This is a genomic window from Arthrobacter sp. 'calajunan', assembly GCF_046940185.1.
Classification (GTDB): Bacteria; Actinomycetota; Actinomycetes; order Actinomycetales; family Micrococcaceae; genus Glutamicibacter; species Glutamicibacter soli.
In genome coordinates, this window is record NZ_JBKZDY010000005.1 from 111,978 (window position 1) to 227,320 (window position 115,343).

A 115,343-nucleotide genomic window follows, 5' to 3' on the forward strand; every position below is an offset into this window, starting at 1 on the left:
AGCTGGCCACCGAAGAGCTGTGGAAGGTGGTCCAGTCACAGCCTTCCGCGGCAGCGTTCCCGGGCGGCGAATCCCTGGCGGCCATGCAGGCGCGCGCGGTGGCCGCCATCCGCCGCCGCGATGCTGCCTTCGAATCCGAGCACGGCCCCGGCGCAGTATGGGCGGCCGTCAGCCACGGCGATATCATCAAATCGATTCTCGCCGACGCGCTGGGCACCCACCTGGACATGTTCCAGCGCCTGAACGTCGGCCCCGCGTCGGTGTCGATCGTGCATTACGGGCCGCACCGTCCCAGCGTTTATGCGATCAACACCGAGGCCGGCGATTTGTCCTGGCTGGCCAAGGCCGCCCCTGCGGGCGACGCCCCGGTCGGCGGAGGCCCTGGACACCAGGCGCCGTGAACGTCTTCGGCCTAGAATATTGACATGTCTACACGTGTTCACGAGTTTTCCTGGCCAGATCGTGTCGTCGTCGGCGTCATCGGCGATCCGGGATCGCGGGCGTTCTACCTGCAGGTGCGCGCCGCCAAGCAGCTGGTGACGCTCGCCCTGGAGAAACAGCAATCGGCGGCGCTCGCCGAGAAAATCGACGAGGTGCTCGACCAGCTCGGCGCGGTCGAGGGCAACCCCTTCAGCGTCCCTGCCGGCACGCCCCTTGAACTGGTCGACAACGACCCGCTCGAACCGGTCGAGGTGCAGTTCCGCATCGGCGCGATCAGCCTGGGCTGGGATGCCACCACTTCGCAGATCGTCATCGAGCTCTATCCGCTGGGCGAAGACGACGACGAAGATGTCCCGGCCGATGCCGACGAGATGCTGCTCGTGCGGGTGCCAGTGGGCACCGCGCGGGCCTTCGCCAAGCGCACCCGCGAGATCGTGGCGGCCGGGCGGCCCCTGTGCCCGCTGTGCGGGTACCCGATGGATCCCGAGGGGCATGTCTGCACCCCTCCGGAGGACTGATGCCGGCGCCGGATCTCATGGCCGCCGAGCTGACCCTCACCGGCCGCATCACCACGGCGTCCAATGCCACCTTTCTGGGCAGCATCGGAGCCACGGAGGTCGTCTACAAGCCGATCGCCGGCGAAAGCCCGCTCTGGGATTTTCCCGACGGGCTTCTGGCCCACCGGGAGGTCGCCGCATACCTGGTCTCCCGGGCTTTCGGCTGGGATATCGTGCCGCAGACCTGGCTGCGCGAGGGACCGCTCGGCGAGGGCATGGTGCAGCTGTGGAAGGAACCGGATGCCGGGCAGAGTCCCGTGGACCTGGTCCCGGCGGACCAGGCGCCGTACACCGGCTGGAAACACGTCCTCAAGGGCCAGGATGAGAACGGACGCGTCGTCGAGCTCATCCACGAGGACACGCAGGCGCTGCGGCGCATGGCCGTGTTCGACGTGATCGTCAACAATGCCGACCGCAAGGGCAACCACATCCTCGCCATGCCCGATGGCCACCGCTACGGCGTGGACCACGGACTGACCTTCCACCGCGAGCACAAGCTGCGCACGGTGCTGTGGGGATGGCTGGGCCAAGCGCTGAACGACGACGAGCTCGAAGGCCTAGGCAAGGTCGCCGCGGGGCTGTCCGGCGAACTGGGGCGCAGCCTGGCGCAGCTGCTGACCGGCGAAGAAGTCGACGCCTTGGCCGCACGCTGCCAGCGGTTGCAGGCCACCGGGACATTCCCCGGACCCAGCGGCCAGATGCCGGCTGTCCCCTGGCCGCTGTTCTAGGGACTCCGGCCCCGCGTGGTTTCCCGCTTCCGCGGGGCAAAGCCGGCAATCGCGGTGGCTTGCGCTCCCGGCGCCGGCGCGGATCAGCGCGCAGCGTGTCCGTCCGCCTCTCCGGACGCCTGCGCCGTCTCAGAGCTTCCCGTCGAGGTAGAGCTCCAGAAGCACTTCCTGCATTCGCGGCGCGTACTCCAGGGACTCGAAGGTGCTGCCGGTGCGGGTGTCCTGCCACTGGACGATTTCTGCGCCCAGCAGCTTAGCCAGCGCCGTCGGTTGCCACTCGCCGGGCCTGCCGGCCAGCACCCCGGCATCACGCAGGCGCTCGTTCATCCGCTGGGCCTTGAGCTGCGCGTCTTCGTCCCTCAGCTGCCCGGCACTGCGCCAGCGGTTCAGCAATGCGCTGGCAGTCAGCGTCCGGACGGGCGCCGGTTCTGCGTTGGCCGCCGGCATCCGGGGCGCCGGGGCGGGCTGCACAAGCACCGGTTCCGCTCCTTCGGCCGCCGGGCCGGCCGCAGCCTCGGGAGGATCCAGCGGGATCCTGGTCGCGTGGCGGCCCATGGTTTCGAAGGCCTCCCCGTTGTTCCAGCGGTTGGCCGCCGCGAACACCACAAACAGGTCCTTGGCCCGGGAGACCGCCACGTTGAGCAGCTCGTGGTTGGCCTCGATGAACCCGGCTTGGCCGCTGTTCTGCCCATAGGTTGCGGAGAACAAGACGATGGGCCGCTCCGCGCCCTGCAGCCGATGCGCGGTGCCGACGGCAACTTTCGAGGCAAGATCCGCCGGAAGGCCCAAGGAAACATCGGCTTGGCGGACTGCTTTCGCGATCTCCCGTTCGATGAGCCGCGCTTGGGCGCTGAAGGGGGTCACGACGCCGATGAGCTCGCCGCCGGCTGCTTTCTTGTTCAGTGAGGAATGCCGCGGGTTGTAGATCTCGAAATAGCGGGCATAGTTCTCCACGATCCACCGGGCAATGGCCTTCGCCTCGGCCTCGTTCCGGCGGCTGGAACCGGCCGGAGAGTCGAAGGAGCCAGGCACGTCGTGCCAGGCGAACGCCTCCTCCGCACCGTTGAGCGGGGAATTATCCGCTGGCCGGCGGGGTACCAGCAGGCCCTCGTAGAGCAGCTCGTTGCAGAACCCGATGATCTGCGGGTGGCAGCGGAAGTGCTCGCTGAGGAACAGTCCCGGATGCCCGTCCCCGTACTGCCACTTGGAGGCGTAGCTGGCGGCCTTCATCAGGCTGGACGGGGCGGAGCAGGTCAGCCCGCGCTCCCGCAGGCCGCCCCACCAGCCGGCGGTATCGATGCCCGCCGATGCGGCGACTTCCTCGTCGCTGAGTTCGTCGATGTTCCACACCGGCGAGATCTGCTTGCTGTCCCCCACGACGACCGCCCGCTGAGCCAAGGCCAGAGCAGGAAGACCCAGCGGCGTGTCGACCTGTCCGGCTTCGTCGATGATCAGCAGATCGGCGCGTTCCAGGTCGAAGCGGTACGGTTCGCCGGGCTTGATGTAGAGCTTGAAGTACTTCGGCATCTGGTAGAGCGTCATCACGAAACACGGGGTCAATGCCGCGGCCTGGCGCCAGTAGCTGTCCATGACGCGCCGAATGTTCTTTTTGCGGTCCTCCGCATCCAGCAGGTCCTCGGCCAGCAGCCACTGCGCCTCGAAGTAGTGGACCGCCAGCCAGAACTGGGCGTAGCGCAGCGTGAGGTCGAGCTTCTCGTCCAGTTCCTGCAGGTTCTGCGATGCCTTCAGCTCGTCGATGCCCTCGACGAGTCGGCCGAAACGGGAGGATTCAACACTCTCGCACACCCGCTGGAATTCTTCCGAAGGCCCTTGGGAGGCCATGACCTGCAGCAAACGGATCCGTTCGTAGTCCAATTCCGACAGCGCGTCGTGGATCCAGTCGCGCAGCCCGGCGATGTCGTTCGGCGCGCCGAAGTACCTCTGCGCGCTGTAGACGAAGTGGTCCCGCGCGCCGGCCCGGTACACCTCGCCGCTGTAGGCGGCATAGGTCTCGCCCTTGTTGAGCTGCTCGACCAAGTATTGCCCTTTTGCTTCTTTGAGTTTTCCCGCGGCCGGGCAGTACACGGCCAGCGAACCCAGCGTGCTCCTGGCGAGCGCCAATCCGTCCTGTTCCTGCGGCAGCCAGCGGTAGTCCAGGATTCCCGGTTTGTCCTTGGCCACCGAGGCAAAGGAATTGATGATGTTGGTGACTGCCTGGTTGTTCGTCGAAGCCCCCACGATCACCGGTGGCGCGGCCTTCTCCAGCGCGCGGCGGGTGATCATGTTGGCGACGATGGCCTGCAGCATCGTGGTCTTGCCGGTCCCGGGCGGGCCGCTGACGGCGGTGACGTCGCCGCGGCCCGAGGCGAGGAACGCGTGGACGGCGCGGCGCTGCGAATCGGTCAGCGGATTGCCGTTGTCCATCGATCCGCAGGATTCCTTGGCGCTGCGGTAGAGCCCACCGGCATCATGGATCGAGAGTTCTGAACGGCGTTCGCCCACCCACCCGGTGGCCGTGCTGTTTAGGAGCGGCGGAAGGGACTCCTGTGCTGACAGGAAATCGTAGAGGTCCAGCAGCGGCTTCACGGCGGTGAAGCGTTCGTGTTCCTGGATATAGCAGTACTCGGTGGCGACGTCGAGTCCATCGGCTTGCCCTTTGAGGGCGAAATCTTCCGGAGTGGAGCCCGAAACCTTGGTGAACAGCGTGTCGGCCATGCCCACCGCATCGGCGAACGACTCGGCCTGGGAAATGGCGGCGTTGGCCTCGGTGCGCAGGTAGTGCCAGAACTTCTCTTGCGGGCCCGCCATGACTTCCAGCCCGTCGCTGGTATCCGATGCCAGCCGATCCGCAGGGATCCACGGCGAGGTGCCTTGGTCGAATTGCGGCAGCAAGCGGCCATCCCGATAAAGCTGGGCTGCAAGCAGCAGCAGTCCGCTGTGCCCGGATTCCTTGTACTCGGTGGAGAGCAGGGAGATGGCCACTGGCAGAGGCTTGTCCTGGTCGTCTGACCCGTGCCGTCCCGAATTCCTGTCGTGGGCTTCGAAGAGCCTGAGCGCTTCCTCAGGTGCGATGACGCCGGTGAGCAGCTCGGCGCGAGGCACGGCGATGAAGTTGGAGGATTTCTCGAAGACCACCGATTCCAGCTGGCCGCGCCGGAGCACTCGCGAGAAATAGTCTGCGATTGTTCGGGTATCGTGCACTTTGGCTCCCTGCGGTTCGCGGCAAGGCCATCCCCATCAACAGCTGGTGCGGACGAGTCGCCGTCCCCACTGCCTCACCGGACCGGCAAGCACAGCCCCCGGTTCCAGCTCCTGATGAGGCAAATAACTTCACCTCAGCGGACTTTTTCACAGACTAGCAGTCGGCGAGTGGAATCTACCGGTCATCGGCCACGTCGATCCGCGGCATCGGTGGCTCTGTCCGCGAGGGTCGAGACGAGGCTGTCCGTGCGTTCGACGCTCTGCGGCGCGTCATCAGGCCTGGCTGCGTCGTACGTCCATGCCTGATTCGGCGAGCAGCAAGCTTTCCTGGCTCTGCGGCCGGTAGTACTCTGCACGGAATGCCGTGAACTCTTTCAGGTGCGGGGAAACCAGCTCATCCATGGCACGCAGGTAGTCCGGCACGATGTCCCGCGGCAGCCGTAAGCCCATCGTCAGGTGCGGTGTCCAGCGCGGCCCCCTGCCCGCAGGATTCAGTGCGCTGATGCTCCGGGCTGCGATCTCCAACTCGTCGCTGGCCTCCAGCAGCCATGCCACGGTCTGCTTGCGTTTCGTCCCGAACACCACGGCGCCCACCCTGGTGAGCGTGGATGGAATGACCGCTGGCAGGAGCTCCGCTGCGCTGGCGACCACCTCCGGCGCCATGGCGGGGGCGAAGGTGATGGTGATGTGGGGTGTCTGCTGCTGCCGGGGAAAACCCCGCTGTTCCAGCTGCGCAAAGATCTCCCGGATCGACTGCTCTTGTGCCTCGGGCAGGCGCAAAAGGATGTTCTCCGGCGACCGGCTCATCAAGTTCCTCCCCTGCACAGGTGACATGTTCCGGGGCCCAACTTACCAAGCCCGAAAGTTCTCCGGCGATCGCCGCAGTGGATTGCCGGTCACCCTCGCAGTGACGCAGCCACTTCCAATACCCAGCGCTCTTGTGCAGACGTTTCAACAGCCCGGCGGTGGTAATGCTCCCGCACCCAAGCCACGGCATCCTCCGCCGGGATCCCGCTCATCACTGCCAAAACCGACAGGGCTGCCCCGGTACGGCCGAAGCCTGCGCCGCAGGCAATCTCCACCCGCTGTGTTGCAGAACGTTCGCGTGCCTCGCGCAGGGCCGCCACCACCTCATCGGTGGAACCGGGCAGCCGGAAATCCCGCCATCGCACCCATCGGTGCTCGATTACTCCCGCCTGGGGTCGACGACCGGTGAGGTATACGCCGAAGTCCGCGGCAGGCGCCGGGCGCCGCAACGAACGCAGCCCGCGGCCCCTGACCTTCCTGCCATCGGGGAATTCGACGATTCCCCGGCCTGGTTCCCACTGTGCCATGTATCCGCCTCCCGCTTCTTCGTGCAGCGCCAAGAAGCCCAGCTCCCCCGCCTACTCATCATGGCTCAACAGTGGCCTGCCCCTGCGTCGAGCACAAGCACCGGCAATTCACTTGGCGCCGTCGGTGCAGCGCTCTTGCCCACCACCCGTGCAAGAGACTAGCGTGGCCAGCAAGGCCTCACCCGGTCACGCCGACCGCCTCAAGGGCGGTAGCCTCCTTGTGGACGGGCAGCCACGCAATTCCTTCGGGCCTGCATTCGTGAAAATCTGCAGGTCCAGAATGTCGCAGCTGACGCAGTCCAACTTCCATCATCTATCGGCTCTCCGACGACGTGTTCCGCGAATTAGCCGCTACTGGGGCCTTCGATCAACGCCGCCCCGTCTTGACAACGAACTCACGGAAGCATGCGTACAGCCGGAATAAGCATCGTACTTGTGGAACAAAACCGAGGTTGCGATCGATAATCGGCCAGATGTTAAGAAACAGCCCCAGATGTGCGAATACCCCGGATTCCAAAAGGAAACCGTGGCATTCACAGTGTTCAGGAATCAGACGTTGAAGCGGAACTCCACCACATTCCGGCACGTAGCAACGTCTCACCGATCACCACGAGCGGCCGGCTGAATCATCCTTCTTCCGGTATTTATCCAGCAGTTCCGCCGGAAGGTGACAGGAATCCTCGGGACAACGTGCGAGCCGGTCCTGGTGTTCCTCGGCGCTTCGCACATAGTTGGCCAGCGGCAGCACCTCAACGGCGATTCGGCGAGCGTCGTCTCTCGCAGCAATGAAAACTCGAGCCTGATCGAGATGGGCCTGCTTGTTGGAGTAAACACCAGTGCGATACTTCGGACCGAGGTCCGGCCCCTGCTGGTTGACACTGTAGGGATCGATGATCTCGAAGAGGTAGGCCATCAGCTGCCCGACACCCATAACCGACGGATCAAATCGTGTGCGCACGCATTCTGCGTACCCGTCGTAGTCGCTGTCGATACACTCGCTGGTTCCGTTGGCCCTTCCGGCCTCGGTGAACGTCACCCCGGGCAGTGTCGCGATGAAGGCTTGCACGCCCCAGAGGCAGCCGCCTGCCAAATAAATCTCTTCAACTACTTGCTCGGCTTCCATGTACCGATACTACTGCTACCTGCGCGGCGATCGTTCTGAGGGGAAAGGAACAACCCGAATACAACGGCTGTCCCGAGTCCAGGAGAGGTTGCCACGGGCTACCCGATACACGCAACAACAGATACGGCCCGCTTGAGCTGACCCCTACGCATCTCTAGACTTCCGTCCGAAGCCGGAGTTGCCACGCCGTTTCGTTTGCGCCGAACTTGGCCTCAGATTTAACTCGGCCGATTCGCCAGCAATGGGGTCGAGGTTTTACTGGGTCGCGATCCACCAAATGGCGCCCGAAGGGTCCATCACCCCGCCGCGCAGGTCGTCGTCCTGGTTCTTGCGGGCAGGCGCTTGGACGGCGGTCGCTCCCGCATCGATTGCCCGCGCAAAGGCGGATTCGGCGTCCCTCACATACAAATGCACATGTGCAGGAGCCGAGTCTGTCTCGGTCGCACCGCCACCAATCATCACAACGCTGTCATCAATCCTGACCTCGGCATGCATCAACGACCCGTCAGGGCGGTCAAAACGGCGCAGCAGGATCCCGTCAAAGGCAGCCTCAAGGAACGCGATTACTTCTTCCGCATTGCAGCAGATCAAATAGGGGCTAACCGACGGGTACGCAACAGGCTTCCATTCGTGCATGCCGTCAGGCTATGCCAAAAACTCAGCGATGTCAGCCCCGATGGCCCGATTCATGCTGCGGCCGAGGCCTACATCGGCATCGTCTTCATGGCCGGCATCTTCCTGGAACGATCTCGGCACATGACTCGTGCGTGACCATCGACTTTGTAGGAGACCTCGTCTCCGATTGGTGGCATACATGCGTACCAGGCGCGGGATGCACCGCACCAGCAAAGACTAGGTGCTGGCTCAGAAGCACGAGCGTTTCGTCTCGCTGTGCTCGTTCAACGATCGAGCAGTTTCACACGCTAAACCGGAACCCCACCGAGTACCGGTACTTAGAACCAACAACGACGTCGCCCTAGTTGGAACCTTCAGAAATCTGCAGGTCCGGAGCACTACACTCTCACCACCGGTGAACTAGATGCCCGTCAGACACATATACGGCAAAGCCGCTCACGCGCCCTTCAACGGAGTGATTGAAGCAATCTGTTCCCCCACGAAACCCTCGGCACAATCAAGTTCATAGTGGCTCTGCAAATAGATTCAAAACTCCGCCGATGTGCCAAAGTACTACTCCAGCCGCAGTTCGGTATTCGCGGTCATGCCCCGCTTGCCGTGCACGATCTAGTTGATCCGCCAAGGGGACGCCGATGAACACGGCGAGCTTGTTCTGAGTGATCCCGAGTTCTTCGATGAAGTCCGCCATAAGACCCTCACCCGGGTGGATTGGGCGATCAGCTCGACCTCGGTGGTAGTCGGTCAATTCGACATCTTCCATGCCTCCATCTCTTCAGACCAGGCATAGCCACCACCGCGCGATCACGCGAACGCAGTACTTCCTGCGACGATTACCGTCCAAAACGCACCAGCGGGTTCCCCGCCACACGATCCGGCCAACACGATTGATTTGATGCTAGACAATAAACACACACCGATCGGCCCATAGACCATACAATCGGTTCGGAGGCCGATCGGGTGTCCCTAATGCGGTGAATCGAAATTTCCACCACGTTACTCCAGATACCAACCTTTGAGGCTAATGCGCTAAAGGCTGACGATTCACGCGCTCTTCATTAGCCAATCGCAGTTGCAGGGCCACGAGTTCGATGATTTCCCAGGGGTCGTTTGTTGCACCCTGACCGTCGTGCTCGAGAACCTCAGCGACGTGTTCCGGTTTCTTAGAACTCGAATACACGAGTACCCGAGTCTTGTCGCCCCACGAACGCAACCCATCGAGGAGTTCATACCCCGCGCGTCTGCTATCAGGTCGCCCCATATCAGTCACGATGACATCGAAGTCGTTATCGGCTATGAGTCGATATGCGTCGTCGGTCGTCGTTACACACACTGATCGAATACCGACCTCTGACAAGGCTGCACGCTCCCACGCGACCGACTCGGGTTCATCATCCACCCACAACACCAGTCCAGAACCAGCTTCACGTAGTTCGCTGTAGAGCCGGGGTATCTTCGTTGGCAGGTTGGATGGGTACTCTTGTGCGCGTGACTTGTACGCTTCCCCGAGTACCTCGATCAAGCGAGCAACCCCTTGATTCGCGCCAGCCGCGCTTGCCGCCGCATCCTCGCTCGTGCTCTCTATGCGCCCCCACAACTTGAGATATCGGCTCTCTTGGAGAGTTCCTTGCTCTTCCTGAAGCGCAAAGATGCGTAGAGACACGTACAGCGCGAGGAAAGTAATCGCAAGTGCGAAGCACGCCAGGGGGTTCACCCCGGCATAGAACCAATCCTGCAGAACGAGAGACACGACAGTACCGACAAAGCACACACGACGCGCTAAATGCGAGGGCACGGCCACATTTCCCGAGCAGGACCCGAGCAGATGCGCTGGCGAGTGATGCACCCTCTTCCACTGTGCCCCTTTGATTGTCGAAACGCGATTAGACGTTGAAGCGGAACTCCACGACGTCGCCGTCCTGCATGATGTAATCCTTGCCTTCGATGCGGGCCTTGCCGGCGGCCTTCGCATTGGCTACCGACCCGGCGGCGACCAGGTCGTCGAAGCCGATGACCTCGGCCTTGATGAAGCCGCGCTGGAAGTCGGCGTGGATCACGCCGGCCGCCTCAGGCGCGGTGGCGCCCTTGCGGACGGTCCACGCGCGGGTTTCCTTCGGACCGGCGGTCAGGTAGGTCTGCAGGCCCAGGGTGTCGAAGCCGACGCGGGCCAGCTTGCCCAGACCGGACTCGACGATGCCGGCGTCTTCCATCATTTCTTCAGCTTCGTCTTCTTCCAGTTCGGCCAGCTCGGCCTCGAACTGGGCGTCCAGGAAGATCGCCTCGGCCGGAGCCACGAGCGCGGAGAGCTTTTCCTGCATCTCGGTGTCGGCCAGACCTGCCTCATCGGTGTTGAACACGTAGATGAACGGCTTGGTGGTCATCAGCTGCATCGGCGCGAGCTCGACGAGGTCCACGCCGTCGGTCTTGCTGGCCGAGTAGAGGGTGCGGCCCTCTTCCAGGATCTTCTGCGCTGCCAGCACTGCGTCCAGGAAGGACTTCTCGATCTTCTTGCTGCGCAGCTCCTTCGCAAGGCGCGGCAGCTGGTTCTCGATGGTCTGCAGGTCGGCCAGGATCAGCTCGGTGGCGATGGTCTCGATGTCCGAAGCCGGGTCCACCTTGCCGTTCACGTGGATCACGTCGTCGTTCACGAACGCGCGGGTGACCTGGCAGATCGCGTCGGCCTCGCGGATGGTGGCGAGGAACTTGTTGCCCAGGCCTTCGCCTTCCGAGGCGCCTTTCACGATGCCGGCGATGTCCACGAAGGACACGGTGGCCGGCAGGATGCGCTCCGAGTTGAAGATCCCGGAGAGGACCTTCAGGCGCGAGTCAGGCAGCGGCACGACACCCACGTTGGGTTCGATGGTCGCGAACGGGTAGTTGGCTGCCAGCACCTGGGCACGGGTCAGCGCGTTGAACATGGTGGACTTGCCGACGTTGGGCAGTCCGACGATTCCGATAGTAAGAGCCACGGGAGGAAATTCTACCTTTTACTAGTATTGTGCGCCCAGTTCTGTGCGGGCGCGTGAAATTTGCGGGGGCTAGCGGGACTCGGGACGGTGGCCGCGCCCGCCCAGGGCGCGCTCCTCGTCGCCGGATTCCTTCAGCTTGCTGCGGATCTCCTTGGGCAGCGAGAAGATGATGTCCTCTTCAGCCGTGGTGACCTCGGCGACGTCGTTGAAGCCGTACTCGGCCAGCAGCGAGACGACCTCGCGCACCAGCACCTCGGGCACCGAGGCGCCGGAGGTGACGCCCACGGTGGAGACGCCTTCGAACCAGGTCTCGTCGACCTCGTTGGCGAAGTCCACGCGGTAGGCGGCCTTGGCGCCGTGATCCAGTGCGACCTCGACCAGGCGCACCGAGTTGGAGGAGTTCGCCGAACCCACGACGATCACCAGGTCCGCCTGCGGGGCGATGTTCTTGATGGCCGCCTGGCGGTTGGTGGTAGCGTAGCAGATGTCGTCGCTGGGCGGATCCTGCAGGTTCGGGAAGCGCTTGCGCAGACGGCGCACGATCTCCATGGTCTCGTCCACGCTCAGGGTGGTCTGCGAGAGCCAGATCAGCTTGTCAGGGTCCTTGACCTGGACGGTGTCGGCTTCCTCCGGGTTGTTCACGATGGTCGTGACCTCGGGGGCCTCGCCGTAGGTGCCTTCGACCTCCTCATGGCCCTCGTGGCCGATGAGCAGGATCTCGTAGTCGTTCTTGGCGAAGCGCACTGCCTCGCGGTGCACCTTGGTCACCAGCGGGCAGGTGGCGTCGATGGTCTGCAGGCCGCGCTCCGCGGCCGACTGCACCACTGCCGGGGAGACGCCGTGGGCGGAGAACACCACCAGCGCGCCCTCAGGCACCTCGTCGTTCTCCTCCACGAAGATCGCCCCGCGGGATTCCAGCTCGGAGACCACGTGGACGTTGTGCACGATCTGCTTGCGCACGTATACCGGCGGGCCGTAGTGCTCCAGCGCCTTCTCCACCGCCACCACCGCGCGGTCCACGCCGGCGCAGTATCCGCGCGGAGCGGCCAGCAGCACCTTGCGCTCGGTCACCAGCGGGGACGCCGCCAGGATCTCCTGGGGAGAACGGCGGGTGCGCGGAATACGGGGAACCGGCAGGGATACCGGGACAGAAGTGGAAGTAGCCATGCCTCTAGTCTACGAAGTCGGCGCAAGTTAGCGCATGCTCATATGAGCCGAACCACCCTGCCGGGGCTGTGAGTTCCGCCTCTGCCTGCGATACTGCGGTGTCTGCGCGGCCGCCGGCCGGGGCAAATCCGCGCAGATGTCGGGCCGGTGGTGTAGCGTCGAATGCGCGCCACAGGTGCGCCACACCGCAAAAGGAGCCGTGAGCAGATGCAGTCATCGCCGCCAGCCGGCGCGCCGACCGGCGTGCCCGCTACCGCTGCGCAGACGAGCCCGGAAAACCCGTGGCCGCTGCGGGTGCTGTCGGAAAAGCTGAAGATCCACATCGAGAATTCCCCCTACACCTGGGTGGAGGGGCAGCTGCTGGAGGCGAACGTGCGCAATGGCCACGCCTACCTGACGCTGCGCGACGTCGACGTGGACAACTCGTTCTCCGTGACCGTCTGGTCCTCGGTGATGCGCCAGCTGGAAACCACCCCGACCGTGGGCTCCCGCGTGGTCGCCCGGGTCAAGCCCAGCCTGTACACCAAGACCGGCCGGTTGTCGCTGAACGCCACCGACCTGCGCCCCGTGGGCCTGGGCGAGCTGCTGGTGCGCCTTGAACGGCTGCGCCAGGCGCTGGGCGCCGAAGGACTGTTCGACCCGTCCCGCAAGCGCCGGCTGCCGGTGCTGCCCGGACGCATCGGGCTGATCACCGGGCGCGACTCGGACGCTGAAAAGGACGTGGTGCGCAACGCGACGCTGCGCTGGCCTGCCGTGCAGTTCTCCGTTATCAACACCGCGGTGCAGGGCGTGGACGCGGTCCCGCAGGTCATCGCCGCGCTGCAGAAGCTGGATACGGACCCGCAGATCGACGTCATCGTGATCGCCCGAGGCGGCGGCGCGCTGGAGGACCTGCTGCCGTTCTCCAACGAGGACCTGGTCCGCGCGGTGGCAGCCGCCTCCACCCCGGTGGTCTCCGCGATCGGCCACGAGGCCGACCGGCCGATCCTGGACGACGTCGCCGACCTGCGAGCCTCCACCCCTACGGATGCAGCCAAGCGCATCGTGCCGGATCTGAACGAGGAATTCGCCGGGCTCGACGCCGCCCGCCAGCGCCTTGAGCGCTCCATCGATTCAATGCTGCAGCGCGAGGCCCAGCTGGTCTCCTCGCTGCGCGCCCGCCCGGTGCTGGCCAGCCCGCAGGTCATGGTCGAATCGCGCGCCGAGGACCTGCAGCGCTGGGTGCAGCGCTCCACCGCGCTGATCGGCCACCGGGTGCAGCGTGCCCAGGACGAGGTCGCCCACCTGCGCGCCCAGATCCGGGCCCTGTCCCCGCAGCAGACCCTTGACCGGGGCTATTCGGTCACCCAGACGGCCGACGGCAGCGTGCTGCGCGATGCCTCGACCGCCAACCCGCAGGACCTGCTGCGCATCAGGGTCGCCGCAGGCCAGCTCACCGCCACCGTCCAGGACATCTTCCCCGCCGCCGAGGCGGCCCACTAGTTTGGAGTACAATCACATGAACGAGCAGATTCCGACCGACATCGCCGCGCTGTCCTACGAGAAGGCCCGCGACGAGCTGATCGCCGTGGTCAACCAGCTGGAGACCGGCGGCGCGCCGCTGGAGGCCTCGCTGGCCCTGTGGGAGCGCGGCGAAGCGCTGGCCGCCCACTGCGAGAACTGGCTCAACGGCGTCTCGCAGCGCCTGGAGGCAGCCCGCGCCCGCCATCTGGAGAACACCGAGGACTAGTTCGGCGCACGCCGGGCTCGGACGCTTCGAACCGGGCAAGTCATCAGCGAAAGCACACGGCCTGCGCACCATGCGACGCCGTCCAGCAGTTCCACGTTGGCGGTGGGATATCTTGGGTGGGTGCAATTCACAATGCTTGAGGCCTACGCTGCTTCCGTATCGGCGCCCATCGCGGTAATTCCCGAAGCGCAGAACAGCGACTACGAGTCCGGCCTCGCCCAGATCGACGGCGAAGCATGGCATATTCGTACGGCGCGCAACACTCCGACAAAGGCTGGCGCTTTCGTCGCATTCGGGCGACGGGCCGTTGACGGGACGACCGAACCATTCCGCGACGACGACACGGCCGCAGGCCTGCTCGTCTTCGTGGAGCAGCAGGGGCGACGCGGCGTATTCCGGTTCACCGGTGCGCATCTGTCCGAACTGAAAATCACCTCGGGCAGATGGCCAGGCAAACGCGGGTTCCGGGTCTATCCAAGCTGGTGCAAGGTCTTGAACGGCCAGGCGACAGCCGCGCAGCGGGCCCAGGCCTGCGCGTTCCACGAATTCTGAGCCCGGGCACCGCAAGCTGTGCAGGCCGAGCTCTGGGGAGCGCCATGGGAAAGCCGGATCAGCGTGTCGCGTCCAGCCGGGCCTTTTCCGCGGCGACGTCGAACTTCGCCGGCGGCCACTGCGGGTCGATGCGCCGCAGCACCTGCAGCAGCAGCTCGGCCACGCACAGCCGCGCACGCCACTTCTGGTCGGCAGGGATGACGAACCACGGGGCGGCGGCGCTGTCGGTGCGGTTGATCGCCACCTGGTAGGCCTGCTGGTAGTCGTCCCAGCGCAACCGGTCTTCCACGTCGCCGACCGCATATTTCCAGAACTTGTCCGGGCGTTGAAGCCGCTCCGAGAGCCGCTGGTACTGCTCGTCGCGGCTGATGTGCAGCATCACCTTGATCGGGTGGATGCTCAGCTCCCCCAGCCGCTTCTCGAACGCGGTGATCTTCGCATAGCGCTTCTCCACCTGCTCGGCGGTGCTCAGCTGCTGCACTCGGTGGATCAGCACGTCCTCGTAGTGCGAGCGGTCGAAAACGCCGATGATGCCCCGGCGCGGCAACCGCTTCTCCACGCGCCACAAGAAGTCGTGCGCCAATTCCTCCGGGGTCGGGGTCTTGAACGCGAAATGGTCGACGCCCTGCGGGTCCAGCAGGCCCACCACATGGCGTACGATCCCGCCCTTGCCGGAAGTGTCCATTCCCTGCAGGATGAGCAGCACCGAGTCCTCGGACTCCTGCTGCAGCGCGGAGGCGAACAGCCGCTCCTGCAGCGAGGACAGCTCCTCGCCCAGCTCCTTCATCCGCTGCGCGGCTTCCTTCTTGTCCTGCGGGGCATCCGCCGGCCACCAGTCCGGGTCTCCGGTCGCTCGTTGGGACAAATCCAGGCCGGGTTCGACGCGCAGCGCGCTGATCAAGTTATCCGGGTAGGCCATCATTGAGCACCTCCTAGATTTCATGTCATTCACGAATTTCTAAATTTGAGCCAACATTACTTGCAATCCTCTTCGGGCAGGAGGCGATTCACCTAATTGCAATACGGTGTGTCTCCGCGGCATTCCGAGCTCATACCACCTCGTCCAGAGCTAAATGATGTCGCTTAGACTCGGTTCGTCACCGCTGCAAACCGCCCGCATGAAATTTTCGATGGCCACGGCCCGGCACTCCAAGAAACGGTCGAAGTCGTGCCTAACTGCCGCGAAAAGTTCTTCGCTCGACCCGAATTCATACGGTCCAGCGTCTTTTAAAGCCTGATACGGGACAAGGTGTGTTCGCAAGCGCCGTTCGATGTCCTGCTCGTTGGGTGCACGTTGTGCTCGCTCTTCCAGGTACTTGATGGGGTCGCTACGGCCTATGGTGCGATTAGTTTTCCAGGTAATCAACGCGCAATTGAGCGCCAGCATCGATTCGATGCGGGCATCCTTCAGGAGCTTGTCCGGAAAAATATGGTGGTACTCGCGGGACGAGATGTTCTCATCGTTCAGCTTGGTATCATCGGCGAAATCTCTAGCGCCAAAATATGTAGACGCCGCAAGAATCGCCCTAGAGAGAGAACGTTTCGCCTTTGGCCATCCAGCACTCTTGAGATCTTTGCGGCTCGGCAAGGAGTACCATTCATCATCAAGAATTGGCACGGCCGACGATGAGCTTACCTCATCCATAACATCCTTGAGTGCCCTGTAGTCAACGAATGCACGGGTCGCAGCTGCCGAATCGTATCGGCTGGTGAAGAATGAACGCCAGAGATATTGGCGCATCAACTTGTCGACTGCAGCTCGCTCGTCGCCGTTTTCGGGTTCATTCGCTATCAATGCTGCAACAACAGGAATTGGGATAGCGGTAGGAAGCCTCTCGCCGTCAAGAATGCGAAGCGACTTAACGAGTTGGATCGACCGGACAAGTCCGCGGGACATGACATCCCAGTTCTCAACGAACACTTCGTGATTCATCTCGAAGAAGCCTCGCTGGCCTGGAATCTTGTTCTGGAGAAGCGCCGACGTTTGAAGGACTGCACTTTCCATGTTGAAGTATTTCTTCAAGTATGGATGCCGGCGCTCAAGCTCGTCTTCCATCTCTTTCAGACGCCTGCCCGTTATGCTTTCTAGCTCTGCTACGAATATGTCATGAGCCTTAAGCGGTTTGGCGTTGGTGTTCATCTTGACGAATACATCAAGTGCAGTCGATTTGCTGGTTTGTGCAGGAAGTGACAGGTAAGGGAGATTGAAGTGCTTGAGAGTTTCGCGTTTCTCTGAAATTAGGGTTTTGGCCCGGCTTCGGTATTCGCTCGCCCTCATGAATGCAGCTTTGAATTCAGCCAGCTCCACTATGTCGGCACCAGGTTCGAGTACTTTGGTGGCTTCGCTCAGCCAATCGTCTAATCTGTCGAAAGTAGGATCGAGAAGTCGAACTGGGACCATTCCCCGGCTCAGGCATTCCGACGGCGAATCAACCCACATCGGGAATTTCGTACCAGAGGCATTGGTCCATCGGGCTACCTTGCGAACGGCAACATCATGGTCGTCGTTGCCAGGGTTTTGGTCGAGAACTGGGAAATGAACGAAGTATGTAATTTGTGGATCGTTGTCACGAAGCGCGCGATATAGAGCTGTCAGCCGCTGCTGTCCATCCAACAGGTGCTCGGTGACTTGTTCGCTTGTTTCTGGAGCAGATTCCAGGGACCGGGAGATGAACTGTTCCTTGTCTCCCACATTGAGGACCAGCGCAATTCCGAGCGGCAAGTCATCAATGATGGTGTCGAGCAAGGATACAACTCGATTTGAATCCCACGCGACTCCCCGCTGAAAGCGCGGCAATCGCAGTTGACCGGAATCGACGCGGGCCAACCAGTCTTGAACTTTGCGATTCTGTGCTTCGCTTCCGGTCCCCATGCCATACCACCTGTTCAAACACCATCTGAAAACTATTTGAGTGCCAGCATAAGCAAAACGCCGGTGCAGGCCAATGATTTTTGGCTTGCACCGACGTGTTGTCGAGAGATAGTTATGCGCGGGCGCGCCAGTCCTCAAGGAAAGTACCGATGCGGCCGACCGCATCGGTCAGGTCGCGCACGTTCGGAAGCGTGACCAGGCGGAAGTGGTCAGGGCGCACCCAGTTGAACGCGGTGCCCTGGGAGATCAGGATCTTCTGCGCCTTGAGCAGCTCCAGAGCGAACTTCTCGTCGTCGTGGATCGGGTAGACCTCGGGATCCAGCTTCGGGAACATGTACAGCGCACCCTTGGCCTTCTGCACGCTCACGCCGGGGATGGCGGTGAGCAGGTTGTAGGCCGCGTCGCGCTGTTCCAGCAGGCGGCCGCCGGGCAGGATCAGGTCGTTGATCGACTGGTAGCCGCCCAGCGCGGTCTGGATCGCATGCTGCGCCGGCACATTGGCGCACAGGCGCATGTTGGTCAGCAGGTTGATGCCCTCGATGTAGTCCGCTGCCAGGTGGCGCGGACCGGAAATGGCCATCCAGCCGGCGCGGAAGCCGCAGACCCGGTAGGCCTTGGACAGCCCGGAGAAGGTGATGACCAGCACGTCGTCGGCCAGGCCGGCGGTGTTGATGTGCTCGGCGTCGTCGTAGAGGATCTTCTCGTAGATCTCGTCGGAGAAGACGATCAGATCGTGCTTGCGGGCCAGTTCCAGGATCCCCTCCAGGGTCTCCTTCGGGTAGACGGCGCCGGTAGGGTTGTTCGGGTTGATGATCACGATGCCCTTGGTGCGGTCGGTGATCTTCGCTTCCATGTCCTCCAGGTCCGGAAGCCAGCCCTCCTCCTCCACGTTGAGGTAGTGCACCGGGGTGCCGCCGGCCAGCGAGACCGAGGCGGTCCACAGCGGGTAGTCGGGAGCCGGGATCAGCACCTCGTCGCCGTTGTTCAGCAGCGCGTTCAGGCTCAGGGTGATCAGCTCGGAGACGCCGTTGCCCAGGTAGATGTCGTCCACGCCGATGGTCTGGATGCCGCGGGTCTGGTAGTACTGCGAGACCGCGGTCCGGGCGGAGAGGATGCCGCGCGAGTCGGAGTAGCCCTGGGCGTTGGGCAGGTTGCGAATCATGTCGACGAGCACCGCGTCGGGCGCCTCAAAGCCGAACGGCGCGGGATTGCCGATGTTCAGCTTCAGGATGCGGTGGCCCTCGGCCTCCATGCGGGTGGCGTGCTCCAGCAGCGGCCCGCGGATGTCGTAGAGGACGTTGTGCAGTTTCGTCGATTGTTTGAATTCGGCCATGGGTACACTTTCTCACGTCAGGCGCGCGCGGCGCGCCTTGTTACTCAACCGTTGCACCCGGCCGGGATCATCGGCCGGGTGACGGGCTGCTAGTTGTCGATGATCCAGCGCCAGCGCTGCGCGGCGTCGTCGGGCGCTATCGCATCGGGGCCGGAGACCATCCGGTTCAGGCCGACCAGGGCCTGCTGGTTCACTTGGCGGGTGACCTGGTTCAGGCCGTCGACCGCGTCCTGGTCCACCGCCTCGCCGGCCAGCGCCAGGTAGGGTGCGGCGTCGAAGAGCTTGGCGCTGCCGTCGACCATGGTGAACGCCTCGTCCCCGATCACCGCGTCGTGCTGCTGCAGCACCACCACGCGGGACACCGCGGCGCGCAGCTCGTCGTGCAAGGTGGCGGCGTCGACGGTGCGGAACACCGGCTTGGCGCAACCTGCATCTTCCAGCGCGTTCTCCAGCCCGGCGGTGGGCGCCGCGGCGGAGATGAAGGTCAGCTCGCTGCAGGCGGCGGCCAGCGAAGCCACCGAGGTGACGGAGTATTCGGTCGCCTCCGCGCCGGAAAGCACCATCACCGCTCCTGCATCGCCCTGTGTCAGCGGCAACGCGGTGAATCCCAGCTCGGCGTCGTTGAGCAGCCCCACGAGCTTCTTGGCCTCGTCGCCGGCCAGCAGCTGGTCCTCGCCGCGCGGGTCCTGCTCCGCCGGGAGCAGCCCGATAGCCTCAGGGGCGGTGTCGATCGCGATGTCCGCTGCACCCTCGGCCAGTTGGCGGTAGGGATCTTGCGAGGGCTTGGTGAAACTGATGGCGTAGCCCAGCTGCTCCAGCGCGTCGCCGTAGACGTGGGCCAGCGCCTGCCCGGTGGGATCCTCGGTCGGCGCGATGCGCAGTGTGACATCGCGGCTGGGCTCGGTTCCAGCATCCTGCGGAGGGGTGGTGCAGCCGGCCAGCGGCAGGGCCAGGGCGCAGGCGGCCAGGGCCAGCGTGCGGGCGGGGGTGGCGTGTGGGAACTTCATGTCCCTACCGATTTTAGGCCAGCACGGCCCGGATCAGCGGTTGCGCGCGCCGGGATCGGTCATCCGCAGCATCACATCCACCCTTTCGATCCTGTTCAGCTGGCGAATTTCCTCGCGGGTGAACCAGCCGGCCTGGCTGGTGGAGCCGTTCTGCTCGGCGCGCAGCTCCCCGCCGGCCAGCTGCGCGGTGTAGGTGACCGCGACGGTCTGCATGGGGTGGCCCTCCCCCGAGTAGCGCTTGGCACCGGGGATGATGCCGGTGGTGACGTCCAGCAGCGCCAGGGTGTCGACGTGGTAGCCGGTTTCCTCGAAGACCTCGCGGATCACGCCCTCCGACGTCTGCTCGCCCAGGTCGATGCCGCCGCCGGGCAGCGTCCAGCGCGGGATGAAGCGCGGATCGCGGTGGCGCATGTCCCACAAGGTCAGCAGCACCTTTCCGTCGTTCTCCACCAGCGCGTAGGCGGCCAATCGGGTGTCGTACAGTTCTCCGGTCTGCTCGGATGCTCGTGTCATGACACTAATATATCCGCCGGTGCCGGACGTTCCGGACAGCTGAGCCGCGGCCCGGCGGAGGCACGGCACGCACCTGGCTCATCGAAGCAGTGCTCGATTGAGCCCAAGTATGGTGAAATATTCTTATGTCATCGCAATCAGAGCAGACCCACGGTACCGATCTCGACGAGATTGATCGAATCATCATCGACGAGCTGGTCGCCAATGCGCGCATCTCCAATGCGACGCTGGCCCAGCGCGCGGGCATCGCCCCGTCGACGGCGCTGCTGCGCACCCGCTCGCTGGTGGAGCGCGGCATCCTGACCGGCTACCACGCCGAGGTCTCGCTGCGCAGCGTGGGCCGCACCGTGCAGGCGCTGATCTCCGTGAAGCTGCGGGTGCACGATCGCGAGAAGATCGACACCTTCGTCGACCGCATCCCGCAGCTGCCAGAGGTGCTGTCCATGTTCCATGTTTCCGGCGGCACCGACTACCTGCTGCATATTGCCGTCAGCTCCACCGAGGCGCTGCGCGACTGGGTGCTGGACAACCTGGCCACCGACGAGTCCGTGGGGCACACCGAGACCACGCTGGTCTTCGCACACCACATGGGCCACCGCGGCCCGCTGCCCTCCGAGGACGCGAACCTCTAGGACCGGCGGCCCCGGGGCTTGCGGCGCGAAGACCCCGAAACGGCAAAAAACCTGCGATCCACACGGATCGCAGGTTTTTTGCTGGTCTCTGGTGCGCTAGGCGCGGCGGCGCTGCATGACGGCGTCCAGGTTCAGTCGGGCCTTGGAGGCTGCCGTCTTGTCCTGGGCCGGCGCCTCGGTGCGCGGGGCGGCGGTTTCGGTGCCGGTGGCCTCGACCGCTGGCTTCACTGCAGCGGCAGGGGCCTGGGTTGCGGCGTCCTTCGCGGCAGGAGCCAGCTTGGCCGGAACGCTGGCCACGGCGGCCTGGTCCTCGGCGGAGACTTCCGAGGCGATCCGCTTGGCGTCCTCGGAGGCCTTGAGGCTGATCTGCTTGCTCGGGCGCAGCGGCTCGGAGACCGGCAACGGTTCCGGGCGCACACGCGCGGCGATCTCGCGCTGGGTGGCTTCGCGCACCTGGACATAGGTCGGGCGCGGCACGTTGGTCGGCTCCCAGGTATCCGGCTGCTTCACGCCGCCGAAACCGTGGGCGACACGCAGCGCCTCGGCGCGCAACTCGTCGGCGGTGATGGCCGGGGCGCGGCGGGAGGAACCGGGGCGGGCGTCGAAGACCTCGTCGCCGGTGTCCTGCTTGCGGACCAGCACCTGGTTGGCGCCGTCCTCCATGGCGGGAGTCTGCATCGCGCGCTGGCGGGTGGCCTCTAGGGTGGCCAGCAGCTTGCGGTTGCGGTCGCGCACGGCGAGCATGCGCAGCGAAGCGAAGGAGCCCAGTCCGACCAGGAAGAAGATGCCGACCCAGCCGAAGGTCAGCGCGGTGAACGGTGCGAGCACCAGTCCGACCAGGGTGGCCACGACGGCCAGCAAACCCAGCATGGCAAGAGACAACCGGCCGTAGCGCACGCGAATCCTAAATTCAGAGACAGCCTTCGCCTGCGAAGCGCTCTGTGACGTGCCGGCCATGTGGTTCCTCCATCACCGATAGGTTCGGTCAAATCCTGCGGGAAACCGGATACGGCTTCTCGACTCAACACTATGCAACCGATGAACCGGTCACCCGCACTTGCGTAGGCGTGTTGCAAAGTTTTCGTGCACGATGTGCCACCTCAGAAGCACATTTGCGGATTCCGCCTGGAATTGGCGGATTTATTCGTAGATGCGTTCGATCATGGGTGTTGCCAGCTCCTCGCGGTTCAGGGCGAAGGTGCGGTGGTCGCGCCACTGCCCGTCGATGTGCAGGTAGCTGCGGCGCAGGCCCTCGTCGCGGAACTTCAGCTTGTCCACCACCCGCAGGCTCGCGGCGTTTTCCGGGCGGATGTTGATTTCCAGCCGGTGCAGGCCCAGCGCGCCGAAACAGTGGTCGATGACCAGCGCGCAGGCCTCCGGCATCAGTCCGAACCCCGCATGGGACTGGTCGATCCAGTAGCCGATGGACGCGGTGCGCGCGGCGCCCCACTGCACCCCGCTGACCGATACCTGGCCGATGATCGGCGGGTTCGCGCTGTGCAGCTGCGGCAGCGTGAGCACCCAGGCGTAGCCGGTGCCCTCCCGGGCGGCGTTGTGCTTCAGCCCGATCATCTCGCGGTAGGTCATCGCCTCGGGCGGGCCGGAGGGGTTGGTCGGGTCCCACGGCTTGAGCCATTTCGCGTTCGCATGGCGCAGCGCGGACCACTCGGCGGCGTCGGACAGCTTCAGCTGGCGCAGCGCCAAACGCTGCGACACCAGATCCGGGACCGCGGCCTTGCCGCGCCAAAAGCCTTTCATGCCTTTATGGTATCCGCCGCGCGGCCCCGGCGGCGGCCGCCTCGTGTCACACGGAGTCCGGCGCGGGCCGCGCAGTGAGTACAGTTGGTGCCATGGATGCACAGAGCTCACCCTCCGCCGTTCCGGCCGATTCCGCCGCCGCTCCCGCAGGCGCCTTCGCCGAGTCGAAAAAGGCCCTGCGCGCGCAGATCCGCGCGGCGCGGCGCGCGCTGCCTGCCGAGGTCCGGGCGCAGCGCTCCGCGGCCATGGCCGATGCGGTGCGCCGCTACCTGGAGGACCTGGCCCCGGTGGTGCGCACGGTCGCCGCCTACTGCTCCGCCCCGGACGAGCCGGACACCGAACCGCTGCTGGCGGCGCTGGTCGCCGACGGCATCCAGGTCTACGTCCCGGTGTGCGAACCGCAGTACCAGCTGTCCTGGGTGCAGTGGTTCCCGGGTGTCGAAGTGGTCCGCAGCCCGCGCGCGCCGGTCATGGAACCGGTGGGCCCGCGCCTGGGACTTGAATTGTTCGACGAGGTCGCCACCGTATTCATCCCGGCGCTGGCGATCGACACCGACGGGCTGCGCCTGGGCCAGGGCGGCGGCTACTACGACCGCTTCCTGCCGCAGATCGAGCAGTTCCCGGTGCAGGTGGCCGCAATGGTGTACGACGAGGAGGTCGTGGCCTCCGGGACCTTCTCCGTCGCGCCGCACGACATGCCCGTGGACCTGGTCATCACCCCCGGCGGCGCCCGCCACTTCCTGGGCTAGGGTTCCGCCCCGGCGTTTTCCCCACTCCGTCCTCGTTCCCGGCGCCCGTCGGCCGGCCGGGTGTGCACTGGGTGCATGAAGAGTCCCGCCACACGCCGCGCCCCGGTGATCCCCCGGCCCAAGGTGCGCCCGGTGCGCACCCGCCACGAGGCGCTGCGCCGCTACCGCCGCCCACTGGCCATCGCCTGCCTGCTGCTGGCCGCCGCCGCGGCCCTGAACGAGTTCTCCTCCGGCCAGCTGGCCCAGCGCGAGGTCGTGGTGGCGGTATCCGATCTGGCCGCCGGGGCCGTGATCTCCCCCGCCGACGTGCAGCTGCAGCGCATCCCGGCGGACCCCGACGACCACCGGCTGCTGACCGACCCGCAGGAGCTGGTGGGCCAGCGGCTGGCCATCGCGGTGCCGGCGGGTACGGCCCTTCGCAGCTACCTGCTGGTGGGCCCGCAGCTGCTGGCAGGCAGCGCCCCTGGCACCGTCGCAGTCCCCATCCGGCTGAGCGATCCGGCCGCCGTGGGCCTGCTGAATCCCGGGCAGCTGGTGGACATCGTGCTCACCACCGGCGACGGGTTCGAGCGGCAGATCCGCTCGGAGACCATCGCACAGGGTGTGGCGGTGCTCTGGGTGCCGGCGGCCGACCGCGGCGAGTTCGGCATGCTCTCCGGGAGCCCGGCCGAAGGCGAGGGCATCATCGTGGTGGCCGCCGCGGCCAGCCTGTCCGACGACCTGGCCGGGGCGGTGTCCCGCGGCAAGGTCTCCGCGGTGCTGGTGAATTAGCCCCGTGCCCCGGGCAGCGCAAAGCCCGCCGCTCCCCTGCGTGCTGCAGGCGGTCGGCGGGCTGTTTAGCACTTGGCCCGGGCTACCCCCAGTGCGGGGGTTTTTCGCGTTTCATGGCCTCGGCCAGGTCCTCGGGCGCGTCTCCCCACAGGCGGGGGTCGTCGTCCTTGGCGCGCAGTCCGGCCAGCGGATCCCGGGTGGTTTTCGCGGGGCTGGCGGCCTGCGCGATGGAGTTGGCCGGACGCGAGTTCGCGGAGGACTCGTCCACCGAGGAGGTGTGCGGAACCGGGGTGTAGGAACCGGTCAGCTGCACGCGGGCCTGCAGGTGCTGCGGCGGGGCGATGACCCGCGCGCGCTTCTTGCGGGGCGCCGGCTGCGGATCCCGGCGCTGCTCCCCCGCCGCGGGCAGGGGCTCAGCACCGGGTACGGATTCGTCCATCTACTTCGAGCGCTCCGTATCCGTCGGCTGGGTGCTGGCAGGCACCGGCTTCGGGGTGGCGCCGTCTGCGTCGGCCTTGGTGGCTGGAGATTCGTCCTTGGCCTGAGCGGTCTTGGACTCGGCGTCCTTGGAACCCGATTCCTGGGAGCCTGTCTCCTTGGCCCCGGCGTCCGTGGCCGCTGGCGCCTGGTCCTTCGGTGCGCTTCCTGAGGCGTCCTGGTCGGACTTCGGCTGCGCTGCGGCCTCGGTCTTTGCACCGGTCTTCGCATCCGCCTTGGCGTCCGGCGTGGCTTCCGCGGCAGGCCCGGAGGTGACCTGGCTGGCGCGCACCGGCGGGGCCGCGGCCAGCGAGGCGCGCGACTGCTCGGAGGGCGCCGGCGCGGAGGCAGGCTTCAGCTGCAGGTAGCGGGCCAGGCGGTCGGTGACCGCCCCGGGATCGGTGAACACGTCGATGGTCCACAGCGGCACGTAGCGCCAGCCGTGGTTCTCGAAGAAGTCCGGACGCAGGCGGCTGCGCTCGCGCACGGTCAGCCCGGCGTAGTGCTCGGTGCCGTCGTACACCACTGCCAGCGGGCGGATGTCCTGCCCGTCGACGTCGAAGGCATGCGCGGCCAGGTCCAGCACACCGCGGTAGTCCTCCGAGACGATCGCGCCGCGTTCGCGCAGGCGGCGGGCCAAGTCGGAGACCAACGCGTCGAAACGCGGGTGCGCCCAGCTGGCGATCGCCGAGTCGCCGGCCTGCACGCGGGTGAACAGGTCGAAGAACGCGCCGGCGCCGTGGTGCAGGCGGGAGGCTTCCAGCTCCTCGGGCTGCAGGCTGGAGACCAGGGTCAGCCGGGTGCGCGAGCGGGTGACCGCCGCGACGAACAGCTGCTCGCCGCCTGGGCGGGAGAGCTCGCCGAATTCGTGCAGGGTCTTGCCGTGCGGGGTGCGGCCGTAGCCCCAGGCGAAGATCACCGCGTCGCGGCGCAGCCCGATCAGCCGGTTGACGGTGGTGACCACAAACGGCTCGTGCTTGGCGCGCAGGTGCTCCATCGCGTACTTGTGGTTCGGCAGCTGCACGCGGATGGCCTCCGCGATGGCCGACGCGTGGGTGCGGTTGGTTGCGATGACCGCCAGCGACTCGCCGGGGCGGGTGGAGAAGTGCTCGAAGACCAGGTCCACGATGCGCGCGACCTCCGCCACAGTGGTCTGCACGCCGTCGTCGCTGCTGGCCAGGGTGCCGGTGGCGTCGGGCACGTACAGCGCGCTGAGCTTGCCCGAGTGCTCCGCGGTGGCCATGGCCTGCGGCAGCCGCGAGATCGCCGAATCGTAGTAGGTGGCGGACAGCTGCTGCACCAGGCCTTCGTCGATGCCGCGGTACACGGTGGACAGGGTGCCGGTGACCAGCACCTTGTTCAGCGCCGACAGCGCGGAGACCCCGGCGTCGCGCGAGCCGATGCGGGCGGTGGGGTCCACGGAGACCTCGAAGGGCTTGGGGCCGCCGAGCATCTCGTCGCCGATGGCGATGACCTGCCGGGAGCGGCGCACCGCGTCGAGCACCTCGCGCAGGGTCAGGTAGTTGGCCTCCAGCAGGATGACGGCGTCGAACTCGGCGTCGTCGGGCAGCGCGGTGCCCAGCAGCAGCGGGGCGGAAACGAAGACCGGGGTCAGCGAATTGACCAGCGATTCGCCCAGCGAGAGCACCTTGGCGATGGAGACGGTATTGTCCTTGAGCATCTCGCGCAGGGCGCGGGAGGCGGCGCGGTGGTCGGCCAGGGCGGCCTTCCAGTTGCGGGCCAGCTGCCAGCGGATGCGCTCGGGCCCGGCGGCGATGTGCGCGCCGTCGGCCAGCCGGTACTCGGCCTCCAGCCGCTCCAGCTTCGCGCCGTCGTTCATGGCCAGGAAGTCGTCGCCGGAGATCATCGCATCCAGCACGGACTGCCACCAGGACAGCTCCAGCTCCGCGTCCACCGCGTCGGCGTCGATCTGGCGCTCGGCGAAGTCGTCGAGCAGGTCGCCCAGGCCGGCTTCGGAGAGCTGCTCGGCGATCAGCGTGCGTTCGGGCAGCTCGGCGAGGTCCTCCTTGTGGTCCACCAGCGCGGCGATCAAATCCAGCAGCTGGGTGATCGGCATTTCACGCAGGTTCCCGCCGGTGCGGGCCGGCAGCATCGCGGAGAGCTTGTCGATGCGCGCCCCGGCGTCGTGGTAGCCGGCCTCTACGTCCAGCAGCCCGCCGGGAACCTGCGGGTTGCGCTGGGATGTGGCGTAGGCGCGCCAGGCCTCGCGCTGCACGGCCACCGCCTGCAAGGCAGCCTGCAGGTCAGGCACGTGCATGCCCGGGCGGACGTATTCCTTGGCGATCTTGCGCAGGCGGGAGCGCACCAGCGAACCCATCTCCACGCCGTGCTCGCGGCGCCACGCGCTGGTGGCGGTGGCGGCGATCAGATCGTCGATGTCGCCCTCGAAGATGTCGGACTCGAACTTGTCCAGCGAGCCGCGCACGGCGACCAGCAGGGCCAGCTGGTCGCCCCACTTGTCGTAGCTGTCATCCAGCCGGATCTGGCTGCGTTCGGCGATCTTGAGCATGTGCTCGTGCAGGATCGGCAGGTCGCGGCCCAGGCCGCTGGCCAGGCTCAGCGCCTGCGCGGTGGCTTCCTGGTTGCGCAGCGGGGCGCCGTGCCAGGGGCTGGTGGTGTGCTCGCGGGAGAACGCGCCGAGCTGGGCGGCGCGCTTGAGCTGCGCCGCGACGTGGCCGCGCTGGCCCATGGAGTCCAGCACCGAGCGCTTCAGCCGCACCGTGGTGGACGGGGCGGGGTTCAGCGCGGAGAGCCGGGCAAGCTCCTGCATCGACTGGTACGGCGAGCAGCCCCAGCGGCTGCGCACCGAATGCAGCGACTTCACGTGCTCGTGCAGCGCGTGGCGCGAGTCGCGCAGGCGCTTGAACAGGTTGCCCAGCTGCGGCTCGGTGGCGCGCTCGTTGCGCAGGATGGCGCGGGTCAGCTGCTTGCGGACCGCGTCCGGGTCCTCGTTCGGCTCCAGCAGCAGGCTGGCGGCGTCCAGCTTCGCGTTGAAGCGCTCGACGAATTCCTCCGCGGCGGTGCGCTGCTCGGCGATGACCAGCACGCGCTTGCCCTGGGCTGCCAGCACCGCGGCGGCATTCAGCGCAGTCTGCGTGGCGCCGGTGCCGGCGGCGGCGTTGATCGCCACGGATTCCCCGGCGGCGATGTATTCGAGCATGCGCGACTGCGACTCGTCGGCGTCCAGCAGGTAGAGCTCGTCCTCGGGGTCGCGCTCGTCGGAGGACTTGGCCAAGGTGGTGTCCCCGGTGTGGACCTTGCGGTTCGCGCCCGGGACCGGCTTGCCGGCGGGGCGGATGACCGGTTCGTGCGGACGGCGCGGGCGGGCCGAATCCTTGATCAGGTTCTTGACCCGGCGCAGCCGCGAACCGGTGTCCTCCGGCTCCTCGGCCTTCGCGTCGTCCTTGGCCTTGGCCTTGGCATCCTGCTTTGCGCCGGATGTGGCATCGTCGGTTTCGCTCCCGGCGGCGTCGGGGGTGGCGTTCTTCGCGGCGACCATGTTGGCCAGCGCGGTCGAGCCCTTGGTGGCTTCGGCGACCTTGGCGGCGCGTTCGGCCAGCTTCTCGTTCTCGGAGTGCTGGATCAGCGCCTCGATGACCGGGTGCGGGCCGTTGAGCTTGGCCGGGTCGGCCGGGTCGATGAGGTCGGAGAAGGTGGACAGCAGCAGGCGGTGGCCCACGACCACACCCGGCACCTCGGAGACCAGATGGCGCAGGGCGTCCATGCCGCGCACCGGGTCGAAGCGGGCGATCGAGTAGGCGGCGGCGTCCACCGCGGAGACGTCGATCGTCGCGTGGTGGTCGGCCTCGAACTGGCGCACGAACGCCGGGGAGATGGTGGCGCGGCCGACCAGCTGGACGTCGTAGTCGTCGGTGTCCACGTGCTTGGACAGGGTGATGCGCCCGAGCATGATCGGGGCGGAGACCGGTTCGCTCTTGCCCTCGTGCACGGCGCGCCAGTTGGCCACGCCGGCGGCCAGGTAGCCCACGTCGATGCCGCGTTCGTCCCATAGCTCGCTGATCTTGGAGGCCAAGGCGCGGGCGGTGCGCTTGGCCGCGGCGTACTGCTCGGCGTCGTGCAGCAGGGTGGACAGACGGGTGCGTCGGCCGGCCAGGAATTGGGCCAGCCCCGAAGGGTTGGCGTGCGTGATGTCGATGCTGTTGGACGTCGACGGAGCGAACCTCAAGGTGGTGTCGGCCCCGGCGCTTTGCCCCAAGGATTTCACCCAGGCGGCTACTCGATCCGCAGCAGCATTCTGAGCACTGGTCACGACAGTCATTCCCTTCACTGAACCGGCCTAGCGGCGGCGCGCGCCCGCGCGCGACACCTCTATCTAACGTAGTGCACGCGCGCGGCAGAACACCGGCGCGAAACACGTTTTAAGCGTGTGAAGCGGAACCCGGGCGGTGGGCCGGGGCGCATAACGCGCCGCGGCCCACCGCATGGATTCCGCTTCGGGTGTCCGGGCCGCGCCTGGCGGCGGGCCCGGGACCGGCACAGCTAGCTGCCGGTTACTCCCATTCGATGGTTCCCGGTGGCTTGCTGGTGACGTCCAGCACCACGCGGTTGACCCCGTCCACCTCGTTGGTGATGCGGTTCGAGATCTTGGAGAGCAGGGTGTACGGCAGGTGCGACCAGTCTGCGGTCATGGCGTCCTCGGAGGACACCGGGCGCAGCACGATCGGGTGGCCGTAGGTGCGGTGGTCGCCCTGGACTCCCACGGAGCGCACGTCGGCGAGCAGCACCACCGGCATCTGCCAGACTTCGTCGTCCAGGCCGGCTGCGGTCAGCTCGGCACGGGCGATGGCGTCGGCCTTGCGCAGGATCGAGAGGCGTTCCTCGTTCACGGCGCCGATGATGCGGATGCCCAGGCCCGGACCGGGGAACGGCTGGCGTCCCACGATTTCCTCGGGCAGGCCGAGCTCGCGGCCCACGGCGCGAACTTCGTCCTTGAACAGGGTGCGCAGCGGCTCGACGAGTTCGAACTGCAGGTCCTCCGGCAAGCCGCCCACGTTGTGGTGGCTCTTGATGTTGGAGGTGCCTTCGCCGCCGCCGGACTCGACGATGTCGGGGTACAGGGTGCCCTGGACCAGGAACTTCACCGGCTCGCCCTCGGAGGCTTCCTTGGCGATGATCGCCGCCTCGGCGGCCTCGAACGCGCGGATGAACTCGCGGCCGATGATCTTGCGCTTGGTCTCCGGGTCGGTGACGCCGTCCAGCGCGGTCAGGAAGCGCTCGCGCTCGTCGGCGATGTACAGCTTGGCGCCGGTGGAAGCGACGAAATCCTTCTCCACCTGCTCGGCTTCGCCTTCGCGCAGCAGGCCGTGGTTGACGAACACGCAGGTCAGCTGGTCGCCGATGGCGCGCTGCACCAGAGCGGCGGCCACGGCGGAGTCAACGCCGCCGGACAGGCCGCAGATGGCCTTGCCGGAGCCGACCTGGGCGCGGATGCGCTCGATCTGCTCGTCGGCGATGTTGTCAGCGGTCCAGTCGCCCTTCAGGCCGGCGCCGTTGTACAGGAAGTTCTCCAGGACGTCCTGGCCGAACTCGCAGTGCTTGACCTCCGGGTGCCACTGCACGCCGTAGAGGCGCTTGGCCTCGTTGGCGAAGGCTGCCACGGGGGCGCCTGCGGTGGTGGCCAGGACCTCGAAGCCCTCGGGGGCTTCCGAGACGGCGTCGCCGTGGCTCATCCATACGGTCGGGGCGTTTTCCGCGCCGGCCAGGATGGAGCGTGCCTCGCCGGCGAATTCGGTCGCGGTGCGGCCGTATTCGCGCAGGCCGGTTTCGGCAACGGTGCCGCCCAGGGCGCTGGCCATGGCCTGGAATCCGTAGCAGATGCCGAGCACCGGCACGCCGGCGTCGAACAGGTCGGCCCCGACGGAGGGGGCGCCATCGGCGTAGACGCTGGAGGGACCACCGGAGAGGATGATCGCTGCAGGGTTCTTGGCCAAGATGGCTTCGGTGGACAGGGTGTGCGGAACGATCTCCGAGTACACACGAGCCTCACGTACGCGGCGAGCAATCAGCTGCGCGTATTGGGCCCCGTAGTCGACGACCAGAACCGGCTTATGTTCTGGATTGAGGGGAGCAGTAGTCACTCCCCCAGTCTACTGGGTTCGCCGGGCGCGAAACAGCGCGGGCACTGTCATCAACGTCACCACCGGGTCACATTCGGGCAGGTTTCCGGGCGCGCTCGCTGCCCCCTGGCCGGTTCCGGGCGCGGAATACGGCGCCGCCGCCCGCCGGCCCGGGGTGGAAACGACGTCGGCGGGCCGCCTCCCTGCAAGGGGAAGCGGCCCGCCGGACGTTTGCGACAGCGTGTGCTGCTAGTAGCGCTTGGCTGCCTTCGGGTGGTTTTCCATCTCCGCCATGACTTCCTTGTGTACCTTGCGCTCGGTGATGAACGACAGGAACGGCACCACGCCGCCCAGGGCGATGGTGATGAAGCGGGAGAACGGCCAGCGCATCAGGGACCAGAGGCGGAAGTCCGCGAACAGGTACACCACGTAGAGCCAGCCGTGAGCGATCAGGATGCCCAGCGAGGCGTTGAAGCCGCCGGCGACTTCCGCTCGGTTGTGCATGCCGATGGTGTTGGCGGTGCCGTCAAGCAGCTGGCCGCCGATGAACAGCTCCAGCTGCCAGAAGTACTTGAAAACCATTTCCAGCACGAGCAGCAGCAGCATCACGCCGGTGACGTAGGCGAACACCCGGAAGAAGGCAGCCGCGGAGCGGATCTGCGCCGGGGTGCCGCCGAACTTGCGGGGGCGGGGTGCGGGGGTGGTGCTGGACATGGTCGGGCGGTCCTTCCGTGGGAGGTCAGTCATTCAGGTATGCGAAGGCGCGTCAGCTGCTCGCTGGGCCGTCGTCGTCGCGGGGGTCCTTCTGGTGGGCTTCGGCGGCACGCTCGGCGATCTCTTCCATGCCGCGCTGGTAGTCGTCGCGCACCATGCGGTACCAGAGGAACAGCGCGAAGCCGGCGAACACCACCCATTCGATGCCGTAGAAGACGTTGAGCCAGTTGAGCTGGGCTTCCTGCGGCTGCGGACCGACGTAGACGCGGGACAGGCCAGGCTGCTCGGCCGCGGCGCCTTCGGCGGTCTTGATCTCGTGGGCGGTCACGAAGCCTTCGTACAAGGTGGTGTCCCAGAGGTTGGACAGCTGCGAGGAGGCCAGGGTCTCCAGCGCGGGGCTGCGCACGTCGTGGGCCAGCTCCGGGCCCTCGGAAGGCAGCAGGCGTCCGGTGATTTCCAGCTCGCCCTCGGGAGCGGGGCTGGGCGCCGAGGAATCGGGCTGCCAGCCGCGGACCACCGCGATGGCCGCATCCTTCGGCGCGCCGTCGACCTTGAACTCGGTGACGACCCAGGCGCCCTTGACTCCGTCGTGCAGGCGCGGGGCGACCAGCTCGTCGCTGCCCTCGACGAATTCGCCGCTGAAGGTGACGATCTGGTCCGCCACGGTGCCCAGCAGTTCAGTGCCGACCTGGTGGTGCTCGGTCAGCGGGACGGCGACCTCGGTCTTGTCGGCCTTGACCAGCGGCTCGGTTTCGGAGGATCCGAACTGCCAGCCGGACAGGGCGACGAAGCCGGTGGCCAGCGCCAGGGCGGCCAGCAGCGCGAGGAGCCATTGGGGTTTGAGGGCGGTTTTCAGCACCCTACCACCGTACTTCGATTGGCTGTAGAAGTAGAAATGCGCGGAGCGTGAGATTGGCCTTGGACACCTCGGCAGCCCGCGCGGGAACCTTCCGCGGCGCTGGTTCGTTGGGGTGCCGGCGTGCGGCCAAACGGCGGCGGCCCGCCGCCTGCCCGGTGAAGGCGCAGGTGGCGGGCCGCGGAAGCCTGCGGGCGCGAGGCGCCCGGAGTGCCTAAAAGCGGTCGGACTCGTACGGGGAGAGCACGACGTCCACGCGCTGGAATTCCTTGAGCGTGGAGTATCCGGTGGTGGCCATCGAGCGGCGCAGCGCGCCCACCAGGTTGGAGGTGCCGTTGGTTTCGCGGGATGGGCCGTAGAGCACGTTCTCCAGCGAGCCGACGGTGCCCACGCGGGCGCGGTCGCCACGGGGGCTGACCTCGTGGACTGCTTCCATGCCCCAGTGGTAGCCGGCGCCCGGCGCCTCATCGGCGCGGGCCAGTGCGGTGCCGAGCATGACAGCGTCGGCGCCCATGGCGATGGCCTTGACGATGTCGCCGGAGTTGCCCAGGCCGCCGTCGGCGATCACGTGCACGTAGCGTCCGCCGGATTCCTCGATGTAGTCGCGGCGGGCCGCGGCGACATCGGCGATGGCGGTGGCCATCGGGGCGTGGATGCCCAGAGTGCGGCGGGTAGTCGAGGACGCGCCTCCGCCGAAGCCGACGAGCACGCCGGCCGCGCCGGTGCGCATCAGGTGCATGGCCGGGGTGTAGCCCGCGGCGCCGCCCACGATGACCGGCACGTCGAGCTCGTAGATGAACTGCTTCAGGTTCAGCGGTTCGGTGGTCTTGGAGACATGCTCCGCGGACACGGTGGTGCCGCGGATGACGAAGATGTCCACGCCGGCAGCCACCACGGTGCGGTAGAACTCCTGGGTGCGCTGCGGGGTCAGCGAGCCGGCGACGACCACGCCGGATTCGCGGATTTCAGCCAGGCGGGAGGTGATCAGTTCGGCCTGGATCGGGGCCGAGTACAGTTCCTGCAGCTTGGCGGTGATCTTCGGGTCGTTGCGGGTGGCCGCTTCGTGGTTCAGGCCGGCGATGTCCTCAAGCACCTTGGCCGGATCCTCGTAGCGGGTCCATAGGCCCTCGAGGTTCAGTACGCCCAGGCCGCCCAGCTTGCCCAGCGCGATGGCGGTGGCCGGGGAGGTCACCGAGTCCATGGGTGCGCCGATGAACGGGGTCTCGAACTGGAAGGCATCGATCTGCCAGGAGACCGACACGTCCTTCGGGTCACGGGTGCGGCGATTCGGTACGATCGCTACGTCGTCCAGGGAATATGCCTTAGTGGCCCGCTTGCCGCGGCCGATCTCAATCTCATTACTCACGACCCTAGGTTATCAAGAGTGCGGCCGATTCCCGCCTTTGACCACCGCCAGATTGCGCCGGACTGCGCGTCTAGTGCGCCACACCCGCCACCGTGCGCAGCGTGGCCGCGGTGTCGGCCAGGGCCTGCGCGGCCTCCTGCTCGGCATCGGCAATCTGGTCCATGACCTGTGCCATCTTGTCGAACAGCGGCTGGCGCTGGTCGATGTCCGCCGGCTCTTCGAGCAGCTGGGCGAAGTCGATCCAGAAGGCCGCCAGCTGGGCGTAGGCAGCGGAGTGCTCCCCCAGTTCGGACAGGCCCGGAAGGTCCGCGGCTTCGTCAAGGAAGTCCGCATACAGCCCGCGCAGGCCGCCGATTCCGCCGAAACGGGTGTCGGACAGGAAGCCTGCCAGCTGCGAGAGCCCAATTTCCAGCTGTTCGGCGTCGGCAAACATCTGGTTCCAGCCGGTTTTGCCTTCGGTGTCGCGCAGGCGGGCCGCGAAGTTGCGCATGCCTGCGATGCCGAAGTTCTTGGCGAAGTGCACCGGGATGCCGCGCAGCTCGCTGGTGCCCAGCAGCCGGGCCGTGGTCTCCTGGACCGCGTCCAGCACATTGGAGGCCAGGGCCTCGGGCTTGGGCGAGCGGCGCGAGGTGACCCAGGCCTGCCAGAACTTCTCGCGCTTCCGGCGGGCCCGGGCAGCGGTCAGGTCCTCGGGGCTGATGGGGTTCAGCGAGCCGGAACCGTCGTCCACCAGCAGGTCGTCGTCGAGTTCTCCAACCACTGCCAGATCGATGGTGTCCGACTCGTCGACTTCGCCCTCCTCGATCCACGGCAGGGCGTTGACCGCGACGCGGACCACGACGGCGCGTCCGGCGTCCAGCCCGGTGTCGAGGTATTCGGCGGCGCGCACGGCCGAACCGGTGGTGCGCTCGTTGATCTTGGCGCCGCAGCGGGTCAACAGGTTCTGGGTATATGGCTCAGGATGGGCGCGGGTCACCAGGGTGACGCTGACGGCGTCCTCGTCCTGGAAGCTGTGCTGCATGAAGCCGACGCCGCCGGCCAGGCCCGCGAGCATGGCCTCGGAGTACGGCTGCCCGGTGACGGGGTTGGTCACGCCGGCCTGGGTGAGCACACGATGCCAGAGCGCCGCGTCGTACTGCACCACGTTCTCCGGGGCCGGGTATTCGGGCAGTTCGTCCAAGTTGGCCGGTGCCTTGGCTGGCTGTTCCGGGCGCTTTGGTTTGGCGGACTTGGCCTTGCCGGAGCCCTGCTTTCCGGATTTGCCCTGTGAGGCGTAGTTGCGCGCTTCGGCGGCGCGGGCGGCCCGGGGGCTTTCGGGCTTGTTGGTGAGGATGTTCTTGCGGGCGGTCGTATAGCTCTCGCCGGTGCGCTCCATGCGCTCGCGGGCAAGTTTCTTCAGGTTCGCTGGCTGAGCCACGTGAATCGGTTTCCTTCCGTCCTGCGGCGCCGTGGCGGGAGGGACCCCGCACGCGCACCTCGCGCCGCCATCGAATAATTCTACGTGTCAGATCGGGTTTGGCGACCGGTCGGGGCACGTGGGATTGGCAACTGCGCGCGGAAAGAAAACCGAATGCTCGTCAATCCGGTAGCGGGATGCTGGTCGGGACGCCCGGAGGACTGTAATTCCTGCGCAACCGCTGCGCCGGATCCCGATCCCTGGGCAGCAGCACCGACGGTTACAAGCTCAATGGCACCACCAAGCTATTCGCGCTCTGGAAGTCATGACGGGGAAGGTCAGTGCCGGTAAGTTCCATCCGAAGCACTCGAATTTGGAGCTAGCGGAACTCGTCCAGCAGGTCCCTGCCCATGCGCAATCAAACGTGAAGATGCACGTCATATGCGATAGCTACGACACCCATCGGCACCAGAATATGAAGTGTGATGCCTCTGTACATCACACAAATAATTAACACGGAATACTAGGTGGTCCCATACTCGTGCCCGTCGACAATCCCTGTAGGCCGACTACGGAACAAGCCAATCTGGCCATAATTTCTGAACCGATTCCATAATTCAGTGCCGTATCGCTGGATCTGGGGATCAACATTGAAAGGCCCCGATCTCTTCTTTCGAAGTGTTCGGGCCATTCTTCAATCACGAGATCCGTGAAATCGAGGGAAAGCATACTTAGCCATTTCTAGGAACTCAGCGAATTTCTAAAAACTAGATTCTGGATAAGTTGCCTATTCCTCTTCAGCTTTCTGATCCCGAACCGCGGCTACAACTGTAGTAACCAGTGCAAAGACAAACGCGATCCAAAGATTCTCCAATACTGCAAGTATCGACCGCCCAGAAACTGCACAATAGAAGCCCGTCAGTCCTGCTAGTCCCAAGATGGAAACCGCAAGATAGATCAATACCCGTCGCGCGACAGTTTTTTGTAGCAATTTCATCTTTGATCGTTCCTAACATGGACCTTGCCTACTTGGGGTAGGGAGCGTTCCGAAACGGTGCCAGCTGCGATGCGGTCAGACCTGCAGCAGCAAGTGCGGCGGCAATCTTTTTCTGTAACTTCCACACTAGACTGGCTTCTCGAATGAGAACCCATGACGTGGCAGAAATATCAACGCAACTGACAGTAACCTCGGGGCTTGGAAGTGTCACCGGCGATGCACGGATGCCGGTCATGCAGGTCTTGCGGTCTCGAACCAGACTAAAATTGCGGACAGATGCGTTTGCGCAACTTCTTGGGGGTAGTTGGAGTGAAGAACCGTTCGGCCCGGTGGGCCTTGGTCGCGGCGGTGGCTTACGCCATCGCGCTGGTGCTGGTGGCATTCTGGCCGACACCCGTGGATGCCGAAGCGGGGCCGTGGCTGTTCGCGTTCATCGAGCAGCTGCACCGGATCGGCGTGCCGCAGTGGTTCGGCTACGGCGAGATCGAATTCGGCGCGAATATCCTGTACTTCATGCCGTTGGGCCTGCTGGCCTCGTGGTGGCTGCGCTGGCCGTGGCTGGCGGTGCTCTGCGGACTCGCGGTCTCCGTGATGATCGAAACCGGGCAGCTGCTCCTGCTCCCTGACCGGGTGCCCTCGGCCAGGGATTTGGTGGCCAATACCCTCGGCACCGGGCTGGGGGCGCTGGTCTTCATGCTGTGCCGCGGCTGGCTGCGCCGTCGCGCGAGGCAGGGCGCCGCACGCTGATCCCCGGGCGCATCCGTCCCGGGCAAGCAGCGCCGCTCCCCTGGTACGGATGGCCGCACTGAGCGCGCTATTCCGGCTTGCGCGAGATGAGCAGCGTCGGGGTGACCTGCCGGTCGCGGACCGCTTCGATGGAATGCTGCCGTCGCAGCACCACGTCCTCGCCCAGGATCAGCGCTCCGGAAAGCGGGGCGCCGCCCTGCTGCAGCATCAGCGCTGCCCGGGCGAGCACCTCGTCGCGGTGCTCCATGCTGCGCTGCACATCGAACCCTGCGCCTTCCAGGTAGCCGCGGTAGGCGGTTTCCGATTCCACGTGGGAGCATTCCCTGGTGATGGACCATGGCATCGGGAAGGTCAGCTCGTTGGTGCCCATCAGGTCGTAGACGCCGAAAACGCCGCCGGGGCGCAGCAGCCGGAAGACCTCGGCGAACACCGGGGCCTTGTCGGCGATGTTCATGCCCACGTGCAGCATCAGCGCGGCATCGAAGGAGCCCTCGGGCAGCCCGGTGTCCTGGCCAGGCCGGTTGAGCATGGTGACGGCGCCGTCGAGCCCGCAGGCGCGGTTCAATTCGGTGGCCAGGTCGACGAACTCCGCGGTAACGTCCACCCCGGTGACGGTCGCGCCGCGGCCGGCGAAGTAGCGAGCCGGCCCGCCCATGCCGCTGCCGACATCCAGCAGGCGCGCGCCGTCGTCGAGCGCCAGGGTGTCGGCGATCCAGACGGTGGTGTGCTTCCCGCCCAGGTGCAGGTGGTCGGCCTCGTTGGTGTCCTCGGCCTGCAGCCGGGCAGGGTCGTGGCCGGCGGCGCGCAGCGCGGCGAACATGGACTCGCGCACGTTTCCGGAGGCGTAGTGGACGATGGTTTCCTCGGTGTCGCTCATGGCGCACCCTCCACTTTCTGCGGGCCGGGGTCGGGGTTTCGGGGCGGAACCGGCAGTAGGCCAGGGCGTCGTGCATCCCATGATAAGTCCGTGCGCGGCATGTGGACCCGTGCGTTGGCCGCGAATCCGGCGGCGGCGCCCGGGCACGGGAAAACCCCGCCCCAGCGCGCAGGATGGGCGGGCTGGGACGGGGTTTGGCCTGGGGATTCTAGCGTGAACGGTAGTTCGGGGCCTCGACGGTCATCATGATGTCGTGCGGGTGCGATTCCTTCAGGCCGGCGGCGGTGATGCGGACGAACTTGCCGCGCGTCTTCAGCTCCTCGATGGTCGGGCCGCCCACGTAGAACATGGTCTGGCGCAGGCCGCCGACCAGCTGGTGCACCACGGCGGACAGCGGGCCGCGGTACGGAACCTGGCCTTCGATGCCTTCCGGGATCAGCTTCTCGTTGGACGGCACGTCCGACTGGAAGTAGCGGTCCTTGGAGTAGGAAGTGTTCTTGCCGCGGGTTTCCATGGCGCCCAGCGAGCCCATGCCGCGGTAGGCCTTGAACTGCTTGCCGCCCATGAAGACCAGGTCGCCCGGGGACTCTGCGGTGCCTGCCAGCAGGGAACCGAGCATGACCGAGTCGGCGCCGGCCACCAGCGCCTTGCCGATGTCGCCCGAGTGCTGCAGGCCGCCGTCGGCGATCAGCGGCACGCCGGCCGGGATGGCGGCCTTGGCTGCCTCGTAGATGGCGGTGACCTGCGGGACGCCCACGCCGGCGACGATGCGGGTGGTGCAGATGGAGCCCGGGCCCACGCCGACCTTGATGGCGTCGGCGCCGGCGTCGATCAGCGCCTTGGCGCCCTCGAAGGTGGCAGCCTGGCCGCCGATGACGTCCACGTGCGCCGCGGCGGGATCCTTCTTCAGGCGGGCGATCATTTCCAGCACACCCTTGGAGTGGCCGTTGGCGGTGTCCACGACCAGCGCGTCGACGCCGGCGTCGATCAGGGTCATGGCGCGCTCGTAGCCTTCGCCGAAGAAGCCCACGGCGGCGGCTACGCGCAGGCGGCCGTCCTCGTCCTTGGTGGCCAGCGGGTACTGCTCGGCCTTGTCGAAGTCCTTGACGGTGATCAGGCCGGTCAGCTTGCCTTCGTCGTCGACCAGCGGGAGCTTCTCGATGCGGTTCTTGGAGAGCAGCTCGATGACGGTCTCGCGGGAGACGCCGTCCTTGGCGGTGATCAACGGCATGCCGGTCATCACCTCGTAGACCTTGGTGGTCAGGTACTGCTCGCGCGGCACGAAGCGGGTGTCGCGGTTGGTGATGATGCCCAGCAGCTTGTTGTTCTCGTCAACCACCGGCAGGCCGGAGACGCGGTACTGCGCGCACAGATCGTCCCAGTCGGCCAGGGTGGCGCCCGGGTGCACGGTGACCGGGTCGGTGATCATGCCCGACTCGGAGCGCTTGACCTGGTCGACCTGCTTGGCCTGGTCCGCGATGGAAAGGTTGCGGTGGATCACGCCGATGCCGCCCTGGCGGGCCAACGCGATTGCCATCGGAGCCTCGGTGACGGTGTCCATGGCGGCCGAGCTGATCGGCACCTGGATGTTGATGCGCTTGGTGAAGCGGGTGGTGGTGTCGGCGTTGGACGGGATCACATCCGTCGGGCCAGGCAGCAGCAGCACGTCGTCGTAGGTGAGTCCTTCAAAGGCAAAGGGGTTGAACTCAGTCACGTATGAACCTTTCGGGGCGAAAGCGGAGGTTGCTTATATGTTAGAACCCTTTTGCCCTTTGCGTGATTCCCGCTCGCGCCACTGTGTCCAAGCTCATGCCGCGGTGGCGTCATAAGCGCAGATCAGCACCGAAGTGTGTCGGATGCCGGGGCCGCGACTAGTTTTTGAATCCGGTGGCCGCGCGGAAGGCGGTGGCGAACTCGTCCGCGGCGCTGTCCACGAACATCTTGGACAGGTGCGAATTGTCCAGATAGGTCAGCACGTTGCCGATGACCGCCTTGCACACGCCCTGAGGGCAGAGCACCGGGGTCAGGTCCAGGGAGATCACCGTGTTGCCGTAGTCGGCGGAGTCCAGCCACTTCTCCACCGGGTTGGTCTCGTTCAGCAGCTCGGAGGCCAGCCCATCGCAGCGCGAGGGGTCCGACTTGGCCGAGTCCACGCATTCGGGGATGAGGTATTCGTAGCGCGGGGTGTCGCGCACCGCGACCACCTTGCTGCCCGCGGCGAGGAACGGGAAGATCGCCTGGTCGAACCCGTCCACCAGGGCTTCCTGCTCCCCCGGGGTGCGCAGGTCCTCGTCGTAGCCCTGCACGGTCATGCTGGCGTTGGCCATAACCCAGGTGGGGGCCAGCGCTGTGACGTATTCCTGGGCCGCGTCCTGGAAGGAAGCGCACTCGGGTTCGGAGCGCGCCGTCTCGGAGCCGTAGCGGCAGCCCGGGTGGTGCAGCAGGATCCAGCTGCCGCCGGAGCCCTCCATCATCCGTGCTCCGGCCTCGGACCAGTGCTGCATGTGCGAATCACCCAGCATCACCAGCACCGGCTCCCCCGCGCCGAAGTTGCCGCCCTGCCGGCAGAAGGTGATGCGCGGGTCCTCGGGATCCTGCGCCCCGGAGCACTCCTGCCCCGGGTTCTGCCATTCGCCGTCCAGGTCGGTGGCCAGCGGCAGGGTCAGCGCCGCCGGCGACGGATCCCAGTCCTCGCTGGCGGTGGCCCCGGGCGTCTCCTCAGGGGCCTGCGCGGCGGCCACGGTGCGGCGGTACTCGACGTTGCCTTCCCAGGCGAGCACCGGGACGCTGACGATGCCCACCCCGATCACCGCAACCAGCACGCCGGAGGCCAGCTGGGCTTGGCGTCCTGCGAGCAGGCCGCCGAAGTCCGCGGCCACCTGCCGCGCGGACAGCGGCTTCTCCACCCAGCGTGTGGTGCACCAGGACATGGCGATGGACGCGATGATCAGCAGCGCTCCGGGAAGGATGCCCGCGCGGCTCGAGCCGCTGAGCGTGAGGTAGAACACTAGCAGCGGCCAGTGCCACAGGTACATGCCGTAGGACAGGTCCCCTAGCTTGCGCAGCGGAGGCAGCGACAGCAGCCCCGAGGGGTTGGACCAACTTCGGGCGGAAGGGGCCATGATGACCAGCGCCGCACCCAAGGTCGGGACCAGCGCGATGTAGCCGGGGAATTGGCCCTGCACGTCCAGCAGTGCGCCGCAGGAGATGATCGTGGACAGGCCCGTCCAGCCGCCAATCCGGCGCAGCTTCTCCGGCAGCGCGGAAAGCCACGGCAGGGCGAGCGCCAGCAGGGATCCCAGCGCGAATTCCCACAGCCGGGCGCCGGTATGGAAGTAGGCAACCTGCTGGTTGGCGGCGGTCAGGTGGATCGAGAAGGCCAGGGATCCGGCGAAGATGAGCCCGAAGGCGGTGCCGGCGACCCAGGCGAAGTTTCGCCTCGAGAAGAACAGCTTCCAGACAAGAGCGCAGGCCGCGAGGATCAGTGGCCAGAGGATGAAGACCTGCCCTTGGACGGACAGCGACCAGAAGTGCTGCAGCGGCGAGGAGGCCGCTGTGTTGAAGGCGTAGTAGTCGACCTGATTCTCGGCCAGGTACCAGTTCTGCTTGTAGAACAGCGAGGCGAAAGACTGGTCGATCAGCTGCGGCCAGCGGTTGCTGGGCAGCAGCACCCATGAACCGATCACCACCGCGAGCACCACTACGGCGGCCTGCGGCACGAGCCGGGAGAAGCGGTGGGCCCATTGGTTCAGCACCCGGGGCCGTTCACCGCGGCTGATCCGTTTGGAAACCGAGGCGGTGAGGAAGAAGGCCGAGAGCATCAGGAAGATGTCCACTCCCCCGGAAACCCGGGAGAACCAGATGTGGTAGACCATCACGAGCAGCACCGCCAGGGCGCGCAGTCCCTGCAGGTCGGTCCTGAATCCGGGTTTGGATTCAGCTTTCCCGGCGGGGGTGATCGTCAACGACACGAAGTGGTGCTTTCCTCGGGGACAGGGCGGGTCCGGTTCTGCGGCCTCAGCCCTTTCCGAACATCATTCGATCCTAGCAATCAGGAATTTGTATTCCATTTGAACTGATTCCTCAAGCTTGCGTTGCACGACAAATTGGTAGTCCCTTCACTAGCTCCTTTCATCCGACTACAGCGACCGAGACGCGGGCCGCAGAGACGAAATGCCTAGGATGCCGCAGGCTGCCGCCGGGTTAGATCCATCTGGTAACACCCGATTAATTCATCGTTGGGGCTTGGCATCGCAGGGTTGCGCCTGGCTTAGTCGGCTGGCGAAAACCGTGGCTGGTTCGTCTAGAACGTGTTCCGTTAGGACGTGTGAAGGAACCTGATTCTCCGCTGTCTTCGAAGCTCGGCACCATGAACTTGTTGGACAACGTTGAAGACAGCCAACTGGTCAATCAGTACCTTCGGCACCATTTTTGCTATGGCAAGATTTATTTTGACGATGGGTACGCTTCCGTACAGAAGGGTGTTCAATGCCGTCTCTCACCAAGCTTGTAGCAAGACTCAAGATGCTTCATGTCCCGGATTTCCGGGACAAATCGAAGGTCTATGTCGTCTACGCTAAGCAACGCAGCCCGTTTGCGTCTCTGGAGTACATAGAACCAATCATTGCGGTCATGGCCAACGAGCGTAACTGCTATGCACTTCAAGAGATGTATCCGGACGCTGAAGTCAGTTGGGAAGCGCGAAGGGTACAGGATGCTGGCGATAGCGCCATGACAGAAGCCGAGATCCTGTATCTTACCCATACCACTTTGTTGCCGTATGACATGGATGCCAACGGAAATCCCATCTACGGAGTCATGGAGTCGCCGATTCCCGAAGCTCTTTATTGGAGTCGGGAAACCGCAGAGCGAGAAGCGCCGGATCGCTACTTGCACGTAGTCCGTGTCGGGCAAGTAAACCTTCTCGGTGTCGGCGAAATTTTGGAATAGGTTTCCGCAACTGTACGTCGCTGCTTGGAGCTGCAGGACGAGAGAGGGAGCACCCTTGCCAAGCGGGGAACCTGCCATTTTGCTTGGTTGTAGACGTTGGTTCGGCTCTCACACGGGCATGAACTTTTCGCTCAGAGTGGGTGAGTCTGGTCATCCTCATCCAATTGAACCGGCTCGAATGCGGAGAATGTACTCCTGCTGGCAAGAACCCTGAAGGCAAGGCCCATTAGAAGAGCGCCGGGGAAAAAGGCAAACAGCATATTACCCAGTCGAGCTCCCGACGAGTTGTCGGGACCCTGCGCGAAATCAACAGGGATGGCAATGTCCTTGTATCTGGGATCGATGACTACGAGCAGCTCATCACCCAGTTCCATGGATTTCTGCCCTACCGTGTTCCAGCTCAGTGCCATCCGCCGGTCGCCCACGTCAACCTTGGCCGGCTCTCCGGAGCGCCCGGTGATCTCGTGGGCTGCCAGCGTCGCGGTGATGTGCGGTTGCGTGCTGACGGCGTCTTGCGCGGCGCGCGCGTCCTGCGCATCGCTCACGATGAACGCCGCCGCTGAGGCAACGGACACCACCAGGCACACCAGGATCAGCGTGTAGCGGGCCTTGCGCGGCGCATGCTGCAAAGCCAATACCAGGCGTTCGAAACGGCCCGGGGCCGGTTTGACGCCCAGTTGGCGTAGCACGTGGGCAGGTCGGTCTGGTTTGAGCATGAACTGGTAGCCGATAGCCCACGTGCCTCCGGCCAGCATGAGCACGAAGAAAGCTCCGAGCATCCAGTCGGTTTCCGCGTCTTCTTCCAATTGCATAGGTGAGCTGTATAGGTGGTAGTAATACGGGTCAGCTGCCGGCATCCGCGGATCGGCAACGAGCTGGACCTCGGACCCCGGCTTGTACAGCTGATCCGTGCAGCTGGTTTGCGCGGTGTGTTCGCCGCCGTTGAGTTTCACCTGCACTGAGCAGTCGTCCACGTCTTGGGACAGTACCGTTGCACTCACCGTTGTTGAGTGCTTCATGAGGCCCGCGAGGTACAGGTTGTCCTGGTGGAAGGCTGCCGCGATTCCGGCGACCAGCAACGCCATGCCGAACACCATTGCGGCGACAATCCACTTGCGGGCCGCGCGTGTGGTGTTGAACCGCCGCAGCCGGGGTGGGCCGGGCTCTTCATTGCGGTGGTGCCGCATATGGCGGGCGCTCCCATCGCTTAGTCGGGGTATGTGGTCGAAGTATGTGTTCCATTAATGCACGAATGCCGCCGCGGATCCGAGTCGAGACTCGGTTCCGCGGCGGCATCAGCTGCCAGGCAGAAGCCTAGTGGCTGTGTGCTGCTTCCTCTTCCTCGGCTGGCTTGTCAGCCACGAGGGTTTCGGTGGTCAGCACCAGGGCTGCGATCGAAGCTGCGTTGCGCAGCGCCGAGCGGGTGACCTTGACCGGGTCGATGACGCCTGCGGAAAGCAGGTTCTCGTAGACGCCGGTCTTGGCGTTGAAGCCCTCGTTGGCGCCGGATTCGGCGACCTTGGAGGCCACCACGGAGCCGTCGAAGCCGGCGTTGGTGGCGATCCAGAACAGCGGCTGCACCAGTGCGCGGCGGACGATGGCCACGCCTGCTGCCACGTCGCCTTCGGCGGCGGTGGCGCGGGCATCCTCATCCAGTGCGGACAGGGCGTCGACCAGGGCGGTACCGCCGCCGGCCACGATGCCCTCCTCCAGCGCTGCACGGGTGGAGGACACGGCGTCCTCGATGCGGTGCTTGCGTTCCTTCAGTTCCACCTCGGTCGACGCGCCGACCTTGATGACGCCGATGCCGCCGGCCAGCTTGGCCAGGCGCTCGGAGAGCTTCTCGCGGTCCCATTCCGAATCGGTGCGGGACAGTTCGGCCTTCAGCTGGGCCACGCGGTCCTGGACGTCTTCCTCGGTTCCGGCACCGTCAACGATGGTGGTCGAATCCTTGGTGATGGTCACGCGGCGGGCCGAGCCGAGCACCTCGGTGCCGACCTGGTCCAACGACAGACCCAGCTCAGGGGTAACCACCTGGGCACCGGTGAGGATCGCCAGATCCTGCATCATGGCCTTGCGGCGGTCGCCGAAGCCCGGAGCCTTGACGGCTACCACGTTCAGCAGGCCGCGCAGCTTGTTGACCACCAGGGTGGACAGGGCTTCGCCCTCGACGTCCTCGGCGATGATCAGCAGCGGCTTCTTGGCTTCCAGGACCTTTTCCAGCAGCGGCAGGAATTCCGCCACGGTGGAGATCTTGCCCGGGTTGATCAGCACCAGTGCGTCTTCCAGGACAGCTTCCTGGCGCTCTGCATCGGTGATGAACTGCGGGGACAGGTAGCCCTTGTCGAACTGCATGCCCTCGGTGAGGACCAGCTCGGTGGCGGTGGTGGAGGATTCCTCGATCGTGATGACACCGTCGGTGCCCACGGTCTTGAAGGCCTCGGCCAGCAGGTCGCCGATTTCATCCGACTGCGCGGAGATGGCCGCCACGTTGGCGACCTTGTCCTCCACGGCCACGGCGTTGGCGGCCAGGCGCTCGGAGACGATCTCGGTGGCCAGCTCGATGCCCTTGCGGACATCGCCAGGCGCGGCCCCGGCGGCCACGTTCTTCAGGCCTTCCTTGACCAGTGCCTGGGCCAGGACGGTGGCGGTGGTGGTGCCATCGCCTGCAACGTCGTTGGTCTTGGTGGCGACTTCCTTGGCCAGCTGTGCGCCGAGGTTCTCGTATGGATCTTCCAGATCGATGTCACGGGCAATGGTGACACCGTCGTTGGTGATGGTCGGGGCGCCCCAGGTTTTGGCGAGCACCACGTTGCGGCCGCGTGGGCCGAGGGTGACCTTCACGGTGTTTGCGAGCTTGTCGATGCCCGCTTCGAGGGCACGGCGTGCTTCCTCGTTGAATGCTAGCTGCTTAGCCATGCATTGACTCCTGAAAGTTCGGCTGCATCCGCGTAGCTTCTCCCCCACGTCCGGCGAGCGCCGTGACGGTGGATGGCTAGTGGATGCCGCGAGGTTGGCGTTACTTTACGACGACTGCCAGAACGTCGCGAGCCGAGAGCACCAGGTACTCCTCGTTGCCGACCTTGACCTCGGTTCCGCCGTACTTCGAGTACAGGACTACGTCGCCTTCGGCTACGTCCAGCGGAATGCGGTTGCCGTTGTCGTCGATGCGGCCTGGGCCTACTGCGACAACGGTGCCTTCCTGCGGCTTTTCCTTGGCGGAGTCCGGAATAACCAGGCCCGAAGCGGTGGTGGTCACGGCTTCGACCTGCTTGATGACAATGCGGTCTTCGAGCGGCTTGATGGAGACAGACATGGTCTCTCCTTTTCGTGTATGAACCAATGGTGTAGGGGTGCGCCCTACTGGCATTGGACCAACCGTCGTCGCGGTGCCAGTTGGTGGTATCCAGTCAGGCGGTGTGGCATGCCAACGGCATGCCACCCACACATGACTTTAGGACGATTATTAGCACTCGGTCAAGGCGAGTGCTAACGAACGCACTAGTTCCCCGCCACGGTTCGCGCAGAGCGCACCTTGGCCGATTCCTCGATGTCTTCCGGAGCGGACAGATCCATCTTCATCAATGGGACGACCCTTGATTTGGTCACGAGCCTGTGGATCAACCAGAGCCCCAGGAAGAGCGGCAGGCCGATGTAGGCGGAGAGCACTTCCAGGCCGCGCCCGGCGAGCACCGCCTCGTAGTTCTGTCCCGCAATGACGGCAATGAGCATCACGAAAGCGAGCAACGGTCCCAACGGGAAGAACGGGGCACGGTAGGGCAGGTCCGACACGTCGTATCCCTGCGCCAGATAGCCACGGCGGAAACGGTAGTGGGACACCGCGATGCCCACCCAGACGATGAAGCCGCACAGGCCCGAGACGTTGAGCAGCCAGGCATACGCCGCGCCCTGTCCGATCAGCGCGGTGAGGAATCCGAAGAGTCCCACACCAGCGGTGGCGAACAATGCGGCCATGGGCACACCACGGGAGTTGGTGCGGCCGAAGATCTTCGGAGCCTTGCCGTCGTGGGCCATGGCGTAGAGCATGCGGGTCGAGGCGTAGAGTCCGGAGTTTCCGGCGGAGAGGATTGCGGTGAGGATGACGGCGTTCATCGCGGCTGCCGCGAAGGCGATGCCGGCACGCTCGAAGACCATGGTGAATGGCGAGGACGCCACGTCAGCTTCGCCGCTTGAGAGCAGGCTCGGGTCGGTGAACGGGATCAGGCAGCCGATGATGAAGATGGCGCCGATATAGAAGAGCATGATGCGCCAGAATACGCTGCGGATGGCTTTCGGGATTTCACGGCGGGGATCCTTGGCTTCGCCGGCCGCGACACCGACCAGCTCAGTGCCCTGGAAGGAGAACCCGGCGATCATGAACACGGCCATGATGGAAATCCATCCCCCATGGAAGACGTCTTGGCCTTCCCGCCAATTGGCGAGCGGGTCGGCATGGTCGCCCAGGATGCCGAAGATCATCAGGACGCCGGCCACCAGGAATGCGATGACGGTGACGACCTTGATCAGCGCGAGCCAGAACTCGCCTTCACCGAAGGCCTTGGCGGAAAGGGCGTTCAGCGCGGTCAGCACGAAGAGGAACCCTCCGGCCCAGACCCAGCCGGGGACGTCAGGCAGCCAGAAACTCATGACGATTCCCGCTGCCACCAACTCGGCCGCCACGGTGATGGCCCAGTTGAACCAGTAGTTCCAGCCGATGGCGAACCCGAAGGACGGCGAGACGAAACGGGTGGCATAGGTCTGGAAGGAACCTGCCACCGGGATCTTTGCGGTCATCTCCCCCAGCGACTGCATGAGCAGGTACACCATGAGTCCCACGGCGGCATAGGCGACGAGCGCCCCTCCCGGTCCGGCCTGGGCGATGGTGCCGCCGGAGGCCACGAACAGCCCGGTGCCGATGGAGCCGCCAATGGCGATCATCTGCAGATGCCGACTGCTGAGTTGTCGCTTGAGCTTGTGATCCGTTGCGTTGCCTGCTGTTTCCGGAGCGGGGACGGTGCTTCGTTGCGCCGTCGGCTGCCGTGTCGTTGTCTGCCTTAGTTTCATCACAGGTGACATACAACACCACGAGGCACCTCTCGTGCGACGTGGATCACTCGACAATTTCCCTGCCGCGAAACTCGCAACCTTGATCCTCAGAAAATGAAAACTCCGAGAAGGCTCCCGCAGCTCGCGCACCGTAAACCACATCATTGCCCAATCCGAAGATTGCCGTTGAAGCGACGTTAAGGATTAGCCTTTGCAACTCATTCAATGCTAGTGAATCAGAAAAACTTATTCTAGACTTGGGTACTTTCTCGGCTGATTGTCCCTTCTGCGCAACGTCCGGGAGCCTGACACCCGCTTGATACCCCAGTTTAGGGAGATCCAGAAAAATATCTGCAGGGCTGAATATGACGTAAATGTGACGTGAATTCGATATGCGGAAAGCCTCGATCGGGACCAAGCCCTTAGTTCATGCGTTCAGATGTCGATCCGCCCGGGCTTCGCAGGAATGGCTTTGTACGAAAACCTGCTGTCGCCCGACCGTGGGCGATCCTCGGCAAATTCGCCGCCACTCCCCCAATCAGCGGAACAAATACAGTGCTCTCGGCCGGTGGCCACGTAAACTTCACTGCAACAGCCATGGCCAGTGATTGACCTGCGGATCATTCGTCTAGGTGGAGGAACGCGGAATGTCGATTCACCGGCGAACGTTGGCAGGGCTCATGGCGGGAGGATGCCTGATTCTGACTGCATGCGCACCCGCGGGAGCCCATTTGTCGACCCAAACCGATGCATCGTCGATGGCTTGCACCCCTTCGGACGGGCAAGGGCAAATCGCCATCGCTCAGGTGCACATCCATGCGGACGGTTCCCGCCCTGTTCTCATACGTGAGGTGTCTCCCAAGAAATCCGACAACGTCCAAATAGAGAGTTTCGGCGTCATTCCGGACGGCGAGGAAGGATTCCGCGGCGTCTCGCTGCCTTCAGATCCCGATGCGCAGATTTCGACCAATCATGAAGCGGCAGCTGGCGAACATGCAACAGTTCAGCTCGTTGTGGCGCTCGTGAGCCCCCTCAAATCAGGGGTAGTTGAATCAGTGGAGCTGGAGTACGACGATCTTGGGCGGACGGGGAGCGAGACGGTCACAGCAGGGCTCCGAGCGCAGGTATTTCCGGCAGGTGAAGCCGTGCCGGATGACAGCATGTGCACGATGTCAGGCGAGTAGTCCCTGCTCCCTAACGGGCAAATCGTCCCCGCTACGCCCAGCAACTCGCACTGCCTGGCCCAAGCACGCAACCATGAAGACAACAAATCCCAGATACTCTTAAAGCATGGCGCAGGCTTCAAATGACTCAACACTGAACGAACAATTTGCCGCACTCCTGTCAGCTGACGGCTGGAGTCTTCTCTCGACTATCGACCCGTCCATGGTGGCCACCAAAGACGCGGCCTGGACGCTGAATGAGAAACTGCGCAAGGACGGGCATGACGCGCAGGTGATCCGGGCGGTGATTGCCCAGGCGGAACTTCGCTACCGGGCGCGAGTGAAATTCGGCCCCTTCGCCGATTCCTTGGTCTTCACTCCGGCTGGACTGGAACAGGCTACACGGCTGACCATCGCTGGACTTCACGCGCGCCGCTTCACTTCGGCAGGCTGCACCCACGTAGCCGACCTCGGTTGCGGAATCGGCACCGATTCAATTGCCTTGGCAAGCGCAGGCCTGCAAGTCACCGCGGTGGAAAAAGATGAAACGACCGCGGCTGCCACCACGCTTAACCTGATGCCATTCGAGAACGCCAAGGTTGTCCACGGCAGCGCCGAGGAAACCGACCTCACCGGAATCGACGGCGTCTGGCTGGACCCGGCCCGCCGCACCGATCAGGCAGGGAACACTCGTCGACTCTTCGACCCCGAAGCTTTCTCCCCTCCCCTGTCCTTTGTCGAGAAGCTCGTCGACGAAGGCAAGGACGTCGGGGTCAAGCTCGGCCCGGGCCTGCCTCATGACGCCATTCCGGATACCGCCGAAGCAGTTTGGATCTCCGACCACGGCTCCGTCATCGAAGCGTGCCTGTGGTTCGGCCGGCTCAGACGCGAAGGCATTGCCCGAGCCGCACTGGTGATCGACAAAGACGGCGCGCACGAACTGACCAGTCCGGTAACAGCGCAGGCTGACGTTCCAGCACCAGTGGGTGAGCTCCAGGAGCACGTCTATGAACCCGATGGCGCAGTGATTCGCTCGCACCTGATCTCCACGTTGCTGGAGTCCACCGGCGGGCACCTGCTAGACGAGCACATCGCCTACTTCACCCATGCGCAGCAGATCTCCACTCCATACGCGCGCGGTTACAAGGTCGTGGCAGTCCACGACTACAACGTGAAGAAGCTGCGCAGCTGGGTCAAGACCAATGGCATCGGCACCCTGGATATCAAAAAACGCGGGGTGGACGTGACTCCTGAAGAGCTGCGACGGATTCTGCTTGCCGGATCGCCCAAGAACGCCAAGAACAAAGCGACGCTGATGCTGGCACGTATTGGCGACAAGCGCGTAGCGTTCGAGGTTCAGCCCCACTGAGCACGTGTTTGTTACGCGTAACCTGCAGACATTGGTGCAATGGACTGACAAACCCCACGCACCAAATACAATGGTTACGGTTATCCTCCAATGGCTGTGGGGTACACCGGTTTATATACATGCCGGTTCAGGCCCCGTCTGGATCGACCTTGCAATGAAGGAGTCCCGTGCAGAAGATCAAATTTGCAGACTCAGCCCAGTCCACCATCGGTGTCGAATGGGAAATTGCACTCGTTGACCATGAAACTGCCGATCTATGCTCTGTCGCCGAGAGGGTCCTGTGCAAGCTCAAGGATGATGCCGGGATCTCCCACGAGGAAGAGCACCCGACCATCAAGCCCGAGCTTCTGATGAACACCGTGGAGGTCGTCACCGGCGTTCACCACACCGTTGCCGAAGCCGCGGCGGAACTGCGAGAGAACGTCCGTACCCTCAGCGAAGTCACGACCCCGATGGGTGTGGATCTGTACTGCGCTGGATCCCACCCCTTCGCTGCGCCCACTTCGCAGCCGGTAACCGATAAGGATCGTTACGCAAACCTGATCGACCGCACCCAGTGGTGGGGACGCCAGATGGTGATCTACGGGGTGCACGTCCATGTAGGTTTGAACGACCGCGAAAAGGCTCTTCCTATCACCGATGGCCTGATCAACTACCAGCCGCACTTCCAAGCGCTCAGCGCGTCGAGCCCATATTGGGGCGGCGAGGATACAGGCTACGCATCGCAGCGAGCGCTGATGTTCCAGCAGCTGCCCACCGCCGGCATCCCGTTCCATTTCAATACCTGGTCCGAGTATGAAGCTTACGTTGCCGACATGCTCTACACGGGCGTCATTGACGACATTTCGGAGATCCGCTGGGACGTTCGTCCGGTGGCACGTCTCGGTACCGTAGAAATGCGCATCTGCGACGGCATGAGCTCGCTGGAAGACATCAGCGCCATCACGGCGTTGACCCAATGCCTGGTGCACGACATGTCGCTGAGTCTCGAAGCAGGCAACAAGATCCCCGTTATGCCTGACTGGTATCGCGTCGAGAACAAATGGCGCGCAGCACGCTACGGTCTAGATGCAATCATCATTCTCAACGCCCAAGGCGATGAAATGCTGGTTACTGACCACCTACGTAGCGAGGTAAAGAGATTGACGCCAATATCCGAACAGCTGGGCTGCGCGGACGAGCTACAAGGCATCATCCGATTAATCGAGCGGGGTGCAGAGTACCAGCTGCAGCGCGAGGTGTTCGCTGCTTCGGGTGGCGATTTCCGCGAAATCGTCAGGAATAACGTTAGCCGAATGCTCACACAAGCCAACTGACCGCTTCAGCTAGGGAGCTGTACTCCCAACTACTGCTGCGCTGATATACGCACAAATAAGTTTCAGCAGGCAAACAATGAGGCAATACTCAAGATATGAAGGTGCCATGCTCGTTCAGAGCATGGCACCTTCAACGGTTCGGATCTGGCTTTCTGAAAAGCCGGACCCTAGCAATCCTGATGTGTTACTGCTTAGCGGGACAGCACGATCTGCGTCACCGGTTGCGATGAATCAGTAGCAAAGTCCAGTCCTGAAGGTTCAACACCGTCAGCAACTAATTGCGCACCAAGACCAGCAACCATTCCACCGTTGTCCGTGCATAGGCTAAATGGCGGTACAACCAACGCGATGCCAGCGGATGCGCACCGGGCCGCCAGCAGTTCACGCAGTCGCGTATTTGCAGCCACTCCCCCGCCCAGCAGCACCGTAGTGAGGTTGTTTTCCTTCATGGCACGCACTGCCTTGGCGGTGATCACGTCCACCACAGCTTCTTGGAAAGAAGCGGCGATGTCAGCGACCGGGATCGGCTCCCCTGCGGCTTCAAAGTGCTCCACACAACGTGCTACCGCGGTCTTGAGTCCGGAGAACGAGAAGTTGTTGCGGTGCTTGCCTGGATTCTCGGCGCTGCCGACGAACTTCGGCAGCGAGAGGCCGCGTGGGAATCGGAATGCCTTGCGGTCGCCGTCCTTGGCGGCCTTGTCGATGGCCGGACCACCTGGATAGCCGAGGCCTAGCAATCGGGCGACCTTGTCATAGGCTTCACCGGCGGCGTCGTCGATGGTCGAGCCCAGCAGGTGCACGTCGTTGGTCAGCGAGGTGACTTTCAGGATCTCGGTATGGCCTCCGGATACCAGCAGTGCGCCAAAGGTAGGGGGCAATACGGTGCCTTCTAGCACGCCGACACCTACGTGGGCGACCAAGTGGTTGATGCCATACAGCGGCTTGCCCGTGGCCAGCGCCAACGCCTTGGCGGCAGAGACGCCGACCATGAGAGCTCCGGCGAGCCCGGGACCGCTCGTGACGGCGATTGCGTCGATGTCATCCAGCGTCAGCTCCGCGGCGTCCAGCGCCTGTTGCAGGGTAGGTACGAAGGCTTCCAGATGGGCGCGGGCGGCGATCTCCGGGATCACGCCGCCGAAGCGCACGTGTTCGTCCATGGAGCTGGAGACGGCGTTGGCCAGCAGCTGGGTGCCGCGCACAATTCCGACGCCGGTTTCATCGCAGGAGGATTCGATTCCCAGTACTACCGGTTCTTTCGTGCTCATGCGGTGGGTTCCTCGTTTTTCTGCGTACGTTTTTCCTGCAGGGCATCCAGCTGCAGTCTCATGATCAGTGCGTCCACGCCGCCCTTGTAGTAGCGCTCTCGCCGGTGGATGGTGGTGAATCCCAGGGATTCATACAGTGCAATGGCGGTGGGGTTGTCGAAGCGGACTTCCAGCATGACATCCAGCGCCTTGGACTCCCGAGCTGTGTCGATCAACAGGTTCATGAGCTTCCTGCCCAGTCCCTGTCCCTGGTACGCCGGATCAATGCCGATGGTCTGCACATCGCTGATGGGCAGCACGGTGCACAATCCCGCGTAGCCGATGATCCGGCCTTGGTCTTCGTAAACCCAGTAGTTGCGGGTTTCGTGCTGAGCCAGCTCGGATTCGAAGGCGGCGACCGGCCAGGCATCCTCGGGAAACAGCCGGGTTTCCAGCTGGTGCACCGCGGGGATGTCGGCGCTGGTCATGGAGCGCAAGTTCACGCTCATGCCGTGGCTTCCTTGGCCTCGGCCTGCTTCATGAATGCCGGCACCTGGGCATCGGATTCGCGCAGGTACTGCGGCGCGGTGTTGGAAAGGTCCTTCCCGGCTGCCAGTTCCTTAAGCCCATGCTTAGCCAGGTACGCGGACTCGGCGATCCATTCGAAGGACTCGGGCTGCGGGGCGGCGCCGGCTTCTCGCAGGGCGTCTTCGTAGATTCCAGCGCCCACGCCGTACACCGGCAGTGCGGGCAGGGTGGCTGCCGCGGCCACGTGCGGGCCATCCGTCAAGGCGCCCTGGCGGTTGTACCTGGCCCAGTACACTTCCTTGCGGCGGGCGTCCGAGGCGACGATAAACTCGTCGGGCACCTCGTCCAGTTCCAGCACCCGTTCGGCGAGCGCATGCAGCGACATGACACCGTGCACCGGGACCTGCCAGACGAAGCCGAAGGTGCGCGCGGCGACCAGCCCTACGCGCAGGCCGGTGAACGGGCCCGGTCCGACGCCCACGATGATGCCTGCCAATTCGGGGCCCTGCTGGTCGTGGCCGGCCATCAGGTCGCGGACGTAGCCGGCCAGGGTTTCGGTCTGGTCGTTGCCCTTGGGCGAGGTGCGGGTGGCGATGACGGCTCCGGTGTCGGCATCGATCAGTGCGACCGAGGCGTGGGCGGAGGTGTCGATGGACAGGTAGTTAGGCATGTAGTTCTCCGGTGTGCACGGCGTTTAGCAGCGTGCTCTTCAGATGTTCGAAAGCTGGTTCGCCCCAGCGCGGGCCGATGGCCTTGAGGGTGAACAGACGTGGTTCGTCCAGGTCCGCTTCTTCTTCCCACGGATTCACGGTCTGCTCTTCAGTTGCGGCGAGCGTTTCGCGGTCCAGCTGCAGTTCCAGTCGGGAGTCGGTCAGGTGCTCGACCTTACCCAGTCCCCACTCGACCACGGTGACCGATTCGGGCAGCGTGGATTCCAGGTCAAGGGTGTCCACGTCATTCTGGTCCTTGAGCCGGTAGGCGTCTACGTGGATCAGCCCGGGGCCTTCGACCAGTGAGGGATGCTGGCGGGCAAGCACGAAGGTCGGGGAGATGATTCCCTCGCGGACTTTCAAGCCCACCCCCAGCGATTGGGTCAGGGTGGTTTTTCCCGCGCCCAGTGCGCCGGTGAGGATGACCAGGTCCCCTGCCTGCAACTGGGTGCCCAGTGCGGTGCCCAGCGCCTCGGTGGCGTCGAGGTTGTTCAACTGTACGGTGAATTCCTTGGTCGTCTCACTCACCGGCTTCTCCCCAGCTGCCCTGGATGTAGTAGCGCGGCACGCGCGGCGAGATGCGGGTGACCACCTCATAGTTGATGGTGTTCGCGGCGTAGGCCCAGGTGTTGACGCTCTGGCCACCCTCGCCGAAGATCACTGCCTCGACGCCCAGGAAGTCCGCCGGGTCCGCGTCCGGGCCCAGGTCGATGACGCACTGGTCCATGGCGATGCGGCCGCGCACCGGGTAGCTCTTGCCGTTGATGGTCACCGGCGCTCCGGTAGCGATGCGCGGCAGGCCATCGGCGTAGCCGAGCGGGATCAGGCCCAGATAGGTTTCCGCGGTGGTGTGGTAGCTCAGCCCGTAGGAGACGCCTTGGTTGAGGGGGACCTTCTTGACGTTGGCCACGCGGGTCACCAGCTTCATGGCAGGGCGTAGGCCGAAGGAGCCAGGAGTTTCATTCTCGAAGGGACTCAGGCCGTAGAGGCCCAGACCGAGTCGCACCAGCTCGTGGTGCGAGTCCGGGCGGGAGAGGATGCCCGGGGTGTTGGCGATGTGGCGCACTTCCAGGTCGAAGCCCGCGGCTTCCACCAGCGCGATGGCTTCGTCGAAGACGGCCAGCTGCATGTCGGTTTCTGGGCGCTCTGGTTCATCGGCCACGGCCAGGTGGGAGAAGATGCCGACCACGCGCAGCAGTCCGGCTTCCTGGTATTCGCTGGCACGCTGCAGCAGGCCCGGGAGGTCTGCCATGGTGGAGCCGTTGCGGCCGAGCCCGGTGTCCACCTTCAGGTGAATGCGTGCGGGGGCCTGAAGTCGTTGGGCGGCCGCGGCGATGGCGTCCAGATCCCAGCCTGAGACTCCGAGGTCGATGCCGGCCGCGATGGCGTCGTCGAAGGGTGTGTCGTGGGTGTGGAGCCAAGCGAGCATCGGTGCTTCAATCCCGGCTTTCCGCAGTGCTAAAGCTTCGGTGACGTGAGCGCAGCCAACCCAGCTGGCGCCGGCTTCCAGCGCCGCGGTAGCGACCTGCAGTGCGCCATGCCCATAACCGTCCGCCTTGACTACGGCCATGACCGCGGCCGGGGCGACGAGGTCGACTACCTGCTTGACGTTGTTGCGGATTGCGGAGAGGTCAATGACTGCCCGGCGTTCCCACGGGGAGAAAGCAGGTGTCGCCAGTCCGGCAGAATTGTTGCTTTGCTCAAGTGCTTCAGAGTTCACCCTTCCATCTTCCCACTTTTCGGCCTCTCATGCCGTCACCTCCCCTGCGCGCTCCGCCACAGCAACCTGTGGCGTTAAATTCGTGGGGCGGGCCGGCCGACCCGGAGGTCTGGCGGCCCGCCCCTGAAAGCGAGTGATGATGATAAAGCTGGGGTTGTTAGCGCAGAGACTTGATCTCGTCGCGGATCTGTTCCAGCAGGGCCAGCTGCGGATCCGGCTCGGCTTCTTCCTCTTCCTCGGTGATGCCGCGGCGGCGGTTGAGCATCTCGGTGGCCTTGTTCATTGGCATGACCAGCGCGAAGTAGACTGCGGCGGCGATCAGCAGGAAGTTGACCAAGGCGGTAATGAATACACCGAGCTTGATTTCGACACCATTAATGGTGAAGAGCAGGAAGGCGTCGAAGTTCGGGGAGCCGACCAGAGCTGCGATCAACGGCATCAGCACGTTGTCGACCAGCGCGGTCACTACGGCGCCGAATGCGGCACCGATCACCACGGCAACGGCCAGATCGACAACGTTGCCTTTCATAATAAAATCGCGGAAACCCTTAAGCATGGTTCGAGCTTACACAGCAATTTCCCAGTACAACAGGATTTCGGACACCCGAATTCGACCTGTTCGACAAAATCACACGTACTGTTTAGGGTTCATTAGATCTTTCGCAACAGCATTCGGCGTACCGAATGGTCGGCCGCCTTGCGCAGCACCAGCTGGGCTCGGCCCCGGGTGGGCAGCACGTTTTCCTTGAGGTTCGGAGCATTGATCCGGGACCAGATGTCATGGGCGGTGGCGCGCGCTTCTTCATCGGTCAGTTTCGCGTACCGGTGGAAGTAGGATGCCGGATCCGAGAAGGCGCCCGAGCGCAGCTTCATGAAGCGGCGGATGTACCATTCCTCGATGTACTGGGTCTTGGCATCCACGTAGACACTAAAGTCGAAGAAGTCGCTCAGCGCCAAACCCACAGTTCCATCGGAACGGGTCCGTGCCGGCTGGAGCACGTTCAGGCCTTCCACAATCAACACCTGCGGCGAGCGCACGTACTGGCGCTGGCCGGGAATGATGTCATAGGTCAGATGCGAGTACACCGGTGCGCTGACTTCCGGGACCCCGGACTTCACCGCGGAGACGAAACGCAGCAGTGCGCGGCGGTCGTAGGATTCCGGGAAGCCCTTGCGCTGCATGATGCCGCGGCGCTCAAGCTCCGCATTGGAATACAGGAAACCGTCGGTGGTGATCAACTGGACGTCAGGGGTCTCGGGCCAGCGGCGCAGCATCTCGCGCAGCACGCGCGCGGTGGTCGACTTTCCTACCGCCACGGAACCGGCCACTCCGATCACGAACGGGGTCTGGCGGGTTTGTTCCCCCAAGAAGGTCGTGGTGGCCCGATGGGTTGCACCAGCCCCTTCTACATATAAGGAAAGCAGGCGACTGAGTGGAAGGTATACGTCACGCACTTCCTGCAGGTCCAGGGTGTCGCCCAGGCCGCGCAGGCGCTCGATGTCGTCCTGGTTCAGCGGCTGTTCCATCTGGTTGGAAAGCCGCGCCCAAGTTTCGCGTTCGAGGTCTACGAAAGGCGTAACTGTTGATTCGAGTGTGTCGTGTGGTTCCACGAGGACAAATTCTGCCAACAAGTAGTGCCACAACCCAAATAACTCCGATTTAACACTCAGTCTTGCTTGGCCAAAACAACGCGCGCAGGTGACCTATCGCACAGTGTTTTTTGAGTGCTCTGCCACGATTAGTTCCATCGTTTGGCCGTGAGCCGGTAGTCTTTTTTCCATGTGCGGAATTGTAGGATATGCAGGAACCTCAAGCGCGAACGCCGACCACGGCGCCCTTGACGTTCTGATTGAAGGCTTGCGCCGATTGGAATACCGAGGTTACGACTCGGCCGGTGTGGCAGTCGTGGCTGACGGCGCTATTCATTCCAGGAAGAAAGCCGGCAAGCTGGTCAACCTGGAGAACGAAATTGCTCAGGCACCACTACCGGAGTCTGTGACCGGCATCGGCCACACCCGTTGGGCCACCCACGGCGGTCCAAGCGACGGAAACGCCCACCCACACCTCGCCGACGGCGGCAAGCTGGCAATGATCCACAACGGCATCATTGAGAACTTCGCCGGCATCAAGGCCGAGCTCCTCGCCGACGGCGTCGAGTTCCTTTCCGAGACCGATACCGAAGTTGCAGCAGCCCTGCTGGGCAAGATGTACTCCAACGGTGCCGACGGAGATTTGACCAAGGCCATGCAGCTTGCAGTACAGCGCCTCGAAGGCGCCTTCACCCTGCTGGCAGTCCACCAGGACCACCCGGGTGTTGTCGTGGCGGCACGCCGCAACTCCCCGCTGGTGCTGGGCCTGGGCGACGGCGAGAACTTCCTGGGATCCGACGTTTCCGGCTTCATCGACTTCACCCGTCGTGCGGTGGAACTGGGCCAGGACCAGATCGTGACCATCACCCCGGAGAGCCACTCCATCACCGACTTCGACGGCAATCCTGCCGAAGGCAAGGAATTCACCGTCGACTGGGACGCAGCCAGCGCAGAGAAGGGCGGCTTCCCATCCTTCATGGAGAAGGAAATCTTCGACCAGCCTGCCGCCGTGGCAGACACCCTGCTGGGCCGCTCCGACGCCGAGGGCCGCCTGACCCTGGACGAGCTGCGCATCGACGCCGAAGACCTGACCAAGATCAACAAGATCGTGGTGCTTGCCTGCGGTACCAGCGCCTACGCCGGCCAGGTCGCCAAGTACGCCATCGAGTCCTGGTGCCGTATCCCGGTGGAGGTGGAGCTCTCCCACGAGTTCCGCTACCGCGAGCCAATCGTGGACAAGAAGACCCTGATCGTTTCGATCTCCCAGTCGGGCGAAACCATGGACACCCTGATGGCGGTGCGCTACGCCAAGGAGCAGGGCGCCAAGACCATGTCCATCTGCAACACCAACGGATCCACCATCCCGCGTGAATCCGATGCGGTGCTGTACACCCACGCAGGTCCCGAGATCGCGGTGGCTTCCACCAAGGCGTTCCTGGCTCAGATCACCGCCACCTACCTGCTGGGCCTGTACCTGGCACAGCTGCGCGGCAACCTGTTCTCCGGCCAGATCAAGGACATCCTGGCAGACCTGGGCAAGATCCCGGCCAAGATCCAGGACATCCTGGACCGCAGCGGCGAGATCAAGGAACTGGCCCGCTCCATGGCCGATGCGTCCTCCGTGCTGTTCTTGGGCCGCCACGTCGGCTACCCGGTCGCCATGGAAGGCGCGCTAAAGCTCAAGGAGATCGCGTACATCCACGCCGAGGGCTTCGCCGCCGGCGAGCTGAAGCACGGCCCGATCGCCCTGATCGACGACGGCCAGCCGGTCTTCGTGGTGGTTCCGTCCCCACGCGGCCGCGACTCGCTGCACTCCAAGGTTGTTTCCAACATCCAGGAAGTCCGCGCCCGAGGCGCCAAGACCCTGGTCATCGCGGAAGACGGCGACGACGCGGTCAAGGACTTCTCCGAGTTCGTGTTCTATGTTCCGGAGACCCCGACCCTGCTGATGCCGCTGCTGGCCACCGTGCCGCTGCAGATCTTCGCCTGCGAGCTGGCTACCGCCAAGGGCTTCGACGTCGACCAGCCACGCAACCTGGCCAAGTCGGTGACCGTGGAGTAATCCACCGGTTTCCATGCCATTAACTGCGGGTGTCCTCATGATGGGAGGGCGCCCGCAGTTTTATTGCCTCGCCGACGGACTGGATAAACTGGAAGGCATGATTGCTGGAATTGGCGTAGACATTGTCGACGTGCCGCGCTTCGGGCGGCAGCTGGAAAAGACACCACGACTGCACGACCGGCTGTTCACCGAGGTTGAGCGAGGGCTCCCGCTGCGCTCCCTGGCCGCACGCTTCGCAGCCAAAGAAGCCGTCGCCAAGGCCCTCGGGGCTCCAGCGGGAATGAACTGGCAGGACTGCAGCATCCTTAAGGACGAAGCCGGCGATCCGCAGATCCACGTCACCGGCACCGTGGCGGAAGCCAGCAGGCAACGGGGCATCACCTCATGGCATCTGACCATGTCCCACGACGGAGACATGGCCATTGCCATGGTTGTCGCCGAACGCGCATAACCCGCTTTACGACACGAAGGCGAATAAAACCAGCGTTGCAGGTAAAGGATGAGTATTGTTTGACTTATGATCCCCGTCTACAGTCTTGCCCAGGTTCGTTCGGTAGAAGCGCAGGAGATTTCACGTCGGTCTGACACCGCCTTGATGAAACAGGCAGCGAGCGCGCTGGCGGCCGAAGCCGTGGACATGCTCGGCGAGCAGCCGGTCGCTCCTGGCACCCTGGTGGTCGGCCTGATTGGCCCGGGCAACAACGGCGGAGACGGACTCTATGCCCTGTCCCAGCTGGAAGACCAAGGTTATGCAACTGCCGCGCTGCAGTGCGCCTCGTCGGTGCATTCCGAAGCATTGTCCGTCTACGAATCGGCTGGCGGACGGATCCAGCCGCTTTCCAAGGGCACCGAGACCCTCAGCAAGGCAACCCTGATCATCGACGCGCTGTACGGACTTGGCTACCGTTCCGGGGCGGAACTGCCTCTGATTCCACGGAATTCACGTGTGCTGGCCTGCGATCTGCCTTCCGGCCTGGACCCTGAAACCGGCGTCGCGGATGACAAGGTGCTGCTGGCCGAACGGACCGTCACTTTCGGCGCGATGAAGTCGGGCCTGCTGACCGGCGACGGGCCGCTGGCCACAGGGGACATTACCGTGGTTCCGCTGGATTTCGATTTCACCGGCCAAGCACCCCAGACGAACCTCGTCGACAAGCAAGCGGCCTTGGAGCTGCTTGACGCCCACCGCTCTTGGCGTGATGCCGGGCGCCACAAGTACCAGCGGGGCGTGCTCGGCCTGATCGCAGGCTCGTCGCTGTATCCGGGAGCCGCGCAGCTGACCGCCCGGGCAGCGGTTAATTGCGGCATCGGTCTGCTGCGCACCCATGTGCCCGAAGACGTCGCGGCCCTGCTGGCCGTGGCAGTTCCCGAAACCGTTCCGCTGGACGATGACCAGATCCGGGAAGCGCTCTCCTCGGCCCGCCGGTACGTGCACGGGCGCGGTGCCAAGATCTCGGCTTGGGCCATCGGGCCCGGCCTGGACAGCCGCACTCCCCCGACCGGCGCGATCGCCGAGGTCTTCGCCAGCCGCCAGCCAGCCGTCATCGACGCTTCGGGTCTGGAGCTCGTGCCCGCTGGCCCCAGCGAACAGCCACGTGTGCTGACTCCGCACGCCAAGGAACTGTGGATGCTGCTGCGCCGTGCCGGCGTGACCGTCACCATCGAGGAGATCGCGGCGGCTCCAATCCGCTGGACTCGCTGGGCGGCGCTGGCCTACAACGCAGTTGTCCTGCTCAAGGGGCCGACCAACTACATCGTGGCTCCGGACGGCAGCAGCTTGGTGGTCAGCCATACCGCCCCGCAGCTCGCCACAGCTGGCAGCGGCGACGTGCTGACCGGCATCCTGGGCTACTTGCTCTCGGACAGCTCGCTGACCGGCGTGAACGGCGTGCAGACCGTCTCCAACCGCCGCATGATGGAACTGGCCGCGTGCGCTGCCGTCATCCACGGAGAGGCCGGCCGGGCCGCGGCTGCCTGTGGAACCGTCAACGCGTCGCGCCTCATCGAGCTGCTGCCCGGAGTCATGAAGCGTTTCGGGTTCTAGCTTCCCGATGTCCTGCTACCGTCCGGACGCGGTTTGCCCTTGGCGTGCCTCCGGTTCCGTAGGCTGACCGACCCCGCGGGAACCCATCAGGGATCGGTAGAGCCGCAGGTGGGCTTCGGCCAGGGCCTCGCGTTGCTCACGGCGTCCTTGTGCGTCCATCCCCGGGACGTACGGCAGGGAAAGCTGGCGTTGGAGCGCGTGGCGCAATGAGTCCGCGTCTGCCTGCTCGCCGTCCCAGCGGTAGCTGGCCACGGAGGCGTCCTGATCCGAGTAGTAGCCGCAGTCCGGGGCGATGACTGCCGTGCCCGCGTCCAGTGCGGCTTCAAGCCATCCGGAGTGCGTGCCGTAGCGGTACGGCAGGACATTCACGTCGAGACTGCCGAAATAGTCGAACAATTCAGTTTCGCTAAAGTACTCGTGCGCCACGAGATCCCAGCGCCCAGCGTCATGACCTGCCGCGAGGAACTCGGCGAGCGCTGGGAGGTATTCCTTGTTCTGCGGGTCCACCACTTGCCGGTGGATGTTGACCTGCAGCTTGCAGCCGGGCAGGTCCTCCACGATCTGCGCCAACGGCTCGATCACCTGCTCCGACAAGTTGCGACGCATCTCCTTTAGGTGCACCCCGATCCTGCGGCCCCGCTGGCTATCGCCGCGTGACTGCGCCCGCTGCTCCCGAAGCCGGTCCATGGTCGAGAAGTCGATCACGTGCGGATGCGGCAAGACGTAGCAGCTGCGCCCCCAGCGTTGCGAGATCTCGTCCGCCGCGCCTTGGGTCAAGGTGATCAGCGCATCGGCCGCCGGGATCAGCACCTCCAGCAGCGCCTCATGCGCATTGGGATCCGGCTGGTGGGGGTTGATCAGGTCATGCACGGTGTACACCAGAGGCTTGCCGGCGGCGCGAAGTTCGGCTACCGTCTGCCGGAGCGTTTGCGGATCCAGGGCATCGAAACCGAAATGCACGTGCATCAGATCGAAGCTGCCGCTGTTCTTCCGGATCCAGTCTGGTTCGAGCATGCGCGGCGGCCACCAGGCGGATTGCTGGCTTCGCGGTCCCCCCGCGGGTTCCGGATCCTGCAAGCGCCGCACCAAGCCAGTCCCCTCCGCGTCGGGCAGCTGGAGATGGCGGATGTAGACCTGGCTGTAGGGCACGGAGGCTACGCGGATCGGCGTGGGGATCTTCTGTGAACTCACGGTTTCTCCTGCGGGGATCGTGGTGGGAAGGCTACGTTGGAAGGCGGAAGCATCACGTGAGCGCGCTGCCCCGCCAGCGTGGAAAGGTTGGAAGATGGCTCTGGATTTCTCGGTTCTGGTAATTGCCCACCAACGGCACGGGCACCTGCAACGCCTGCTTGACGGGGTGAATCGCAGCGCCCTTCAGCCGGCGGAAATCATCGTCGCCTACATGGACGAGCCCGACCCGGCACCCGTTGAATCCGCAGTGCCGGTGACCTCCGTGCACGTGGCCTCGTATCCTGGGGAACAGGGACTGCCGTTGGCGCGAGCCCGGAACCATGCCGCCAAGCACGCGCAAAGCCGGTACCTTGTGTTTCTGGACGTGGACTGCATTCCTGCCCCTGGCACCTTCGGAATCCTGCTTGACTGGCTCCGCCGGCAACCAGTGCTCGCCATGGCCGAGCCGCGATACCTCGCCCAGCCCCTGGGCCCCGGGCCTACCCCGGACGCCGAGGAGCTGACCCGGCGTTCCACACCGCACCATTTGCGGGCCGAACTGCCCATGGATACGCCCTGCGAGCGCCATGAAATGTTCTGGTCGCTGGGATTCGGGATCCGCGCCGAGGACTTCATTCGCCTGGACGGTTTCTCGACCGGTTATGCCGGCTACGGTGCGGAGGACACGGATTTCGGCTTCAAAGCCAGTGCTTTGGGCTTGCCGGTGGTATTCACGCCGGGTACCGTATTCCACCAGCATCATGGGGTGGTCAAGCCCCCGCTGAACCATTTCGCCGACATCATCCAGAATGCACGCACTTTCCGAGCTACCTGGCATGGCTGGCCGATGTCCGGTTGGCTCCGGGCTTTCGAAGAGCGCGGCCTGGTCGCTTGGGATCCCCAAGGCGAAGACCTGACGATTCTGCGCCACCCGAGTGCTGAAGAGATCCGCGCCGCGCACAGCATGGATGCCTACTAGCCAGGTCATGACTCGCACAGACTGGAGAACATGCGCCGCAACCCTGCGGTGAACTCGTCCTGGCTGACAAGCAGCGTCCGAGCCAGGGCTGATCCGTCCCTGCCTGCGACCTTGGCCAGTGTCCCCTCCCAGTCTACCGGTTCGTCCCAGGACTCCAGCATGGCGCATCCCCCGGCTTCATGCAGCATGCGGGCAAAAACTGCCTGCTCCGCATGAGGCCGTTCTTCGGGGATCAGCATGGTGGGCCGCTTGCTGGCGGCCGCCGCGGCGACGGCATTGTGGCCCGAGGAGGAAATGACCACGTCTGCGGCATCCAGCCATTGCTCCGGATGCTCGACCGTGCCGTGCAGCCGCAGGTTCTCCGGCAATCTGTCAGTTGCCCCGTGGACGGATCCGATGACCTCCCAACTCCAGCTCGGGCTGCGGACCGCGGCCTTCACGAGCCTTGAGGAGTCCACCGAGGCGGCCAGCGAGGTCTGGACGACTACACGCCGTGTGCCCTCGCAGTCTTGGGCGGGAGCTCGGACCGAAGCCCGGGTTGCGACGGGTCGAGCAGCATGCGGCGCAGGAGTACCCAGATAGAAGCTCTTCTGCGCGTAGGAATCACGGTGCAAGGGCTCCTCGAGGTGCTGCGGATAATACGCAAAGAGGGCATCTGCGAGATCGTAGGCCATGCAATGCGGGCGGTCCGTACGGACCCCGGGCATCCTGCGCAGCGCCACGCGATACCCGCTCAGCCGGGCGAAGAGCGCCACTTCGACCGATACGTCCACCATCACCAGATCGGGTCCAAAGGCTTTCCATCCCGCGTTCAGCGCGGCGAAGCGTTCCACGATTGGCTTTCCGGTCGGGGCATAGTGCAAATGGCCGCTGGTTGGGGCAAAGTGCAGCTGGCTTGATCCCTCGTCCGCTTCCAGCGGCACGTACTGCACGTTGTCCGCGAAGAGTTTTCGGGATGCAGTCCCGGTGCTGGCCACTTGCAGCTCCGCGAGCCCGGTGGCGGCCAACCGCTGGGCATGGCGCAAATGTCCGGATCCCATGTGGTGCGCATAGTAGGAAATTCTTGGTTTGCGGTTCATTGCACCCGTCCCAGGCTCTGGGCCGCGTGGAGGTCGTAGAGGGCTTCCTCGTAGGAACGGATCATCTGGTCCCGGGAGAACTGGGCGGCACGCTGCAGCACGTCGGTGCGGCGCAAGCCCACTGCCTGGCGGATAGCGTTCGCGAGTCCTGCCTCGTCCGCCGTGCACGCCACGACCCCACCGGACGCTCCGATCAGCTCGGCCATCGCACCGTTCGGAGTCGCCGCTACCGGGGTGCCGCAGGCCATGGCCTCCAGTGTTGTCAGGCCGAAGGGCTCCTCCCACAGCGGCGACGAGATGAAGACCTGAGCGGAGGCGATGACCTCCCTCAGTTGGTCCTGGCCGAGGTGTCCCATGTAGCGGACCTTGTCATCCAAGGACGGGCGGATGAGCGATTCGTAGTACTCGGGGTCCTGGATGGGTCCGGCAAGGCGCAGCCGCAGGCCATTGGCCCGGGCAGCAGCGATGGCCAGATGGGTACCTTTCTCAGGCGTGATGCGACCAGTCCATGCCGCGGTGCCGGGGACTATGCGGTCCTTCCTGCCCGGCTCCCATCTGCGCAGGTCAATGCCGTTCGGGATTACGGCCAGATCAGGGATCCATGCTCTCCAGGCGCGTGCGTTACTGTGCGACACAGTGGCATAGCGATGGCCGTGGGGCCGCTCGGGGCGGGTGGCCAATACCGCAGTGATGCGCGGCAAGGGAGGAGTATGGAGCAGATGCAACGTGGGGATCCCGTCTAGCTGCTCATGGGGAATGGGGCTCAGGGAATTATTGATCACCACATCAAAGGCTCCAGCACGGACAGCTGAAATCGCCGAGGACATGGCCCCGTCGAGCCGCCGGTGCTGTTCGTCCCGATGGTCCTCGTCCGGATAGCCCCGCACCTGGTAATCCGCCGGAAGCACCGCCTGCACGCGGCCGCGTGAATTGCGTCCGAAGTGCGCACTGCCTGCCTTGGCGAATAGCGTCACCTCGTGGCCCCGAGCGCACAGGTCGGCCACCACATGGGAAGTATGCGCTTCCATCCCGCCCGCGAACGGAGGCCTTATCGGATGGTGCAGGTGGGCAAGCACCGCGATCCGCAATGGATCCATCGAGGGCCGCGTTTCGAAACGTTCGTACATTGAGGCCTTCCAGGGGGCTAGCGACGAGTGATGGTTATCAACCGCACCGTAACCCTTTGGAAGCGAACCGCACCGTGGGTTGAGTGAATTTCACAGCTGGCACCGAGATTCACCCCGTGCCCGCGAAGCCGATCCAGGGTTTTCCCGGAGATCTCGCGAGTCCTCGAATAGTTTTCTGAAGAGCCGTCCTGGCGTTCCCAGGCCTCCTGGACGTAGCTGGGTCTTGGCGTCCATGTCCAGTCCGGCAGTTGCGCCGCCTTTCCACGCTCACCGAAGGGTCGGTCTGCCCCAGCTGCCGGACGTGCCCAGAAATCGGGCAATCTATCTGGCAATCCGGACACGAAAACGGCCGCCCCTATGGGACGGCCGAATTCGGAAAGGCTACGCCGGGTGGGAGACCTGGAGCGGTAGTTGCGCGGTACCGGGCGCCAAGTTCACCACCTGGAAATACTCCCCCGGACCGGTGATGGTCCAGCCCGCTGCGCGCCAGGCCTGGCGGTCCAGCACATTACGTCCATCGATCAGCGCTCGGGTGGACACCACCTCTCCCAGTTCCGTTGGATCCAGATCCCGGAACTCCTGCCATTCGGTGAGCAGCAGCACGATATCGGTGTCCTTGGCGGCTTCCTGCCAGGAGTCCACGTAGTGCAGGCGCGGAAAGCGTCCGGCGGCGTTCTTGTTGCCCTGCGGGTCGTAGACCGAGACGTCGGCGCCGGCGTTGTACAGGCGCACGGCGATGTCCAAGGCCGGTGAATCGCGCACGTCGTCGCTGTCCGGCTTGAAGGTCACGCCCAGCACGCAGATGTGCTTACCCGCCAGCTCGTTGCCCAGCATGCTGGATGCCAGAGACACCACGCGGTCGCGGCGGCGCAGGTTGATCTGGTCCACTTCGGCGAGGAAGCCCATGGTGTGGCTCAGGCCGAGCTCGGAGACGCGCGCCTGCAGCGCGCGGATATCCTTGGGCAGGCAGCCGCCACCGAAGCCCACGCCGGCATTCAGGAACCGGCGCCCGATGCGGCTGTCGTGGCCGATGGCATCGGCCAGGGTCTTGATGTCCCCGCCCACGGTTTCGGTCACTTCCGCGAAGGCGTTGATGAAGGAGATCTTGGTGGCGAGAAATGCGTTGGCGGCGACCTTGACCAGTTCGGCGGTCTCGAGGTCCGTCACGATCTCGGGGGTGCCCAGCTCCAGGATCGGGGCATAGACCTCGCGGATCTTGCGCAGTCCGAATCCGTGAGGTTCCGTGTCGCTCAGGCCGTAGACCAGACGGTCGGGAGTCAAGGTGTCCTTGACTGCGAAGCCCTCGCGGAGAAACTCGGGGTTCCATGCCAGGGTGATCTCGCTGCCGGGCAATGCGTTGGCCGCGATGCGCTCCGTCAGGCGGCGTGCCGTGCCGACGGGGACCGTGGATTTGCCGACGATCAGCGCCTGACCGGTGATGTGCTCCAGCAGGCTGTCCACCGCCCCGTCAACGTAGCTCATGTCCGCTGACTGGGAATCGGCGCGCTGCGGTGTTCCCACGGTGATGAAGTGGATGTCCGCAGCGGCCGCGGCCTCAGCGTAGGAATCGGTAAAGCGCAGCCGGCCGCTGGCCACATGCTTGCGCAGCAGCTCCGGAAGGCCCGGTTCATGGAAGGGGAGGATCCCGGCGGCCAGGGCCGTGAGCTTGGACGCGTCGACGTCGAGGCCGATGACTTCATATCCAAGTTCAGCCATGCAGGCCGCGTGGGTGGCTCCCAGATAACCGGTACCGATAACGCTGATGCGTAGAGTCACGACTCCCCTTCTTTCGTCCATGGCTCAAAGCCAGGCGGGGCCTGGCATTGAATTCTCTTTTCAGCATGCCACATCCCCGTAGCGTGTGCCCTTGGGGCACACGCTACGGGGACGTGAGAATTTACTGCAGATTTACTTGGGGCTTGGCCAAATCAGCCGAGTATTAACCGAGTGACAGGTGTTCGGAAACCGAAGCTGCCAGTGCCTCAGCTTCGGCCTGCGCCTGCTCATGTGTGGCGGCCTCGACCATTACGCGGACTACCGGCTCGGTACCCGAGGGACGAAGCAGCACACGGCCGGTGGAGCCCAGTCGGGCTTCGGCGGCTTCGATGTCCAGCTGCAGCGGCTCGCAGTCCGGCACTCCGGCCTTGTCCACGCCGCGCACGTTGATGAGCACCTGCGGCAGCACGGTCAGCACCGAGGCGAGTTCCTTCAGGGACTTGCCAGTGGCCTTGATGCGGGCCGCGATGTTCAGGCCGGTCAGCACGCCGTCACCGGTGGTGGCGTACTTGCTGAAGATCACGTGGCCGGACTGCTCGCCGCCCAGCGAGTAGTCGCCTTCCTGCATGCCTTCCAGCACGTAGCGGTCGCCCACGCCGGTCTGCTTCACGGTGATGCCTGCGGCCTCCATGGCCAGCTTCAGGCCGAGGTTGCTCATCACTGTGGCGACCAGGGTGTCGTCTTTCAGCTCGCCGCGTTCCTTGAGCGCAATGGCCATGATGGCCATGATCTGGTCGCCGTCGACAATGGTGCCTTCGTGGTCCACTGCCAGGCAGCGGTCCGCGTCGCCGTCGTGGGCGATGCCCAGGTCTGCGTTGTTTTCCAGCACGGCGGCCTGCAGCTTCTCCAGGTGGGTGGAGCCGTAGCCGTCGTTGATGTTGATGCCGTCCGGCTCTGCGCCGATCACGATAACCTGGGCGCCAGCAGCCTTAAAAACCTCCGGCGAGCAACCGGACGCTGCGCCGTGGGCGCAGTCCAGGACTACCTTCAGGCCGTCCAGGCGGTTAGGCAGGGACTGCAGCAGATGGACGATGTAGCGGTCCTCGGCGTCGGCGAAGCGCGAGACACGTCCGACTTCGCCGCCGACAGGACGCGGCTTGGGCATCTTCAGACACGCCTCGATAGCGTCTTCCAGGGAGTCGTCGAGCTTCTTGCCGCCACGGGCCAGGAACTTGATGCCGTTGTCCGGAGCGGCGTTGTGGGATGCGGAGATCATCACGCCGAAGTCTGCGTCCAGGTCGCCGACCAGGAAGGCGGCGGCCGGGGTGGGAAGCGTGCCTGCGTCCTTGACGTCGACGCCGGAGGCGGCCAGACCCGCTTCGATTGCGGCAGAGAGGAAGTCGCCGCTGATACGCGGATCCTTCGCTACCACAGCGACTGGTTTGTGCCCGTCCTCAGGCTGGCTCAAACCCAAAACCACCGAAGCCGCCTGCGCGAGTTCCATCGCCAGCTCGGGGGTTAACAATTCGTTTGCTTTTCCTCGGACCCCATCGGTCCCAAATAACCTTGCCATCGTTATCAATCATAAGCCCTGCGCTTCGATTTACCGGTCTTGCAAGGTGCCCTGGCAGACACCAATTGCGAAGAATTGGCGCAATGAGGCACTGTTCACCTGTTGCTTAAAGGCCAACGGCCCCACAATCCCCGAAGGGTTGTGGAGCCGTTGGATAAACCTCGAAGTAAGGTTTAGCGCTTCGAGAACTGCGAAGCCTTGCGGGCCTTCTTCAGACCAGCCTTCTTGCGCTCGATGACACGTGCGTCGCGGGTCAGGTAACCGGCCTTCTTCAGGGTTGGGCGGTTAGCGTCGCGGTCGATCTCGTTCAGTGCACGGGCGATGCCCAGGCGCAGTGCGCCAGCCTGACCGGAAATGCCGCCGCCGTGGATGCGGGCGATAACGTCGTATGCGCCTTCCAGACCCAGAACCTTGAAAGGCTCGTTGACATCCTGCTGGTGCAGCTTGTTCGGGAAGAAGTCGTCCAGTTCGCGACCGTTGACGGTCCACTTGCCGGAGCCTGGAATCAGGCGGACGCGGGCGATAGCCTGCTTGCGACGGCCAACTGCTCCACCTGGAACGGTCAGCGGAGCACGCTCGGTCTCGGCCACAACGGTCGAGGCAGCGGTCTCGGTGGTGTAAGACGAAGGGGTCTCGCCTTCGAATTCAGTGGTTTCTTCAGCGTTCTGAGCCACGATAATCTCCTATTAAGTGTTTGTTGTCGGGGCCAGGACTACTGAGCGACCTGGGTGATTTCCAGTGCCTTTGGAGCCTGAGCAGCGTGTGGGTGCTCGGCGCCGCGGTAAACCTTCAGCTTGGACATCTGAACAGCAGACAGCTTGTTCTTAGGGATCATGCCGCGAACGGCCTTCTCAACAGCCAGCACTGGGTTCTTTTCCAGCAGGTCGGCGTAGTTCATGCTCTTCAGGCCGCCCGGGAAGCCCGAGTGGCGGTAAGCGCGCTTGTTCTGCAGCTTCTTGCCGGTCAGAGCAACCTTTTCGGCGTTGATGATGATGACGTGATCGCCCATGTCCATGTGTGGAGCATAGGTTGGCTTATGCTTGCCGCGCAGCAGGGTTGCGGTCTGAACGGCGAGGCGGCCGAGCACTACATCGGTGGCGTCGATGACGTACCACTGACGAGTCTGATCAGCCGGCTTTGGGGTGTACGTACGCACAGTAATTGCCTTACGTTGATTCGTTTCTGGTCAAACAGTCGCTTGGCCGAAGGCGGTGAGATCCCCCGGTGACGAGCACTGTCGTGTTGTTCTTGTGTTTGGACCAGTACGTCAGGTGAGGACTGATATAGACCGGCCGTCCAGAGATGTTCGCGCGCCCAGCAGACCAGCGACTATGCAACTAAGCCGTCACGCTTGGGCGTGTAGTGTCGAACGTGGACATACACAACTCATAAGAGTTTATCTGATTAAAGCCTTTCCGGCCAAAAATGTTCAGTGCGGGTGAGTAAGAACACCCTTAATCGACGCGGCTTTCGGGGCTTTGGCTCACTGCTGCGCCCGGAGTATCCACGTCGTGGTCTTCGCGTTTGGCACGGGTCTGCAGCGCCCGCGCAGCCAACTGGTCGGCGTTCGGGTAGTAGACCTCTTCAAGCACCAGCGCCCGGGGGTGGGCCAGCTTGGTTTTTGAATCGCGGACCATCTCTTCGAGACGGCTTGCCAAGAAGCCCGGTTGCTCCCGCCCATCGCCTACCATCATGGCAGCGCCGATCAGGGCCCTGACCATGTTGTGGCAGAAGGCGTCTGCCTTAAGGTGGGCGAGGATGACTCCGTCCTCGGTACGGGTGAAACTGAATTCCTGCAGCGTGCGGATGGTTGTCGCATCGGGGCGGGGTTTGCAGTAGGTCAGGAAGTCGTGGCGTCCCAGCACGGTCTGCGCCTCGCGGTTCATCGCTTCGACATCCAACGGTTCGCGATGCCAGGTCGTCAGGTGGCGGGTCAGCGGATCCCAGCGCTCGATACCATCGGCAATCCGGTAGGAATAGCGGCGGGCCAGCGCGGAGAACCGGGCGTCGAAGCCTTCCGGGGCAACTTCGGCCTCATGCACCCACACGGCACCATCCTGGCGACCCAGAATGCCATTGATGCGGCGCACCAGCGCAGGTCCAGGGGCCAAGGGAGAGCGGCGCGGCAGGCCGTCGAATTCTTCCTGTGTCAGGTCCAGGTGGACCACCTGGCGCCGGGCATGCACCCCTGCGTCGGTACGGCCGGCCACCACCACGCGAACACGCCGGCGAATCAGCGTCTCAAGCGCTTCTTCAACAAGCTGCTGCACGCCGGTGACATTGGGCTGGCGAGCCCACCCGTTGTAGGCGGCCCCGTCATATCCGAGGACCATGCGCATCCGGATCCACGCCGGGGTGCGGGTCTCCCCCACGGCCACGGTTCCCAGCGGATCAAAGATTTCAGACTGCGCACTCATGAATACCATTATGCGCAGTGGCTTTTCATCTCACCGAATTCGGTGGCTGGTTTCACAGACCAGACGTGCCTCAGTGGCATCGAATTAGCCATTCTGTAGACTACAGCGTAATTCGTACATTCAACGGCGAAACAACAGACCAGTCCACTTACCCCACAAGGATCAGCATGTTCAGAAAATTCGCCGCCGCAACTGCCCTCTTCTGTTTAGGGCTCACCGCTCTGACGGGATGTAGCGGGAAGCTCTCCACGGAAGAAACTTGCGACTACCTCAACCAGCAAATCAAGGAGCGTGAGATCAATATGAAGTTCGAAACAGGTGACATCAAGCTGGCAAAAGGCGAGACAGGAGACTATGAATCGGCGCTTGAGGAGTTCGATGCAATGCTAAAGGACACGGCCGGCAAGACCGGAGACAAGCAGTTGCAAGAATCCTTGATATCCGCAGCAGGCCAAAGCACTTCAGCCTTGAAGATTCTGGCTGACGATAGCTCAGACTTCAAAGCCCAAATGGAAAGTATCAGCGAGCTGAATACAGCGTCCCAGCAACAGAACACGGAGTATCTGGGCACCGCATGCCCTAATCTGGACTCAGTCGGTTGATACGCTAGCCGGATTCCAGGCCTGCAGCTGGCACCATGCGAACGACGCAGAAATACTGGCATCATTCATGCATGCTTTGCCCTGAACCTCGAAGCAAAAATCCCCGGAATACCGATCAGGTATTCCGGGGATTTTTGACGCTTCAAGCGCCGAAGATGCTAAGCGCTAGGGCTTAGGCCTCTTCGGTAGCTTCAGCAGCCTTCTCGGTAGCCTTGGTGGCTTCCTTGACGACAGCCTGCTTTGGCGAAACTGGCTCCATCACGAGCTCGATAACAGCCATAGGAGCGTTGTCGCCCTTGCGGTTACCGATCTTGGTGATGCGGGTGTAGCCACCGTTGCGGTCAGCCATGGCTGGTGCGATGTTCTCGAACAGTTCGTGAACGATCGACTTGTTGGTGCGCGAACGCGAAGCGATCACGGACTGGACGCGACGACGCGAAGCGAGGTCTCCGCGCTTTGCGAAGGTGATCAGGCGCTCTGCGTGTGGACGCAGACGCTTGGCGCGGGTCAGGGTGGTGGTGATCTTCTTGTTCTCGAAGAGCTGTGCCGACATGTTAGCGAAGATCAGTCGCTCATGTGCTGCACTGCCGCCGAGACGCGGACCCTTGGTGGGGGTAGGCATTGTGGTTCTCCTAGATGAATAACCCGTTCCGTACGATTAGGCCGTATGGACGGATGAAGTAGTGTGTCGCGAGACTCAGGTCTTTACAGACCCTCGTCGTAGTCGTCGCCATCATCGATGGCGCTACGAGCGGCCAGATCGAAGCCTGGAGGGGAATCCTTCAGGGCCAGACCCAGTTCAACAAGCTTGGCCTTGACTTCGTCAATGGACTTCGCACCGAAGTTACGGATATCCATCAGGTCAGCCTCGGAGCGAGTGACAAGTTCACCCACAGAGTGGATGCCCTCACGCTTCAAGCAGTTGTACGAACGAACGGTGAGTTCCAGATCCTCAATCGGCAGTGCCATGTCGGCAGCCAGGGCTGCGTCGGTTGGCGATGGGCCGATTTCGATACCCTCGGCTGCAGTGTTCAGTTCGCGGAACAAACCGAACAGTTCAACCAGGGTGGTTCCTGCGGATGCAACTGCATCGCGCGGGGTGATCGATTCCTTGGTCTCCACGTCGACGATCAAGCGATCGAAGTCGGTGCGCTGCTCAACACGGGTAGCCTCCACGCGGAAGGTCACCTTCAGCACCGGGGAGTAGATCGAATCCACAGGGATACGACCGATCTCGCCATCAGCGCTCTTGTTCTGCGAGGCAGACACGTAACCGCGGCCGCGCTCAATGGTCAGTTCCATGTCGAACTTGCCATTGGCGTTTAGGGTCGCGATGTGCAGATCAGGGTTGTGGAACTCCACACCGGCTGGCGGGGTGATGTCCGCTGCGGTGACGACGCCTGGTCCCTGCTTGCGCAGGTAGGCGACGACTGGCTCGTCGTGCTCGGAAGACACGGATAGGTTCTTGATGTTCAGAACCAGTTCGGTGACGTCTTCCTTGACACCGGCTACGGTGGTGAACTCGTGCAGCACGCCGTCGATACGAATGCTGGTGACGGATGCACCAGGAATCGAGGACAGCAGGGTGCGGCGGAGCGAGTTACCAAGGGTGTAACCAAAGCCTGGCTCCAGCGGTTCGATAACGAAACGGGAGCGGTTTTCGGCAACTACTTCTTCGGTCAGGGTTGGGCGCTGCGTAATGAGCACTTACATTTCCTTTCAGCGAGCGTCCGCTATATGACGCCTCACGGGGGTGGAAACGACGGTAGCCTGAGGTGGCCGTTCGTCTTTTTGCAGGCTTATAAGTCCAAGATAGTCACCGGAGCACTCAGATGAATGCTTCGGTGACTTCTCAGGCTTAGCCTAGCGAATCAATTAGACGCGGCGACGCTTCGATGGGCGGCAACCGTTGTGTGCGCTTGGGGAAACATCCTGGATGGATCCAACCTCAAGGCCAGCAGCCTGCAGCGAACGGATCGCGGTTTCGCGTCCCGAGCCCGGGCCCTTGACGAAAACGTCAACCTTGCGCATGCCGTGCTCCTGCGCACGCTTGGCAGCGGCTTCAGCAGCCATCTGGGCAGCGTACGGGGTCGACTTACGCGAGCCCTTCATGCCTACCTCGCCGGCCGAAGCCCACGAGATCACAGCGCCAGTCGGATCGGTGATCGAAACGATGGTGTTGTTGAAGGTGCTCTTGATATGCGCCTGTCCCTGGGCGATATTCTTTTTGTCCTTGCGACGCGGCTTACGTACCGCTCCACGAGTCTTTGGGGGCATTTCTTCTCCTACGAAAAAGGTTTTTGAACTAGACCGCTAAGATTTAGCGAGTCTTCTTCTTACCGGCTACGGTGCGCTTCGGGCCCTTGCGGGTACGAGCGTTGGTCTTGGTGCGCTGACCGCGGACCGGCAGGCCCTTACGGTGACGAAGACCTTCGTAGGATCCGATTTCAACCTTGCGGCGGATGTCAGCCTGAACCTCGCGGCGCAGGTCACCTTCCACCTTGTAGGTGCCTTCGATGAAGTCACGAAGCTGAACGAGCTCAGCGTCGGTGAGATCCTTCACGCGGGTATCCGGGGAGATCCCGGTTGCTGCGATGGTCTCTTCTGCACGGGTCTTGCCCACGCCGTAGATGTAAGTCAGCGCGATGATTACGCGCTTCTCGCGTGGGATGTCCACGCCTGCTAAACGAGCCAAGTGGCTACCTTTCAACCAACGGAGGTCTGGAGCAGCACCTTCCGCGAGTGTCCTCGCGGCCCCGGCCTCCGAATCCGGGGGTGTACGGCAACCTGGGTTGCCGCGGTACTGCCTATATGACTACGCGTGGGAAATCCCGAAAAACGGAATTAGCCCTGACGCTGCTTGTGGCGTGGGTTCTCGCAGATCACCATGACGCGACCATTGCGGCGAATCACCTTGCACTTGTCGCAGATCGGCTTCACGCTAGGGTTAACCTTCAAGGGTTTACTCCTCTTGCGGTTGCAGTTAAATGTGGAGCAGTAAAAAGCTTATCCAAGAACATTGCTCTAGCGGGCGCTTTGCGATGAATCGCACAACGTCCGCCAGGAAAGTCCAAGAGTGCTGTTTACTTGTAGCGGTAAACGATACGGCCTCGGTTGAGGTCGTATGGGCTCATTTCAACCTGCACTCGGTCCTCTGGGAGGATTCGAATGTAGTGCTGACGCATCTTACCCGAGATAGTGGCGAGCACCACGTGTCCATTCGGCAGCTCCACGCGGAACATCGCGTTCGGCAGCGCTTCGGTCACAGTGCCCTCTACCTGGATGACACCTTCCTTCTTGCCCATTTTCCCCGCTAACTTTGGTTGCCTTGGTTTCCCTCGGCAAGTAATTGGTTCTGGTTCGCGACCGGTGCAACCCCAACCTAAGGTTTTGGGCGCACTTAAATAACGAACCAACAGACAACACTACGCCATCACCACGGCCTTCGCCAATTCGGACCGTGTTTTAAACTGTTAGATCCAGCACTCCGCGTGGATGCGGAGTGCTGGATCTTCAGTGGACAGGTACCCTATGGGCGGATTGGCGACGGGGTCACGCCGAACGGCGCCAGGCCGGCCTCTCCCCCGTCATGGGCCGAGAGTACCCAGACGCCGCCCATGGTGAAGGCGACGGTGTGCTCCCACTGCGAGGCGTTGGACTTGTCGTTGGTGACCACCGTCCAGTCGTCCTCAAGCACCGAGGTCTCGATGCCGCCGCGCACCAGCATCGGCTCGATGGCTAGGGCCATGCCCGGCTTGATGCGCGGACCACGGTGGCCGGAGTTGTAGTTCAGCACGTCCGGAGCCATGTGCATCTCGGAGCCGATGCCGTGGCCGCAGTAGTCTTCCAAGATGCCCAGCTCGTCGCCCGGCTGGCTGGTCACGAAGTCGTCGATGGCGGTGCCGATCTGGCCGATGAAGCGGGCCTTGGCCGCGGCGGCGATGCCTGCCCACATGGCCTGCTCGGTGATGTCGCTCAGGCGCTGGTCTGCCGGGTCGATGTTCTTGCCCACCAGCACGGTGCGCGCCGAGTCCGAGTGCCAGCCGTCCACAATGGCGCCGCCGTCGATCTTCAGCACGTCACCGTCCTTCAGCTCGTAGTCCGACGGGAAGCCGTGCACGACCTCGTGGTTGACCGAGGCGCAGATATTGGCCGGGAACCCGTGGTAGCCGAGGAAGTTGCTGGTGGCTCCGTGGCGCTCCAGCACCTTGGCGAAGACCTTGTCGACGGCGGCGGTGGTGATGCCTGGGCGTGCCATGGCGACGGCCTCATCCAGCGCCTCGGCCAGCACCAGGCCGGCTTCGCGCATCTTCAGGATTTCCGAGTTGGATTTGTACTCAATTCGCGGCTGTCCAAGTGCCAAGGTAACTCCCCTAGGTGTTCACGGGTTGCTCGCCGCCGGCGGTTGCCGGCGTTGGCGCGAGCCTTCAGTCTGTAAAATCACGCAGGGACCGTGCCGCTCGCCCGTAGGCTTGCCGTGCACGGTCCCTGCGCGTGAGAACGCTTGCGCTTAGGCGTTGACGTTCAATGCGGCCATGACGCGGTCGGTGACCTCGTCGATGGCGCCGATGCCGTCGACCTTGCGCACGATGCCACGTTCTTCGTAGCGGTCGACCACGATCTTGGTCTCTGCGTTGTACAGGCCCAGGCGGTGGCGGATGACCTCTTCGGTGTCGTCCGCGCGGCCTTCGATCTCTGCACGCTTCAGCAGCCGGGCAACCAGCTCGTCGTCGTCGGCGGTCAGCTGCAGCACTGCATCCAGGGCGATGCCCTTGGCTTCCAGCATTGCATCCAGCGCGTCGACCTGTGCGCTGGTGCGCGGGTAGCCGTCCAGCAGGAAGCCGGTGGCCACATCGTCCTGGTTCAGGCGGTCTTCGACCATGTTGTTGGTGACCGAATCAGGTACAAAGTCGCCATTGTCGATGTACTTGCTGGCTTCGATACCCAGCGGGGTGCCGCCCTTGACGTTCGCGCGGAAGATGTCGCCGGTGGAGATCGCGGGGATCTCCAGGCGCTCGGAGATCTTCACGGCCTGGGTTCCTTTACCGGCGCCCGGCGGTCCAATGATAAGCAGTCGACTCATCGCAGTAGCCCTTCGTAGTTTCGTTGCTGCATTTGAGCATTGATTTGTTTGACGGTCTCAAGACCAACACCAACCATGATGATGATCGAGGTGCCGCCGAATGGGAAACTCTGATCTGCGTTGATCAACACGAAGGCAATCAATGGAATCAACGCGACGAATGCCAAGTACAGCGAACCCGGGAACGTGATCCGCGAGATCACGTACTGCAGGTACTCGGCGGTCGGACGGCCGGCCCGGATGCCCGGGATGAAGCCGCCGTACTTCTTCATGTTGTCCGCCACCTCAACCGGGTTGAAGGTGATGGCTACGTAGAAGTAGGTGAAGCCGATGGTCAGCAAGGTGTACACCAGCATGTACCACGGCGAGGAGGTCGAGGAGTGCGTCTGCAGCCACAGCGCCCAGTCCGGCAGCGTGCCGTCCGGGTTCTGGTTGAACTGCACGATCATCTGCGGCAGGGCCAGGATCGAGCTGGCGAAGATCACCGGGATCACGTTAGCCATGTTCAGCTTAAGCGGGATGTAAGTGGAGGTCCCGCCCACGGTGCGCCGACCGATGGTCCGCTTGGCGTACTGCACCGGCACGCGGCGCTGGGACTGTTCCACGAACACAACCAGGCCGATGATGACCAGGCCGATGGCGATGACGCCGACGAAGGTCAGCCAGCCCTGGGTCTGCAGGATCGCGCCCATGGAGGCTGGGAAGCCCGAAGCGATCGAGGTGAAGATCAGGATCGACATGCCGTTGCCGATGCCGCGTTCGGTGATCAGCTCGCCCATCCACATGATCAGGCCGGTGCCTGCCGTGAGTGTGATGATCATCAGCAAGATGACGATCAGGCTGTCGTCCGGCACCAGCGGGAGGCTGCAGCTCGGGAACAGGTTGCCTGTGCGGGCCAAGGTCACCAAGGTGGTGCCCTGCAGCAGCGCCAAGGCGATGGTGAGGTAACGCGTGTACTGGGTCAGCTTGCCCTGGCCGGCCTGGCCTTCCTTGTGCAGGGTCTCGAAGTGCGGGATGACCACACGCAGCAGCTGCACGATGATGGCCGCCGTAATGTACGGCATGATGCCCATCGCGAAGATCGAAACCTGCAACAGGGCGCCGCCACTGAACAGATTCACAAATGAATAAAGTCCACCGGTGGTTTCACCCATTGCCAGACACTGCTGAACGTTGCTGTAATCAATACCCGGGGTCGGGATGAATACGCCGACACGGTAGATCGCGAGGATCCCCAGCGTGAACAGCAACTTGTTGCGCAGATCAGGCGTCCGAAAAACTCGGGCTATGGCGCTGAACAAGCGTCCTCCTGAAGTATGTTCCTGAGTCGTTGAGCCAGATACGACTACGACCTAATGATTCTAGCTGTCCTAGGTAGCTCCGCGCCAAATACGAGACACGGAAAATGCCCGGAATTTTCTCATTTGTAATAAGAACAGCCAGATCACCGAAGCTATTTCCGGCGATCAGCCGAAAATCTTTGAGAAATGGAAAGCCCCCGTTCACCTTGAAAACTCAACGTGAACGGGGGCTTGGCCATGGCTTGACCCTAGCTTAGAGGGTGTTTGCCGAGCCGCCGGCAGCAGCGATCTTCTCAGCAGCGGAAGTCGAGAAGGCATCAACCTTCACGTCGACCTTGACCGAGATCTCGCCGGTGCCCAGCACCTTGACGGGCTGGTTCTTGCGAACGGCGCCCTTGGCAACGAGTGCCTCGACGGTGACTTCGCCACCCTCTGGGAACAGCTCCGAGATCTTGTCCAGGTTTACAACCTGGAACTCGACGCGGAACGGGTTCTTGAAGCCGCGCAGCTTCGGCAGACGCATGTGCAGCGGAAGCTGTCCGCCTGCGAAGCCTGCCTTCACCTGGTAACGAGCCTTGGTACCCTTGGTACCGCGACCGGCGGTCTTACCCTTCGATGCCTCACCACGACCAACACGGGTCTTGGCGGTCTTGGCACCTTCAGCTGGACGCAGGTGGTGTACCTTAAGTGCGTTTTCCTTCTGAGCCATCTTTACTTCGCCTCCTCAACCTTCAGCAGGTGTGGGACCTTGTTGACCATGCCGACAGTCACAGGGTCAGCGGAGCGGACAACGGTGTGTCCGATGCGCTTCAGGCCCAGCGAGCGAACAACGTCGCGCTGTACCTGGTTACCACCGATGATGGACTTGATCTGGGTGATTTCCAGCTGGGCGTCGCTTGGAACAATGTTCTTAGCCATTGAAATTAAGCACCTGCCTTCTGGGACTGGATGTGACGCAGCATTGCTGCCGGTGCAACCTCGTCCAGCGGAAGACCGCGGCGAGCTGCAACAGCCTGAGGCTCTTCCAGAGCCTTCAGTGCGGCAATGGTGCCCTGAACGATGTTGATCTGGTTCTGCGAACCCATCGACTTCGACAGGATGTCGTGGATGCCTGCGCACTCCAGCACGGCGCGCACCGGACCGCCGGCGATAACGCCGGTACCCGGAGCGGCTGGGCGGAGCAAGACAACGCCAGCGGCGGCCTCGCCCTTGACCAGGTGCGGGATGGTGGTGCCAACGCGTGGAACGCGGAAGAAGGACTTCTTGGCCTCTTCAACGCCCTTGGCGATAGCGGCAGGAACTTCCTTAGCCTTGCCGTAGCCAACGCCGACCATGCCGTTGCCGTCACCGACGACTACCAGAGCGGTGAAGCTGAAGCGACGACCACCCTTGACGACCTTGGAGACGCGGTTGATAGCTACAACGCGCTCAAGGAACTTGTCCTTGTCTTCGTTGCGGTTATCCTTCTGATCGCGACCGCGGCCACGACCTTCACCACGACCGCGGCCTTCGCCACGACCGCGACCCTCGCCACGGCGGGATCCGGTGTTCTCGGTAGCGGGAGCAGCTGCAGTCTCGACTGCCTCAGTAGCTTCAGACACCTGAGTTTCCTTCTTGTTGGTTGCTTCGCTCACAGTGCCAGCCCACCTTCACGTGCGCCGTCAGCAACAGCAGCCACGCGACCGTGGTACTTGTTGCCGCCGCGGTCGAATACAACAGCCTCAATGCCGGCAGCCTTGGCACGCTCTGCAACGAGCTCGCCAACGCGCTTGGACTTTGCGGTCTTGTCTGCATCGCTTGCGCGAAGATCTGCTTCCATGGTCGAAGCGCTGGCCAGGGTCAGACCCTTCGAGTCGTCCACGATCTGAACGAACATGTGACGAGCCGAGCGGTTGATGACCAGGCGTGGACGAGCCTCGGTACCGACGATGCGCTTGCGCACACGCAGGTGACGGCGACCGCGCTGAGCGGACTTGCTCTTGCCCTTGATTCCGATAGCCATGATTACTTACCAGCCTTTCCAGCCTTGCGCAGGATACGCTCGCCGGCGTAGCGGATGCCCTTGCCCTTGTAAGGCTCGGTCTTGCGCAGCTTGCGGATGTTAGCGGCAACCTCACCGACGTGCTGCTTGTCGATGCCAGCAACGGTGATCTTGTTGTTGCCCTCCACGGACAGGGTGATGCCCTCAGGGGCTTCAACGCTGATCGGGTGGGAGTAACCCAGAGCAAGCTCAAGGGTGTTGCCCTTGGCCTGAACGCGGTAGCCGGTACCGTGGATTTCGAGCTTCTTCTCGTAACCCTCGGTGACACCAATGATCAGGTTATTGATCAGGGTACGGGTCAGACCGTGCAGCGAACGGGCCTCGCGGCCGTCGTTCGGACGGGAGACGGTAACGGTGTTCTCGTCCTTGGCAACGGTGATCGGAGCCGAAACGGTCAGCGAAAGCTCACCCTTCGGGCCCTTGACGGTGACCAGCTGGCCATCGATGTTCAGTTCAACGTTGGCAGGAACGGTGATCGGAAGACGTCCAATACGTGACATAGTGTTTTCCTTCCCTTCCCGTTACCAGACGTAGGCGAGGACTTCCCCACCCACGCCCTTCTTTGCAGCCTGACGGTCGGTAAGCAGACCGGAGGAGGTGGACAGGATCGCGATACCAAGACCACCGAGCACGTGAGGCAGGTTGGTGGACTTTGCGTAAACGCGCAGGCCTGGCTTGGAGATACGACGTACGCCGGCGATCGAACGCTCGCGCGATGGGCCGTACTTCAAAGTGATGGTCAGCTTCTTGCCGACTTCGGCAGCCTCTTCCTCGAAGGAGGCAATGTAGCCCTGTTCCTTCAGGATGTTGGCAATGCGCAGCTTGAGCTTGCTCGACGGCATCGACACAGTGTCGTGGTAAGCCGAGTTGGCGTTGCGCAGACGAGTCAGCATATCTGCGACTGGATCTGTCATAGACATGTGGGCTTCAGCCCTTCCTCGTTACGGTTTCCTATGCGGACCTGTAACGTAGTGAGATTAGTTGTTGGTCTTGAACGGGAAGCCCAGAGCCTTGAGCAAGGCGCGGCCTTCGTCGTCAGTCTTGGCGGTGGTCACCACGGTGATGTCCATACCGCGCACGCGATCGATCTTGTCCTGATCGATTTCATGGAACATCGACTGTTCGGTCAGACCGAAAGTGTAGTTGCCATTGCCATCGAACTGGCGGTCGCTCAGGCCGCGGAAGTCGCGGATACGAGGCAGTGCCAGGGTGATCAGGCGATCAACGAATTCCCACATGCGATCGTTACGCAGGGTGGTGTGGGTACCGATCGGCATGCCTTCGCGCAGCTTGAACTGTGCGATCGACTTGCGGGCACGGGTAACCACTGGCTTCTGACCGGTAATTGCGGTCAGATCGCGCACGGCGCCTTCAATGAGCTTGGAATCCTTGGCTGCTTCGCCAACACCCATGTTCACTACAACCTTGGTCAGGTTAGGAACCTGCATCGGGTTGGCGTAGTTGAACTGCTCCTGCAGGGCAGGGCGGATGTCAGCTGCGTACTTAGCGCGCAGACGTGGCTGGATCTTGTTGGCTGCTTCAGTCATTACAGATCCTTTCCGGAAGCCTTGGCGTAACGAACGCGTACAGTCTTGGACACGCCGTTCTTTTCTACGGTTTCCTCGCGGAAACCAACGCGGGTTGGCTTCTTGGTTTCTGGATCAACAACAGCAACGTTCGAAACGTGTACTGGAGCTTCAACAACCTCGATGCCGCCAGTCTGGGTGCCGCGCTCGGTCTGGCCAGCCTTGGTGTGCTTGGTGACGCGGTTAACGCCCTCAACCAGCACGCGGTTGGTCTCGGTGATGACCTTCAGGACCTTGCCCTGCTTGCCACGTTCCTTACCGGCGATGACCTGAACCAGGTCACCCTTCTTGATCTTTGCGCCCATGCTTACAGCACCTCCGGAGCCAGGGAAACGATCTTCATGAACTTCTTGTCGCGAAGTTCACGACCCACTGGGCCGAAGATACGAGTTCCACGAGGATCGGCAGCGTCACCCTTGAGGATCACTGCAGCGTTCTCGTCGAACTTGATGTAGGAACCGTCGGCGCGACGGATTTCCTTCTTGGTGCGAACGACGACAGCCTTGACGACGTCGCCCTTCTTTACGTTGCCGCCAGGGATTGCATCCTTGACGGTTGCGACAATGGTGTCGCCGATGCTTGCGTAGCGACGCTTCGAGCCACCCAGAACACGAATGGTAAGGATTTCCTTAGCACCGGTGTTATCGGCAACCTTGAGTCGCGACTCCTGCTGAATCACTTCCTACTCCTGTCGTCTCGCTGGTTCTCATAAATGAGCCTTGCGGAACGGATATGGTCTCCACGATACGATCGCTTACCCCCACCGACGCGGGCGCACCGAATGCTGATCCCAATTGGCGGCAGGGCCGAGGCGTAAAATATCGAGGCTGTGTGTGCAGCGAATATGATTTCCGACCGCACTGCATCAGGCCGAAGGTGGATAGTCCCCGAACAAGATGCGCACAGATTCTTAAGTTTAGCCTAGAGTGGCGCGAAACCGAAATGGTGTGGTAGGGCGAAAAGACGCGTTGTTGGTCACATCGGCAACGGAAAAGAACCGCGGAAATTCAAGGATCCACCATCAGCTCGGCCACCACACCCAGATGGTCCGAACCGCCAATGCTCTGCGTTTGGAAGTCCGCCACGTGTGCCTGGCTGGCCAGAATATGGTCGATTTCGACCAGCGGAGGGAATCTCCTGCCCGCCGGCCACGAGACGTCGGGCCACCGACCGGAGGATTCAAGGAAACCGGCCGTCGCACTTCGGTACTGCGGGTGGGCGCGTACCGAGTTGAAGTCCCCTGCCAAGATCACCGGGCCCCGCGGTGGCTTTGCGCCCAGTCTTCCAGCGCGGCCAGTCCCTGGGCCCACCGCGCGGCGTTGTTCAGCGGCGGGTAGATGTGGATGCCGGCGACTGTGACGGGCCCCTGCGGCGTCTGCACTTCGGCGACCGGCAGCGAATACCATCCGGTGTCCTTCGCGCTCAGCTCCTCGGTCCGCTCCGTGAGCCGGTAGCGCGAGAAGATCACGGTATCACGCTCTCCCCCGGCCGGGGCCTGCGCGGTCCGGTATCCCAGGTCATTCATGGCGCCGCGCTGGGTCAGGGCCGCATGCAGCGGTTCGCTAGTTTCCACCAGCACCAGAATATCGGGGTCGCGCTGCCGGATCGCCTCGGCCAGTTCGTCGGGTTCCGCGCCCGCCTTGAGCGTATTGAAGGACATCATCGTCAACGATTCGCCACTTGCCCCGTCGGTCGAGCACGGCATCGCGGGGTTGAAGCTGGCAGCTACTCCTGACAGCAGGCAGCCGAGCAGTAACGCTGCGAGAACCCATCGGCGCCTCAGCAGCGCGACCAGGCATGCTGCGGCCGGCAGTACGAGCATCCACAGCGCAAAGGCCTGCAGCTTCGGAACCCAGCCGGCGCCGAGCCATGGGAGCCATCCCAGCAATCCGATGAGAATGCCGGCCAACAGCACGAGCGGCCACGCCCACGGAAGTGTCGTCGTCGCCCGTGTGCTCATCATGTCTTGAGCCTACGCGGTGAGGTCCATGCGGAAGCCGATTGACGGCGTGTTCCTACTGTTCAGATGCCCATTGGGCCACCCGTTGCGCGCTTTCTTCCTCGGACAGGTCTTCCACCCGGCTCAAGATGGACCAGCGGATGCCGAAAGGGTCGATGATGGATGCGAATCGGTCACCGGAGACGAAGTTCGTGGCCGGTTCGCGAATCGTCGCGCCGGCTTCGACGGCCTTGGCAAGCACCGCATCGACGTCCTGGCAGTACAGCCCCATGGAATAGCAGGCGTTCGGGGCGGCGGGCGGCGGAACGAGCCCGTAGTCCGGGCTTGGTTCACCGATCTGCAGGTGCCCCTGGCCGAAGTCGATCTCTGCATGCGCAATAACCCCGCCCATCACGGTGGTGTCGATGATGCGCGCGCCGAACACGTCGCGGTAGAACTCCAGCGCGCCGACGGCATTGGCGATCGACAGGAACGGGGTCAGGCTGCTCATGCCATGCGGTACGCCGTCGGTGGTGTATTTGCCGGAGACGCCGCGGGCCGGTTCATTCTGTGTTTTCATGCCACAACGGTATTCCCCTGTGGCACCCTTGGACTTGTAGAAACACGACAACTTCAAGGCGGTGGCCGGTGGCAGATGAACGCGATCGCCGAGGTGTCCTGTATCCCGCGCGGCTCCCGCAGTTCGAGCGTATTCTCCCGCCACCCGAGCTGAAGGCCCTGGTCGGCTGGTTCTGGCTCGTGCACTGGGATATCGATGCCGGCAGGACCTCGCGGCAACAGCTGCTTCCGTTCCCGTTGATGAACCTCGTGGTGCAGGAAGAAGGCGTGACGGTGTCCGGCCCGGCCTCCGCGGCATCCCACCGGGATCTATCCGGCAACGGGTGGGCTGTGGCCGCCTTGCTCCGGCCCGCTGCGGCGGACGTCCTGGAGCTGTCCCCCGCCGAGCTGGTTGACCGCGAAGTCGAATTCAACGCCCCGGATCTGCTGGAGGCGGTCACCTGCATCCTGGGCAAGGGCGCGGGCCCTTCGGGCAATCATGAAAGCGCCGCTGCGCTGGGAGCGTGGTTTACGCGTACGTGTCCTGTCCCTGAGTCGCAGGGGCTTGTGGCCAACGAATTCATCGACTACGTCGCCGCGACCCGCAGCGCAGTCAGTGTCGAGCAGGCGGCCGCAACACTGGGATTGGGCGTCAGGAGCCTTCAGCGGCTTTCGCTGCGGTATCTCGGGTTGCCGCCCTTGGCGGTCATCCGCCGCTACCGGCTGCAGGAAGCAGCCGCACGGGTACGGGAGAACCCGTCGACCTCCATCGCCCAGATCGCCGCCGAACTCAGGTACGTGGACCAGGCGCACCTGGCTTCGGACTTCCGGAGAATTCTCGGATTCAGTCCCAGCTCGTACCGCGAACAGAATGTTCCTGAACGCTAGCCACCCCGAGGACTTCAGGGCACGATGGCGGCGATCGCGCTGATCTCGATCAACGCGCCGGGCAATCCCAGGGCGGCGACCATGCTGGCCACGACCAAGGGCGGTTCGTCCCTGGCGAGCCGTGGAGCTATCGCCCCGTAGGCGGCATTGACATCGCTGCCCTGGACCATGACGACGGTCCATTGCACCACGTCGTCGAGGCTCGCTCCGGCGGCTGCCAGTGCCGCCACCGCGTTGTCCATGGCCTTGGACGCCTGCGCGGCGATGTCCCCCGCGCCTTCAAGCCGGCCTTGCGCGTCGACCGCGTCCTGCCCTCCAAGATAGACCGTGGCCATGCCCGGCGGGACCACCGCCGCGTGGCTGAAGGCCGGTGAGTGGACGAGCCCCTCGGGGCGGAAAAGCTGAATCTGTGCCATGAGGCATGGTTGCACAGAATTCTCGGCCAGGCCACGGCAGCCACGTTGTTCCGTATACGCAAAAAAGCCCCGAACTCTTCTTTCGAAGTGTTCGGGGCGTTTTGTGCAATTCACGTAATCCGTGAAATCACCAAGAAAGCTTACTTAGCCTTCTCGACGATCTCGACCAGACGCCAGTGCTTGTCAGCAGACAGCGGGCGGGTCTCAGCGATTACAACCAAGTCACCGATGCCGGCCTCGTTGTTCTCGTCGTGAGCCTTCACGTTCTTGTTACGACGCATGACCTTGCCGTAGAGGGCGTGCTTCACACGGTCCTCAACGTCAACGACGATGGTCTTCTGCATCTTGTCGGAAACCACGTAACCACGGAGGGTCTTGCGGTCGTTGCGCTCGGTTGCGTCAGCCACACCGTTCTCCTTCTCGCTCATTACTTGGAGTCCTTCTTGGTCTCTTCAACCGGAACAACGACATCCTGACGAATACCCAGCTCGCGTTCGCGCAGCACCGTGTAGATGCGGGCGATGTCGCGCTTGATGGCCTTCAGGTTACCGTGGGTCTCCAGCTGGCCGGTGGCCGACTGGAAACGCAGGTTGAACAGTTCTGCCTTGGCCTTCTTCAATTCCTCGTTCAAACGAGCAGTATCGAAGCCGTCCAGGGACTCAATGCTAAGGTCCTTAGAACCGATAGACATCCCTATTCACCACCTTCACGACGCACGATGCGTGCCTTCATCGGCAGCTTGTGAATCGCGAGACGCAGGGCCTCGCGAGCTACCTCTTCACTGACGCCACCGAGTTCAAACATGACTCGTCCTGGCTTGACGTTGGCGACCCACCACTCCGGCGAACCCTTACCGGAACCCATGCGGGTTTCGGCTGGCTTCTTGGTCAGCGGACGGTCTGGGTAGATGTTGATCCACACCTTACCGCCACGCTTGATGTAACGGGTCATGGCGATACGAGCGGCCTCGATCTGACGGTTGGTCACGTAGGCCGGGGTCAGCGCCTGAATACCGAAATCACCGAATGCTACGGTGGTGCCGCCCTTGGCAGCACCCGAACGCTTCGGGTGGTGCTGCTTGCGGAACTTTACTCGACGTGGGATAAGCATTTAAGCCTCTCCTCCTTCCGCAGCCGGAGCTGCAGCGCCCTTGTTGCGGTCGTTACGACGACGACGCTCTCCACCACGTGGACGATCGTTGCCGCCGCGGCCGCCGCGAGCTGGAGCAGCAGCAGCCTGCTGTGCAGCCAGTTCCTTGGCGGTGACGTCACCCTTGTAGATCCAGACCTTCACGCCGATGCGGCCGAAGGTGGTCTTGGCTTCGAACTTGCCGAAGTCGATGTTCGCGCGCAGGGTGTGCAGCGGCACACGGCCTTCGCGGTAGAACTCCTTGCGGGACATTTCTGCACCGCCCAGGCGACCGGAGCACTGAACGCGGATGCCCTTGGCACCAGCGCGCATTGCCGACTGCATTGCCTTCTTCATCGCACGGCGGAAAGCCACGCGGGAAGCAAGCTGCTCGGCGATGCCCTGGGCGACCAGCTGGGCCTCCATGTCAGGGTTCTTGACCTCGAGGATGTTCAGCTGAACCTGCTTCTTGGTGAGCTTTTCCAGCTCGCCGCGAATGCGGTCGGCTTCGGCGCCGCGGCGACCGATCACGATGCCCGGACGAGCGGTGTGGATGTCCACACGCACACGGTCACGGGTACGCTCGATCTCAACGCGGGCGATGCCGGCGCGGTCCATGCCGTCGGACAGGAGCGCACGGATCTGTACGTCTTCCTTCACGTAATCCTTGTAGCGCTGACCTGGCTTGCTGGAATCAGCGAACCAGTGCGACACGTGGTCAGTGGTGATGCCGAGACGGAAACCGTTCGGGTTTACCTTCTGTCCCATTTAGTTCTCCCCACCCTTCTTAGGGGTTGAAACAACCACAGTCACGTGGCTGGTGCGCTTCTTGATCTGGAATGCGCGACCCTGAGCTCGCGGCTGGAACCGCTTCATGGTCGGACCCTCGTCAACAAACGCCTCGCTGATAATCAGCTCGTCCTCATTGAATGCTTCACCTGCGCGGTCCGCGGCGGCACGGGCGTTAGCCACTGCCGATGCGACAACCTTGTATACCGGCTCCGAAGCTGCCTGTGGGGCGAACTTCAGAATGGCCAGTGCCTCGTTGGTCTGCAGACCACGAACAAGGTTGACGACGCGCCGGGCCTTCATAGGCGTTACGCGGATATGGCGCGCAATTGCCTTGGCTTCCATTGCTATCCTTCTCTCGTCTATCGAAGAAGTGCTAAGCGATCACTAGTTCCCTTGCGGGGCCTAGCGGCGCTTGCCCTTCTTGTCGTCCTTTACGTGGCCACGGAACGTGCGCGTTGGGGCAAACTCTCCGAGCTTGTGACCAACCATGGATTCGGTAACGAACACAGGAATGTGCTTGCGACCGTCGTGCACGGCGATGGTGTGTCCCAGCATGTCCGGGATGATCATCGAACGGCGGGACCACGTCTTGATGACGTTCTTGGTGCCCTTTTCGTTTTCAGCAACGACCTTCAGGAACAGGTGCTGATCGACGAAGGGGCCTTTCTTCAGGCTGCGTGGCATGTTTCCAGGCTCCTATCGCTTGTTCTTGCCGGTCTTGCGACGACGCACAATGAGCTTGTCGCTTTCCTTGTTCGGACGACGGGTGCGTCCTTCACGCTTACCGTTGGGGTTGACCGGGTGGCGACCACCGGAGGTCTTGCCCTCACCGCCACCGTGTGGGTGGTCGACTGGGTTCATGACAACACCACGCACGGTTGGGCGAACGCCCTTCCAGCGCATGCGGCCGGCCTTGCCCCAGTTGATGTTGATCTGCTCGGCGTTGCCAACTTCGCCGATGGTTGCGCGGCAGCGCACATCGACGTTGCGGATTTCGCCGGAAGGCAGACGCAGCTGAGCGAAGCGACCCTCACGGGCTACCAGCTGGATCGAAGCGCCAGCGGAACGAGCCATCTTGGCGCCGCCGCCTGGGCGGAGCTCCACAGCGTGAATCACGGAACCAACCGGGATGTTACGCAGCGGCAGGTTGTTGCCTGGCTTGATGTCAGCGTTCGGACCGGCCTCAACGGTGTCACCCTGGTTGAGGTTGTTCGGTGCGATGATGTAGCGCTTGGTGCCGTCCACGTAGTGGAGCAGTGCGATACGAGCGGTGCGGTTCGGGTCGTACTCGATGTGAGCAACCTTTGCCGGAACGCCGTCCTTGTCGTGACGACGGAAGTCGATCACGCGGTATGCGCGCTTGTGTCCGCCACCCTTGTGTCGGGTGGTGATCTTACCGGAGTTGTTACGGCCGCCGCTCTTGGTGAGTGGGCGAACCAGCGACTTTTCCGGAGTCGATCGGGTGATTTCTGCGAAGTCGGCTACCGACGAGCCGCGCAGGCCCGGGGTAGTCGGCTTGAACTTACGAATTCCCATTTATTCTATTCCTCGTTAAAGTGGTCTCCGCTTAGGAAAGCGGACCGCCGAAGATGTCAATCGAACCATCCTTGAGGGTGATGATTGCACGCTTGGTAGCCTTGCGTGCGCCCCACCCGAACTTGGTACGCTTGCGCTTACCTGGACGGTTGATGGTGTTCACGGAATCAACCTTGACGTTGAAGATCGCTTCAACGGCATTCTTGATTTCCGACTTGTTCGAACGTGGGTCGACCAGGAAGGTGTACTTACCTTCGTCGATCAGACCGTAGCTCTTTTCCGATACGACTGGTGCGATGACCACGTCGTGTGGAGCCTTGGAGAAGGTGCTCACTTGGCTTCCTCCTTCTGGACCAGGGCATCGAATGCAGCCTTGGTGAAGACTACGTCATCCGAAACCAGAACATCGTAGGTGTTCAGCTGGTCGACGTACAGAACGTGCACAGCGGCGAGGTTGCGCACGGACAGTGCAGCAACATCGTTGGCGCGATCGATGACGACAAGCAGGTTCTTGCGCTCGGTCAGCGAACGCAGGGTTGCCAGTGCTTCCTTGGTCGACGGGGTCTCACCGGCGACCAGGTTCTCAATGACGTGGACGCGATCGAAGCGTGCGCGATCAGACAGGGCGCCGCGCAGTGCAGCAGCCTTCATCTTCTTCGGGGTACGCTGCGAGTAGTCGCGCGGGGTTGGGCCGTGGACAATGCCGCCGCCGGTCATGTGAGGAGCGCGGATCGAACCCTGACGGGCGCGGCCGGTACCCTTCTGCTTGAACGGCTTGCGACCTGCACCCGAAACTTCGGAGCGGTCCTTGACCTTGTGGGTACCCTGGCGGGCAGCAGCCAGCTGTGCAACGACAACCTGGTGCAGCAGCGGGACGTTGGTCTGTACGTCGAAGATCTCTGCAGGCAGTTCGACGTTAAGTGCCTTAGTCATTTACTTATGCTCCCTTCACGGCGGTGCGTACGAGGACGACGCGGCCGCGGGCGCCTGGAACGGCACCCTTGATCAGCAGGAGGTTCTTCTCAGCGTCGATGGCGTGGATGGTCAGGTTCTGAGTGGTAACACGCTCAGCGCCCATGCGACCGGCCATCTTCTGTCCACGGAAAACGCGACCTGGGGTCGATGCGCCGCCGATGGAACCTGGCTTACGGTGGTTTTTGTGAGCACCGTGCGAAGCGCCAACACCGGAGAAGTTGTGACGCTTCATGGTACCGGCGAAGCCCTTGCCCTTGGAGGTGCCAACGACGTCGACCTTCTGGCCGGCTTCGAAGAGTTCCACGGACAGTTCCTGGCCAGCTGCGTACTCGGCAGCGTCTGCGGTGCGCAGTTCTACCAGGTGACGACGTGGGGTCACGCCTGCAGCTTCGAAGTGACCTGCCAGTGGCTTGGTCACCTTGCGCGGATCGATCTGGCCGTAGCCGATCTGAACTGCGGTGTAGCCATCGCGGTCAGCGTTGCGAAGCTGGGTGACAACGTTGCTATCAGCCTGCACGACGGTGACAGGGATCAGGTTGTTGTTCTCGTCCCAAACCTGGGTCATGCCGAGCTTCGTGCCCAACAGGCCCTTAACATTGCGGGTTGCGGTCATAGTTTTCTCGCCACCTCCCCTTAAAGCTTGATTTCGATGTTGACGTCCGCCGGCAGGTCGAGACGCATCAGCGAATCAACAGCCTTCGGGGTCGGATCGACGATGTCGATCAGACGCTTGTGCGTGCGCATTTCGAAGTGCTCACGGCTGTCCTTGTACTTGTGTGGCGAACGGATAACGCAGTACACGTTCTTTTCCGTTGGCAGCGGCACTGGGCCGACTACGGTTGCGCCTGCGCGCGTGACCGTCTCAACGATCTTCCGGGCTGAAACGTCAATGACCTCGTGGTCATACGACTTCAGCCGGATGCGGATTTTCTGTCCCGCCATGGCGTCATGCCTCTTTCTGATAGCACTATTTACAAGTTCTGTGCCTAATACGGGCTCTTGCGAGCCGGCACGCCTTACGCTGCGGCTGAATCCGGATGAATCCGGGTTCCTCAACCCCAGGAGGCTCCGACCCCCGAACTCGGGCGTGTCGCGTAAATTTTAGTCACGACAGTCCGCAAAAGTTTTCACTTTCATCGGAGGCCTTATAGTTTGAAGCAGTTGTATCGATCCCGAACCCCAGGCATTATCCTGCGTGAGAGTCGATCCCGGTCGTTCAAACCAGCCGATTACCCCGGCAAACGGGGATCGGGTTGCACCGAAGCAACTTATCTAGTCTGACAGGTCGGCGGGAATCGCGCAAATCTTTTGGGCGCATCCGGGCGCGTGATCTTGACCTCACGCGCCGCCAAGGGCTACCTGGGCTGCCCGGAATCCGGCTGGTCCTCGCCGGCATCGGGGCGATTGGACGGCAGCCACGGCGCTCCGGGCACCGGGTGCTGGCCCGGCTGGGGGCTCCCGGACGGAATGGACCCGGCAGGTCCCCCGCCCTGCTTCAAGCTGTCCACCCGGGAAAGCTTGATCACCGCCGCGGCAATCAGGCCCACGCCGAGGATTACCAGCCAGAGGAAGGCCAGCGACCTCAAGGACCAGAGCACTGCCAGGGTAATGGTTGCGGCGCCCCACCAGATGTAGAGGCGGCGGCCCTGCTTCAGTCCGTAGGCGATCAGCGCCGCGAAGAAAATGAGCGCGTAGATCCTGGTCGCCGGTTTGGCATCGACAAGGTTCGCCAGCATCGCCAGGTTCGCCATCACGCCGGCGACAACCAGGTACCGGTTGGCCAGCACCGGCTTTTTTTGCAGGTTGCGCCAGACGACGAGCAGCACGAAGACCAAGCTGGAGTAACAGGCGAGGATGCTTGCTTCCGGCAGGTGCTCCAGGATCGTGTAGCTGCTGATACCCAGGTAGGCGGCCAATGGCAGCAGCAGATCCAGGGTGTACGGCTTGAGCTGTTGAGGGCATTCGAAGATGCGCACGGCCACTGCCACCGCGAAGACCAGCGCCGCGCCGCCCAGTACCGGGCCAGGTTCCCGGTTGCCCAGATGGGCCAACGCGCCGGCTCCGAAGGCGCAGGCAAGGCCCATCAGCAGGTACAACCGCGAGGCGGATCCCCTGGCGTCCGCTGCCCGGTAGGCCTCGGCGGGATAGCTGGGGCGCGCCTCGGCGAAACGTCCATGGGTCGCGGCCATGACGTAGAAGACGAAGGTGGCGGCCAGCAGGGCCCAGACCACGTCCAGGGTCTGCAACCGGCTGAGAACCTGCACATTTCGCCACAGCTGTACCGAGTAGAGCAGCGCGGCGCAGGCGGCGAGGCCGGAGCCCAGGGCGAACCAGGCGACAGACCAGGTGTGCACCATCAAGGCGAAGTACACCGCGGTCAGGGCGGCGCTGGCAAGCACCCATCCATCACCGGGGATCCGGGCATTGAGCACCAGCAGCGGCAGGAACATTCCCGCACCGACGGCCACGCCCACATCCGGCCGGCGTCGGAAGATCCACTCCGCGGCCGCGGCCGCGCCGGAAAGAACCAGCAGCAGCCCGAAGGCCACCGGGGTGTCCCACCACGAGTTCCTGACCCATCCGCTCTGCGTGGACAGGTCCAACGCGGGGATCTGGATAAGGGCGAGCACGGACAGCAGCGGGGCGAAGAGATAAGCCTGGCGCCACCGGCCGGCTGAGTGCTCTGCCATGAACAACGCCGTGCCGTAAAGTCCAAACAACAGGCTTTGCAGCAGCAGCACTCCCCTGTCGGCATCGAGGCCCACGCTGGAATAGCCCAGCGTGGACACCGGGATGAACACCAGCATGCCCCAGGCGATGATACGCAGCTCAAGGCGCAGTTCACGGCGCTGGCGCCAGGCGGAACCGAGCCGGACTAGCTGCGGCAGCACCACCGAGACGCTCAACAGGGCGAACTGTCCGTGGCCGTCGAAGTTCATGTGCCCCGTGAACCACCAGACGGCGCTGGAGAAAGTAAGCTGGGCGGCGCCTGCGTAGATCATCTTCCAGCCGGCAATCCGGACCCGGCGGGCCTCAGCCAGGAAATAGGCCAGCAGCACCAGGGCGATGGCCAACCCCGGCTGCCACAGGCTCGCGCCCAGGCTCAGCAGGTAGACCAGGGCCAGCACTGCGGCGGCGGTTCCGCGCACTGCGTGCTCTTTCGTCAGGCTTCGAGGTGCGGCGCGCAGCGCGGCCAGTATCGTCAGCGCGAGGGTGGGCACTGCGCCGGCATTGAACCACCCCACAGGCTCCAACCCGTAGTAGGCCTCGGCATCCGCAAAGTCCAGACTGGCGAGCAGGGCGAGGCTCGCCAACGCCAAGGCGGCGCTGCAGGCCAAGCGCAGCTGGCGCAGGTCGATGCCCCGATAGATCAGGGTTTTGCTCCCGCTGGCAACAGCGTCCATGGCCCACAAGGCGAAAAGCGGCACCCACAGACCCAGGACGCTGGCCACGCTGAGCGCGGCGGGCTGCGCAGGGTATCCCAGATCGCCTGCCGCGGCGCCGGCGGTCACGCCGAGGGCAAGGCAGAGCGCCCAGCCGATCACCCGATAGGCTACGGACCACGGAGCTGGCATCTTCGTGCGCAGTGCCAGAACCACGAGCAGCGCCAAGCCCAGCGCGGGTAGCAGGCGCCAGGGTTCAGCAGCGTTGTCCATGCCGGGAAGAACGGCGAACGCCAGCAAGGCTGCGAGCTCGATCTTTGCCTGTCGCCACAGCCCGGGAACTGCGGCGAGCACGAGCACAGGCACCGCCACGAAGCTAATCAGCCCGGTATCGGCGCCGAACGCCGAAGCCTGATAGGCGGTGACCACAGACAGCAGCGCCAGCATCCACAAGGTGGCGCGCTCGATGCGCCACAGCCTGGCGTCGACCGCGAAGATGGCGCGGTAGCTGTCGCCGGCCAGCACCACGGCCAGGGCCTGCGCGGCAAGCAGCACCGCGACGACCAGCGCGATGGATCGCACCGGCAGCTCCAGCAGCGCGCAGCCTGCAATAACCGTGAGCATGGCGGTGGCGCGCGCGGAGAGGAAACGCAGGTGTCGAGCCCGCTCGAACAGCCTGACCGAGAGCAGCAGCTGGGCTGTCAGCAGGAAGAAGACCCAGAGGTAGTTCTGCGCGGTCAGCGCCGGGGACAGGATTACCGCGAGGGCCAGCACCAGCGCGGGGATCATCTGGGCGGTGGTCTTCAGCGCCTGGAAGAAGATCGAGTCGCGAACGGTCCGGCTGCGAGTGGCCGCCAGCAGCAGGATGATCGAGAGGACCAGCAGGACGAGCAGGTAATAGAATACTCCGCGCTGCATGGTCGCGGCCGAGGCCATGGCGGTGCTCACCAGAATGAGCACCGCCAGCCAGGCGAGCACCCGTGAACGGAAGCGCACCGTGGCGTAGCCGACAGCCACCGTGGCGATCGCCGAGAAAACCAGCCAGACGGTCGGTCCGCTCAGGTCCACGGTGTTGTAGGTGGCGATGGCGCACAACGGCAGCAGGGCCAGCCCGGTGCCGGCGAACGCGGCCGCCGCAGGCCTCAGGGATTCACGGGTGGCATGGACTGCCAGTCCCCCGCCGTAGAAGGCGGCAGCCAGTGCGAAGAGCGCCACCAGCTTGGCCAGCGGCAACAGCGCGAAGCTGAGGAACAGCGCCCCAGCGGCCACGATCATCAAGGCCGCGACGTACAGGGTGACGTTGATATTGCGCAGTTCGCGTTCGCGCTTGCTCAGGACCTTGACCGGGGCTGCGGGCGCCGGAGGCTGCGCAGCCGTGCGGTTGCCTCCCGTCTGCAGGATGCGCGGACGGTCCTGCCAGGCGCCGGGCGCGCCTGGGACGGCCGGGATGTCCGCGGCTGCACCCGCGAGATACGGCTGCCCCGCCGGCGGCGGTACGGCGTCCGGCTGCGGGGCGGCCTGCGGCTCCGTCGTTTGGAATGCGGCGGGCCTGGGGATGCCGGCAGCCGGCAGGTGCTTGTCCTGTTCCGGCCCTGACTCGACTGCATCGGGGAGCTCGGGGCTGGGGCCGGGTTCCCTGCGCAGCTCGCCGAGGAACCGGACCGCGGCCTCGTAGCCTTCCTGCCACGCGGTTTCCCGGGCTTGGCGCAGGGCCTGCGCGTCACTGGAGGGCGCCTTGCGGCCCGCGTTGCGGCCGACAATAAATGCCGCCGCGATGAATACCAGTGCTACGAGTACTTCCATTGCCCCGGCACTCCCCTCGCTGATGATTCGTCAATCCGACGGGAATATCCCGCCCCTCTAATTAGACCACCTTTTAGAGTTACTCACCACATCGGGTAGCTGTTAAGACAGAAATCCCCGCCACTCGTAATGAGTGGCGGGGATTGCCGATAGACCGCTAGCGATCTAGATCGTCAAGCAGAGACTACTTGGTGATCTTGGTGACCTTGCCCGAACCAACGGTGCGGCCGCCTTCGCGGATTGCGAAGCCGAGGCCCTCTTCCATAGCGATTGGCTGGATCAGCTCAACCGACATTTCGGTGTTGTCGCCTGGCATAACCATTTCGGTGCCCTCTGGGAGGGTGATAACGCCGGTAACGTCGGTGGTGCGGAAGTAGAACTGCGGACGGTAGTTCGAGTAGAACGGGTTGTGACGTCCGCCTTCGTCCTTCGACAGGATGTAGACGTTGGCTTCGAAGTTGGTGTGCGGGGTGATCGAGCCTGGGGCTACGACAACCTGGCCGCGCTCAACATCGTCGCGCTTCAGACCGCGAAGCAGCAGACCACAGTTCTCGCCTGCCCATGCTTCGTCGAGCTGCTTGTGGAACATCTCGATACCGGTAACGGTGGTCTTCTGGATCGGGCGGATGCCAACGATCTCAACTTCCGAGTTGATGGCCAGGGTGCCACGCTCGGCGCGACCGGTCACCACGGTACCGCGACCGGTGATGGTGAAGACGTCCTCGATCGGCATCAGGAATGGCTTGTCGCGGTCGCGAACTGGATCCGGGATGAAGGTGTCAGCAGCGTCCATCAGTTCCTCAACAGCTGCAACCCACTTTGGATCGCCTTCGAGGGCCTTCAGAGCCGAAACCTTGATGACTGGTGCGTCGTCGCCATCGAAGCCCTGCGAGGACAGAAGTTCACGAACTTCCATCTCCACGAGCTCGAGCAGCTCTTCGTCGTCAACCATGTCGGACTTGTTCAGTGCGACCATCAGGGTAGGAACACCAACCTGGCGGGCCAGCAGAACGTGCTCGCGGGTCTGAGCCATTGGGCCGTCAGTTGCGGCAACAACCAGGATCGCGCCGTCCATCTGAGCAGCACCGGTGATCATGTTCTTGACGTAGTCAGCGTGACCTGGAGCATCAACGTGTGCGTAGTGACGCTTCTCGGTCTGGTACTCGATGTGCGAGATGTTGATGGTAATACCGCGCTGGCGCTCTTCCGGAGCCGAGTCAATGTTAGCGAAGTCGCGCTGCTCGTTCAGGTCCGGGTACTTGTCAGCCAGAACCTTGGAGATTGCTGCGGTCAGAGTGGTCTTACCGTGGTCGACGTGACCGATGGTACCAATGTTGACGTGCGGCTTGCTGCGCTCGAACTTTGCCTTTGCCACAAGTTCCTCCTAGAAACATTTACAGAAGACTTTTTTCGTCTGCGCGGTTCGCAAACGAACTTCAAATAGTCTACTGGGGGCATGGATAAATATGGAAATTTCGGTCCTCTGCGGGCCCTGCATGTGATGCAAATCCCTCGTTGGCCGTTTGCAAGGCCGGCGTCGACGGATCTCCGCCGGCCTCGCGATCGGCCACTTCCCCACTCGGGGGTCACGGCCAAGTTTTGGTTCCGAGGCGATTACTCGCCGCGGGACTTCTGGATGATCTCGTCGGCAACTGCCTTCGGGACCTCAGAGTAGCTGTCGAAGGTCATCGAGTAAACTGCACGACCCTGGGTCTTCGAACGCAGGTCACCAATGTAACCGAACATCTCAGACAGCGGAACAGCTGCGCGGATGACCTTGACGCCTGCGGCGTCGGACATCTCCTGGATCGAGCCACGGCGGGAGTTCAGGTCGCCGATAACGTCGCCCATGTACTCTTCCGGGGTACGAACTTCAACGGCCATCAGCGGTTCGAGCAGAACAGGGTTGGCGCGGCGTGCACCTTCCTTGAAGACCTGCGAACCGGCGATCTTGAACGCCATTTCCGAGGAGTCGACGTCGTGGTAGGCACCATCGATGAGGGTAGCCTTCACGCCGACCAGCGGGTAGCCGGCGAGGATGCCGTACTGCATAGCATCCTGGATACCAGCGTCAACCGACGGGATGTACTCACGAGGCACGCGACCGCCGGTGACGGCGTTCTTGAACTCGTAGGTTACGCCGTCCACAACTTCCAGAGGCTCGAACGTGACCTGGACCTTTGCGAACTGGCCCGAACCACCGGTCTGCTTCTTGTGGGTGAAGTCGACCTTCTCCACAGCCTTCTTGATGGTTTCGCGGTATGCAACCTGCGGCTTGCCGACGTTGGCCTCCACGCGGAATTCACGCTTCATGCGGTCCACCAGGATGTCCAGGTGGAGTTCGCCCATGCCGCCGATTTCGGTCTGGCCGGTGTCTTCGTTCAGCGAAACGGTGAAGGTCGGATCCTCCGCCGACAGCTTCTGAATAGCGGTCGACAGCTTCTCCTGGTCGCCCTTGGTCTTAGGCTCGATGGCCACGAAGATCACTGGATCCGGGAAGGTCATCGACTCGAGGACGATTGGGTTCTGTGGATCGCACAGGGTGTCACCGGTAGTGGTGTCCTTCAGGCCGATGACAGCGTAGATGTGACCTGCGTGGATCTCGTCTACCGGCTGCTCCTTGTTGGCGTGCATCTGGAAGAGCTTGCCAACGCGTTCCTTCTTCTGCTTGGTCGAGTTCAGCAGCTGTGCGCCGGACTCGGCCTTGCCGGAGTAAACGCGGACGAAGTTGAGCTGACCGAAGAACGGGTGAGCAGCGATCTTGAAAGCCAGTGCCGAGAATGGTGCATCCTCGGAAGGCTCGCGGGTGAGCTCGATTTCCTCGTTCTTTGGATCGTGACCTACCATGGCGCCCACGTCCAGAGGACTTGGCAGGAAGTCGATCACGGCGTCCAGCATCGGCTGAACACCACGGTTCTTGAACGCAGAACCACAGAAGACCGGGTAGGCTTCCGAGTTCACGGTCAGCTTGCGGATGCCGGCCTTCAGCTCGTCCAGCGAGATCTCTTCGCCTTCGAGGTACTTCTCCATGAGCTCTTCGGATGCCTCAGCGACATCTTCGACCAGCTTGGCGCGGTACTCTTCGGCCTTTTCCTGCAGGTCTGCAGGAATTTCGCGAGTCTCGTAAGCAGCGCCCATGGTGACGTCGCCCTTGGCGTCGCCTTCCCAGACGAATGCCTTCATGGTCAGCAGGTCCACCACGCCGGTGAACTCCGACTCGGAGCCGATTGGCAGCTGCATGACCAGCGGCTTGGCACCCAGGCGGTTGATGATGGTGTCCACGGTGAAGTAGAAGTCAGCACCGAGCTTGTCCATCTTGTTCACGAAGCAGATACGTGGAACGTTGTACTTGTCAGCCTGACGCCAAACGGTCTCGGACTGAGGCTCAACGCCTTCCTTGCCGTCGAACACGGCAACGGCGCCATCGAGCACGCGCAGCGAGCGCTCCACCTCAACGGTGAAGTCAACGTGGCCCGGGGTATCGATGATGTTGATCTGATTCTTGTTCCAGAAGCAAGTCACGGCCGCGGAGGTAATGGTGATACCGCGTTCCTTTTCCTGCTCCATCCAGTCGGTGGTTGCGCCACCGTCGTGGGTCTCACCGAGCTTGTGGTTTACACCCGTGTAGAACAGGATGCGCTCAGTAGTAGTGGTCTTACCGGCATCGATGTGAGCCATGATGCCGATGTTGCGGACCTTGTTCAGGTCAGTCAGCACGTCCTGTGCCACGTTGTCTCCCTAAGAGGTGATGCTGGATTTGCTGGGCGCCGGTAGACGCCCAGCAAATCCAAGCGGTTCTTACCAGCGGTAATGGGCGAATGCCTTGTTGGACTCAGCCATCTTGTGAGTGTCTTCGCGACGCTTCACAGCTGCGCCCAGACCGTTCGAAGCGTCCAGGATCTCGTTCATCAGACGCTCGATCATGGTCTTCTCGCGGCGAGCCTTCGAGTAGCCAACCAGCCAGCGCAGAGCCAGTGCGGTTGCACGGCCTGGCTTGACCTCGACAGGAACCTGGTAGGTCGCGCCACCAACACGGCGGGAACGAACCTCAAGGGCCGGGCGGATGTTATCCATGGCCTTCTTGAGGGTCGACACTGCGTCGGTGCCGGACTTTGCAGCTGCACCTTCGAGTGCACCGTAAACAATGCGCTCTGCGGTGGACTTCTTGCCGTCTACGAGAACCTTGTTGATCAGCTGGGTGACCAGTGGGGAATCGTAAACTGGATCAGAAACTAGTGGGCGCTTTGGCGCCGGACCCTTACGAGGCATTACTTACCATCCTTCTTTGCACCGTAGCGGGAACGAGCCTGCTTACGATCCTTCACACCCTGGGTATCCAGAGCACCACGAACAATCTTGTAGCGGACACCTGGCAAGTCCTTCACACGACCACCGCGAACGAGCACGATGGAGTGTTCCTGCAGGTTGTGACCGACACCTGGAATGTAAGCGGTGACCTCAATACCACCGGCAAGGCGCACACGTGCGACCTTACGCAGTGCCGAGTTCGGCTTCTTCGGGGTGGTGGTGTACACACGGGTGCACACGCCACGGCGCATTGGGTTGCCCTTCAGGGCAGGAGCCTTGGTCTTTACGACCTTAGGCGAGCGGCCCTTGCGGACCAGCTGCTGAATAGTAGGCACTTTCGTGTCCTTCCATTGTCTAAGTTCTTCGGCACGGCATCGGAGCGGGCGGGCTCTTGCGGGCTCACACTGTTCTTCTGCAGCACTAACTGCTTGCTTTACCGCCCATCCAGGATCAGAATGTCCCTAGGCGTGCGAAAGTGTGGCATTCGTTGCGCAACCTACCCGCAACCCGGACCGTGTCCATTTTGCCACACATAAAACAATTGCCTTAACTCTAGCATTAATCGGCCCCTGCACCATGAACAGTAAGCTATCTCACCGCGTCGGCACCGTGCGATTACTGCTTGATGCCGCCGACCGGCGAGGAATCTGGCTCCAACCTATCCCCCGCCCGTGAACGCGCGAGCGCCGCGAGGTAACGGCCCACTGAACAGCGAGGCGGAGGATCCAGTGGAATCTCTAGTAGCAATATCTGCCAGGAGATAAATCTACTTGCTGACTGTCTGCTTTTCTTCGGCCGGTTCCCCGATCTGCATCAGCCGCTGGGCGTTGGCCTGGTAGGCCTTGACCACATTGCGGTTGTGCAGTTCCAAGATGGCCTCGTCATTGCGGCGCAGACTGGTGGAATTGTAATTGTGGCTCCCAGTGAAGACGAAGGAGGCATCCCCGCGGTTGCCTTCGGGAGAGGCTGAATCACGCATTCCGGACACGACGAAGTACTTCGAGTGCACGCGTCCAGTAGTAGATGTATCCTCTACTACGCGGCGTTCGATGCCCGCGGCATCCAGCACGGCGGCGACCTGCCCGTCAACCGGTCCAGCGGCCACGGTGACCTCGCAGCCTTCGGCCTTCAGACGCCCGAGTTCTTCCGCGACGGCGGCGCGCGTATCGTCCCACTCGCTCATGGTGACAGCCACCGAGCTGTTCTTGTTTTTGCACTGCAGCTCCGAAAGCCGTTGCGCCACCGGGTCCGCAGTTGCCGCCGGGAAGAAGCGGACGACCGACACACCGGCCGGCCCGCGTGAGGTCTCGGTGCGGTGGTAATCCGGAGTCTGCTCCATACGAGCCATGTCCGCATGGTAGGAACGGTATGCACGGTACAGCCCGTCATCGCCGGTCACGGTAAGTGCGTTGTTCCAGTAGCTCACATGGTTCACATCCGTGACGTTGGCCGAGGACTGCACCACTACGTTCTGCTGCCCGGACACCGAGGAGAACAGCGCGAACTTGTTGTGCATGCCCTTGGTCCCCTGGCAGGAGCTGGTGTTCCCCTCCGGCGAGGTATTCGAGCAGACCGCCACCCAGGATCCGGCGGTCGTGTCGGTCCCCAGGGCCTTAATCAGCCGCGCCGACGGCGCCTTGGAAATCTGCCACCCGTCCATGACCACCTGGATCTTCACCCCGCGTTCGTGCGCGGCCAGCAACTGGTCGACGTAGTCTTCGCCGCTCTGTCCCGAAATCACGAATGCCGCCAGCGAAATGGTGGACCCCGCATCGGCCTGCTTGAAGTAGGAGCACAACCGTTCGGCAACTGCTCCGGCCCGGTCCTGCAACGGGTCGGAGAAGACCGCGCCGGTTTCAATTTTGACCGGCGGCGCTGCGGCGCAGGGTGTTTCGGGCTGCTTGCCCGGATCGATCTGCCCGGCGGCCTGCGCCGGCAGCGTACTGAACAGCAGTCCCAGGCCCAGTGCCCCTGCTGCGATGGCTCGTGATGTCTTTCCCAACTTCTCACCGTCTTCGTCTTCGATTCGTGGCGGGTTGCGGGGTTACCCGAGCCCGCGCTCCAACTTCTGCACGATTTCATATTGTGGTGAGCACCAAGTGAAGCCCTGGTGAACAGGCCTTTGCCAAATTAAAAGCGCAAGCGCCCGCCGCACACTTGCGTGTGCGGCGGGCGCCCTACGAGCTGGCTAGCTGCCAGCCTCGGTGCTTGCCGGTTTAGCGGAAGTCCGAGCCGTGGTCGTAGTCGTCCATCGAGATGGCGCGGAATTCAGGCGACAGCCCGCCTTCCAGCGCATCGTCGTAGAGACCCGAGGAGAATGCCGAGGTACCGGTGAACAAAGTTGCCTTTGCCTCGTCGGTCGGCTCGACCTCGACCTGGGTGTAGCGATCCAGACCGGTACCGGCCGGGATCAGCTTACCGATGATCACGTTCTCCTTCAGACCGCGCAGCGGATCTTCCTTGCCCTCCATCGCGGCCTGGGTCAGGACGCGGGTGGTTTCCTGGAAGGAAGCCGCCGACAGCCACGAATCGGTGGCCAGCGATGCCTTGGTGATGCCCATCATCTCGTCACGGCCAGCGGCCGGACGCTTGCCCTCGGCGACTGCCTTGCGGTTCGCAGCGGTGAAGCGCGAACGGTCGGCCAGCTCACCCGGGAGCAACTCGGTCTCGCCGGACTCGATGACGGTGACGCGACGCAGCATCTGGCGGACGATGACTTCCACGTGCTTATCGTGGATGCCCACACCCTGGGACTGGTACACGTCCTGGACCTCGCGGACCAGGAACTTCTGCGCCTCGCGTGGGCCCAGAACTCGCAGCACCTGCTTCGGGTCAAGGGTACCGCTGGTCAGCTGGGTACCGGCGACGATGGACTGGCCATCTTCCACCAGCAGACGGGCACGACGCAGAACCGGGTAGGCCTGCTTCTCGTCGCCGTTGTCCGGTGTGACCACAACACGCAGCTGCTTCTCGTCGTCCTCGATCGACACGCGACCGGAGACCTCCGACATCGGAGCCACACCCTTCGGGGTACGGGCTTCGAAGAGCTCCTGGATACGAGGCAGACCCTGGGTGATGTCGTCGGCCGATGCCACACCACCGGTGTGGAAGGTACGCATGGTCAGCTGGGTACCGGGCTCGCCGATGGACTGCGCGGCGATGATGCCCACTGCCTCGCCGATGTCCACGGTCTTGCCGGTGGCCAGCGAACGGCCGTAGCACAGCGCACAGGTTCCAACGGCCGAGTCGCAGGTCAGCACGGAGCGGACGCGGATCTCATCCACGCCTGCAGCGTACAGCTCGTCGATCAGCACGTCGCCCACGTCGGAACCGGCGGTCGCCAGCACGTTGCCCTCGGCGTCCTTGACGTCGGCGGCCAGCGTACGGGTGTAGGCCGAGTTCTCCACGGTCTCGTGCTTGATGCGGATGCCCGAGCTGGAGTCGGCGATCGCGACGGTCAGGCCGCGCTTGGTGCCGCAGTCCTCTTCGCGAACGATGACATCCTGCGAGACGTCCACCAGACGACGGGTCAGGTAACCCGAGTTGGCGGTCTTCAGCGCGGTATCCGCCAGGCCCTTACGGGCGCCGTGGGTCGCGATGAAGTACTCCAGCACCGACAGGCCTTCACGGTAGGAAGACTTGATCGGACGCGGGATGATCTCGCCCTTGGGGTTGGACACCAGACCACGGATACCGGCAATCTGGCGCAGTTGCAGCCAGTTACCACGAGCCTTGGAGGTCACCATTCGGTTAATGGTGTTCAGCTCTTCCATGCCGTTCTTCATGGCCTCGGCAACCTCGTCGGTGGCCTTGGTCCAGATGTCGATCAGGTCCTGGCGGCGTTCGATGTCGGAGATCAGGCCCTTGTCGTACGAACCCTGGACCTTGCGGGCACGTTCCTCGTACGGCTCAAGGATTTCTGCCTTGTTCATGTTCGAGGTGATGTCCGAGATCGCCACGGTGATGCCCGAGCGGGTAGCCCAGTGGAAACCTGCGTCCTTCAGGTTGTCCAGCGTTGCCGCCGCGACGACCTTCGGGTAGCGCTCGGCAAGGTCGTTGACGATGTCCGAGAGCGCATCCTTGCCGGCCACGCGGGAAACCCATGGGTAGTCCGCCGGCAGCGTGTCGTTGAACAGCACCTGGCCCAGCGAGGTCTCCAGCAAGGCTTCGGTGCCCGGCTCCCAGCCCTCTGGGGCCGGCTGCTCGTCCGAAGGAACGAAGTTCTCGACACGCACCTTGATCGGGGCGTTCAGGTGCAGCTCGCCGCGGTCCTTGGCCATGATGGCCTCGGAGACCGAGGAGAACACGCGCCCGGCGCCGATCTCGTCCTCGCGCTTGGTGGTGAGGTGGTGCAGGCCGATGATCATATCCTGCGAGGGCAGAGCCACCGGACGGCCGTCCGAAGGCTTCAGGATGTTGTGCGAGGACAGCATCAGGATGCGTGCTTCAGCCTGAGCTTCCGGGCTCAGCGGCAGGTGGACTGCCATCTGGTCGCCGTCGAAGTCAGCGTTGAACGCGCCGCAAACCAGCGGGTGCAGCTGCAGGGCCTTGCCTTCGACCAGCTGTGGCTCGAAGGCCTGGATGCCCAGGCGGTGCAGGGTAGGCGCACGGTTCAGCAGCACCGGGTGCTCGGTAATGATCTCTTCGAGAACATCCCACACCTGCGGGCGGTAGCGCTCGACCATGCGCTTGGCGCTCTTGATGTTCTGCGCGTGGTTGAGGTCAACCAGGCGCTTCATCACGAACGGCTTGAAGAGCTCCAGGGCCATCTGCTTAGGCAGACCGCACTGGTGCAGCTTCAGCTGTGGGCCAACCACGATGACCGAACGGCCCGAGTAGTCAACGCGCTTGCCGAGCAGGTTCTGGCGGAAGCGGCCCTGCTTGCCCTTGAGCATGTCGGACAGCGACTTCAGCGGACGGTTGCCCGGTCCGGTGACCGGACGGCCGCGGCGGCCGTTGTCGAACAGCGAGTCGACGGCTTCCTGCAGCATGCGCTTTTCGTTGTTCACGATGATCTCTGGCGCACCGAGATCAAGCAGGCGCTTGAGGCGGTTATTGCGGTTGATCACGCGGCGGTACAGGTCGTTCAGGTCCGAGGTGGCGAAACGGCCACCGTCGAGCTGGACCATCGGGCGCAGTTCCGGCGGGATCACTGGAACGGCGTCGAGCACCATGCCCTTTGGCGAGTTGCCATTGGCCAGGAATGCGTTGACGACCTTCAGGCGCTTGAGGGCGCGGGCCTTCTTCTGGCCCTTGCCGTTGTCGATGATCTGCTTGAGATCTTCGGCTTCGGCTTCGAGGTCGAAGTTCTCCAGGCGCTTCTGGATCGCCTCGGCGCCCATGGAGCCTTCGAAGAACAGTCCGTACTTCTCGCGCATGGTGCGGTACAGGCCTTCGTCGCCTTCGAGGTCGGCGACCTTCAGGCCCTTGAAGCGTTCCCAGACCGCACGCAGGCGCTCGGACTCCGCCTTGGCGCGCTTGTCGATCTGCAGCACGGTCTTCTCGGCCAGGGTGCGGGCCTTGTTCAGCTCGGCGTTCTTGGCGCCGTCTGCCTCAAGACGCTCCAGCTCTGCTTCCAGGTCGGCGGCAACAGCCTTCTTGTCGGCCTCGGCATTGTTGGCCAGCTGGCGCAGTTCAAGGTCGTGCTGTGCCTGCAGGTTCGGCATCTCCGCGTGGCGGCGTTCCTCGTTCACCGAAGTGATCATGTAGGCGGCGAAGTAGATGACCTTTTCCAGGTCCTTGGGTGCCAGATCCAGCAGGTAGCCCAAGCGCGAAGGAACGCCCTTGAAGTACCAGATGTGGGTCACGGGAGCAGCAAGCTCGATGTGGCCCATGCGTTCGCGGCGCACGTTCGCACGGGTCACCTCGACGCCGCAGCGTTCGCAGATGATGCCCTTGAAGCGCACGCGCTTGTACTTGCCGCAGTAGCATTCCCAGTCGCGGGAAGGACCGAAGATCTTTTCGCAGAAAAGACCGTCCTTCTCCGGCTTCAGGGTGCGGTAGTTGATGGTTTCAGGCTTCTTAACCTCGCCGTAGCTCCAAGCGCGGATCTCGTCCGCGGTGGCGAGGTTGATGCGCATGAGGCCGAATGAGGAATCGTTGGACATAGGGTCCTTTTCTCTCTTCTATGGTGTCTGAAGTCGATACGAATAAGTCGGTGTGCGGCGCGGCCGCCCGGGCTGTGCAGTCCGGGCGGCGCACCGGACTACACTTCCTCTACGGAGTTCGGCTCCGACCGGGACAGGTCGATGCCGAGCTCTTCTGCGGCACGGAATGATTCCTCGTCCGATTCGCGCATTTCGATTGTCTGGCCGTCGGTGCCGAGCACCTCGACGTTCAGGCACAGCGACTGCATTTCCTTGATCAGAACCTTGAACGATTCCGGAACACCGGGCTCCGGCACGTTCTCGCCCTTCACGATGGCTTCGTAGACCTTCACGCGGCCGTGGATATCATCCGACTTGATGGTCAGGATTTCCTGCAGCGTGTAAGCGGCGCCGTAGGCCTCCAGGGCCCACACTTCCATCTCACCGAAGCGCTGGCCACCGAACTGGGCCTTACCGCCCAGCGGCTGCTGGGTGATCATGGAGTACGGACCGGTGGAGCGGGCGTGGATCTTGTCGTCCACCAGGTGGTGCAGCTTCAAGATGTACATGTAGCCGACCGATACCGGATCCGGGAACGGCTCGCCGGAGCGGCCGTCGAACAGACGGGCCTTGCCGGAGTTGCCGATCAGGCGCACGCCGTCGCGGGTCTTGTTGGTCGAATCCAGGATTCCGCGGATTTCCTCTTCCGAGGCGCCGTCGAAGACCGGGGTTGCCACGGTGGTCGGACCCGACTGGCGAGGCAGGTTCGGCAGGTCCTTGACCCACTGAGGCTCGCCCTCGATGTTCCAACCCTGCTTGGCTGCCCAGCCCAGGTGGATTTCCATGACCTGGCCCACGTTCATGCGGCCTGGCACACCCAGCGGGTTCAGCACGACGTCCAGCGGAGTGCCGTCCTCCAGGAACGGCATGTCCTCCAGCGGCAGGATCTTGGAGATGACGCCCTTGTTGCCGTGGCGGCCTGCGAGCTTGTCACCGTTGGTGATCTTGCGCTTCTGGGCCACGTACACGCGAACCAGCTGGTTGACGCCCGGGCTCAGCTCGTCGTCGTTGTCGCGGTCGAAGATGCGAACGCCGATGACGGTGCCCGACTCGCCGTGCGGCACCTTCAGGGAGGTGTCGCGCACTTCGCGGGACTTCTCGCCGAAGATGGCGCGCAGCAGGCGCTCTTCAGGGGTCAGCTCGGTTTCGCCCTTCGGGGTCACGCGCCCCACCAGCACGTCGCCGGCCTCGACCTCTGCACCGATGTACACGATGCCGCGGTCGTCGAGCTGGGAGAGGATGTCTTCCGAGACATTCGGGATGTCGCGGGTGATTTCCTCGGCGCCCAGCTTGGTGTCGCGGGCATCGACCTCATGCTCCTCGATGTGGATCGAGGTCAGCACGTCGTCGAAGATCATGCGCTGGGAGAGGATGATCGCATCCTCGTAGTTGTAGCCTTCCCAGGACATGAATGCCACGAGCAGGTTCTTGCCCAGGGACAGCTCGCCCATGTCGGTGGACGGGCCGTCGGCGATGATCGACTGGTACTCCAGGCGGTCGCCCTCGGACACGCGCACGCGCTGGTTGTAGGCGTTGCCCTGGTTCGAGCGGGCGAACTTCATGATCGGGTACATCGACTCGGTGCCGTCGTCGTTCATGACAACCACCAGGTCGGCGGAGACCTCGGTCACCACACCCGGCTTGCCGGCCACCACGGAGTCGCCGGCGTCAACCGCGGCGTACTTCTCCATGCCGGTGCCGACCAGCGGTCGGTCCGACTGCAGCAGCGGCACGGCCTGGCGCTGCATGTTGGCGCCCATCAGTGCGCGGTTGGCGTCGTCGTGCTCCAGGAATGGAATCAGAGCGGTAGCCACGGACACCATCTGGCGCGGGGAAACGTCCATGAAGGTCACTTCATCGGCGTCGACGATGACAGGCTCGCCGCCACCGCCCTTTTCGCGGACCAGCACGGCGTCTTCGATGAACGCGCCGTTCTCATCCAGCGGGGCGTTGGCCTGCGCGATGTAGTGCTGCAGCTCGTCGTCCGCGGTCAGGTACTCGACCTCGTTGGACACGACGCCGTTGGACACCTTGCGGTACGGGGTCTCGATGAAGCCGAAGGCGTTGATGCGGCCGTAGGTCGCCAACGAACCGATCAAGCCGATGTTCGGACCTTCCGGGGTTTCAATCGGGCACATGCGGCCGTAGTGCGACGGGTGGACGTCTCGAACTTCCATGCCGGCGCGGTCGCGCGACAGGCCGCCCGGGCCCAGGGCCGACAGGCGGCGCTTGTGGGTCAGGCCGGCCAGCGGGTTGTTCTGGTCCATGAACTGCGAGAGCTGCGAGGTTCCGAAGAACTCCTTGATCGCTGCCACCACTGGGCGGATGTTGATCAGGGTCTGCGGGGTGATCGCCTCGACGTCCTGGGTGGTCATGCGCTCGCGCACAACACGCTCCATGCGGGACAGGCCGGTGCGGATCTGGTTCTCGATCAGTTCGCCCACCGCGCGGATGCGGCGGTTGCCGAAGTGGTCGATGTCGTCCACGTTCACCGGAATATCGACGATCTCGCCCTTGCGGGTGCCGGAGATGGTCTTCTCGCCTGCGTGCAACGCAACCAGGTAGCGGATCATGGCGACGAGGTCGTCGATCGAGAGCACCGAAGCGTTCTCAGCGTTGACCGGGGTCTCCACGCCGAGCTTGCGGTTGATCTTGTAGCGGCCGACCTTTGCCAGGTCGTAGCGCTTAGGCTCGAAGTACATGTTTTTCAGCAGAGCCTGGGCTGCCTCGACCGTAGGAGGCTCGCCTGGACGCAGCTTGCGGTAGATGTCCAGAAGCGCTTCGTTCTGGTCCTTGATGTTGTCCTTCTCAAGGGTGGCGCGTACCGAGTCGTACTGGCCGAATTCGGACAGAATCTGCTCTTCGCTCCAGCCCAAGGCCTTAAGCAGGACGGTGACCGACTGCTTGCGCTTGCGGTCCAGGCGCACGCCGATCTGGTCGCGCTTGTCGATTTCCAGTTCGAACCATGCACCGCGGGACGGGATGATGCGTGCTGAGTAGATGGTCTTGTCACTGGTCTTGTCCGGTGCGGACTCGAAGTATGCACCCGGGGAGCGGACCAGCTGGGACACCACGACACGCTCGGTGCCATTGATGATGAAGGTGCCCTTTTCAGTCATCAGCGGGAAATCGCCCATGAACACGGTCTGCTGCTTGATTTCGCCGGTTTCATTGTTCATGAATTCGGCCTTGACGTACAGCGGTGCCGAGTAGGTGGCGTCGCGGTCCTTGCACTCCGCAATGGTGTACTTCGGATCAGCGAACTCCGGCTCCGAGAAGCTCAGGGACATGGTGTCCTGGAAGTCCTCGATCGGGGAGATTTCCTCGAAGATTTCGGCCAGTCCCGAGGTGTTCGGCACGCTGGAGTCGCCAGCAGCTTCGGCCTTGGTCAGGCGCTCTACCCAGCGCTCATTGCCGACGAGGCGGTCAAAGCTCTCGGTCTGCAATGCCAGCAGGTTAGGCACTTCAAGTGGTTCGTGAATCTTTGCAAAAGAAAGTCGGCCAGCGTATGCAGCATCGCGAGCCGAACTAGCGGTTTGGTTGTTAGGGTTGCTCGAGGCGACCAAGATGGATCCTTCCAAAGACCGTCAGGTTTCCGAACGCTTACCGTGCTAAGGTGCCTGTCATAGGACAAGCCCTCTTTTTCGTCCACGAGACCCACCGCTATATGAAGGCCGCGCGCGCAAACAGTAAGGCGCAAATTTCAACCTTACCGGAGGAATTTGCACTTGTCGACACCTCCGGCCGAAATCCGTGCTATAGTTTTTGGTTCTGCTCTCGGAACCCCTCGCTCCAGGGTCCCGGGACCCCGGATTTCCCGCGCTGGCAGCGTCGCCCTGCTTCCCCGGGCAGGGACTTTTCCCAGATGATACCGGCATTTTTTCCCTGCGAATTACACCGCGAGGGCATGAGCTAGTTCACGCCTGATGGCCGAAAAATTCGAGTGCCGTACCTACGTGCGATTAGTCACAGGGGCTTAACGAGGCCGTCGATCTTGCGCTCCGGATTCAAAATGAGCGCAGTTTCTGCGATTGACGGAAATTGCTTCTGCCCGAAGGCGCCCGCTCAGCACCCGCACCGCTGCATTGCCTATCCCCCACCGTGGCCGTATCCCACGGGTACTCCCGCGATCCGGGAATCGGCGCGGCATCAAGTGTCGCGTTGGCAAACACCGCCTGCCAGGATCTTCTGCACTAGGCTCAGCTATAAGCATGCCGCGGTCGCAGCGCTGCCCACCTGCACTGCGACCGGGCCGGTCACGTGATGAGGGGTTTTCAATGTCGGATCTGAAGTCGTCGGAAGCAATGACCCGCGTTCTGCTGGATGCAGCACGCCGCGAAGTGCCGATCGACATCGTTCCCCGGGCAGCGGCGACGTCCCTTGAGGAAGCCGCCGAACTTCTGGGTGTGGTACCTGGGCATCTGCTCAAGACCTTGGTGCTCAAGCGATCGGACGATTCATTCGTCTTCGCCCTGATCCCGGGCGGCCGCAAACTGGATTGGGCGAAGATCCGCGCGGTGCTCCGGGTCAACAAGCTTTCGCTGCCCGATGCCGAGACCGCGTTGGCCGTCACTCATTTCGTGCGCGGCACCATTACGCCCTTCGGCTCCCACACGGCACTGCCGGTGATCATCGATGCGAGCGTCTTCGCCGATCCGGTTCCCGAGCGCGTGGCCATGGGCAGCGGGGATCCGCTGCACGGCCTGCTGGTGGATCCCCAGGATCTGGTCAGCGGCTTTGAGGCCACGATTGCTGATATTTCGACTCCGGAATAGCCACTGGAGGCTTCGCGAATATTTTCTGCGTGGCGGTCTTGGCCTTGGTCAGGCCGGCGATCGTTGCATTGCGCAGGCGCAGGCCCAGCGGCTTCTCGATGAATCGCACAACAGCATAGGACCACAGCATCAGCACCGCAACGGTGCCGGTCAGCAGGACGTACTTGTTCACTTGGCCATGCAGCTGCTCGATGATCCACCATCCCCACAGTTGGTGGAACAGGTAGAGCGGGAAGGTCAGGGAACCAGCAACGGCAAGCCATTTGGCTCGGATATGTTTCAGCGGCGTTAGCGTGCACAGCGCCAGCAGGCCAACGCAGAGCACGATCAGCGCCTGGAAGTGCCACGCGGGAACGTGCATGTTCGACAGTTGCAGCGCGTCTTCGCTGCCCTTCAAGCCGGTGAAGTAGGCCGCGATCACGGTATTGAATGCCACGACAAACCAGCGCAGCAGGCTGTGGCCATCGCGGTAGATCAGGTAGAGCACCATGCCTGCGGCGAAGAGCGCGGCGTAGGGGCCGGCGATCCAGTCCTGGAGTTTCACGTAGCTGGTGAAGTGCAGATAGAGGCCCAGCGCAGGCCAGAGCACCGAGAGCAGCATGATCGACTTGTTCTTCACCAGGCCGCACAAGAGCATGATGCCAAGCAGGATGTAGAAGCGCAGTTCGACCCAGAGCGTCCAATACACGCCGTCCAGATGCCGCACCTCGAACGCCGTTTGCATCATGGTCAGGTTCGGCAAGATGTCCGCCGGAGTGCGTCCGTCGGCGATCGATGGCCAGAAGACGAAAGACAGCAGCGCTGCCGCGAGCACGGCAACCCAATAAGCGGGATAGAGCCTGCCTACGCGCGAACCGATGAATTGGATGACCGATTTGCCCTGCATCGACATCAGGATCACGAAGCCGGAGATCAGGAAAAACAGCTGTACGCCGATCTGGCCGTACCGGGTGACCGTCGAGAGCACCGGCCAAGTATCGGGGGCATATTGACCCCAGAAATTGTGGCCCCATGCGGTGTAGTGGTAGAGGACTACGACCACGGCTGCGGTGATGCGTAGACCGTCCAGTAATCCCAAGCGCGGGGCCGGTTGACGCGGCTGAATGGTATCGCTGTTTGGCACGCCTCCAACTTTAAACACTGAACCTATAAAAACGCTGTTAATAGAAACGTTATAAATCTATTTCTAAGAAATCATTCAGTTAACGGCCAAGGGCCCACAGATCGAAATCTGTGGACCCTTGGTAATAAGTTGCGAGTGACCGCGTAACTTACTTAACGGTAACGGTTGCACCGGCAGCTTCGAGGGCTTCCTTAGCCTTCTCAGCAGCGTCCTTGGCAACACCCTCGAGCAGAGCCTTAGGAGCGCCGTCAACGAGCTCCTTAGCTTCCTTCAGACCCAGGGAGGTGATTGCGCGAACTTCCTTGATGACTGCGATCTTCTTGTCGCCAGCCGACTCCAGGACTACGTCGAATTCGGTCTGCTCTTCAGCAGCGGCTTCGCCACCGGCAGCCGGGCCTGCAACTGCAACAGCAGCAGCGGTAACGTCGAAGGTCTCTTCGAATTCCTTAACGAACTCGGAAAGCTCGATGATGGTCATTTCCTTGAATGCGGAAAGCAGCTCTTCGTTGGTGAGCTTCGCCATGGTCGGCGTCCTTTCGGTTTTGGCCTTGCGGCCTATGAATATGGGTTACGTTGCGAGAGAATCTCGAAAGCTTAGGCTTCTGCCGGGGCTTCCTCGGCGGCAGCGCCACCGTTCTCTTCGAGCTTTGCACGCAGGGCGTCGACGACGCGGGCAGCAGCGGAAGCTGGAGCCTGCAGCACGGCAGCAACACGTGCCAGCTGAGTCTCGCGCGATTCCAGCGCAGCCAAGGCTGCGATGCCGGCCGTATCAAGTGCCTTGCCTTCGAACCAACCGGTCTTGATAACCAGCTTGTCGTTGGCCTTGGCGAACTCCGTGAGGCTCTTTGCGGCAGCAACTGCATCGCCCTTAATGAAGGCGATAGCGGTCGGACCGGAAAGCTGGTCATCGAATGCTTCGATGCCGGCTTCCTTCGCTGCGATAGCGGTCAAGGTATTCTTCACAACGGCGTACTTGGTCTCCTGACCAAGCGAGCGGCGCAGATCCTTGAGCTGTGCAACGGTAAGCCCACGGTATTCGGTCAAGACAGCCGCAGACGAATCTTTGAAGTCAGCAGTGATCTCTTCAATCGCTGCAGTCTTGCTCGGGGTTGCCATAACACTCCTTCCGGGGATTTGTTCGGTACCGTTTCATAACCGGCGAGGCCATAAAAAAGGCCCCGCGCAGGAGCACAGGGCAGTTCAACTCATTCAAGTCAAATCAAATCTATGAAACCTGCGTTGGTCGTCCTTGCGGACCTTTAGGAGCATAAATGCTCAACCGACGGTCTTCGGTATTTCTATTGTAGGCACGCATCACGCCCTCTTCCAAATTCAGCGGTATCGTCGAGGCGTGATACCGCCCACTTGCACCGCTGCTTAAAAAGACAAGGCCTGCATCTAGCACTTGGGGGACGCTAGATACAGGCTACTTGTCGATGAGTAAGCTTTGGGGAAACTTACCCACCCAGCGCCTGCATAGTCTTGGGGGTCCCATGCAGACACCGCTGAATAAATCAGTGCTTCAATGGTAGCATTTCTTGCCCATGACACAGAACCGTAAGCTGGCAAATTCCAATGAATTTCCCATGTTTTCGGGGGTTGACACTCCAAGATCCGCGAAATTACGGGGTTAAACGCATGATGAAAAAAATTGAACGCATTTGCATGTTTATGCGAGCGTGGCCGATTTTAGCGCTTTGAGGAGGGTTTCCAGCGTCCGCGTTCCTCTCGATTCCCCGCGTATCGCACTGCCCGGGAGGCTCATCACGAAAGTCCACTTCTGGATGCACCCACTCGGAGATTCATCCCAGGTCCGTGCCCTGTTGCGGGCGCGTCTGGGTGAGGGTGCACTTGATTTGGCCGCCCATTTCCTGGCCGGCCCGACGCCTGGCTTCTCCCGCTCCCCTGGACCCACGGCGCCGGGGCAGCCCTGTGATCGACCTTGGGAGGTTGCTTGCACAACAGCGGATGCCCTCGGGGAATGCAAAAGCCCGCGGGCACCATCACGATCAGTGATGGAGCCCGCGGGCTTAAATAAGCTCTAAAGCTTAGGCCTCAACGCGGGTTACGTTCGAGTCAACAGGGATGCCTGGACCGAAGGTGGTAGCGATGGTGGCCTTCGAGATGTAGCGGCCCTTCGAAGCCGAAGGCTTCAGACGCAGAACCTCATCCAGTGCAGCTGCGTAGTTCTCGGTCAGCTGCTTGGCATCGAACGAAGCCTTGCCAATGATGAAGTGCAGGTTCGAGTGCTTGTCGACGCGGAAGTCGATCTTGCCGCCCTTGATGTCGGTAACAGCCTTGGCCACATCCATGGTCACGGTGCCGGTCTTAGGGTTTGGCATCAGGTTACGTGGGCCGAGGATCTTACCTAGGCGGCCAACCTTGCCCATCAGGTCCGGGGTAGCAACCGCTGCGTCGAAGTCGGTCCAGCCGCCCTGGATCTTTTCGATCAGGTCGTCCGAGCCAACGAAGTCGGCGCCGGCTTCGCGGGCTGCCTCAGCCTTGTCACCGTTGGCGAAAACAACCACGCGGGCGGTCTTGCCGGTGCCGTGTGGCAGGTTCACGGTACCGCGAACCATCTGGTCGGCCTTGCGTGGGTCGACACCCAGGCGGAATGCAACCTCAACGGTCGAGTGGGTCTTGTCGCCAGCGATCTCCTTGGCCAGGGCGATTGCCTCGGCTGGAGCGTAGAACTTGTCAGCCTCGATCTTAGCCGCGGCGGCTACATATGCTTTGCTGCGCTTTGCCATCTGCGTTATCTCCTTATGCAGTCGTGGTCATGTGGACCGCGCTGGGTCCTGCCACGGGCGAAAAGTCCGGGTGAACTTATCGCCATTTCTTGAATTCTTGAGTGTCCTTCACCCATGGGGCGAATGACCGAAGGCGTTATTAGCCTTCTACGGTCACGCCCATGGAGCGAGCGGTGCCGGCGATGATCTTGGCTGCTGCAGCCAGATCGTTTGCGTTGAGGTCAGCCATCTTGGAGGTGGCGATTTCCTCAACCTGTGCCTGGGTCAGGTTTGCAACCTTGTTGGTGTGCGGAACACCCGAGCCCTTGGCGATGCCGGCAGCCTTCTTGATCAGCTCAGCTGCAGGTGGGGTCTTAGTGATGAAAGTGAACGAACGGTCTTCGTACACGGTGATTTCAACTGGAATCACGTTACCGCGCTGCGACTCGGTGGCAGCGTTGTAAGCCTTGCAGAATTCCATGATGTTGACGCCGTGCTGGCCAAGTGCAGGACCGATTGGAGGAGCTGGGTTAGCAGCACCTGCCTGGATCTGCAGCTTGATGAGTCCGGTGACCTTTTTCTTTGGGGCCATGTCGGGTCCTTCTACTCTTGCAGTTCCCGCAGCACAGGAGCGTGGTGCGGGTTGTGGCTATCGTGGCGCGACAGCCGAACGCGCCCTCGCATCGAAAGCACTCGAAGCGGGGCACGAAGACTTAATACTACTGGATCTTGGTGACCTGGTTGAAGTTCAGAGTCACCGGGGTCTCGCGTTCGAAGATCGAAACGAGCACAACCAACTGAGCGGCTTCCAGCTTGATCTCGGAGATCGTA

General features: G+C 63.2%; 109 protein-coding genes and 3 pseudogenes (2 of these 112 cut by a window edge). 21 read left to right on the plus strand and 91 right to left on the minus strand.

The features are described from left to right. The 3 genes in view from RF641_RS09660 to RF641_RS09670 are tightly spaced (at most 24 nt apart) and all read left to right on the plus strand, a layout consistent with a single transcriptional unit that may run on beyond the window. A protein-coding gene (locus RF641_RS09660; RefSeq protein ID WP_424573072.1) for an MSMEG_4193 family putative phosphomutase crosses the window boundary here: on the plus strand, positions 1-401 show its 3' portion. It extends 292 nt beyond the left edge of the window; only the last 401 of its 693 coding nucleotides appear in the window; the start codon falls outside the window, past its left edge; it ends in the stop codon at positions 399-401. A 24-nt stretch (positions 402-425) separates the two neighbouring features. After that, positions 426-959 carry a DUF3090 domain-containing protein gene (locus tag RF641_RS09665; protein ID WP_350535999.1) on the plus strand — a complete coding sequence of 178 codons (534 nt, stop codon included), beginning with the start codon at positions 426-428 and terminating at the stop codon, positions 957-959. Continuing rightward, entirely contained in the window at positions 959-1,726 is a 768-nt protein-coding gene (locus RF641_RS09670; RefSeq protein ID WP_120989169.1) for an SCO1664 family protein, read from the plus strand. Before RF641_RS09665 ends, RF641_RS09670 begins: the two co-directional genes overlap by 1 nt. Before the next feature lie 129 nt (positions 1,727-1,855). Here RF641_RS09670 and RF641_RS09675 read toward each other — a convergent pair whose 3' ends face one another. The 9 genes and pseudogenes from RF641_RS09675 to RF641_RS09715 all read right to left on the minus strand — a co-directional run bounded on the left by RF641_RS09675 (position 1,856) and on the right by RF641_RS09715 (position 12,153). After that, positions 1,856-4,927 carry a DEAD/DEAH box helicase gene (locus RF641_RS09675; protein ID WP_424573073.1) on the minus strand — a complete coding sequence of 1,024 codons (3,072 nt, stop codon included), beginning with the start codon at positions 4,925-4,927 and terminating at the stop codon, positions 1,856-1,858. A 273-nt stretch (positions 4,928-5,200) separates the two neighbouring features. Further along, positions 5,201-5,734 carry a 2'-5' RNA ligase family protein gene (locus tag RF641_RS09680; RefSeq protein ID WP_188948848.1) on the minus strand — a complete coding sequence of 178 codons (534 nt, stop codon included), beginning with the start codon at positions 5,732-5,734 and terminating at the stop codon, positions 5,201-5,203. An 89-nt stretch (positions 5,735-5,823) separates the two neighbouring features. Continuing rightward, a complete protein-coding gene (locus RF641_RS09685) occupies positions 5,824-6,294 on the minus strand; it encodes a protein-tyrosine phosphatase family protein (protein ID WP_424573074.1) in 471 nt (156 codons plus the stop codon). A 571-nt stretch (positions 6,295-6,865) separates the two neighbouring features. Then, the gene (locus RF641_RS09690; RefSeq protein WP_204675137.1) at positions 6,866-7,384 is read right to left on the minus strand and encodes a peptide-methionine (S)-S-oxide reductase; all 519 of its coding nucleotides are present in this window, start codon (positions 7,382-7,384) and stop codon (positions 6,866-6,868) included. A 255-nt stretch (positions 7,385-7,639) separates the two neighbouring features. After that, positions 7,640-8,020, minus strand: coding sequence for a VOC family protein (locus tag RF641_RS09695; protein ID WP_120989164.1), 381 nt, complete (start codon positions 8,018-8,020; stop codon positions 7,640-7,642). A gap of 435 nt (positions 8,021-8,455) precedes the next feature. Continuing rightward, positions 8,456-8,708: pseudogene (locus tag RF641_RS09700) on the minus strand (HigA family addiction module antitoxin). Positions 8,709-9,038: 330 nt separating this feature from the next. After that, entirely contained in the window at positions 9,039-9,767 is a 729-nt protein-coding gene (locus tag RF641_RS09705; RefSeq protein WP_183043084.1) for a response regulator, read from the minus strand. A gap of 133 nt (positions 9,768-9,900) precedes the next feature. After that, positions 9,901-10,986 carry a redox-regulated ATPase YchF gene (gene ychF, locus RF641_RS09710; protein WP_424573075.1) on the minus strand — a complete coding sequence of 362 codons (1,086 nt, stop codon included), beginning with the start codon at positions 10,984-10,986 and terminating at the stop codon, positions 9,901-9,903. Positions 10,987-11,055: 69 nt separating this feature from the next. After that, positions 11,056-12,153 carry a 4-hydroxy-3-methylbut-2-enyl diphosphate reductase gene (locus RF641_RS09715; protein ID WP_047119610.1) on the minus strand — a complete coding sequence of 366 codons (1,098 nt, stop codon included), beginning with the start codon at positions 12,151-12,153 and terminating at the stop codon, positions 11,056-11,058. Between the two features lie 207 nt (positions 12,154-12,360). Here RF641_RS09715 and xseA point away from each other — a divergent pair, with 207 nt between their 5' ends. The 3 genes from xseA to RF641_RS09730 all read left to right on the plus strand — a co-directional run bounded on the left by xseA (position 12,361) and on the right by RF641_RS09730 (position 14,434). Beyond that, on the plus strand, positions 12,361-13,635 hold the full coding sequence (gene xseA, locus RF641_RS09720) for an exodeoxyribonuclease VII large subunit (RefSeq protein ID WP_424573076.1): 1,275 nt from the start codon (positions 12,361-12,363) through the stop codon (positions 13,633-13,635). Between the two features lie 16 nt (positions 13,636-13,651). Next, on the plus strand, positions 13,652-13,882 hold the full coding sequence (locus RF641_RS09725; protein ID WP_047119612.1) for an exodeoxyribonuclease VII small subunit: 231 nt from the start codon (positions 13,652-13,654) through the stop codon (positions 13,880-13,882). Between the two features lie 132 nt (positions 13,883-14,014). Further along, positions 14,015-14,434: a MepB family protein gene (locus RF641_RS09730; protein WP_424573077.1), complete on the plus strand. Its 420-nt coding sequence runs from the start codon at positions 14,015-14,017 to the stop codon at positions 14,432-14,434. 58 nt (positions 14,435-14,492) lie between these two features. On the opposite strand, the gene RF641_RS09735 is transcribed toward RF641_RS09730, so the two are convergent. From RF641_RS09735 to RF641_RS09755, 5 genes are all read right to left on the minus strand, one after another. Further along, a complete protein-coding gene (locus tag RF641_RS09735) occupies positions 14,493-15,356 on the minus strand; it encodes a PPK2 family polyphosphate kinase (RefSeq protein WP_424573078.1) in 864 nt (287 codons plus the stop codon). Positions 15,357-15,503: 147 nt separating this feature from the next. After that, complete coding sequence (locus RF641_RS09740; protein ID WP_424573079.1) at positions 15,504-17,471, minus strand: GmrSD restriction endonuclease domain-containing protein; 1,968 nt, start codon at positions 17,469-17,471, stop codon at positions 15,504-15,506. Then, positions 17,419-18,639: a pyridoxal phosphate-dependent aminotransferase gene (locus RF641_RS09745; RefSeq protein WP_047119614.1), complete on the minus strand. Its 1,221-nt coding sequence runs from the start codon at positions 18,637-18,639 to the stop codon at positions 17,419-17,421. Before RF641_RS09745 ends, RF641_RS09740 begins: the two co-directional genes overlap by 53 nt. An 89-nt stretch (positions 18,640-18,728) precedes the next feature. After that, positions 18,729-19,646: a hypothetical protein gene (locus tag RF641_RS09750; protein WP_424573080.1), complete on the minus strand. Its 918-nt coding sequence runs from the start codon at positions 19,644-19,646 to the stop codon at positions 18,729-18,731. Positions 19,647-19,679: 33 nt separating this feature from the next. Further along, positions 19,680-20,159, minus strand: a complete 480-nt coding sequence (locus tag RF641_RS09755) for an NUDIX hydrolase (protein WP_047119616.1) — start codon at positions 20,157-20,159, stop codon at positions 19,680-19,682. Positions 20,160-20,284: 125 nt separating this feature from the next. On the opposite strand from RF641_RS09755, the gene RF641_RS09760 reads away from it, so the two are divergent. Then, positions 20,285-20,791: an Lrp/AsnC family transcriptional regulator gene (locus RF641_RS09760; protein WP_053798500.1), complete on the plus strand. Its 507-nt coding sequence runs from the start codon at positions 20,285-20,287 to the stop codon at positions 20,789-20,791. Positions 20,792-20,887: 96 nt separating this feature from the next. On the opposite strand, the gene RF641_RS09765 is transcribed toward RF641_RS09760, so the two are convergent. Both RF641_RS09765 and RF641_RS09770 read right to left on the minus strand, forming a co-directional pair. Beyond that, a complete protein-coding gene (locus RF641_RS09765; protein WP_424573081.1) occupies positions 20,888-21,748 on the minus strand; it encodes a hypothetical protein in 861 nt (286 codons plus the stop codon). 183 nt (positions 21,749-21,931) lie between these two features. Further along, on the minus strand, positions 21,932-22,549 hold the full coding sequence (locus RF641_RS09770) for a GNAT family N-acetyltransferase (RefSeq protein ID WP_424573082.1): 618 nt from the start codon (positions 22,547-22,549) through the stop codon (positions 21,932-21,934). A 92-nt stretch (positions 22,550-22,641) separates the two neighbouring features. Between RF641_RS09770 and RF641_RS09775 the strand changes: the two genes are divergently transcribed. Both RF641_RS09775 and RF641_RS09780 read left to right on the plus strand, forming a co-directional pair. Continuing rightward, positions 22,642-23,298 (plus strand): 5-formyltetrahydrofolate cyclo-ligase, encoded by a 657-nt coding sequence (locus RF641_RS09775; RefSeq protein WP_424573083.1) that lies wholly within the window; start codon positions 22,642-22,644, stop codon positions 23,296-23,298. 75 nt (positions 23,299-23,373) lie between these two features. Further along, complete coding sequence (locus tag RF641_RS09780; protein ID WP_424573084.1) at positions 23,374-24,069, plus strand: RcpC/CpaB family pilus assembly protein; 696 nt, start codon at positions 23,374-23,376, stop codon at positions 24,067-24,069. An 82-nt stretch (positions 24,070-24,151) separates the two neighbouring features. Here RF641_RS09780 and RF641_RS09785 read toward each other — a convergent pair whose 3' ends face one another. From RF641_RS09785 to RF641_RS09815, 7 genes are all read right to left on the minus strand, one after another. Then, entirely contained in the window at positions 24,152-24,508 is a 357-nt protein-coding gene (locus tag RF641_RS09785) for a hypothetical protein (RefSeq protein ID WP_047119620.1), read from the minus strand. After that, a complete protein-coding gene (locus RF641_RS09790; RefSeq protein ID WP_424573085.1) occupies positions 24,509-28,846 on the minus strand; it encodes a DNA helicase in 4,338 nt (1,445 codons plus the stop codon). 232 nt (positions 28,847-29,078) lie between these two features. After that, positions 29,079-30,665: a glutamine-hydrolyzing GMP synthase gene (gene guaA, locus RF641_RS09795; RefSeq protein WP_047119622.1), complete on the minus strand. Its 1,587-nt coding sequence runs from the start codon at positions 30,663-30,665 to the stop codon at positions 29,079-29,081. Between the two features lie 228 nt (positions 30,666-30,893). Next, on the minus strand, positions 30,894-31,391 hold the full coding sequence (locus tag RF641_RS09800; RefSeq protein ID WP_047119623.1) for a DUF3817 domain-containing protein: 498 nt from the start codon (positions 31,389-31,391) through the stop codon (positions 30,894-30,896). 19 nt (positions 31,392-31,410) lie between these two features. Next, complete coding sequence (locus RF641_RS09805) at positions 31,411-32,217, minus strand: SURF1 family cytochrome oxidase biogenesis protein (RefSeq protein WP_424573086.1); 807 nt, start codon at positions 32,215-32,217, stop codon at positions 31,411-31,413. Positions 32,218-32,428: 211 nt separating this feature from the next. Then, entirely contained in the window at positions 32,429-33,580 is a 1,152-nt protein-coding gene (locus tag RF641_RS09810) for a GuaB3 family IMP dehydrogenase-related protein (protein WP_047119625.1), read from the minus strand. Between the two features lie 70 nt (positions 33,581-33,650). Next, complete coding sequence (locus RF641_RS09815; protein ID WP_047119626.1) at positions 33,651-34,997, minus strand: DUF4872 domain-containing protein; 1,347 nt, start codon at positions 34,995-34,997, stop codon at positions 33,651-33,653. 1,252 nt (positions 34,998-36,249) lie between these two features. On the opposite strand from RF641_RS09815, the gene RF641_RS09820 reads away from it, so the two are divergent. Next, positions 36,250-36,720: a VanZ family protein gene (locus tag RF641_RS09820; RefSeq protein WP_424573087.1), complete on the plus strand. Its 471-nt coding sequence runs from the start codon at positions 36,250-36,252 to the stop codon at positions 36,718-36,720. Between the two features lie 67 nt (positions 36,721-36,787). Here RF641_RS09820 and RF641_RS09825 read toward each other — a convergent pair whose 3' ends face one another. The 3 genes from RF641_RS09825 to RF641_RS09835 form a co-directional block, all read right to left on the minus strand. Beyond that, the gene (locus tag RF641_RS09825) at positions 36,788-37,597 is read right to left on the minus strand and encodes a class I SAM-dependent methyltransferase (RefSeq protein ID WP_424573088.1); all 810 of its coding nucleotides are present in this window, start codon (positions 37,595-37,597) and stop codon (positions 36,788-36,790) included. A 208-nt stretch (positions 37,598-37,805) separates the two neighbouring features. Further along, on the minus strand, positions 37,806-39,311 hold the full coding sequence (guaB, locus tag RF641_RS09830; protein ID WP_424573089.1) for an IMP dehydrogenase: 1,506 nt from the start codon (positions 39,309-39,311) through the stop codon (positions 37,806-37,808). Between the two features lie 157 nt (positions 39,312-39,468). Beyond that, positions 39,469-41,568, minus strand: a complete 2,100-nt coding sequence (locus tag RF641_RS09835) for an acyltransferase family protein (RefSeq protein ID WP_424573090.1) — start codon at positions 41,566-41,568, stop codon at positions 39,469-39,471. Positions 41,569-42,085: 517 nt separating this feature from the next. Between RF641_RS09835 and RF641_RS09840 the strand changes: the two genes are divergently transcribed. Beyond that, the gene (locus RF641_RS09840; protein ID WP_424573091.1) at positions 42,086-42,547 is read left to right on the plus strand and encodes a hypothetical protein; all 462 of its coding nucleotides are present in this window, start codon (positions 42,086-42,088) and stop codon (positions 42,545-42,547) included. Between the two features lie 131 nt (positions 42,548-42,678). Here the strand turns inward: RF641_RS09840 and RF641_RS09845 are convergent, their stop codons facing one another. The 4 genes from RF641_RS09845 to RF641_RS09860 all read right to left on the minus strand — a co-directional run bounded on the left by RF641_RS09845 (position 42,679) and on the right by RF641_RS09860 (position 47,485). After that, positions 42,679-43,734 carry a hypothetical protein gene (locus RF641_RS09845; protein ID WP_424573092.1) on the minus strand — a complete coding sequence of 352 codons (1,056 nt, stop codon included), beginning with the start codon at positions 43,732-43,734 and terminating at the stop codon, positions 42,679-42,681. 127 nt (positions 43,735-43,861) lie between these two features. Continuing rightward, a complete protein-coding gene (groL, locus tag RF641_RS09850; RefSeq protein WP_047119634.1) occupies positions 43,862-45,466 on the minus strand; it encodes a chaperonin GroEL in 1,605 nt (534 codons plus the stop codon). Positions 45,467-45,566: 100 nt separating this feature from the next. Then, positions 45,567-45,863 (minus strand): co-chaperone GroES, encoded by a 297-nt coding sequence (groES, locus tag RF641_RS09855; RefSeq protein WP_013349608.1) that lies wholly within the window; start codon positions 45,861-45,863, stop codon positions 45,567-45,569. Between the two features lie 185 nt (positions 45,864-46,048). Then, positions 46,049-47,485 (minus strand): amino acid permease, encoded by a 1,437-nt coding sequence (locus RF641_RS09860; RefSeq protein WP_047119635.1) that lies wholly within the window; start codon positions 47,483-47,485, stop codon positions 46,049-46,051. Between the two features lie 839 nt (positions 47,486-48,324). On the opposite strand from RF641_RS09860, the gene RF641_RS09865 reads away from it, so the two are divergent. The 3 genes from RF641_RS09865 to RF641_RS09875 all read left to right on the plus strand — a co-directional run bounded on the left by RF641_RS09865 (position 48,325) and on the right by RF641_RS09875 (position 51,441). Beyond that, entirely contained in the window at positions 48,325-48,777 is a 453-nt protein-coding gene (locus RF641_RS09865; protein WP_424573093.1) for a hypothetical protein, read from the plus strand. A gap of 202 nt (positions 48,778-48,979) precedes the next feature. After that, positions 48,980-50,125, plus strand: coding sequence for a THUMP-like domain-containing protein (locus tag RF641_RS09870; RefSeq protein ID WP_424573094.1), 1,146 nt, complete (start codon positions 48,980-48,982; stop codon positions 50,123-50,125). A 167-nt stretch (positions 50,126-50,292) separates the two neighbouring features. Beyond that, complete coding sequence (locus tag RF641_RS09875; protein WP_047119638.1) at positions 50,293-51,441, plus strand: glutamate--cysteine ligase; 1,149 nt, start codon at positions 50,293-50,295, stop codon at positions 51,439-51,441. 191 nt (positions 51,442-51,632) lie between these two features. Here RF641_RS09875 and tsaD read toward each other — a convergent pair whose 3' ends face one another. The 7 genes from tsaD to coaA all read right to left on the minus strand — a co-directional run bounded on the left by tsaD (position 51,633) and on the right by coaA (position 57,254). Next, positions 51,633-52,706, minus strand: coding sequence for a tRNA (adenosine(37)-N6)-threonylcarbamoyltransferase complex transferase subunit TsaD (gene tsaD, locus RF641_RS09880; protein ID WP_120989142.1), 1,074 nt, complete (start codon positions 52,704-52,706; stop codon positions 51,633-51,635). Next, on the minus strand, positions 52,703-53,194 hold the full coding sequence (gene rimI, locus RF641_RS09885) for a ribosomal protein S18-alanine N-acetyltransferase (protein WP_047119640.1): 492 nt from the start codon (positions 53,192-53,194) through the stop codon (positions 52,703-52,705). Before rimI ends, tsaD begins: the two co-directional genes overlap by 4 nt. Beyond that, complete coding sequence (gene tsaB / locus RF641_RS09890) at positions 53,191-53,883, minus strand: tRNA (adenosine(37)-N6)-threonylcarbamoyltransferase complex dimerization subunit type 1 TsaB (RefSeq protein WP_113607423.1); 693 nt, start codon at positions 53,881-53,883, stop codon at positions 53,191-53,193. The genes rimI and tsaB overlap by 4 nt, the downstream gene beginning before the upstream one ends. After that, positions 53,876-54,451, minus strand: a complete 576-nt coding sequence (gene tsaE, locus RF641_RS09895) for a tRNA (adenosine(37)-N6)-threonylcarbamoyltransferase complex ATPase subunit type 1 TsaE (RefSeq protein ID WP_053798516.1) — start codon at positions 54,449-54,451, stop codon at positions 53,876-53,878. Before tsaE ends, tsaB begins: the two co-directional genes overlap by 8 nt. Further along, positions 54,444-55,601 (minus strand): alanine racemase, encoded by a 1,158-nt coding sequence (gene alr / locus RF641_RS09900; RefSeq protein WP_424573140.1) that lies wholly within the window; start codon positions 55,599-55,601, stop codon positions 54,444-54,446. Before alr ends, tsaE begins: the two co-directional genes overlap by 8 nt. 199 nt (positions 55,602-55,800) lie before the next feature. Beyond that, positions 55,801-56,199: a large conductance mechanosensitive channel protein MscL gene (gene mscL, locus RF641_RS09905; RefSeq protein WP_047119643.1), complete on the minus strand. Its 399-nt coding sequence runs from the start codon at positions 56,197-56,199 to the stop codon at positions 55,801-55,803. A gap of 95 nt (positions 56,200-56,294) precedes the next feature. Continuing rightward, positions 56,295-57,254, minus strand: a complete 960-nt coding sequence (gene coaA, locus RF641_RS09910) for a type I pantothenate kinase (protein ID WP_082124065.1) — start codon at positions 57,252-57,254, stop codon at positions 56,295-56,297. A gap of 169 nt (positions 57,255-57,423) precedes the next feature. On the opposite strand from coaA, the gene glmS reads away from it, so the two are divergent. The 3 genes from glmS to RF641_RS09925 all read left to right on the plus strand — a co-directional run bounded on the left by glmS (position 57,424) and on the right by RF641_RS09925 (position 61,339). After that, positions 57,424-59,295: a glutamine--fructose-6-phosphate transaminase (isomerizing) gene (gene glmS, locus RF641_RS09915; RefSeq protein ID WP_047119644.1), complete on the plus strand. Its 1,872-nt coding sequence runs from the start codon at positions 57,424-57,426 to the stop codon at positions 59,293-59,295. A gap of 97 nt (positions 59,296-59,392) precedes the next feature. Further along, positions 59,393-59,746 carry a holo-ACP synthase gene (locus tag RF641_RS09920; protein ID WP_047119645.1) on the plus strand — a complete coding sequence of 118 codons (354 nt, stop codon included), beginning with the start codon at positions 59,393-59,395 and terminating at the stop codon, positions 59,744-59,746. Positions 59,747-59,890: 144 nt separating this feature from the next. After that, positions 59,891-61,339: an NAD(P)H-hydrate dehydratase gene (locus tag RF641_RS09925; protein ID WP_424573095.1), complete on the plus strand. Its 1,449-nt coding sequence runs from the start codon at positions 59,891-59,893 to the stop codon at positions 61,337-61,339. A gap of 15 nt (positions 61,340-61,354) precedes the next feature. Here RF641_RS09925 and RF641_RS09930 read toward each other — a convergent pair whose 3' ends face one another. After that, positions 61,355-62,530, minus strand: a complete 1,176-nt coding sequence (locus RF641_RS09930; RefSeq protein WP_424573096.1) for a glycosyltransferase — start codon at positions 62,528-62,530, stop codon at positions 61,355-61,357. Between the two features lie 94 nt (positions 62,531-62,624). Between RF641_RS09930 and RF641_RS09935 the strand changes: the two genes are divergently transcribed. Next, a complete protein-coding gene (locus RF641_RS09935) occupies positions 62,625-63,488 on the plus strand; it encodes a glycosyltransferase family 2 protein (RefSeq protein ID WP_424573097.1) in 864 nt (287 codons plus the stop codon). A 5-nt stretch (positions 63,489-63,493) separates the two neighbouring features. Here RF641_RS09935 and RF641_RS09940 read toward each other — a convergent pair whose 3' ends face one another. The 7 genes from RF641_RS09940 to truA form a co-directional block, all read right to left on the minus strand. Beyond that, positions 63,494-64,528: a glycosyltransferase gene (locus RF641_RS09940; protein ID WP_424573098.1), complete on the minus strand. Its 1,035-nt coding sequence runs from the start codon at positions 64,526-64,528 to the stop codon at positions 63,494-63,496. 35 nt (positions 64,529-64,563) lie between these two features. Beyond that, the gene (locus RF641_RS09945; protein WP_052772432.1) at positions 64,564-65,694 is read right to left on the minus strand and encodes a glycosyltransferase; all 1,131 of its coding nucleotides are present in this window, start codon (positions 65,692-65,694) and stop codon (positions 64,564-64,566) included. A gap of 381 nt (positions 65,695-66,075) precedes the next feature. Then, positions 66,076-67,491, minus strand: a complete 1,416-nt coding sequence (locus RF641_RS09950) for a UDP-glucose dehydrogenase family protein (protein ID WP_424573099.1) — start codon at positions 67,489-67,491, stop codon at positions 66,076-66,078. A gap of 142 nt (positions 67,492-67,633) precedes the next feature. Then, complete coding sequence (gene glmM / locus RF641_RS09955; protein ID WP_053798524.1) at positions 67,634-68,983, minus strand: phosphoglucosamine mutase; 1,350 nt, start codon at positions 68,981-68,983, stop codon at positions 67,634-67,636. Between the two features lie 173 nt (positions 68,984-69,156). Then, complete coding sequence (rpsI, locus tag RF641_RS09960) at positions 69,157-69,657, minus strand: 30S ribosomal protein S9 (RefSeq protein ID WP_047119652.1); 501 nt, start codon at positions 69,655-69,657, stop codon at positions 69,157-69,159. A gap of 38 nt (positions 69,658-69,695) precedes the next feature. Continuing rightward, entirely contained in the window at positions 69,696-70,139 is a 444-nt protein-coding gene (gene rplM / locus RF641_RS09965; RefSeq protein WP_047119653.1) for a 50S ribosomal protein L13, read from the minus strand. Between the two features lie 298 nt (positions 70,140-70,437). Further along, a complete protein-coding gene (gene truA, locus RF641_RS09970; protein WP_424573100.1) occupies positions 70,438-71,400 on the minus strand; it encodes a tRNA pseudouridine(38-40) synthase TruA in 963 nt (320 codons plus the stop codon). A 167-nt stretch (positions 71,401-71,567) separates the two neighbouring features. Between truA and RF641_RS09975 the strand changes: the two genes are divergently transcribed. Then, positions 71,568-72,002: a hypothetical protein gene (locus RF641_RS09975; protein ID WP_424573101.1), complete on the plus strand. Its 435-nt coding sequence runs from the start codon at positions 71,568-71,570 to the stop codon at positions 72,000-72,002. Positions 72,003-72,177: 175 nt separating this feature from the next. Here the strand turns inward: RF641_RS09975 and rplQ are convergent. The 20 genes and pseudogenes from rplQ to RF641_RS10075 form a co-directional block, all read right to left on the minus strand. Further along, positions 72,178-72,624 (minus strand): annotated as a pseudogene (rplQ, locus tag RF641_RS09980) (50S ribosomal protein L17); the annotation flags it as partial. Between the two features lie 83 nt (positions 72,625-72,707). Further along, positions 72,708-73,709: a DNA-directed RNA polymerase subunit alpha gene (locus RF641_RS09985; protein WP_047119656.1), complete on the minus strand. Its 1,002-nt coding sequence runs from the start codon at positions 73,707-73,709 to the stop codon at positions 72,708-72,710. Positions 73,710-73,877: 168 nt separating this feature from the next. Then, positions 73,878-74,279, minus strand: a complete 402-nt coding sequence (rpsK, locus tag RF641_RS09990; protein WP_022874114.1) for a 30S ribosomal protein S11 — start codon at positions 74,277-74,279, stop codon at positions 73,878-73,880. 43 nt (positions 74,280-74,322) lie between these two features. Continuing rightward, positions 74,323-74,697: a 30S ribosomal protein S13 gene (gene rpsM, locus RF641_RS09995; RefSeq protein ID WP_047119657.1), complete on the minus strand. Its 375-nt coding sequence runs from the start codon at positions 74,695-74,697 to the stop codon at positions 74,323-74,325. Between the two features lie 149 nt (positions 74,698-74,846). After that, the gene (rpmJ, locus tag RF641_RS10000) at positions 74,847-74,960 is read right to left on the minus strand and encodes a 50S ribosomal protein L36 (RefSeq protein WP_071894985.1); all 114 of its coding nucleotides are present in this window, start codon (positions 74,958-74,960) and stop codon (positions 74,847-74,849) included. 125 nt (positions 74,961-75,085) lie between these two features. Beyond that, positions 75,086-75,307 (minus strand): translation initiation factor IF-1, encoded by a 222-nt coding sequence (gene infA / locus RF641_RS10005; RefSeq protein WP_047119658.1) that lies wholly within the window; start codon positions 75,305-75,307, stop codon positions 75,086-75,088. 224 nt (positions 75,308-75,531) lie between these two features. Beyond that, positions 75,532-76,365 carry a type I methionyl aminopeptidase gene (gene map, locus RF641_RS10010; protein ID WP_047119659.1) on the minus strand — a complete coding sequence of 278 codons (834 nt, stop codon included), beginning with the start codon at positions 76,363-76,365 and terminating at the stop codon, positions 75,532-75,534. A gap of 147 nt (positions 76,366-76,512) precedes the next feature. Continuing rightward, complete coding sequence (locus tag RF641_RS10015) at positions 76,513-77,085, minus strand: adenylate kinase (RefSeq protein WP_047119660.1); 573 nt, start codon at positions 77,083-77,085, stop codon at positions 76,513-76,515. Beyond that, positions 77,082-78,386 (minus strand): preprotein translocase subunit SecY, encoded by a 1,305-nt coding sequence (gene secY / locus RF641_RS10020; RefSeq protein WP_047119661.1) that lies wholly within the window; start codon positions 78,384-78,386, stop codon positions 77,082-77,084. The genes RF641_RS10015 and secY overlap by 4 nt, the downstream gene beginning before the upstream one ends. A gap of 253 nt (positions 78,387-78,639) precedes the next feature. Continuing rightward, positions 78,640-79,095, minus strand: coding sequence for a 50S ribosomal protein L15 (rplO, locus tag RF641_RS10025; RefSeq protein ID WP_047119662.1), 456 nt, complete (start codon positions 79,093-79,095; stop codon positions 78,640-78,642). Positions 79,096-79,097: 2 nt separating this feature from the next. Continuing rightward, complete coding sequence (rpmD, locus tag RF641_RS10030) at positions 79,098-79,304, minus strand: 50S ribosomal protein L30 (RefSeq protein WP_047119663.1); 207 nt, start codon at positions 79,302-79,304, stop codon at positions 79,098-79,100. A 5-nt stretch (positions 79,305-79,309) separates the two neighbouring features. After that, positions 79,310-79,987, minus strand: a complete 678-nt coding sequence (gene rpsE, locus RF641_RS10035; RefSeq protein WP_181728114.1) for a 30S ribosomal protein S5 — start codon at positions 79,985-79,987, stop codon at positions 79,310-79,312. Positions 79,988-80,016: 29 nt separating this feature from the next. Further along, positions 80,017-80,388 carry a 50S ribosomal protein L18 gene (rplR, locus tag RF641_RS10040; protein WP_047119665.1) on the minus strand — a complete coding sequence of 124 codons (372 nt, stop codon included), beginning with the start codon at positions 80,386-80,388 and terminating at the stop codon, positions 80,017-80,019. A gap of 2 nt (positions 80,389-80,390) precedes the next feature. Beyond that, the gene (rplF, locus tag RF641_RS10045; RefSeq protein WP_047119666.1) at positions 80,391-80,927 is read right to left on the minus strand and encodes a 50S ribosomal protein L6; all 537 of its coding nucleotides are present in this window, start codon (positions 80,925-80,927) and stop codon (positions 80,391-80,393) included. A 21-nt stretch (positions 80,928-80,948) separates the two neighbouring features. Continuing rightward, positions 80,949-81,347 carry a 30S ribosomal protein S8 gene (gene rpsH / locus RF641_RS10050; RefSeq protein WP_047119667.1) on the minus strand — a complete coding sequence of 133 codons (399 nt, stop codon included), beginning with the start codon at positions 81,345-81,347 and terminating at the stop codon, positions 80,949-80,951. A gap of 57 nt (positions 81,348-81,404) precedes the next feature. Beyond that, positions 81,405-81,974 (minus strand): 50S ribosomal protein L5, encoded by a 570-nt coding sequence (gene rplE, locus RF641_RS10055; RefSeq protein WP_047119668.1) that lies wholly within the window; start codon positions 81,972-81,974, stop codon positions 81,405-81,407. Further along, positions 81,974-82,318: a 50S ribosomal protein L24 gene (gene rplX, locus RF641_RS10060; protein ID WP_047119669.1), complete on the minus strand. Its 345-nt coding sequence runs from the start codon at positions 82,316-82,318 to the stop codon at positions 81,974-81,976. The genes rplE and rplX overlap by 1 nt, the downstream gene beginning before the upstream one ends. A gap of 2 nt (positions 82,319-82,320) precedes the next feature. Beyond that, positions 82,321-82,692: a 50S ribosomal protein L14 gene (gene rplN / locus RF641_RS10065; RefSeq protein WP_013349674.1), complete on the minus strand. Its 372-nt coding sequence runs from the start codon at positions 82,690-82,692 to the stop codon at positions 82,321-82,323. Positions 82,693-83,020: 328 nt separating this feature from the next. Next, a pseudogene (locus RF641_RS10070) lies at positions 83,021-83,976 on the minus strand (endonuclease/exonuclease/phosphatase family protein). A gap of 52 nt (positions 83,977-84,028) precedes the next feature. Continuing rightward, on the minus strand, positions 84,029-84,532 hold the full coding sequence (locus RF641_RS10075) for a VOC family protein (RefSeq protein ID WP_424573102.1): 504 nt from the start codon (positions 84,530-84,532) through the stop codon (positions 84,029-84,031). Between the two features lie 68 nt (positions 84,533-84,600). Here RF641_RS10075 and RF641_RS10080 point away from each other — a divergent pair, with 68 nt between their 5' ends. After that, positions 84,601-85,398 carry a helix-turn-helix domain-containing protein gene (locus tag RF641_RS10080; protein WP_424573103.1) on the plus strand — a complete coding sequence of 266 codons (798 nt, stop codon included), beginning with the start codon at positions 84,601-84,603 and terminating at the stop codon, positions 85,396-85,398. A 14-nt stretch (positions 85,399-85,412) separates the two neighbouring features. On the opposite strand, the gene RF641_RS10085 is transcribed toward RF641_RS10080, so the two are convergent. The 20 genes from RF641_RS10085 to rpoB form a co-directional block, all read right to left on the minus strand. Then, positions 85,413-85,814: a RidA family protein gene (locus RF641_RS10085; protein ID WP_113607545.1), complete on the minus strand. Its 402-nt coding sequence runs from the start codon at positions 85,812-85,814 to the stop codon at positions 85,413-85,415. A gap of 140 nt (positions 85,815-85,954) precedes the next feature. Next, entirely contained in the window at positions 85,955-86,242 is a 288-nt protein-coding gene (gene rpsQ / locus RF641_RS10090) for a 30S ribosomal protein S17 (protein ID WP_047119673.1), read from the minus strand. After that, positions 86,242-86,505, minus strand: a complete 264-nt coding sequence (gene rpmC / locus RF641_RS10095) for a 50S ribosomal protein L29 (RefSeq protein ID WP_047119674.1) — start codon at positions 86,503-86,505, stop codon at positions 86,242-86,244. Before rpmC ends, rpsQ begins: the two co-directional genes overlap by 1 nt. A gap of 2 nt (positions 86,506-86,507) precedes the next feature. After that, positions 86,508-86,924, minus strand: a complete 417-nt coding sequence (gene rplP / locus RF641_RS10100) for a 50S ribosomal protein L16 (RefSeq protein WP_047119675.1) — start codon at positions 86,922-86,924, stop codon at positions 86,508-86,510. Then, the gene (gene rpsC / locus RF641_RS10105; RefSeq protein ID WP_047119676.1) at positions 86,925-87,710 is read right to left on the minus strand and encodes a 30S ribosomal protein S3; all 786 of its coding nucleotides are present in this window, start codon (positions 87,708-87,710) and stop codon (positions 86,925-86,927) included. Continuing rightward, positions 87,711-88,076: a 50S ribosomal protein L22 gene (gene rplV / locus RF641_RS10110; RefSeq protein WP_047119677.1), complete on the minus strand. Its 366-nt coding sequence runs from the start codon at positions 88,074-88,076 to the stop codon at positions 87,711-87,713. A gap of 60 nt (positions 88,077-88,136) precedes the next feature. Next, positions 88,137-88,418: a 30S ribosomal protein S19 gene (gene rpsS, locus RF641_RS10115; protein WP_022874134.1), complete on the minus strand. Its 282-nt coding sequence runs from the start codon at positions 88,416-88,418 to the stop codon at positions 88,137-88,139. A 12-nt stretch (positions 88,419-88,430) separates the two neighbouring features. Continuing rightward, complete coding sequence (rplB, locus tag RF641_RS10120) at positions 88,431-89,270, minus strand: 50S ribosomal protein L2 (RefSeq protein WP_047119678.1); 840 nt, start codon at positions 89,268-89,270, stop codon at positions 88,431-88,433. Positions 89,271-89,301: 31 nt separating this feature from the next. Continuing rightward, the gene (gene rplW, locus RF641_RS10125) at positions 89,302-89,604 is read right to left on the minus strand and encodes a 50S ribosomal protein L23 (protein WP_047119679.1); all 303 of its coding nucleotides are present in this window, start codon (positions 89,602-89,604) and stop codon (positions 89,302-89,304) included. Continuing rightward, positions 89,601-90,203 carry a 50S ribosomal protein L4 gene (gene rplD / locus RF641_RS10130; RefSeq protein WP_047119680.1) on the minus strand — a complete coding sequence of 201 codons (603 nt, stop codon included), beginning with the start codon at positions 90,201-90,203 and terminating at the stop codon, positions 89,601-89,603. Before rplD ends, rplW begins: the two co-directional genes overlap by 4 nt. Positions 90,204-90,207: 4 nt before the next feature. Beyond that, entirely contained in the window at positions 90,208-90,858 is a 651-nt protein-coding gene (rplC, locus tag RF641_RS10135; RefSeq protein ID WP_047119681.1) for a 50S ribosomal protein L3, read from the minus strand. A gap of 20 nt (positions 90,859-90,878) precedes the next feature. After that, positions 90,879-91,187 (minus strand): 30S ribosomal protein S10, encoded by a 309-nt coding sequence (gene rpsJ, locus RF641_RS10140; protein ID WP_013349689.1) that lies wholly within the window; start codon positions 91,185-91,187, stop codon positions 90,879-90,881. A gap of 413 nt (positions 91,188-91,600) precedes the next feature. Continuing rightward, entirely contained in the window at positions 91,601-95,431 is a 3,831-nt protein-coding gene (locus tag RF641_RS10145) for a hypothetical protein (RefSeq protein ID WP_424573104.1), read from the minus strand. A 184-nt stretch (positions 95,432-95,615) separates the two neighbouring features. Beyond that, positions 95,616-96,806: an elongation factor Tu gene (gene tuf / locus RF641_RS10150; RefSeq protein WP_113607438.1), complete on the minus strand. Its 1,191-nt coding sequence runs from the start codon at positions 96,804-96,806 to the stop codon at positions 95,616-95,618. 239 nt (positions 96,807-97,045) lie between these two features. Continuing rightward, positions 97,046-99,160 carry an elongation factor G gene (fusA, locus tag RF641_RS10155; protein WP_047119683.1) on the minus strand — a complete coding sequence of 705 codons (2,115 nt, stop codon included), beginning with the start codon at positions 99,158-99,160 and terminating at the stop codon, positions 97,046-97,048. Positions 99,161-99,229: 69 nt separating this feature from the next. Continuing rightward, entirely contained in the window at positions 99,230-99,700 is a 471-nt protein-coding gene (gene rpsG / locus RF641_RS10160; protein WP_047119684.1) for a 30S ribosomal protein S7, read from the minus strand. Further along, entirely contained in the window at positions 99,700-100,074 is a 375-nt protein-coding gene (gene rpsL / locus RF641_RS10165; protein ID WP_047119685.1) for a 30S ribosomal protein S12, read from the minus strand. The genes rpsG and rpsL overlap by 1 nt, the downstream gene beginning before the upstream one ends. A gap of 431 nt (positions 100,075-100,505) precedes the next feature. Continuing rightward, entirely contained in the window at positions 100,506-101,741 is a 1,236-nt protein-coding gene (locus tag RF641_RS10170; protein ID WP_424573105.1) for a phospholipase D-like domain-containing protein, read from the minus strand. Positions 101,742-101,955: 214 nt separating this feature from the next. After that, positions 101,956-105,846 carry a DNA-directed RNA polymerase subunit beta' gene (locus RF641_RS10175; protein ID WP_047119686.1) on the minus strand — a complete coding sequence of 1,297 codons (3,891 nt, stop codon included), beginning with the start codon at positions 105,844-105,846 and terminating at the stop codon, positions 101,956-101,958. A 98-nt stretch (positions 105,847-105,944) separates the two neighbouring features. Next, positions 105,945-109,451, minus strand: a complete 3,507-nt coding sequence (gene rpoB / locus RF641_RS10180; protein WP_053799447.1) for a DNA-directed RNA polymerase subunit beta — start codon at positions 109,449-109,451, stop codon at positions 105,945-105,947. A gap of 711 nt (positions 109,452-110,162) precedes the next feature. Here rpoB and RF641_RS10185 point away from each other — a divergent pair. Next, entirely contained in the window at positions 110,163-110,660 is a 498-nt protein-coding gene (locus RF641_RS10185) for an aminoacyl-tRNA deacylase (protein ID WP_082123944.1), read from the plus strand. Here the strand turns inward: RF641_RS10185 and RF641_RS10190 are convergent. From RF641_RS10190 to nusG, 6 genes are all read right to left on the minus strand, one after another. Further along, on the minus strand, positions 110,614-111,783 hold the full coding sequence (locus RF641_RS10190) for an acyltransferase family protein (protein WP_424573106.1): 1,170 nt from the start codon (positions 111,781-111,783) through the stop codon (positions 110,614-110,616). The genes RF641_RS10185 and RF641_RS10190 overlap by 47 nt on opposite strands. 148 nt (positions 111,784-111,931) lie before the next feature. Further along, on the minus strand, positions 111,932-112,306 hold the full coding sequence (gene rplL, locus RF641_RS10195) for a 50S ribosomal protein L7/L12 (protein WP_047119688.1): 375 nt from the start codon (positions 112,304-112,306) through the stop codon (positions 111,932-111,934). Positions 112,307-112,377: 71 nt separating this feature from the next. Next, on the minus strand, positions 112,378-112,899 hold the full coding sequence (rplJ, locus tag RF641_RS10200; RefSeq protein WP_047119689.1) for a 50S ribosomal protein L10: 522 nt from the start codon (positions 112,897-112,899) through the stop codon (positions 112,378-112,380). Between the two features lie 932 nt (positions 112,900-113,831). After that, on the minus strand, positions 113,832-114,533 hold the full coding sequence (gene rplA / locus RF641_RS10205; RefSeq protein WP_047119690.1) for a 50S ribosomal protein L1: 702 nt from the start codon (positions 114,531-114,533) through the stop codon (positions 113,832-113,834). 139 nt (positions 114,534-114,672) lie between these two features. Beyond that, positions 114,673-115,104, minus strand: coding sequence for a 50S ribosomal protein L11 (gene rplK, locus RF641_RS10210; RefSeq protein WP_047119691.1), 432 nt, complete (start codon positions 115,102-115,104; stop codon positions 114,673-114,675). A gap of 127 nt (positions 115,105-115,231) precedes the next feature. Continuing rightward, positions 115,232-115,343 carry the end of a transcription termination/antitermination protein NusG gene (gene nusG, locus RF641_RS10215; protein WP_424573107.1) on the minus strand. Its footprint extends 725 nt past the window's final position, so only the last 112 of its 837 coding nucleotides appear in the window; its start codon lies off the right edge, out of view; its stop codon occupies positions 115,232-115,234.

Coding starts and splice junctions, on each gene's coding strand:
- RF641_RS09785 (WP_047119620.1), bottom strand. CDS start 24,508: ATGGACGAATCCGTACCCGGTGCTGAGCCCCTGCCCGCGGCGGGGGAG.
- infA (WP_047119658.1), bottom strand. CDS start 75,307: ATGGGCAAGAAGGAAGGTGTCATCCAGGTAGAGGGCACTGTGACCGAA.
- RF641_RS09670 (WP_120989169.1), top strand. CDS start 959: ATGCCGGCGCCGGATCTCATGGCCGCCGAGCTGACCCTCACCGGCCGC.
- RF641_RS09840 (WP_424573091.1), top strand. CDS start 42,086: ATGCCGTCTCTCACCAAGCTTGTAGCAAGACTCAAGATGCTTCATGTC.
- RF641_RS10145 (WP_424573104.1), bottom strand. CDS start 95,431: ATGGAAGTACTCGTAGCACTGGTATTCATCGCGGCGGCATTTATTGTC.
- truA (WP_424573100.1), bottom strand. CDS start 71,400: ATGAGTGCGCAGTCTGAAATCTTTGATCCGCTGGGAACCGTGGCCGTG.
- rplC (WP_047119681.1), bottom strand. CDS start 90,858: ATGACCGCAACCCGCAATGTTAAGGGCCTGTTGGGCACGAAGCTCGGC.
- tsaB (WP_113607423.1), bottom strand. CDS start 53,883: ATGCCTAACTACCTGTCCATCGACACCTCCGCCCACGCCTCGGTCGCA.
- RF641_RS09745 (WP_047119614.1), bottom strand. CDS start 18,639: ATGGCCGAATTCAAACAATCGACGAAACTGCACAACGTCCTCTACGAC.
- RF641_RS09750 (WP_424573080.1), bottom strand. CDS start 19,646: ATGAAGTTCCCACACGCCACCCCCGCCCGCACGCTGGCCCTGGCCGCC.
- RF641_RS09730 (WP_424573077.1), top strand. CDS start 14,015: ATGCTTGAGGCCTACGCTGCTTCCGTATCGGCGCCCATCGCGGTAATT.
- rplX (WP_047119669.1), bottom strand. CDS start 82,318: ATGGGCGCAAAGATCAAGAAGGGTGACCTGGTTCAGGTCATCGCCGGT.
- rpsG (WP_047119684.1), bottom strand. CDS start 99,700: ATGCCTCGTAAGGGTCCGGCGCCAAAGCGCCCACTAGTTTCTGATCCA.
- RF641_RS09940 (WP_424573098.1), bottom strand. CDS start 64,528: ATGGGATCCGGACATTTGCGCCATGCCCAGCGGTTGGCCGCCACCGGG.
- rpsJ (WP_013349689.1), bottom strand. CDS start 91,187: ATGGCGGGACAGAAAATCCGCATCCGGCTGAAGTCGTATGACCACGAG.
- RF641_RS10175 (WP_047119686.1), bottom strand. CDS start 105,846: ATGTCCAACGATTCCTCATTCGGCCTCATGCGCATCAACCTCGCCACC.
- mscL (WP_047119643.1), bottom strand. CDS start 56,199: ATGCTTAAGGGTTTCCGCGATTTTATTATGAAAGGCAACGTTGTCGAT.
- RF641_RS09765 (WP_424573081.1), bottom strand. CDS start 21,748: ATGGCCGGCACGTCACAGAGCGCTTCGCAGGCGAAGGCTGTCTCTGAA.
- RF641_RS09925 (WP_424573095.1), top strand. CDS start 59,891: ATGAAACAGGCAGCGAGCGCGCTGGCGGCCGAAGCCGTGGACATGCTC.
- RF641_RS09920 (WP_047119645.1), top strand. CDS start 59,393: ATGATTGCTGGAATTGGCGTAGACATTGTCGACGTGCCGCGCTTCGGG.
- RF641_RS09725 (WP_047119612.1), top strand. CDS start 13,652: ATGAACGAGCAGATTCCGACCGACATCGCCGCGCTGTCCTACGAGAAG.
- rplV (WP_047119677.1), bottom strand. CDS start 88,076: ATGGAAGCCAAGGCAATTGCGCGCCATATCCGCGTAACGCCTATGAAG.
- RF641_RS09780 (WP_424573084.1), top strand. CDS start 23,374: ATGAAGAGTCCCGCCACACGCCGCGCCCCGGTGATCCCCCGGCCCAAG.
- rplJ (WP_047119689.1), bottom strand. CDS start 112,899: ATGGCAACCCCGAGCAAGACTGCAGCGATTGAAGAGATCACTGCTGAC.
- rplK (WP_047119691.1), bottom strand. CDS start 115,104: ATGGCCCCAAAGAAAAAGGTCACCGGACTCATCAAGCTGCAGATCCAG.
- rplF (WP_047119666.1), bottom strand. CDS start 80,927: ATGTCACGTATTGGACGTCTTCCGATCACCGTTCCTGCCAACGTTGAA.
- rplR (WP_047119665.1), bottom strand. CDS start 80,388: ATGGCTATCGGAATCAAGGGCAAGAGCAAGTCCGCTCAGCGCGGTCGC.
- RF641_RS09665 (WP_350535999.1), top strand. CDS start 426: ATGTCTACACGTGTTCACGAGTTTTCCTGGCCAGATCGTGTCGTCGTC.
- rplL (WP_047119688.1), bottom strand. CDS start 112,306: ATGGCGAAGCTCACCAACGAAGAGCTGCTTTCCGCATTCAAGGAAATG.
- RF641_RS09775 (WP_424573083.1), top strand. CDS start 22,642: ATGGATGCACAGAGCTCACCCTCCGCCGTTCCGGCCGATTCCGCCGCC.
- RF641_RS09770 (WP_424573082.1), bottom strand. CDS start 22,549: ATGAAAGGCTTTTGGCGCGGCAAGGCCGCGGTCCCGGATCTGGTGTCG.
- rplA (WP_047119690.1), bottom strand. CDS start 114,533: ATGGCAAAGCGCAGCAAAGCATATGTAGCCGCCGCGGCTAAGATCGAG.
- RF641_RS10015 (WP_047119660.1), bottom strand. CDS start 77,085: ATGAGTCGACTGCTTATCATTGGACCGCCGGGCGCCGGTAAAGGAACC.
- RF641_RS09740 (WP_424573079.1), bottom strand. CDS start 17,471: ATGCGGTCGGCCGCATCGGTACTTTCCTTGAGGACTGGCGCGCCCGCG.
- rpmC (WP_047119674.1), bottom strand. CDS start 86,505: ATGTCTATCGGTTCTAAGGACCTTAGCATTGAGTCCCTGGACGGCTTC.
- tsaD (WP_120989142.1), bottom strand. CDS start 52,706: ATGAGCACGAAAGAACCGGTAGTACTGGGAATCGAATCCTCCTGCGAT.
- RF641_RS09790 (WP_424573085.1), bottom strand. CDS start 28,846: ATGACTGTCGTGACCAGTGCTCAGAATGCTGCTGCGGATCGAGTAGCC.
- rplD (WP_047119680.1), bottom strand. CDS start 90,203: ATGACTAAGGCACTTAACGTCGAACTGCCTGCAGAGATCTTCGACGTA.
- RF641_RS09825 (WP_424573088.1), bottom strand. CDS start 37,597: ATGAGCGACACCGAGGAAACCATCGTCCACTACGCCTCCGGAAACGTG.
- rpsC (WP_047119676.1), bottom strand. CDS start 87,710: ATGGGACAGAAGGTAAACCCGAACGGTTTCCGTCTCGGCATCACCACT.
- RF641_RS09695 (WP_120989164.1), bottom strand. CDS start 8,020: ATGCACGAATGGAAGCCTGTTGCGTACCCGTCGGTTAGCCCCTATTTG.
- rpsS (WP_022874134.1), bottom strand. CDS start 88,418: ATGCCACGCAGCCTGAAGAAAGGCCCCTTCGTCGATCAGCACCTGTTC.
- rpsK (WP_022874114.1), bottom strand. CDS start 74,279: ATGCCCCCAAAGACTCGTGGAGCGGTACGTAAGCCGCGTCGCAAGGAC.
- RF641_RS09845 (WP_424573092.1), bottom strand. CDS start 43,734: ATGCGGCACCACCGCAATGAAGAGCCCGGCCCACCCCGGCTGCGGCGG.
- RF641_RS09935 (WP_424573097.1), top strand. CDS start 62,625: ATGGCTCTGGATTTCTCGGTTCTGGTAATTGCCCACCAACGGCACGGG.
- RF641_RS09820 (WP_424573087.1), top strand. CDS start 36,250: ATGCGTTTGCGCAACTTCTTGGGGGTAGTTGGAGTGAAGAACCGTTCG.
- rplB (WP_047119678.1), bottom strand. CDS start 89,270: ATGGGAATTCGTAAGTTCAAGCCGACTACCCCGGGCCTGCGCGGCTCG.
- rimI (WP_047119640.1), bottom strand. CDS start 53,194: ATGAGCGTGAACTTGCGCTCCATGACCAGCGCCGACATCCCCGCGGTG.
- RF641_RS09755 (WP_047119616.1), bottom strand. CDS start 20,159: ATGACACGAGCATCCGAGCAGACCGGAGAACTGTACGACACCCGATTG.
- RF641_RS09680 (WP_188948848.1), bottom strand. CDS start 5,734: ATGAGCCGGTCGCCGGAGAACATCCTTTTGCGCCTGCCCGAGGCACAA.
- rplO (WP_047119662.1), bottom strand. CDS start 79,095: ATGGCTCAGAAGGAAAACGCACTTAAGGTACACCACCTGCGTCCAGCT.
- glmS (WP_047119644.1), top strand. CDS start 57,424: ATGTGCGGAATTGTAGGATATGCAGGAACCTCAAGCGCGAACGCCGAC.
- RF641_RS09870 (WP_424573094.1), top strand. CDS start 48,980: ATGGTGGCCACCAAAGACGCGGCCTGGACGCTGAATGAGAAACTGCGC.
- rpsH (WP_047119667.1), bottom strand. CDS start 81,347: ATGTCTATGACAGATCCAGTCGCAGATATGCTGACTCGTCTGCGCAAC.
- RF641_RS09950 (WP_424573099.1), bottom strand. CDS start 67,491: ATGGACGAAAGAAGGGGAGTCGTGACTCTACGCATCAGCGTTATCGGT.
- rpmD (WP_047119663.1), bottom strand. CDS start 79,304: ATGGCTAAGAACATTGTTCCAAGCGACGCCCAGCTGGAAATCACCCAG.
- rplP (WP_047119675.1), bottom strand. CDS start 86,924: ATGCTTATCCCACGTCGAGTAAAGTTCCGCAAGCAGCACCACCCGAAG.
- rpsQ (WP_047119673.1), bottom strand. CDS start 86,242: ATGAGCGAGAAGGAGAACGGTGTGGCTGACGCAACCGAGCGCAACGAC.
- RF641_RS09860 (WP_047119635.1), bottom strand. CDS start 47,485: ATGATCGCCATTGGCGGCTCCATCGGCACCGGGCTGTTCGTGGCCTCC.
- RF641_RS09945 (WP_052772432.1), bottom strand. CDS start 65,694: ATGTACGAACGTTTCGAAACGCGGCCCTCGATGGATCCATTGCGGATC.
- RF641_RS09690 (WP_204675137.1), bottom strand. CDS start 7,384: ATGGAAGCCGAGCAAGTAGTTGAAGAGATTTATTTGGCAGGCGGCTGC.
- groES (WP_013349608.1), bottom strand. CDS start 45,863: ATGTCTGTCTCCATCAAGCCGCTCGAAGACCGCATTGTCATCAAGCAG.
- RF641_RS10085 (WP_113607545.1), bottom strand. CDS start 85,814: ATGGCACAGATTCAGCTTTTCCGCCCCGAGGGGCTCGTCCACTCACCG.
- glmM (WP_053798524.1), bottom strand. CDS start 68,983: ATGGCAAGGTTATTTGGGACCGATGGGGTCCGAGGAAAAGCAAACGAA.
- RF641_RS10185 (WP_082123944.1), top strand. CDS start 110,163: ATGTCGGATCTGAAGTCGTCGGAAGCAATGACCCGCGTTCTGCTGGAT.
- RF641_RS09800 (WP_047119623.1), bottom strand. CDS start 31,391: ATGACTGACCTCCCACGGAAGGACCGCCCGACCATGTCCAGCACCACC.
- rplE (WP_047119668.1), bottom strand. CDS start 81,974: ATGACTGAAGCAGCCAACAAGATCCAGCCACGTCTGCGCGCTAAGTAC.
- RF641_RS09735 (WP_424573078.1), bottom strand. CDS start 15,356: ATGATGGCCTACCCGGATAACTTGATCAGCGCGCTGCGCGTCGAACCC.
- xseA (WP_424573076.1), top strand. CDS start 12,361: ATGCAGTCATCGCCGCCAGCCGGCGCGCCGACCGGCGTGCCCGCTACC.
- RF641_RS09975 (WP_424573101.1), top strand. CDS start 71,568: ATGTTCAGAAAATTCGCCGCCGCAACTGCCCTCTTCTGTTTAGGGCTC.
- groL (WP_047119634.1), bottom strand. CDS start 45,466: ATGGCTAAGCAGCTAGCATTCAACGAGGAAGCACGCCGTGCCCTCGAA.
- RF641_RS09760 (WP_053798500.1), top strand. CDS start 20,285: ATGTCATCGCAATCAGAGCAGACCCACGGTACCGATCTCGACGAGATT.
- RF641_RS09715 (WP_047119610.1), bottom strand. CDS start 12,153: ATGGCTACTTCCACTTCTGTCCCGGTATCCCTGCCGGTTCCCCGTATT.
- RF641_RS10075 (WP_424573102.1), bottom strand. CDS start 84,532: ATGAAAACACAGAATGAACCGGCCCGCGGCGTCTCCGGCAAATACACC.